This window comes from Tatumella sp. UCD-D_suzukii (assembly GCF_000611875.2).
Taxonomy (GTDB): domain Bacteria; phylum Pseudomonadota; class Gammaproteobacteria; order Enterobacterales; family Enterobacteriaceae; genus Tatumella; species Tatumella ptyseos.
Genome location: NZ_JFJX01000004.1, coordinates 1 through 113665 on the forward strand (window position 1 = coordinate 1; position 113665 = coordinate 113665).

Annotated in this window: 117 protein-coding genes, 2 tRNA genes and 12 pseudogenes; 43 read left to right on the plus strand and 88 right to left on the minus strand. The window is 50.4% G+C overall.

What is annotated here, in order from left to right:
• From CG67_RS17790 to nac, 8 genes and pseudogenes are all read right to left on the minus strand, one after another.
• Positions 1-791: pseudogene (locus CG67_RS17790) on the minus strand (IS3 family transposase); the annotation flags it as partial.
• Positions 792-1094: 303 nt separating this feature from the next.
• Positions 1095-2885, minus strand: coding sequence for an AAA family ATPase (locus tag CG67_RS02055; RefSeq protein WP_025901321.1), 1791 nt, complete (start codon positions 2883-2885; stop codon positions 1095-1097).
• 10 nt (positions 2886-2895) lie between these two features.
• Positions 2896-3282, minus strand: a complete 387-nt coding sequence (locus tag CG67_RS02060) for a hypothetical protein (RefSeq protein WP_025901322.1) — start codon at positions 3280-3282, stop codon at positions 2896-2898.
• A 209-nt stretch (positions 3283-3491) separates the two neighbouring features.
• A pseudogene (locus CG67_RS17795) lies at positions 3492-4031 on the minus strand (IS1 family transposase).
• A gap of 151 nt (positions 4032-4182) precedes the next feature.
• A complete protein-coding gene (locus CG67_RS02075) occupies positions 4183-6282 on the minus strand; it encodes a bifunctional diguanylate cyclase/phosphodiesterase (protein WP_160318952.1) in 2100 nt (699 codons plus the stop codon).
• A gap of 152 nt (positions 6283-6434) precedes the next feature.
• Positions 6435-7889: an EmmdR/YeeO family multidrug/toxin efflux MATE transporter gene (locus CG67_RS02080; protein ID WP_371190657.1), complete on the minus strand. Its 1455-nt coding sequence runs from the start codon at positions 7887-7889 to the stop codon at positions 6435-6437.
• Positions 7890-8257: 368 nt separating this feature from the next.
• Complete coding sequence (locus tag CG67_RS02085) at positions 8258-9553, minus strand: NCS2 family permease (RefSeq protein ID WP_025901327.1); 1296 nt, start codon at positions 9551-9553, stop codon at positions 8258-8260.
• A gap of 340 nt (positions 9554-9893) precedes the next feature.
• A complete protein-coding gene (gene nac, locus CG67_RS02090; protein WP_025901328.1) occupies positions 9894-10811 on the minus strand; it encodes a nitrogen assimilation transcriptional regulator NAC in 918 nt (305 codons plus the stop codon).
• Between the two features lie 666 nt (positions 10812-11477).
• Here nac and CG67_RS02095 point away from each other — a divergent pair.
• The 3 genes and pseudogenes from CG67_RS02095 to CG67_RS18460 all read left to right on the plus strand — a co-directional run.
• Positions 11478-12017, plus strand: coding sequence for a DUF2058 domain-containing protein (locus tag CG67_RS02095; RefSeq protein WP_025901329.1), 540 nt, complete (start codon positions 11478-11480; stop codon positions 12015-12017).
• 423 nt (positions 12018-12440) lie between these two features.
• Positions 12441-12516 (plus strand) — tRNA-Asn (locus CG67_RS02100).
• 286 nt (positions 12517-12802) lie between these two features.
• A pseudogene (locus CG67_RS18460) lies at positions 12803-12930 on the plus strand (IS3 family transposase); the annotation flags it as partial.
• Positions 12931-13048: 118 nt separating this feature from the next.
• On the opposite strand, the gene CG67_RS02105 reads toward CG67_RS18460, so the two are convergent.
• Genes CG67_RS02105 through CG67_RS02115 form a run of 3 tightly spaced genes read right to left on the minus strand, consistent with a single transcriptional unit; the run spans position 13049 to position 15146 of the window.
• Entirely contained in the window at positions 13049-13303 is a 255-nt protein-coding gene (locus CG67_RS02105; RefSeq protein WP_025901330.1) for a pyocin S6 family toxin immunity protein, read from the minus strand.
• Positions 13300-14874: an S-type pyocin domain-containing protein gene (locus CG67_RS02110; RefSeq protein ID WP_025901331.1), complete on the minus strand. Its 1575-nt coding sequence runs from the start codon at positions 14872-14874 to the stop codon at positions 13300-13302. Before CG67_RS02110 ends, CG67_RS02105 begins: the two co-directional genes overlap by 4 nt.
• The gene (locus tag CG67_RS02115; protein ID WP_025901332.1) at positions 14874-15146 is read right to left on the minus strand and encodes a hypothetical protein; all 273 of its coding nucleotides are present in this window, start codon (positions 15144-15146) and stop codon (positions 14874-14876) included. Before CG67_RS02115 ends, CG67_RS02110 begins: the two co-directional genes overlap by 1 nt.
• Before the next feature lie 516 nt (positions 15147-15662).
• Between CG67_RS02115 and CG67_RS02125 the strand changes: the two genes are divergently transcribed.
• From CG67_RS02125 to CG67_RS02135, 3 genes are all read left to right on the plus strand, one after another.
• The gene (locus CG67_RS02125; protein WP_051546284.1) at positions 15663-17123 is read left to right on the plus strand and encodes an APC family permease; all 1461 of its coding nucleotides are present in this window, start codon (positions 15663-15665) and stop codon (positions 17121-17123) included.
• A gap of 102 nt (positions 17124-17225) precedes the next feature.
• Positions 17226-18551 carry an APC family permease gene (locus CG67_RS02130; protein ID WP_025901335.1) on the plus strand — a complete coding sequence of 442 codons (1326 nt, stop codon included), beginning with the start codon at positions 17226-17228 and terminating at the stop codon, positions 18549-18551.
• Positions 18552-18612: 61 nt separating this feature from the next.
• Positions 18613-20064, plus strand: a complete 1452-nt coding sequence (locus tag CG67_RS02135; RefSeq protein WP_025901336.1) for an FAD-binding oxidoreductase — start codon at positions 18613-18615, stop codon at positions 20062-20064.
• Positions 20065-20115: 51 nt separating this feature from the next.
• Here CG67_RS02135 and CG67_RS02140 read toward each other — a convergent pair whose 3' ends face one another.
• Together CG67_RS02140 and CG67_RS02145 are read right to left on the minus strand one after the other, a co-directional pair.
• Positions 20116-20826 (minus strand): cache domain-containing protein, encoded by a 711-nt coding sequence (locus CG67_RS02140; RefSeq protein ID WP_025901337.1) that lies wholly within the window; start codon positions 20824-20826, stop codon positions 20116-20118.
• A gap of 18 nt (positions 20827-20844) precedes the next feature.
• The gene (locus CG67_RS02145; RefSeq protein ID WP_025901338.1) at positions 20845-21570 is read right to left on the minus strand and encodes a FadR/GntR family transcriptional regulator; all 726 of its coding nucleotides are present in this window, start codon (positions 21568-21570) and stop codon (positions 20845-20847) included.
• A 312-nt stretch (positions 21571-21882) separates the two neighbouring features.
• Here CG67_RS02145 and CG67_RS02150 point away from each other — a divergent pair, with 312 nt between their 5' ends.
• A complete protein-coding gene (locus tag CG67_RS02150) occupies positions 21883-23307 on the plus strand; it encodes a gamma-aminobutyraldehyde dehydrogenase (RefSeq protein WP_025901339.1) in 1425 nt (474 codons plus the stop codon).
• Between the two features lie 211 nt (positions 23308-23518).
• On the opposite strand, the gene CG67_RS02160 is transcribed toward CG67_RS02150, so the two are convergent.
• From CG67_RS02160 to fhuE, 3 genes are all read right to left on the minus strand, one after another.
• Positions 23519-23821 carry a helix-turn-helix domain-containing protein gene (locus CG67_RS02160; protein ID WP_025901341.1) on the minus strand — a complete coding sequence of 101 codons (303 nt, stop codon included), beginning with the start codon at positions 23819-23821 and terminating at the stop codon, positions 23519-23521.
• Positions 23822-23825: 4 nt separating this feature from the next.
• On the minus strand, positions 23826-24179 hold the full coding sequence (locus tag CG67_RS02165; RefSeq protein ID WP_025901342.1) for a type II toxin-antitoxin system RelE/ParE family toxin: 354 nt from the start codon (positions 24177-24179) through the stop codon (positions 23826-23828).
• 891 nt (positions 24180-25070) lie between these two features.
• On the minus strand, positions 25071-27287 hold the full coding sequence (gene fhuE / locus CG67_RS02170; protein WP_025901343.1) for a ferric-rhodotorulic acid/ferric-coprogen receptor FhuE: 2217 nt from the start codon (positions 27285-27287) through the stop codon (positions 25071-25073).
• A 401-nt stretch (positions 27288-27688) separates the two neighbouring features.
• Here fhuE and CG67_RS02175 point away from each other — a divergent pair, with 401 nt between their 5' ends.
• The 4 genes and pseudogenes from CG67_RS02175 to CG67_RS17800 all read left to right on the plus strand — a co-directional run.
• Positions 27689-28783: a YncE family protein gene (locus CG67_RS02175; protein WP_025901344.1), complete on the plus strand. Its 1095-nt coding sequence runs from the start codon at positions 27689-27691 to the stop codon at positions 28781-28783.
• A 318-nt stretch (positions 28784-29101) separates the two neighbouring features.
• The gene (locus CG67_RS02180) at positions 29102-30493 is read left to right on the plus strand and encodes an NAD-dependent succinate-semialdehyde dehydrogenase (protein WP_025901345.1); all 1392 of its coding nucleotides are present in this window, start codon (positions 29102-29104) and stop codon (positions 30491-30493) included.
• Between the two features lie 198 nt (positions 30494-30691).
• Positions 30692-30767 (plus strand) — tRNA-Asn (locus tag CG67_RS02185).
• 167 nt (positions 30768-30934) lie between these two features.
• Positions 30935-31054: pseudogene (locus CG67_RS17800) on the plus strand (transposase); the annotation flags it as partial.
• Between the two features lie 96 nt (positions 31055-31150).
• Here CG67_RS17800 and CG67_RS02190 read toward each other — a convergent pair.
• The 8 genes and pseudogenes from CG67_RS02190 to CG67_RS18715 form a co-directional block, all read right to left on the minus strand.
• Entirely contained in the window at positions 31151-31396 is a 246-nt protein-coding gene (locus tag CG67_RS02190; protein WP_025901346.1) for a bacteriocin immunity protein, read from the minus strand.
• 85 nt (positions 31397-31481) lie between these two features.
• Entirely contained in the window at positions 31482-31739 is a 258-nt protein-coding gene (locus tag CG67_RS02195; RefSeq protein ID WP_025901347.1) for a bacteriocin immunity protein, read from the minus strand.
• A 52-nt stretch (positions 31740-31791) separates the two neighbouring features.
• A complete protein-coding gene (locus CG67_RS02200) occupies positions 31792-32259 on the minus strand; it encodes a DUF6392 family protein (protein WP_025901348.1) in 468 nt (155 codons plus the stop codon).
• Positions 32256-33182, minus strand: a complete 927-nt coding sequence (locus CG67_RS02205) for an S-type pyocin domain-containing protein (RefSeq protein WP_025901349.1) — start codon at positions 33180-33182, stop codon at positions 32256-32258. The genes CG67_RS02200 and CG67_RS02205 overlap by 4 nt, the downstream gene beginning before the upstream one ends.
• Positions 33183-33396: 214 nt before the next feature.
• Positions 33397-33654 (minus strand): bacteriocin immunity protein, encoded by a 258-nt coding sequence (locus tag CG67_RS02210; RefSeq protein WP_025901350.1) that lies wholly within the window; start codon positions 33652-33654, stop codon positions 33397-33399.
• Between the two features lie 9 nt (positions 33655-33663).
• A pseudogene (locus CG67_RS18710) lies at positions 33664-33738 on the minus strand (HNH endonuclease); the annotation flags it as partial.
• Positions 33739-33746: 8 nt separating this feature from the next.
• A complete protein-coding gene (locus CG67_RS02215; RefSeq protein WP_025901351.1) occupies positions 33747-33995 on the minus strand; it encodes a bacteriocin immunity protein in 249 nt (82 codons plus the stop codon).
• 1 nt (position 33996) lies between these two features.
• Positions 33997-34317, minus strand: coding sequence for an HNH endonuclease signature motif containing protein (locus CG67_RS18715; protein WP_074011103.1), 321 nt, complete (start codon positions 34315-34317; stop codon positions 33997-33999).
• Positions 34318-34490: 173 nt separating this feature from the next.
• On the opposite strand from CG67_RS18715, the gene tssD reads away from it, so the two are divergent.
• From tssD to CG67_RS18465, 4 genes and pseudogenes are all read left to right on the plus strand, one after another.
• The gene (tssD, locus tag CG67_RS02220; protein ID WP_025901352.1) at positions 34491-34979 is read left to right on the plus strand and encodes a type VI secretion system tube protein TssD; all 489 of its coding nucleotides are present in this window, start codon (positions 34491-34493) and stop codon (positions 34977-34979) included.
• On the plus strand, positions 34979-35341 hold the full coding sequence (locus tag CG67_RS17255; protein WP_074011082.1) for a tlde1 domain-containing protein: 363 nt from the start codon (positions 34979-34981) through the stop codon (positions 35339-35341). The genes tssD and CG67_RS17255 overlap by 1 nt, the downstream gene beginning before the upstream one ends.
• On the plus strand, positions 35338-35916 hold the full coding sequence (locus CG67_RS02225; protein ID WP_025901353.1) for a hypothetical protein: 579 nt from the start codon (positions 35338-35340) through the stop codon (positions 35914-35916). The genes CG67_RS17255 and CG67_RS02225 overlap by 4 nt, the downstream gene beginning before the upstream one ends.
• 254 nt (positions 35917-36170) lie before the next feature.
• Positions 36171-36404: pseudogene (locus CG67_RS18465) on the plus strand (IS3 family transposase); the annotation flags it as partial.
• Here CG67_RS18465 and CG67_RS02230 read toward each other — a convergent pair.
• Positions 36404-36577 (minus strand): annotated as a pseudogene (locus CG67_RS02230) (transposase family protein); the annotation flags it as partial. The pseudogenes CG67_RS18465 and CG67_RS02230 overlap by 1 nt on opposite strands.
• Before the next feature lie 58 nt (positions 36578-36635).
• On the opposite strand from CG67_RS02230, the pseudogene CG67_RS17960 reads away from it, so the two are divergent.
• Positions 36636-36869: pseudogene (locus CG67_RS17960) on the plus strand (IS3 family transposase); the annotation flags it as partial.
• Positions 36870-36918: 49 nt separating this feature from the next.
• Here the strand turns inward: CG67_RS17960 and CG67_RS17965 are convergent.
• Positions 36919-37041, minus strand: a pseudogene (locus tag CG67_RS17965) (IS3 family transposase); the annotation flags it as partial.
• Positions 37042-37095: 54 nt separating this feature from the next.
• Between CG67_RS17965 and CG67_RS17970 the strand changes: the two are divergent.
• Together CG67_RS17970 and CG67_RS02245 are read left to right on the plus strand one after the other, a co-directional pair.
• Positions 37096-37332: pseudogene (locus CG67_RS17970) on the plus strand (IS3 family transposase); the annotation flags it as partial.
• Positions 37333-38012: 680 nt separating this feature from the next.
• On the plus strand, positions 38013-38837 hold the full coding sequence (locus tag CG67_RS02245; protein WP_025901357.1) for an ABC transporter substrate-binding protein: 825 nt from the start codon (positions 38013-38015) through the stop codon (positions 38835-38837).
• A 387-nt stretch (positions 38838-39224) separates the two neighbouring features.
• On the opposite strand, the gene CG67_RS02255 is transcribed toward CG67_RS02245, so the two are convergent.
• Genes CG67_RS02255 through CG67_RS02265 form a run of 3 tightly spaced genes read right to left on the minus strand, consistent with a single transcriptional unit; the run spans position 39225 to position 42722 of the window.
• The gene (locus CG67_RS02255; protein ID WP_025901359.1) at positions 39225-40553 is read right to left on the minus strand and encodes an FAD-binding oxidoreductase; all 1329 of its coding nucleotides are present in this window, start codon (positions 40551-40553) and stop codon (positions 39225-39227) included.
• 42 nt (positions 40554-40595) lie between these two features.
• Entirely contained in the window at positions 40596-41207 is a 612-nt protein-coding gene (locus tag CG67_RS02260; protein WP_025901360.1) for a helix-turn-helix domain-containing protein, read from the minus strand.
• 39 nt (positions 41208-41246) lie between these two features.
• Positions 41247-42722: an aldehyde dehydrogenase gene (locus CG67_RS02265; RefSeq protein WP_025901361.1), complete on the minus strand. Its 1476-nt coding sequence runs from the start codon at positions 42720-42722 to the stop codon at positions 41247-41249.
• Positions 42723-43164: 442 nt separating this feature from the next.
• Here CG67_RS02265 and CG67_RS02270 point away from each other — a divergent pair, with 442 nt between their 5' ends.
• From CG67_RS02270 to CG67_RS02280, 3 genes are read left to right on the plus strand one after another with little or no spacing between them, the layout of a single operon-like run.
• Entirely contained in the window at positions 43165-43815 is a 651-nt protein-coding gene (locus CG67_RS02270) for an amino acid ABC transporter permease (RefSeq protein WP_025901362.1), read from the plus strand.
• A 1-nt stretch (position 43816) separates the two neighbouring features.
• Complete coding sequence (locus CG67_RS02275; RefSeq protein ID WP_025901363.1) at positions 43817-44584, plus strand: amino acid ABC transporter ATP-binding protein; 768 nt, start codon at positions 43817-43819, stop codon at positions 44582-44584.
• Positions 44585-44601: 17 nt separating this feature from the next.
• Positions 44602-45399 carry a GNAT family N-acetyltransferase gene (locus tag CG67_RS02280; RefSeq protein WP_160318953.1) on the plus strand — a complete coding sequence of 266 codons (798 nt, stop codon included), beginning with the start codon at positions 44602-44604 and terminating at the stop codon, positions 45397-45399.
• A 141-nt stretch (positions 45400-45540) separates the two neighbouring features.
• Here the strand turns inward: CG67_RS02280 and yajD are convergent, their stop codons facing one another.
• A complete protein-coding gene (yajD, locus tag CG67_RS02285; RefSeq protein WP_025901364.1) occupies positions 45541-45888 on the minus strand; it encodes an HNH nuclease YajD in 348 nt (115 codons plus the stop codon).
• Between the two features lie 453 nt (positions 45889-46341).
• Here yajD and CG67_RS02290 point away from each other — a divergent pair, with 453 nt between their 5' ends.
• Positions 46342-47541, plus strand: coding sequence for a sugar efflux transporter (locus tag CG67_RS02290; protein WP_025901365.1), 1200 nt, complete (start codon positions 46342-46344; stop codon positions 47539-47541).
• A gap of 114 nt (positions 47542-47655) precedes the next feature.
• Here CG67_RS02290 and CG67_RS02295 read toward each other — a convergent pair whose 3' ends face one another.
• On the minus strand, positions 47656-48216 hold the full coding sequence (locus CG67_RS02295; RefSeq protein ID WP_025901366.1) for a GNAT family N-acetyltransferase: 561 nt from the start codon (positions 48214-48216) through the stop codon (positions 47656-47658).
• A 484-nt stretch (positions 48217-48700) separates the two neighbouring features.
• Here CG67_RS02295 and CG67_RS02300 point away from each other — a divergent pair, with 484 nt between their 5' ends.
• The 6 genes from CG67_RS02300 to CG67_RS02325 all read left to right on the plus strand — a co-directional run bounded on the left by CG67_RS02300 (position 48701) and on the right by CG67_RS02325 (position 54874).
• Entirely contained in the window at positions 48701-49603 is a 903-nt protein-coding gene (locus CG67_RS02300) for a LysR family transcriptional regulator (protein WP_025901367.1), read from the plus strand.
• Between the two features lie 503 nt (positions 49604-50106).
• Positions 50107-50931 (plus strand): ABC transporter ATP-binding protein, encoded by an 825-nt coding sequence (locus CG67_RS02305; protein WP_025901368.1) that lies wholly within the window; start codon positions 50107-50109, stop codon positions 50929-50931.
• Complete coding sequence (locus CG67_RS02310) at positions 50931-51956, plus strand: iron ABC transporter permease (RefSeq protein ID WP_025901369.1); 1026 nt, start codon at positions 50931-50933, stop codon at positions 51954-51956. The genes CG67_RS02305 and CG67_RS02310 overlap by 1 nt, the downstream gene beginning before the upstream one ends.
• Complete coding sequence (locus tag CG67_RS02315) at positions 51953-53005, plus strand: iron ABC transporter permease (RefSeq protein ID WP_025901370.1); 1053 nt, start codon at positions 51953-51955, stop codon at positions 53003-53005. The genes CG67_RS02310 and CG67_RS02315 overlap by 4 nt, the downstream gene beginning before the upstream one ends.
• Before the next feature lie 15 nt (positions 53006-53020).
• Positions 53021-53968 carry an iron-siderophore ABC transporter substrate-binding protein gene (locus tag CG67_RS02320; protein WP_025901371.1) on the plus strand — a complete coding sequence of 316 codons (948 nt, stop codon included), beginning with the start codon at positions 53021-53023 and terminating at the stop codon, positions 53966-53968.
• Between the two features lie 12 nt (positions 53969-53980).
• Entirely contained in the window at positions 53981-54874 is an 894-nt protein-coding gene (locus tag CG67_RS02325) for a MurR/RpiR family transcriptional regulator (protein ID WP_025901372.1), read from the plus strand.
• 85 nt (positions 54875-54959) lie between these two features.
• Here CG67_RS02325 and CG67_RS02330 read toward each other — a convergent pair whose 3' ends face one another.
• The 3 genes from CG67_RS02330 to CG67_RS02340 are packed head-to-tail and all read right to left on the minus strand — an operon-like array spanning position 54960 to position 61237.
• A complete protein-coding gene (locus CG67_RS02330) occupies positions 54960-57725 on the minus strand; it encodes a M16 family metallopeptidase (protein ID WP_025901373.1) in 2766 nt (921 codons plus the stop codon).
• Positions 57726-57784: 59 nt separating this feature from the next.
• On the minus strand, positions 57785-60328 hold the full coding sequence (locus CG67_RS02335) for a TonB-dependent receptor (RefSeq protein WP_074011087.1): 2544 nt from the start codon (positions 60326-60328) through the stop codon (positions 57785-57787).
• Positions 60329-60364: 36 nt separating this feature from the next.
• Entirely contained in the window at positions 60365-61237 is an 873-nt protein-coding gene (locus CG67_RS02340) for a TonB family protein (protein WP_025901375.1), read from the minus strand.
• A gap of 317 nt (positions 61238-61554) precedes the next feature.
• Between CG67_RS02340 and CG67_RS18625 the strand changes: the two genes are divergently transcribed.
• Positions 61555-61683, plus strand: a complete 129-nt coding sequence (locus CG67_RS18625; protein WP_256360138.1) for a hypothetical protein — start codon at positions 61555-61557, stop codon at positions 61681-61683.
• Positions 61684-61963: 280 nt separating this feature from the next.
• Here the strand turns inward: CG67_RS18625 and CG67_RS02345 are convergent, their stop codons facing one another.
• Complete coding sequence (locus tag CG67_RS02345) at positions 61964-63076, minus strand: glycerol dehydrogenase (protein WP_038024546.1); 1113 nt, start codon at positions 63074-63076, stop codon at positions 61964-61966.
• A 647-nt stretch (positions 63077-63723) separates the two neighbouring features.
• On the opposite strand from CG67_RS02345, the gene CG67_RS18220 reads away from it, so the two are divergent.
• Positions 63724-63900, plus strand: a complete 177-nt coding sequence (locus CG67_RS18220) for a hypothetical protein (RefSeq protein WP_160318954.1) — start codon at positions 63724-63726, stop codon at positions 63898-63900.
• 80 nt (positions 63901-63980) lie between these two features.
• On the opposite strand, the gene dcm is transcribed toward CG67_RS18220, so the two are convergent.
• The 3 genes from dcm to fetA form a co-directional block, all read right to left on the minus strand.
• Positions 63981-65294 carry a DNA (cytosine-5-)-methyltransferase gene (gene dcm / locus CG67_RS02355; protein ID WP_038024548.1) on the minus strand — a complete coding sequence of 438 codons (1314 nt, stop codon included), beginning with the start codon at positions 65292-65294 and terminating at the stop codon, positions 63981-63983.
• Positions 65295-65652: 358 nt separating this feature from the next.
• Complete coding sequence (fetB, locus tag CG67_RS02360; RefSeq protein ID WP_025901378.1) at positions 65653-66426, minus strand: iron export ABC transporter permease subunit FetB; 774 nt, start codon at positions 66424-66426, stop codon at positions 65653-65655.
• Positions 66413-67117 carry an iron ABC transporter ATP-binding protein FetA gene (gene fetA, locus CG67_RS02365; protein ID WP_025901379.1) on the minus strand — a complete coding sequence of 235 codons (705 nt, stop codon included), beginning with the start codon at positions 67115-67117 and terminating at the stop codon, positions 66413-66415. Before fetA ends, fetB begins: the two co-directional genes overlap by 14 nt.
• Before the next feature lie 235 nt (positions 67118-67352).
• On the opposite strand from fetA, the gene CG67_RS02370 reads away from it, so the two are divergent.
• Complete coding sequence (locus tag CG67_RS02370; RefSeq protein WP_025901380.1) at positions 67353-68276, plus strand: ketopantoate reductase family protein; 924 nt, start codon at positions 67353-67355, stop codon at positions 68274-68276.
• Positions 68277-68327: 51 nt separating this feature from the next.
• Here CG67_RS02370 and CG67_RS02375 read toward each other — a convergent pair whose 3' ends face one another.
• The 5 genes from CG67_RS02375 to dacD form a co-directional block, all read right to left on the minus strand.
• Positions 68328-69002 carry a glutathione S-transferase family protein gene (locus CG67_RS02375; protein ID WP_025901381.1) on the minus strand — a complete coding sequence of 225 codons (675 nt, stop codon included), beginning with the start codon at positions 69000-69002 and terminating at the stop codon, positions 68328-68330.
• 346 nt (positions 69003-69348) lie between these two features.
• The gene (locus tag CG67_RS02380; protein ID WP_025901382.1) at positions 69349-70083 is read right to left on the minus strand and encodes a 2-phosphosulfolactate phosphatase; all 735 of its coding nucleotides are present in this window, start codon (positions 70081-70083) and stop codon (positions 69349-69351) included.
• Between the two features lie 333 nt (positions 70084-70416).
• Positions 70417-70755 (minus strand): DUF496 family protein, encoded by a 339-nt coding sequence (locus CG67_RS02385; protein WP_025901383.1) that lies wholly within the window; start codon positions 70753-70755, stop codon positions 70417-70419.
• 153 nt (positions 70756-70908) lie between these two features.
• On the minus strand, positions 70909-71967 hold the full coding sequence (locus CG67_RS02390) for an FUSC family protein (RefSeq protein WP_025901384.1): 1059 nt from the start codon (positions 71965-71967) through the stop codon (positions 70909-70911).
• Positions 71968-72111: 144 nt separating this feature from the next.
• Positions 72112-73281, minus strand: coding sequence for a serine-type D-Ala-D-Ala carboxypeptidase DacD (dacD, locus tag CG67_RS02395; protein ID WP_025901385.1), 1170 nt, complete (start codon positions 73279-73281; stop codon positions 72112-72114).
• Positions 73282-73822: 541 nt separating this feature from the next.
• Between dacD and CG67_RS02400 the strand changes: the two genes are divergently transcribed.
• Positions 73823-74398 (plus strand): maltose acetyltransferase domain-containing protein, encoded by a 576-nt coding sequence (locus tag CG67_RS02400; protein WP_025901386.1) that lies wholly within the window; start codon positions 73823-73825, stop codon positions 74396-74398.
• 46 nt (positions 74399-74444) lie between these two features.
• On the opposite strand, the pseudogene CG67_RS18470 reads toward CG67_RS02400, so the two are convergent.
• From CG67_RS18470 to CG67_RS02520, 27 genes and pseudogenes are all read right to left on the minus strand, one after another.
• Positions 74445-74579: pseudogene (locus CG67_RS18470) on the minus strand (N-acetyltransferase); the annotation flags it as partial.
• Between the two features lie 101 nt (positions 74580-74680).
• Complete coding sequence (locus CG67_RS02405; RefSeq protein WP_025901387.1) at positions 74681-75067, minus strand: helix-turn-helix domain-containing protein; 387 nt, start codon at positions 75065-75067, stop codon at positions 74681-74683.
• A 4-nt stretch (positions 75068-75071) separates the two neighbouring features.
• Positions 75072-75437, minus strand: a complete 366-nt coding sequence (locus CG67_RS02410) for a DUF6516 family protein (protein WP_025901388.1) — start codon at positions 75435-75437, stop codon at positions 75072-75074.
• Positions 75438-76053: 616 nt separating this feature from the next.
• Complete coding sequence (locus tag CG67_RS18225; protein WP_160318955.1) at positions 76054-76209, minus strand: hypothetical protein; 156 nt, start codon at positions 76207-76209, stop codon at positions 76054-76056.
• Positions 76210-76264: 55 nt separating this feature from the next.
• Positions 76265-78745 (minus strand): SGNH/GDSL hydrolase family protein, encoded by a 2481-nt coding sequence (locus tag CG67_RS02415; RefSeq protein ID WP_025901389.1) that lies wholly within the window; start codon positions 78743-78745, stop codon positions 76265-76267.
• Positions 78746-78802: 57 nt separating this feature from the next.
• Positions 78803-81910: a host specificity factor TipJ family phage tail protein gene (locus CG67_RS02420; RefSeq protein ID WP_025901390.1), complete on the minus strand. Its 3108-nt coding sequence runs from the start codon at positions 81908-81910 to the stop codon at positions 78803-78805.
• Positions 81907-82287 carry a hypothetical protein gene (locus CG67_RS02425; RefSeq protein ID WP_025901391.1) on the minus strand — a complete coding sequence of 127 codons (381 nt, stop codon included), beginning with the start codon at positions 82285-82287 and terminating at the stop codon, positions 81907-81909. Before CG67_RS02425 ends, CG67_RS02420 begins: the two co-directional genes overlap by 4 nt.
• A gap of 9 nt (positions 82288-82296) precedes the next feature.
• Positions 82297-82779, minus strand: coding sequence for a DUF1833 family protein (locus CG67_RS02430; RefSeq protein WP_025901392.1), 483 nt, complete (start codon positions 82777-82779; stop codon positions 82297-82299).
• A complete protein-coding gene (locus CG67_RS02435) occupies positions 82776-83240 on the minus strand; it encodes a hypothetical protein (RefSeq protein ID WP_025901393.1) in 465 nt (154 codons plus the stop codon). Before CG67_RS02435 ends, CG67_RS02430 begins: the two co-directional genes overlap by 4 nt.
• Complete coding sequence (locus tag CG67_RS02440) at positions 83240-86923, minus strand: phage tail length tape measure family protein (protein WP_025901394.1); 3684 nt, start codon at positions 86921-86923, stop codon at positions 83240-83242. Before CG67_RS02440 ends, CG67_RS02435 begins: the two co-directional genes overlap by 1 nt.
• 79 nt (positions 86924-87002) lie before the next feature.
• Positions 87003-87515 carry a zinc ribbon domain-containing protein gene (locus tag CG67_RS17980; RefSeq protein ID WP_025901395.1) on the minus strand — a complete coding sequence of 171 codons (513 nt, stop codon included), beginning with the start codon at positions 87513-87515 and terminating at the stop codon, positions 87003-87005.
• Between the two features lie 116 nt (positions 87516-87631).
• Entirely contained in the window at positions 87632-87991 is a 360-nt protein-coding gene (locus CG67_RS02450) for a hypothetical protein (protein WP_025901396.1), read from the minus strand.
• Positions 87992-88068: 77 nt separating this feature from the next.
• Positions 88069-88299 carry a hypothetical protein gene (locus tag CG67_RS02455; RefSeq protein WP_038024553.1) on the minus strand — a complete coding sequence of 77 codons (231 nt, stop codon included), beginning with the start codon at positions 88297-88299 and terminating at the stop codon, positions 88069-88071.
• A gap of 110 nt (positions 88300-88409) precedes the next feature.
• Positions 88410-88838: a hypothetical protein gene (locus tag CG67_RS02460; protein ID WP_025901398.1), complete on the minus strand. Its 429-nt coding sequence runs from the start codon at positions 88836-88838 to the stop codon at positions 88410-88412.
• 60 nt (positions 88839-88898) lie between these two features.
• Complete coding sequence (locus tag CG67_RS18720) at positions 88899-89189, minus strand: Ig domain-containing protein (protein WP_371190659.1); 291 nt, start codon at positions 89187-89189, stop codon at positions 88899-88901.
• Positions 89166-90083, minus strand: a pseudogene (locus CG67_RS02465) (phage tail tube protein); the annotation flags it as partial. The pseudogene CG67_RS02465 and the gene CG67_RS18720, both read right to left, overlap by 24 nt.
• A gap of 25 nt (positions 90084-90108) precedes the next feature.
• A complete protein-coding gene (locus CG67_RS02470) occupies positions 90109-90501 on the minus strand; it encodes a phage tail terminator-like protein (RefSeq protein WP_025901399.1) in 393 nt (130 codons plus the stop codon).
• Positions 90498-90920 (minus strand): hypothetical protein, encoded by a 423-nt coding sequence (locus tag CG67_RS02475; RefSeq protein WP_025901400.1) that lies wholly within the window; start codon positions 90918-90920, stop codon positions 90498-90500. The genes CG67_RS02470 and CG67_RS02475 overlap by 4 nt, the downstream gene beginning before the upstream one ends.
• A 1-nt stretch (position 90921) precedes the next feature.
• The gene (locus CG67_RS02480) at positions 90922-91311 is read right to left on the minus strand and encodes a hypothetical protein (protein WP_025901401.1); all 390 of its coding nucleotides are present in this window, start codon (positions 91309-91311) and stop codon (positions 90922-90924) included.
• Between the two features lies 1 nt (position 91312).
• Positions 91313-91723, minus strand: coding sequence for a hypothetical protein (locus CG67_RS02485; protein ID WP_025901402.1), 411 nt, complete (start codon positions 91721-91723; stop codon positions 91313-91315).
• 2 nt (positions 91724-91725) lie between these two features.
• Entirely contained in the window at positions 91726-91905 is a 180-nt protein-coding gene (locus CG67_RS02490) for a hypothetical protein (RefSeq protein WP_025901403.1), read from the minus strand.
• 48 nt (positions 91906-91953) lie between these two features.
• Positions 91954-93090, minus strand: a complete 1137-nt coding sequence (locus CG67_RS02495) for a P22 phage major capsid protein family protein (RefSeq protein ID WP_025901404.1) — start codon at positions 93088-93090, stop codon at positions 91954-91956.
• A 90-nt stretch (positions 93091-93180) separates the two neighbouring features.
• Entirely contained in the window at positions 93181-93945 is a 765-nt protein-coding gene (locus tag CG67_RS02500) for a DUF6651 domain-containing protein (RefSeq protein WP_025901405.1), read from the minus strand.
• 87 nt (positions 93946-94032) lie between these two features.
• Entirely contained in the window at positions 94033-95148 is a 1116-nt protein-coding gene (locus CG67_RS02505) for a phage minor head protein (RefSeq protein ID WP_025901406.1), read from the minus strand.
• On the minus strand, positions 95132-96583 hold the full coding sequence (locus CG67_RS02510) for a DUF4055 domain-containing protein (protein ID WP_025901407.1): 1452 nt from the start codon (positions 96581-96583) through the stop codon (positions 95132-95134). The genes CG67_RS02505 and CG67_RS02510 overlap by 17 nt, the downstream gene beginning before the upstream one ends.
• A gap of 3 nt (positions 96584-96586) precedes the next feature.
• The gene (locus tag CG67_RS02515; RefSeq protein WP_256360139.1) at positions 96587-97855 is read right to left on the minus strand and encodes a terminase large subunit domain-containing protein; all 1269 of its coding nucleotides are present in this window, start codon (positions 97853-97855) and stop codon (positions 96587-96589) included.
• Positions 97809-98789, minus strand: coding sequence for a terminase small subunit (locus CG67_RS02520; RefSeq protein ID WP_025901409.1), 981 nt, complete (start codon positions 98787-98789; stop codon positions 97809-97811). Before CG67_RS02520 ends, CG67_RS02515 begins: the two co-directional genes overlap by 47 nt.
• Positions 98790-98861: 72 nt before the next feature.
• Between CG67_RS02520 and CG67_RS02525 the strand changes: the two genes are divergently transcribed.
• A complete protein-coding gene (locus CG67_RS02525; protein ID WP_025901410.1) occupies positions 98862-99230 on the plus strand; it encodes a hypothetical protein in 369 nt (122 codons plus the stop codon).
• Positions 99231-99266: 36 nt separating this feature from the next.
• Here the strand turns inward: CG67_RS02525 and CG67_RS18400 are convergent, their stop codons facing one another.
• The 18 genes from CG67_RS18400 to CG67_RS02605 form a co-directional block, all read right to left on the minus strand.
• Positions 99267-99518, minus strand: a complete 252-nt coding sequence (locus tag CG67_RS18400) for an Ig domain protein group 1 domain protein (RefSeq protein WP_200910034.1) — start codon at positions 99516-99518, stop codon at positions 99267-99269.
• A gap of 47 nt (positions 99519-99565) precedes the next feature.
• Complete coding sequence (locus CG67_RS17985; protein WP_025901412.1) at positions 99566-100042, minus strand: lysis protein; 477 nt, start codon at positions 100040-100042, stop codon at positions 99566-99568.
• Positions 100039-100518 (minus strand): lysozyme, encoded by a 480-nt coding sequence (locus CG67_RS02540; RefSeq protein WP_025901413.1) that lies wholly within the window; start codon positions 100516-100518, stop codon positions 100039-100041. The genes CG67_RS17985 and CG67_RS02540 overlap by 4 nt, the downstream gene beginning before the upstream one ends.
• Before the next feature lie 8 nt (positions 100519-100526).
• A complete protein-coding gene (locus tag CG67_RS02545) occupies positions 100527-100775 on the minus strand; it encodes a phage holin (RefSeq protein ID WP_197709855.1) in 249 nt (82 codons plus the stop codon).
• 304 nt (positions 100776-101079) lie between these two features.
• Entirely contained in the window at positions 101080-101703 is a 624-nt protein-coding gene (locus tag CG67_RS02550) for an antitermination protein (protein WP_025901415.1), read from the minus strand.
• Between the two features lie 105 nt (positions 101704-101808).
• Entirely contained in the window at positions 101809-102006 is a 198-nt protein-coding gene (locus CG67_RS18725; RefSeq protein WP_074011091.1) for a Lar family restriction alleviation protein, read from the minus strand.
• Complete coding sequence (locus CG67_RS02555) at positions 101996-102598, minus strand: recombination protein NinG (protein WP_235501091.1); 603 nt, start codon at positions 102596-102598, stop codon at positions 101996-101998. The genes CG67_RS18725 and CG67_RS02555 overlap by 11 nt, the downstream gene beginning before the upstream one ends.
• Entirely contained in the window at positions 102534-103598 is a 1065-nt protein-coding gene (locus CG67_RS02560; protein WP_074011094.1) for a DNA cytosine methyltransferase, read from the minus strand. Before CG67_RS02560 ends, CG67_RS02555 begins: the two co-directional genes overlap by 65 nt.
• Positions 103595-103771, minus strand: a complete 177-nt coding sequence (locus tag CG67_RS18630; RefSeq protein WP_371190658.1) for a NinE family protein — start codon at positions 103769-103771, stop codon at positions 103595-103597. Before CG67_RS18630 ends, CG67_RS02560 begins: the two co-directional genes overlap by 4 nt.
• Complete coding sequence (locus tag CG67_RS02565; protein WP_025901418.1) at positions 103755-103967, minus strand: hypothetical protein; 213 nt, start codon at positions 103965-103967, stop codon at positions 103755-103757. The genes CG67_RS18630 and CG67_RS02565 overlap by 17 nt, the downstream gene beginning before the upstream one ends.
• Positions 103964-104398 carry a recombination protein NinB gene (locus tag CG67_RS02570; protein WP_038024560.1) on the minus strand — a complete coding sequence of 145 codons (435 nt, stop codon included), beginning with the start codon at positions 104396-104398 and terminating at the stop codon, positions 103964-103966. Before CG67_RS02570 ends, CG67_RS02565 begins: the two co-directional genes overlap by 4 nt.
• A 274-nt stretch (positions 104399-104672) precedes the next feature.
• Positions 104673-104969: a hypothetical protein gene (locus CG67_RS02580; protein WP_051546292.1), complete on the minus strand. Its 297-nt coding sequence runs from the start codon at positions 104967-104969 to the stop codon at positions 104673-104675.
• 13 nt (positions 104970-104982) lie between these two features.
• Positions 104983-105165, minus strand: a complete 183-nt coding sequence (locus CG67_RS02585; RefSeq protein ID WP_025901422.1) for a hypothetical protein — start codon at positions 105163-105165, stop codon at positions 104983-104985.
• 52 nt (positions 105166-105217) lie between these two features.
• The gene (locus tag CG67_RS02590) at positions 105218-106570 is read right to left on the minus strand and encodes a replicative DNA helicase (RefSeq protein ID WP_025901423.1); all 1353 of its coding nucleotides are present in this window, start codon (positions 106568-106570) and stop codon (positions 105218-105220) included.
• Position 106571: 1 nt separating this feature from the next.
• Complete coding sequence (locus tag CG67_RS17280; RefSeq protein WP_074011098.1) at positions 106572-107447, minus strand: replication protein; 876 nt, start codon at positions 107445-107447, stop codon at positions 106572-106574.
• The gene (locus CG67_RS18405; protein ID WP_200910035.1) at positions 107434-107592 is read right to left on the minus strand and encodes a hypothetical protein; all 159 of its coding nucleotides are present in this window, start codon (positions 107590-107592) and stop codon (positions 107434-107436) included. Before CG67_RS18405 ends, CG67_RS17280 begins: the two co-directional genes overlap by 14 nt.
• 24 nt (positions 107593-107616) lie before the next feature.
• Positions 107617-107913, minus strand: coding sequence for a CII family transcriptional regulator (locus tag CG67_RS02600; RefSeq protein ID WP_025901425.1), 297 nt, complete (start codon positions 107911-107913; stop codon positions 107617-107619).
• A gap of 104 nt (positions 107914-108017) precedes the next feature.
• Positions 108018-108230 (minus strand): helix-turn-helix transcriptional regulator, encoded by a 213-nt coding sequence (locus CG67_RS02605; protein ID WP_025901426.1) that lies wholly within the window; start codon positions 108228-108230, stop codon positions 108018-108020.
• A gap of 107 nt (positions 108231-108337) precedes the next feature.
• On the opposite strand from CG67_RS02605, the gene CG67_RS02610 reads away from it, so the two are divergent.
• From CG67_RS02610 to CG67_RS18635, 10 genes are all read left to right on the plus strand, one after another.
• A complete protein-coding gene (locus CG67_RS02610) occupies positions 108338-108997 on the plus strand; it encodes a LexA family transcriptional regulator (RefSeq protein WP_025901427.1) in 660 nt (219 codons plus the stop codon).
• Positions 108998-109487: 490 nt separating this feature from the next.
• Complete coding sequence (locus CG67_RS02620; RefSeq protein WP_025901429.1) at positions 109488-110135, plus strand: type II toxin-antitoxin system MqsA family antitoxin; 648 nt, start codon at positions 109488-109490, stop codon at positions 110133-110135.
• Between the two features lies 1 nt (position 110136).
• Complete coding sequence (locus tag CG67_RS02625; protein WP_038024564.1) at positions 110137-110511, plus strand: protein-export chaperone SecB; 375 nt, start codon at positions 110137-110139, stop codon at positions 110509-110511.
• 513 nt (positions 110512-111024) lie between these two features.
• On the plus strand, positions 111025-111270 hold the full coding sequence (locus tag CG67_RS02630) for a hypothetical protein (protein ID WP_025901431.1): 246 nt from the start codon (positions 111025-111027) through the stop codon (positions 111268-111270).
• A gap of 7 nt (positions 111271-111277) precedes the next feature.
• Entirely contained in the window at positions 111278-111643 is a 366-nt protein-coding gene (locus CG67_RS02635) for a DUF2528 family protein (RefSeq protein ID WP_025901432.1), read from the plus strand.
• Positions 111644-111669: 26 nt separating this feature from the next.
• Positions 111670-111864, plus strand: a complete 195-nt coding sequence (locus tag CG67_RS17995; RefSeq protein ID WP_152975024.1) for a hypothetical protein — start codon at positions 111670-111672, stop codon at positions 111862-111864.
• A 27-nt stretch (positions 111865-111891) separates the two neighbouring features.
• On the plus strand, positions 111892-112074 hold the full coding sequence (locus CG67_RS02640; protein ID WP_025901433.1) for a hypothetical protein: 183 nt from the start codon (positions 111892-111894) through the stop codon (positions 112072-112074).
• 109 nt (positions 112075-112183) lie between these two features.
• Entirely contained in the window at positions 112184-112345 is a 162-nt protein-coding gene (locus tag CG67_RS18230) for a hypothetical protein (RefSeq protein WP_160318956.1), read from the plus strand.
• A 100-nt stretch (positions 112346-112445) separates the two neighbouring features.
• Positions 112446-113426, plus strand: a complete 981-nt coding sequence (locus CG67_RS02645; protein WP_038024566.1) for a hypothetical protein — start codon at positions 112446-112448, stop codon at positions 113424-113426.
• A gap of 19 nt (positions 113427-113445) precedes the next feature.
• Positions 113446-113568, plus strand: a complete 123-nt coding sequence (locus CG67_RS18635; RefSeq protein WP_256360140.1) for a hypothetical protein — start codon at positions 113446-113448, stop codon at positions 113566-113568.
• Positions 113569-113665 lie beyond the last annotated feature (97 nt).

Here is a 113665-nt window from a genome sequence, read left to right on the forward strand (position 1 = left end):
ACGCTCTGACATTGACCAGCCTATAACTGACCGCGACCACAGGTCAATCACCACCGCGAGGTACAGCCAGCCCTCGTCTGTGCGAAGATACGTGATGTCTCCTGCCCACTTCTGATTCGGGCCACTCGCGTAAAAATCCTGTTTCAGCAGATTTTCAGACACAGGAAGGTCATGTTCTCTGTAGCTGACCGGGCTGAAATTCCGGGCAGCCTTTGCACGAAGTCCCTGACGTCGCAGACTGGCTGCAATCGTTTTGACGTTGTACTCAGGCAGTTCGTCAGCGAGACGAGGCGCACCATAACGCTGTTTTGCTTCAGTGAATGCCTTACGGACAGCAGTATCACAAGCGAGCCGGAACTGCTGACGTGGCGTTATTTGCTGACAACGCAGACGCCACGCATACCAGCCGCTGCGGGCAACCTGAAGCACCCGGCACATGGCCTTGATGCTGAATTCAGCCTGATGTTTTTCGATAAAGACATACTTCATTTCAGGCGCTTCGCAAAGTATGTCGCGGCCTTTTGGAGGATAGCCAGCTCCTCGTCCCGTTCAGCCAGCTGGCGTTTCAGGCGGACAATCTCAGCGGCCTGTTCACTCTCACGTTCAGAGGAGGTTGCCTTCTGTTGCTGTTTACTACGCCAGTTGTAGAGCTGCGACTCATACAGGCTGAGTTCGCGTGCGGCTGCGGCAACACCGATGCGTTCGGCCAGTTTCAGGGCTTCGTTGCGGAATTCAGGCGTATGCTTCTTCCGGGTCTTTTTGGTAATTGATGTTGATGCTGATTTTGTCATGTGAGTCACCTCTGGTTGAGAGTTTACTCACTTAGTCGCGTGTCCACTATTGCTGGGTAAGATCATCATACACTAAATAAATAAGTTGGTAGCACTATCGAAAAAATGGGAGAAGAAGGCTCCTCGCCCCAATTTTAGTACTTGCGATGGGAAAACTTGTGTTCGGATAACTGGTAGCGAGTATAAAAAAGTGGTGACCGGTTCTATACTGTTTACCAATAAATTTCATATAAACAAGATGAATGGATTTTTCTTTTAGCATTCATCTTATTCATTCAATTTTTTAAGGTTGTTTTTTAAACATTAACTTAAGAACCTCTCTATTATTGGAAAAACATTCTCTTCATATTTATCAAAAATAGAATGATCATTACTTTTAATTATCGCCTCACAGAATTCAACTTTTAAAAAATTACGTATTGTACTTGTAGATCCGTAATCGTCAATCACTTCCTTTTTTGTGTAAAAATCATCAATAAACAAATCTTCTCTAAATAAGTTTTCAGACCCTTTTTTTACTCTTTTGTTTTCTTTGTTTTCTGGAATTTTATTCCTATATACACCATCAAAATTTTCATCTTTTATTTTTGTGTCGCAATCGTAAAGGAATAATACTTTTCTGTTTATTGATTTTGAGTTATACTTTAAAAAATCAAATCCTTTTGTTAGGTTGCTATCACCACCAAATTTAACGCTTCCGTTATCATTGGTGAAGCCTATCTCATCAATTTCTAGCGTGGATAGCCAGTGTTCTTTTCCTTTTACTTCAAAAGATCTTTTCAAATATTTTATATCAGTTTTCCCTTCAACCAAAATTAAAGGTTTTGATTGCTCTTTACTTTTTTTATGTAATGTTTTTTCGAATTCCAGTGTTCTCTGATAAACACTCATCGAGTCGCTAAACTCACTAAATCTTTCGGAGGTTATATTATTTCCTGATGGCAAGTCTATTATTTGTATCGCATCGTCACCGAGTTTTTGCTGCATACCTAATACAAATAATGGTGAGTGAGATGTAAGAATAAACTGGACTTTAGGGAAGAGAGATATTAAGTTTGGCAATATCTCGCTCTGGTGCCTGCTGTGAAGGTGGATATCTATTTCATCGATTATCACCACCCCCTCTATTAACCCAAGGTTAATACTTTTATTTAAATCGCTATAATCGGCATGTCTAATTATAGTTATGAATAAATTAAGTAAAACCAATTGTCCAGTAGATAGCTGCTCCAGCGTTGGGACGAATACCTTCCCATTTTTATGTAGAGACAATCTTGATTCTGAGTTATTTCTCCATCCTGTCTTTAGATAAATACCCTCCTCTTCCAGAATAATCTGAAATATTTTATTTATATTTCTGTAAGAGTTGTTTATTAGATGTTTGTTTTTTATTTCCCTCTCTCTATCTTTATCGTTTTTTATATGATCTAACTCTGCTGGTAATATAGAGGAGTCTAGAACGACATCTAATATCCATTGAATATTTCTGCCAAATGTGTCGAAACACATTATTTCCTTATTTAACTTCCCAGAAAATTTAGCTTCCGTACTAAATATATTTTCTATTTGAGCCCCTAAGTTTAACCAGTGAGGTGCTATTTTTCTAAAACTCGGAAAGTAGATAGCTATTCTCTTAAAAAAATCTTCAGAGGTTGTATTTTCCATGTGGGTTTCTTTTTGAGAATTTTCTTTTAGGTTGTTACCTATTCTTCCCCCATATAAATCTATTAATTCCATTGCACTTATATTATTCCCTATCTTTTCTAAGTAGTGAATCTCTGCAGTTGAATGGTTATCTGTGTATCTTATATAAACAGCACCCCCTTCTTCTGAACCTATACGTACATCTTTTCCTGATTGGATTCTGAAAAATGGATTATTAAAAGGTGATGCCTTACTAACTATATCATTAAAGCTTTTTTTCGCTATTTCGTAAATTGAATCCACTATATATGAAATAGTGTATGTTTTACCTGCACCATTTTTACCTACTAGTATGGCTGGTTTAGGGTTAAGGTTATCATTTAATTTCAAGGAAATATCTAAACTTTCAATTGGCCCAATATTTCGGATACTTATATCTCTTAATAACATTTTGTATTATCTACCTTATGCTAATTTCTAGATTAGATAAAAATCCAATATATTTACAATTTATTTTATTTAGTTGATTTTCTTCAATGCATTTGGAATTGATTAACGCAATAATCGCCCTTGATACACACACTCCGGTTTTGGAAGCTACAGTATTCTTGTCACATTTCAGCAGGTTTTCTTTTAGTATTTCTGCTGTTGTTATAACATTATCAGTCCCACCCATAGGTGGAGTAAGATCTTGCCTTAAATCATCTTCCAATCTATGAGGGACGTTTTTTGCAGAATCAAATAATTCAATGAACAAATCGATCAATTCAACAACATCATTGTTTATCACTGCATTTTCTTTTGCTATTGCATAATTCATCTTAATTGCTTTTAGTTTATTTATCATATTTCACCTATTTTTTGATGAAGCTAATTTTAAAGACGATGGCTCTGACTGAGTTCCAGTACATTATATTCTACTGATTAATAAAACTTTACTTTCTATCACATGGCCAGGAATTTCTACTATGCACATGTCGGTGTTCAATTGGGGTCGTCATAGATGATTGTGTGGACATTAGTTCGAATGCAGGGCTTTACGGTAATGACTCCAATTTATTGATAGTGGTTTATCGTCATGTAGTACCCGATGACTTTGTCATGCAGTTCAACCGACTTTGAAAATGAAAGTGACTTCCTTCCCAGCCTGGCCAGATGCTGCCTGGGGTTCAGGTTGTGCCACTCAATTTTTTGTGTGTAACGCTTACTAATAACGTGAAACTTACCCTTCAGGCGTGACTTAGACCCGACATAGCCCCACTGCTCGTCCATTTCTACGCAGACAATCACATCACTGCCCGCCTTTATCTATCCATGAGGTTACTGACCGGGGACTGAGTTTTGTAAATGCCGGAAAATGGTGTTCAGGCCAATGCCAATTATGTGTGCACTGGCACGGCATCCAACACCATCCATAGCCATATCGATGGTTTTCTGGTGTGTACCGGGCTGGGAGGCGGTATAGATGAAAGTGAGTAGCCGTGTCTTACGGCACTGCTTGCGGAGATAACGCTGGTGCCCAGCGGTACTTTTACCGTTACGGACTGTGCCTTCAGTCACAGCACAAGAGAGACAGCGTACGGGAATGGACGCCATAAAAGCACCTTAAAAACACCATTATACACTAAATCAATAAGTTGGTAGCACTACATGCAGTTAACTCCCCCTGCCGGTCAGGAAAAGCCGGAATGCAATCTCCTGTAAATCACCGTCTTTTCCCTCACCCGCAACGGCGGCTACGACGGTGTCAGGCGCTCACCGGATACTGAAGTAAGGTAAAAGTATGCCGGTTGTTCAGAAAACCTGCGATAACATCGGCCGGGACTGCCATACTGAACAGGAACCCCTGCCCCAGTAAGTAACCTTCCCGGATCAAGGCATCCCGTTGCCCCGGTTCTTCGATACCCTCCGCCACCACATCCAGCTCAAGCTCCGTGGCCAGCAACCAGAGTGCCTTAATCACCGCCAGACCCTCTTTACCTTTACTCAGACTGGCAACAAAACTCCGGTCAACTTTGATCACATCGACCGGGTAGTCACGGATGTTTGCCAGCGCAGAATAACCGGTCCCGAAGTCGTCTAACGAGATCCGCACACCCTGTGCTTTAAGCAGATTCAGTGCGCGAAAGACATACCCGGCTCCGCGGCCGTCAAACATATGTTCGGTGATCTCAATCTCCAGCAGCGCGGGCGGGATCCGGTAATGTTCCAGCTGCTGCAGTACCTTCTCGGCATAGTTATCACGCATAAACTCAACCGGGGAGGCATTCACGGAAACCGGAACCACGTCCAGCGAACTGTCTATCCAGCACCGGATATCGGCAAACACTTTGTCACGAATAATATAGCCAATACGTTCGACCAGCGCGTAGTTTTCAAACGCCGACCAGATATCCCCCGGGAAGCAAAGCTCACCCTGACTATTGAAGAAGCGCATCAGAGCTTCCAGCCCGATGATCTTCCCGTCCTCTAAACGAACCTTTGGCTGATAAAACGGCAAAATGGCTTCATCATAAATCAGCTGCTTTGCCAGTTCCATTTGCCCCCGGGTGGTATCCACGACATCTGACATGGCCGGGTCATAACAGAGCACCCCGCCGCGGCCGTTCTTTTTCAGCTCATTCAGAGCGATATCGGCGGCTTTAATCATCGCAGTGCTGTCTGCAGCCTGTTGCGGGAAGATAGCCCCGCCCATACTGAGGCTGGTATAGATAGTCTGCCCCTGATATGTCAGGGGTACCGTCGTATCGGCAATCAGTTTATCTCCTGCCTCCAGTAGCGACTGACTGTCCCCGATGCCAGGCAACACCGCTGCAAATTCATCACCGCCGATGCGGGCAACAAAGGCATCGCGACAGAGTGATTTCTTCAGCCGGTTAGCCACGCTCTTCAGCAGGTAATCGCCTGCCGGGTGCCCCAGGGTATCGTTGACCAGTTTAAAATAATCCAGATCAATCAGTACCAGTGCGAAAGGACGGCTATGATGGCCGGCCTGCCGCAGGTATTTTTTCAGCGTAGTGTTGAACATTCGCCGGTTGGGAAGCCCGGTCAGTTCATCATGCTCACTGATAAATTTAAACCGTTGCTCCGCCTGATGTAAGCGAGTGATATCCCGTGACACACAGAGAATACTGGTCACCCCACCCTGCGGGTCCTGCAGCGGTGTCAGAATATTATCCCAGTAAAAAGGCTTATTTTCACCCACCTGACTTTTACCCGAGAAACGGACATTCCTGCCGGTATTGGCCAGTTTCAGGGCCTTACGGCCACGTGTCCGTATTTCGGGTGGCAGAAGATTTAACCAGTCCATACCGAATCCGGACTCCGGAGAAACGCCGAGTGCCTTACACCCGGACAGATTCATATTGATTAACTCACCCTGCAGGTTTATCAGTTTGATGCAATCGATGCTGGCATCCAGCATGCTTTTATAAGTCCGCAGATGCTGAGTAATATCCTCGCGGGCCTCCTGCAATTCATTAATATCGATAAATGTGATCAGCCAGAGGTTACGCGCAGGGATAAAGTGTCCGCAGGCAATAAACCAGTAATAACTTCCTGCAGCCACACCCAGCCGGACTGGCTGGCGGAAGACGTCAGAGTGCTGTATGGATCTTTCCCAGGCGGCGCTGATCCGGGCTTTATCCTGCGGATGTAACCAGTGCATCCAGTGTGGTTCAGACATCACCGGGGGCAGAGACATGGTTTTATGCCACTGCTGATTGGCGACAACTTCCTGTCCGCAACCGGAGATAATCCAGGCAGGCAGCGGTACGCTATCAAAAAACACGTCTTTAAAGATCTGAAACGCCTCCGCCGATGCAGAGGATGCGGGATCAGTTATCACTGATTCTTCTTTTAAGGATTCTTTTTTAGTATTCATTTAGTCTGACCCACTCTATGACCCAAAGTGAAATTAACCAATCATTACTACTTTCCCCGGATAAGCTATCACTACAGTTAATGATTGAGCCAACCTGTGTTTACCACTTCGCTAACTTACTTTTCGTCCGGTACCTTGCGGATCATCACGGCCCGGCGGGCTGATTTTTCCTGAAGACGGCGGTAGTTATTCAGCCAATGACCGCTGACAAGGCGCCACCAGAAACAGGCCCCTCTCACCGCCCAATCCATAAACATTCCCAGCCAGACACCGACTACCCCCATACCCAGAGAGATCCCCAGCAGATATCCCAGCACCACCCTGGCCCCCCACATACTAAACATCGAGACGAACATGGCAAAGCGTGCATCCCGCGCCCCTTTAAAACTGGCCGGTAACACCCAGGAAGTGGCCCATATGGGCATAAAGGCTGCATTCAGCCAAATCAGATGCTCAGTCACCCGAATGACCTCCGGGTCCCGCGTATAAAAGCGGGCCAGAACCCCGGCCAATGGCACAGAAAGCAGGGCAAGGCTGCAAAGCCCTAAGGTAGAAAGCCAGAAAATATGACGTACCTGTATTGTCGCCTGATAGACCTGATTTCTGCCGAGCCTTTTCCCGGTAATAATAGTCGATGCTGAGCCGAGCGCGTTGCCGGGCAAGTTGATTAATGAGGCTATTGAGAAGGCGATGAAATTACCGGCAATTTCACTGGTTCCCATTCCGGCCACATATACCTGAGTCAGTAGTTTACCACCATTAAACAATACCGACTCTATACTGGCAGGAATTCCGATACTCAGCACTTCACTGAGTATCGCCAGGTTCCATCGCTGAAAATAACTCTTCAGAGGCAACGTAAGCGCCCCGTTCAGGCGTCCCATCAGTACCGTAATCACCACCAGGGCACCGATATACCGGGAAATCGTCAGCCCCCAGCCAGCGCCAGAGAAACCGATTCCATGCCAGGAAAAACAGCCATAAATAAGCACGCTGGTAATAATAATGTTCAGTATGTTCATCCCGGCATTAATCAGCATCGGAATTTTGGTATTCCCTGACCCGCGCAATGCACCACTGCCGATCAGGGCAATGGCGGCGGCCGGGTAACTGCAGGCAGAAATTTGCAGGTAATTAAGTGCAAAGGTTTTTACCTGTGGCTCCGCACTGCCTGCGATCAAATCGATAATGACATGCCCGCGAAATTCGATAATGACCACCAGCAGTAATGAAAGGATTGTCATCAATCCCAGTGACTGCCGGGCGGCGGCTTTGGCTCGTTCACTGTCTCGTTTTGCCAGACTGAAGGCAACCACCACCGTAGTCCCCAGATCAACCGCCGCGAAAAACGAGACAACGACCATATTAAAGCTATCCGCCAGGCCCACCCCGGCCATCGCCGCTTTTCCAAGCCAACTGACCAGGAATGTACTGAGCACCCCCATCAGCATGACACAGAGATTTTCTATCAGAATTGGCAATGCCAGTGGCGTTATCTCCCTTTTCATTAAGGTCGTATAACGTCTGCGCCTGGGATACCAGGACGTTCTTTTTATTGCATCAGTTAACACTAAGCCAGGATTTCGCACGGCGATACCAAATCATCTGAACAGAAAAGGGAGGAATAATCAGTGGTTCCCGGTAACGGAGAGCGTATCGACCACTATTCATGCCGTAAAGGATGCCGCCGGAAGTGGAAGCGCGGTGATGTAATTTTATACCCGGCGGGGTGAAAAGACTACACGGGATTACCGATACTCTGCCACTGCCTGTCAGGGAGTCCCCGTTTGCTGGTCAGTGAGAGACGCGGGAACAGGATCCCGCGGCACAGCAGCTTTGCAGTACGGACCCGGTCAGGTGAATAACGCCAGGAGTAGTGCGTCGCAGATAAAACAAAAAAGGAGCCGAAGCTCCTTTTTCATCTCAGCGATGACAGGTATCAGGCGCTGAGCCAGCCCAGCTTGATCACAAACAAGACAGACAGAATAATCAATGCCGGGTTAACTTCACGGACTTTACCGGTCAGTAACTTCACCACCGTCCAGGTAATAAACCCGAAGGCAATACCATTCGCGATAGAGTACGTTAATGGCATCGCCAGCGCGGTCACCGTCACCGGAGCTGCTGTGGTGATATCTTTCCAGTCAATTTCAGCCAGCCCGGAGGTCATCAGTACCGCCACAAACAGTAATGCCGGGGCAGTCGCATACTCAGGAACACTGCCTGCCAGCGGCGAGAAAAAGAGTGACAGCAGGAACAGGATAGCGACCACCACAGAGGTCAGACCGGTGCGTCCGCCGGCACTGACGCCTGCGGTAGATTCAACAAAGCTGGTGGTGGTAGACGTCCCCAGCAGAGAACCGAACAGCGCTGCTGAACTGTCCGCAATCAGCGCTTTACCCATCGCAGGGATATTTCCTTTCTCATCCGTCAGACCCGCACGGCGGCTGACACCGATCAGTGTGCCTGAGTTATCAAAGACATCGACAAACAGGAAGGCAAAAATCACGCTGACCAGTCCGACGTTAAAGGCGCCGGCGATGTCCAGTTTCAGGAAAGTCGGTGCAATAGATGGCGGCGCAGAGAAGATCCCTGCAAAAGGTGTCATACCCGACAGCATCGAAATGGCGGTGATCACCAGAATACCGATCAGTACGGCACCGGTAATACGGCGGGCTTCAAGAACCACAATCAGGAAAAAGCCCAGGATAGCCAGTAACGGTCCGGCTTTAGTGAGATCCCCTAAGCCGACCAGCGTTGCCTGGTTACCTACCACAATCCCCGCCCCTTCCAGCGCAATCAGCGCCAGGAACAGACCAATACCGGCGGCTATTGCAGAGCGCAGCGGTAACGGAATACTGTTGATGATCCATTCACGGATTTTGAACAGAGATAATGCGAAGAAGATTAACGCAGAAATAAAGACCGCCCCGAGAGCGACCTGCCAGTGATAACCCATGTGCAGCACAACGGTATAGGTAAAGAAGGCATTTAAGCCCATTCCCGGTGCCAGAGCGATAGGCATGTTCGCAATCATTCCCATCAGCACCGAGCCAATGGCCGCTGCCAGACAGGTAGCAACGAAGACTGCACCTTTATCCATGCCGGTTGCCCCGAGGATACTCGGGTTAACAAACAGGATATAGGCCATCGCCAGGAAGGTCGTTAGTCCTGCAATGACTTCTGTACGAACAGTAGTCTTATGTGCTTTCAACTTAAAGAGTTTTTCAAGCATGAGTCGGTCCTTTATAGATCTCGCTTATCACGATTTTTATTTTATAACAGTCTTTAAGAAATGGCTGTCATCGCCCGGTAACAGGCCGGACAGACAAACCTTCATTCCACCCCAAAATGACATAAGCAAAACCCGTGCCATGACGCAGCACGGGTTCAGTATTCGGAATAAGTTCCTGCGAGAGGAGAAACCCCGGTCAGCGCAATACGCTGCGCAAACGTTTTCTTACCGGCGCCAATCCTAATGATAGAGGCCCCCGGGGGCAATAATTTTTTGTCCCTCAGGGGCGGAAAATAGAGCCGGAAGCCGGTTTAGCGGCTTCCGGCGGGAAAAGTGGTGATTAACTCACCAGCATCAGTTCACGTTCGGTGACCGCCGGACGCTGAGCCAGGGCGAGCAGACGATGCTGGACAGCCCGGGCAGAGGCTGACAGAGGTAATGCTGAAGAGGTGTTCAGAGATAATGGCAGATGCAGTGACGGAGAAATGATTTTCGCCATCCAGCCATTAATCGGAGCAGTGAGCGATCTTGCCGCCGATTCAGGCAATACCGAAACTCCCATACCACTGGAAATTGCTGCGGACAATGTCGACAGTGATTCAATTTCACCAATGATATGTGCACTGAGACGGCGCAGAGAGAAAGCTTCATCCACCCGTTGTCTTACCGCACTGTAATCACGCGGCAGATACAGATTCATTCCCGCCACTTCAGAGAGATCAATCTGTGCCCCCGGAGAAACGCCGGTGCCGACCAGATACAATTCTTTCTGCATCAGTGGCTGAGAACTCAGGCCCTTTTCCGGCGTGCGATCGTACAATAAAGCCATATCGAGCTGACCATTGATGACTTTCTCATTCAACGCCTGACCACTGTTTTCGTGCAGGTATACCAGAATATCCGGCCAGGTCTCACGGATTTCACGCAGCAATGGCATCACCAGAGAAGACGCGGCGGTTCCCGGAGCAAGCCCGATGGAGACCTGTCCTGAGAGGATATTACCGGAATTATGTACCGCCATCTGTGCCTGTTCACACTGCCGCAGAATATTGCGGGCATGAGTGTAGAGCACTTTACCGGCATCGGTCGGGGTCACCCCGCGTTTGGTGCGGATCAATAATTGCTGATCCATCTCCCCTTCCAGGGTAGCTACCTGCTGGCTCAGTGCCGGTTGAGCGATGTGCAATACCTCTGCGGCCTGAGTGAGGCTGCCGATATCGACAATTTTCACAAAGTATTTCAGTCGTCTTAAGTTCATTTTCTCTCCCGTCACTAAATCCGGATACTCGAAGCAGGCTAAGCCTGTGGCTGGATATACCGGTAGTTGCAATTAACAGGCCAGAAATGACTAAACTGTTTCGCTGATCCGAATGTCATAACAAAAACACTATGAAAAGAAGCCGTTTCGGCCATTTTCTGTTCGCAGTAGTCATTTTTACCGGGGACAAAACTCAGGCTGCCTGCACAAAGACAGTGCAGAATGTTTCTGCACAGTGCGTTATGCCTGGTTGATCACGCGATATCCGGCGCTTACCCGGACGGCCCCATCTCTCCCGGAGCGCCCTGCCCCGCGATGACATTTCTGCGCGGCCGGGTCATAAAATGTAACGACCTGCCGGGAGGGCTGAGAGCCACGGTATTACAAAAAGCTATTACCGGGACAGGGAGAAAACGATCTGCCCCCGTATACTGAGCCTCCCGGTCAGGTTGTACCGCAGAAAACTGAGGCCCGATAGCCTGCCCTGTCTTTGCCCTCGCGGAGCCACCGTGAGGTGCCGGTACTTTCATCTCTGAGCATGGGCAGTTTCGTGTGAGGAGTCGCTGAAGATCGCTTCTGATACTGCATCGCCGTCATGCTACGCCTGCACAAATCCGGCGATTGCAGGTATAATCCGGACATTACCCCATAAATTCAGATACAGACATGGCAAAACTTACCTTACAGGAGCAGATGCTCAAAGCCGGACTAGTCACCGATAAAAAGATGGCCAAAGTTCAGAGAACCGCAAAAAAATCCCGTGTTCAGGCACGTGAAGCCCGCGAAGCGGTCGAGGAAAATAAAAAGGCGCAGACAGAACGCGCAAAAGAACTGAACGAGCAACAAAAACAAGCGGCACTTTCCCGGGAATATAAAGCCCAGGTAAAACAACTGATTGAGATGAACCGCATCAGCGGTATCAAAGGTGATATCAGTTTCAATTTCACCGATAATAACCTGATCAAACAACTGACCGTGGATAAAGCCACCCGGGATCAGTTGATGAATGGCCGTCTGGCCATTGCCCGGTTGCTGAAAGAGAAGAGTGATATCGCCGATTACGCGATCATTCCGGCAAGCGTTGCGGATAAAATTGCACAGCGGGATGCCGACAGTATCGTCCTGAACAGTGCGCTGAGCCAGGAAGCGCAGGACGAAGATGATCCTTATGCCGATTTCAAAGTGCCGGATGACCTGATGTGGTAAGGCAAAGCACACCCGCACGACACTGACCGGGCCTGTCTTCGCGGCAGGCCCGGTACGATCAGCGCATTTTCTGTATTGGTCCGGCCTGCATTTTTACCGGATGGCAATACCGTGCCGCTGAAAGTTCATGAATATCCCCGATTCAATTTCCGGTTCGCAAACCTGCCAGTACGGGTAAGGCACATTACTGCCAGGCAGGGGCCAGCGTTTCACACTGTCCGGGGCAGGAGCCTGCCACAATCTACGGGTGGCCTGTCGGACGTATTCTCCTGAGATAGCCTTTCGCCGGGAACTCACAACGGACACCATTGACCACTTCTGCACCATTGTGTCTTTTTTATCAGCAAACAGTTTATTTTACGCGAAAACAACTTTGACAACGTCGCCCCGGCCCGTTACTATGCGCCCCGTCTTCACGACAATTCCTCTGTAGTTCAGTCGGTAGAACGGCGGACTGTTAATCCGTATGTCACTGGTTCGAGTCCAGTCAGAGGAGCCATATTTAAGAAACCCGCTTAAGGAAACTTAAGCGGGTTTTTTGCTTTTCATCAATTGGTTATCCCTTTCTTCAGGTTCACCCTCGTTCAGTAAAAACGGTAAGCCTCCCGAAAAACCGGTGTATTCATAAGCAGAACTTTCCCGTAATCTGAACTGAGGAGAATTCTATGAAGAAATCGCGTTTTACCGATAGCCAAATAATGGCGATCCTTAAGCAGGCTGAAGCCGAAATCATTAAGGAAGCCATAGCAAAAAAATGGTGAGGCCATCGCGTAGAAAGCTGATGGCACAGGAAGCTATCTGATGGTCGTTCTGTGCGTCAGCTAATATCATTGATGACTTTAATAGTGAGGCACTGGCGATTGATGCCAACTTTTCACTTTCGGCCATACATGTCGTAAGAACGCTGGAGCGCAACAGTTAGTGTACTTAGGGGGGGTGTTCGAAGGGATAAAGCAGCACCTAAGGAGGATGTGCTGCTTGCGTTAGATAGACAGTTGATAACTTCGCTCTAAAGCGAGGATAACTATATTTCAGATTTCCCCACCTGATATTTGAAAATCCAAATCTTCCTGGAAAAAGTTTTTATCTAAGATTTTCTCAATTGCCTTGACCTGTTGGCTGGTAAGATCCCATCCACCAATCCCTGCAGTAAAGTCACTATAATCTTCATCCGTCCAAACCATGACTTTTGCTACTTCCGGGAGTTTTTCTTTCGGTATATCGATTTCGAAGACGAGTAGTTCATCTACACGTTCGAAAGCATCAATAGTATAAACAATTGTCATTTTTCTACCTTTCTTGTCGGATCTGCTGGTTTAGTTTGCTCACCTGTTATTGGGTCAAACTCTCCTAAATGATTGCGTCCTGAACGATCATAAATTTCAACCGTACCGTGTTGTGAATCCCATTCATAGATACGCCCTTTAGGATCTTTCCATCTTGAACGCAATGATCTCCCGCCCTTAACCGGGGTTCTTTTCTTAGCTGTTTTAGCATCCGGGAAGGCAGGTAATGGAGGATTTCCCTTTGGGGCCACATGGTATTTATGATCAGCATTCAGATAAATATAAATCGGTGGAATATACGGCAATGGCAGAATAAGAATATAATCCGCAAAGCTTTTCTCTTCCGGTGCCGGGCTGGTTGTCGCCTTGATGCGGGTATTTTCCGGCAATGGATCAACTACTACCGGGTTCGGTATCCTTACCGGATTCCGGTTGCCTGTATCTGAAGGAACATTGACACCTGAACTGTCCGGCGTCCAGATAATCGTTATATGGGGGTCTTCCTCTGTGGTGAAGGTATACGCTTTTCGGCGGCTGTCCCACTCCATTTTTCGCACACGTACCCTGTCTTTACCCGGTGGGGTATGCCAGCCGTGCGGAGTCAGATTCCCGTGGGCATCCTGTTCCCAGGTATAACGCACGCGGGTTGGTGCTTCACGCATCTGCTCCAGACGCATCCGGTCAATAAAGTCCTGTTCACCGTCATTGAGCCTTCCGGGCATCATTCCCAGCACGACTGCTGCGATGGGCGCACCGGGGCCGCTGGTTGCGACCCTTCCCAGCCCGGTCGCCATTTCCCCAAGTTTTACTGCCCATGTCCCTGACGGAATGGCACTGCCACCTACCAGACCAAGAACGCTGGCACCTTCAACCGCGGTCTGAGCATTAGCAGCACTCGTCGCTTCGGCGGCTGCCCGCTGGTATTCGACTTCCTCATGACTACCGAACCACCATTTGTACAGGGCGCTTCGCTTCTTCGGCTTCGGGATATCCTCTGCAGGTTTCTTCTTCGCCGTCTGAGCGTGCTGGATCACATCTTTATCTGAGGCAGGGCCGGCAGGCGGAACGGCCTGATAAAACGCCATCGCAGCGAAATGGGTATGAGGCTCCCGATCTTTTCCGGCATCGTTACAGCCTTCACCCCGCAGGCAGGATTTGGCAAAGACACGATTGCGGTCACGTTCTTCTGCCAGTTGTTTCGTTCTTTGTTCTTCTGCGGCCTTACGTTCAGCAACCAGTGCTGCAAGGGCTGTAACAGAAGGATCCGGGCCTCTGCCAACCCATTGTCCTGCCGGTGCGATAATCCGGTTTGAGCCTGAAGGGCAGCCACAGCGCACGACTGAACCATCCACCGCCGCTATTTTTCCATTATTGGTATCGCGGGGTTCACCGGATATAATCACCCCTGCCTCACCACATTTAGGACAGGGTGTCGTTTTATCACCCACACGAACAACCCTGCGCCCATGTTCAGTATCATTGGACATTGAGGCAATACATTCAGCACCCGTGGTTGTCTTATCGCCTTCCAGTGCGGTCCCTCGTCCATAACAGTCAGATCGATTCCCCATTACGCCACCTCTGCAGATAACAGAAAATCCTTCGGCATCGCTTCTCCTTCACGACCTACAATCATCGGGCCATCGCACAGAGTGCTGATAATTTTATCTCTGTTATCCGGCCGGTATAGGGTAGAAGGATGCTGGCGGCAATATTCCTGCTGCTCAGAGATGCGTGCCCGCGTTTCATCATTCATCCCGGCCAGTTGTTCCGCGGTAAACGGGGACTGATCCAGTGTTGCCAGCAATTCCGGGGCCAGTCCATTGGTGTATTGACGGTCCATTCCTTTTCCCTGGTCATTAAATGGTCATAACGAGGTAAGGATACCCGACCGTAAATTTGACTTTGAAACTGAAGTTCCCGTTATCTTGCGCAGGATCAACGAAACGGTTTTTCTCAGGATTCTCAGGAAATCCGAATAAACACTTTGTTGAAAACACCTGTCTGATGACTCCGGGGCTGTCTGGCAGTCCCGGTGTTACCTTCTTCCGCCGGTCTGACCTTTTTCGTTTTATCCCCGGCGCTACCGGCATCGGAAACAGAAGTCCCTTCATTTCTGAACCCCCATATCCGCCAGCCACCTGAGCACCGCCTGTATCACCTTCCCTGCACTGTCACAACATCACCCGCATGACGAAGGAAATGGCCGTCTTTTTTCATAAGAAAGTAGTATGAAGTGATTTATTCTTTTATATCAATAAATTACGAAAACAGCCTCTTTACATATATATACATATAAAATCTTATGTTTTATACATTCAGACATCTTTGGATCTGTGAATATTTTATCGAGGTGTTAATGCGTAGTTCTCCCCCCGACATGGTCACACCGCCATCTGCTCCGGATGTGCGTAAATTCAACCGTTCAATCGGCCTGATGTCTAACTTCTCTCTTGGTTTCACCTATCTTTCGCCACTAACCGCCGTTTATTCACTGTTTGCTCTGTCAATGACCCTGGCCGGCCCGCCCGCCATCTGGTGGATCCTGATTGCGGCCGCAGGCCAGATGCTGGTAGCTATGGTGTTCGGTGAGGTCGCCTCACAGTATCCGATCACCGGCGGACTTTATCCCTGGGCGCGGTTGTTGTGGGGTAAGAAATATGCATGGATTGCCGCCTGGATCTATCTGTGGGCACTGGTGGTCACTATCACCTCCATTGCAGAATACAGTGCAACCTTCGTCGCTTCCCTGTTCAGTTATACCCAGACAGCCAGCCACTTATTGCTGACCTCGGTATTACTGTTGTTACTGATGATGGTGGTCAATCTTTCGGGCACCAGGAACCTTGCCCGTGTAGCCCGTATCGGATTCTGGTGTGAAATTATCAGTGTTATTGCACTGGGTATTTACCTGTTAATTTTCCACCGTACCCAGCCTGTGGGGATCCTGTTTGATAGCATGGGTGCAGCCAGCGGATCTGCCGGTTATTCCCATGCCTTTATGACGGCCTCGTTGCTGGGATTATTTATGTTCTTCGGCTTTGAAGCCTGCGGCAATGTGGCAGAAGAAGTGAAAGATGCCGGCAGAAAAATTCCCGTGGCGATGATACTCAGTATTTTCTTTGGCGCTATCTCTGCCATTATCTCAGTACTGGGTTATCTGCTCTCTTATCCGAATCTGAAAGATATTGTCTCCGGTAAAATTCAGGACCCGATCCCGGAAATTCTGAATAATGCGCTCGGGACAGAGGGTGAAAAGATCTTTGTGGTGATAGCGATTATTGCCATGCTGTCCTGCATTCTTTCATTACAGGCCGCGTTAAGCCGGCTCATTTTCTCTTTCTCACGCGACAATATGCTGCCCGGCAGCCAATGGATGGCCCGTATCTCAAAAAATGAGGTCCCGGATAATGCCATGATCGTCAGTTGTGCCTTACCGTTGCTGATTTGCCTCTGGGTGTATTACCAGCCGGATAACCTGGCCAGAATTACTGCCTTCGCGGTGGCCGGTATTTATATCTCTTTTCAGATGGTCGTCCTGGCGGCTCTCCGTAAAAGGGTACAGGGCTGGAAACCGGCCGGCCCGTGGTCACTCGGGCGTTGGGGCTTTCTGAACAACCTGCTGGCGCTGGGTTATGGTCTGTTCGGCATTTACCTGCTCTGTGTACCTGCCTCCGGGGATAATTTCCTTGATCGCTGGATTGTCTTAGCCGGTCTGGCGGTGGTGACGGGATGCGGGCTGCTTTATTTATTGACTGCACGTCCGTACCGGAAAGTAACCGATGGCCAGCATTATCAGAACCATATTAACGGCCAGTAACAGCACAGAGGCCGCCGGCTGCGGTTAATTACGTGACTACCTACCGGTGCTGCTGTTATCACGGAAGAAACCGGCACCTGATAATATTTTTAAGGACTGACGATGGATAAAAATAACCACTCGCGAAAACAACTTTCGTTATTACAGGTCGTGATCATCGGTATCGCGTATATGACCCCGATGACTGTATTTGATACTTTCGGCATCGTCTCTGGTGTCACTGTGGGTCGTGTGCCACTGGCGTATCTGATTGCGCTGGTCGCGGTATTATTCACCGCGCAGAGTTATGGGCGGCTGGTAAAGATTTACCCGTCTGCGGGGTCGGCCTACAGTTACACCCGACATATTTTCGGGCGACACAGCGGTTTTATGGTCGGGTGGTCCTCACTGCTGGATTACTTGTTACTGCCGATGATTAATTCCCTGCTGGCCGGGATCTATTTGCGATCCCTTTTTCCTGAGGTGCCTGGCTGGATTTCGATACTGATATTTACGGCGCTGGTCACTTACCTCAACTGCTGCAGAATCAAACTGCTGGCCAATGCCAATGTCTTGTTCGTCGGCTTACCGGTATTACTGATGATGGCCTTTATCTACATGGTCGTACATGATCTGACGACCACGGCCGGGATCCACCGGGTCATGACCACGGCTCCGCTGTTTAATGGCCAGCACTCCGTAATGCCTTTAATCAGCGGCGCGGCGATCCTGTGCTTCTCGTATCTGGGGTTTGATGCGGTCACGACGCTATCCGGAGAGACACAACGTCCGCACACGCTTATCCCTAAAGCCATTTTTTATACGGCATTAAGTGGCGGGATTATTTTCTTTATCGCCGCCTGGTTTATCCAGCTCTATTATCCTGATAATTCTGCCTTCAAAAACCCGACCGAAGCCATGCCGGAAATTGTGCTGTATGTCGGTGGCCGGATATTCCAGACCCTGTTTCTGGTCGCTATTTTATTCAATACCTTTGCCTCTGCGCTCGCCTCTCATGCCAGTGCCGCCAGACTGTTGCACATTATGAGTAAGGATAACCGTTTCACCGCACCGCTGTTTGGTTATCTTGACCCCGTGACAAACACGCCGCTCTACTGTGTGCTTTTTACCGGCCTTCTCTCTCTGAGCGCTATTTTCTTCAACCTGGATACCGCCGTCTCCTTAATCAGTTTCGGTGCACTGGTCGCCTTTAGCGCCGTCAATATCTGTGTAATTGCCAGGTTCGCTGTTAAAGAACAAGGGCTGAACTCCATGCGTAACATCCTGCGTAATCTGATTTCTCCGGCCGCGGGCCTGGCCAGTGTCGCCTTTATGTGGGTCAATCTTGACCACGATGCCTTTGTGCTGGGCTCTGTCTGGGCAGTGATCGGTCTGGGCTGGGTCGTTTACAGCTGTATGAGTAAATCTGCCACCACCGTTTCGGAATAACGAAAACCAGTAACGCACAGTGAGTTTACCTGTGCTTTTATCAATCACCCGGAAAAACACCATGAAAAGTAATGACAGGATTATTAAACCCGAGCTGGTCAGTGACGCACGAACGGGGCTTATCAGTCGCATTATCACCGACGGGGACTGGAACTGGGTCCGGCCTGACAGTGAACGCCATAACGATGAAAGCCAGAAAATTGACCCAGGAAACCCCGCGAATTACTACGAGTCTACGCTTGCCCCCTGGATGTCCTTCCCGCCGCTGGAAAGTGATACACAGTGTGAACTCGTAGTGATTGGCGGCGGTTTATTAGGTGCCTCGACGGCGCTTCATCTGGCGGAGTCGGGGGTGGAGACGATACTGCTGGAGAAAAATGCCATCGGGTCAGGCGCGTCGGGGCGCAATGGTGGCCAGCTTACTCCGGGCCTTGCCCGCTGGGAGGCCGAATCCATGCTGGAGAACCTCTCTTATCAGGAGGCACGCAGACTCTGGAAATTTACCTCCGCCGAAGCCATGTCCCTGATCGATGATATCGCCGCCAAATATTCACTCGACCTTGACCGCAAGCACGGGCATCTTACTGCCGCAGTGCACCCCGGACACATGAGCGCGCTGGTTAAGGCCGCCGATGCCCGACACTCTCTGGGGGATCATCAGGTCACAGTGCTGAGCAATTATGAGTTACGGGAACATATCCGTTCAGAAATCTACCACGGCGGGATCCATGACGATTGTGGCGGGCAGATCCATTCTCTGGCCCTGAACCGCGGCCTGATTTATGGCTTCCTGAAGAATGGCGGTACCGTGCATGAACACAGTGAGGTGATCCGTATTGAGGAAACTCCTGCGGGCACCCGGGTGCATACGCCGTCCGGCATTGTCACCGCAACGCGGGGAGTCATCATCGCTGTTCATGATGATACCCACTCGTTGCTGAGCCAGGACCCCGCGACCACCCTGCCCTTTTATACCTATGTCGGGGTCACCCGTCCGGTCGGGGGCGGGAACCGCAGCCTGCTGCCGACCGGCACAGCGGTATATGATACCCAGTTACAGATAGATTATTATCGCCCGGTCCGGGATCAGCGGCTGTTATTCGGGGGTCAGGGTACCGGCATGCGCTGGGACAATAACCGGACCGTAGACTACCTGACCTCCCGGTTACGTACCGTTTTTGCAGACAGAGAAGACCTCGAACTCGATTTCGCCTGGAGTGGCACAACCGACCTGACCCTGAATGGTGCCACGGACTGCCGGAAAAGTGGTTCACGGGGACAGATATACTCGGTACACGGCTGGAGCGGCCACGGTGTAGCGCAAACCGTCAGGATAGGGAAAGCGATCACCGATGATATCACCGGGGCCAGTGATGACTTCGCGATGCTGGCTGCCATAAAGCACACCCCGTTATTTATGGGGAGGCAACTGGCACCGGTCGCTATCCCGCTGGCAAAAACCTTACTGGGGATTTCCACGCGGCTGGCTCCCGGAAAAATGATCTCGTTCTGAAACGCCCGCTCATTGCTTACCTGTCACACCGGTGACAGGTAAGCCATCAGCTCAGTGTGGCGTAAACAGCATAAAGAACTGCCGGCGAAGCGTATCGCCCTGCTGTTCACCGTCAATCAACGTCCCGGTCCGGTAACGCGGATGGCTGGAGATCATCACCCTGCCATCAGGATTAGCGATAACCAGTTTTTGCCGGCACTGACGAAGTAAGGTCAGCAATTCTGCCTCTATCACACTGACCAGCACATCCACCGCCGCAATCCCGACCTGCTTTTGGTTGATCATCACCGGCGAGGATGCCGTCAGGGTATACGCTGAGGTACAGACGTAATCCACATACGGCCCGTGCAGAGACACATTTTCAGTGTCACGGGTATTTTTAAACCATTCGAAGGTACTGAAGTCCAGCCGTTGCTGCGTGGCCTGATCCAGTTCCAGGCAGGAGTTCTGATTTTTTCGGGGGTTTTTAAACCACCACTCCAGAAACCAGTAAGGCTGTTTATCCTCCGGCAGATGATGATGGCAGGCAAACCCCGCGCCAAAACAATACCGGCTTTCGGCAAGCGTGTGTTCAATCACGGGAAACAGGGTTTTCCGTAACTGACTTTCAGGGAGCTTGCGGGGAAAGTGCTCAGCATCTGCCATCACCGAGAGTACGTCAGCCATTCCGGCAGAGAGCGCGGCTGCCGATGCGGTAACCGAACTGAACAGATGTTCAGTTCTTTCAGCGACACAGACTTTAACTTCATCTTCATTTAACATGTTATTCCTGCCGCGTAGCTAGAGCGTTTGTACGCTGAACTTAAACTCGATCAGTCTGGTCGTAAAATGGTCAATCAGTGTGCCGGCCACCTTCGCTGCCAGCAGCTCATCCTGTGCCCGGAAAGCAGCAAGAAGATGGCGATAGTCATCAACAATCTGCCGGTGAAATGCCTCTGACTGATAGAGGATGGTGACCAGTGCTGCCCATTCGGCCTGGATCATCAGCTCCTGATGCGCTATCCGCGCCGACTGGGAATTAGCCGCAATCGTCAGCAAACATCGCATATCAGACTGACAACGGAGTTCCGGACTGTCTGACTGTTCCAGTACGTCGATAAATTCTGTTAATCCCTGCCGATCTTTTTCGGTCATCCGCGTGGCAGCCAGGCGGGTCGCATGACAAAAGATGGCACTGTGCCATTCGCCAAGATCCGACAGATATTCGGTGCTGATATTGTAAAAAGGGTCTTCCGGAGCTGCCTCTTTCTGAACAGAGTCGGCCACAAAACTGCCCCCGTTCCGGCCGCGGGCGGTATAAATCAGCCCCCTGGCGCGCAGAGTATTCAGTGCTTCCCGGATGGTGATATGTGAAACACCCATCATCCTGGCCAGATCAGCCTCATTCGGTAATTGCTCATTCGCTGACAATAAACCGGAAATAATGGCATTTGCCAGTCGTTGTATGATCTGGTCTGAACGACTGGACTGACCGATAGGTGAAAAAATCACAGCATGAGTAATCATAGGCCTCGTGATTTCTTTAGGCAGAGCTCAATTAAGGGGGAAGACAGACGGGTCGTGACAATCTCTCTTTGGCGGTCATAAGACAACACCTCCGGATGAACTGCCCGCGGCTGACGTTCCCCTCTCCCTGTTAATTTCACCATGGCGTCTTTACCGTAGGTTCCGTTCGGGTGAAGTTACCCATTAATTTTATCATTTCTTTCCCCCCTCCACCGGTCTGCTTTCATATAAAAATCGTATGATGCTGTCGCTATAAATTCCCGTTCACGGATGATAAAACATAATAAATATTATGATTAAGGATAGGAAACCGTGCGCAAATTATCGCATTTTATCAATCATGCTTTTACTGCGGAAACGTCCTCTGACTATTTTGAGTTAATCAGCCCGGTCAGCGGCGAGGTCTATGCACTGTCACCTCAGGCCGGTCAGGCAGAGGTGGACGCTGCGTATGATGCTGCGCATGCGGCTTTCCGGATCTGGAAAAAGACGACCCCGTCACAACGCCAGCGGGCATTGCTGCAGCTTGCAGACGCGATAGAAGACAATGCCGATAAGATTATCACTGTGCAGAGCCAGGAAACCGGTCAACTCCGACACTTCATCCGGCAGGAAGAGATTATTGCTTCCTGCGATACTCTCCGCTTCTTTGCCGGTGCAGCCCGCTGTATGGAGGGTAAAAATTCCGGCGAATATTTACCGGACATGAACTCGGTGATCCGCCGCGAGCCGCTGGGCGTGGTCGGCCAGGTCACGCCCTGGAACTATCCGTTTATGATGGCAGTCTGGAAAATAGCCCCTGCGCTGGCAGCCGGAAATACGGTGGTACTGAAACCCAGTGATACCACACCACAGAGCACTCTGCTGCTGGCCGAACTCGCCGCACCGTTCTTCCCGGCCGGGACCATTAATGTCTTACTGGGCAAAGCGGCCACCGGCTCGCGGGTGATTTCATCTCCGCGGGCGGCGCTGGTGTCTATTACCGGCTCGGTACGGGCTGGCCAACAGGTCGCTGCCTCCGCCGCAGAGAACCTGACACGGACACACCTGGAGCTGGGCGGAAAAGCCCCGGTGATCGTCTTCGAAGATACGGATATTCCACAGGCTGTTGAAAAAATCTGTGCTGCCGGCTTTTTCAATGCCGGTCAGGATTGTACTGCGGCCACACGGCTGATTGTCCAGCAGACGATTTATCCCCGCTTCCTGGAGGCGATGAAAGCGCAGATAGGACAGTTACGCTATGGGGCACCGGAAGATACCTCGGCCTTTTATGGCGCGCTGAACAGCAGCAGACAACGTGATCAGGTTCGTGGTTTTATCGAACGCCTGCCCGCCCATGCCCGTATTGAAACCGGTGGGCAGGCCGGTGAGGGACCGGGTTTCTATTTTGAACCCACATTAATTTCCGGACTCTGCCAGCAGGATGAAGTCATTCAGCAGGAAATTTTCGGTCCGGTGATGACCATTCAGTCATTTACTACCGCAGAAGAAGCCACCGAAATGGCGAATGAGGTGGAATTCGGGCTGGCGGCCAGCGTGTGGACGCAGGATCTCCGGCTGGCGCACAGGATCAGTCATGAACTGGAGTTTGGCACCGTCTGGATCAATAACCATATCCCGCTTTGTGCCGAAATGCCGCATGGCGGCTTTAAAAAGTCAGGTTACGGCAAGGACTTATCGGCCTACTCCCTGGAAGAATATACCCGTATCAAACACATTATGACCGACATTTCGTGACCCTGGCTGGCCCGCGGATAACGAGGGCCAGACCGGCAGAAACAACGGGCTTCACCGCCGGCAAAGGACCGGCGACCTTCATCCGGTAGCCTCCCACCGGACGGGCACGCACGCAGGCAACAGGGGCGGGATCCTTCCCGTCACTGCTCACAGCATAACGGTCAGAACTGATAAGAAAGCCTGACCGACGCGCTGCGCGGGGCACCACTCTTTACAGTACAAATCCGTAGTGAGAACCATCCGGCAATTCAACATCCAGGCGCAGTTTTCCCCCGGTGGCTTCGATATAACGTTTAAGCGTGGACAGTTTCAGATCGCGTCCCGGTTTTTCCATACCGGCAACAGTCGGTTGTTTGATGCCCAGCGCCTTCGCCATTTCGACCTGCGTTTTCTGTACTTTCTCACGCAGTTCGGCAAGGTGAATATTCAGCAGGATGTCCGTTGCCATTGCCTGAGCTTCGGCCACGACTTCAGGTTTTTCATCCGCAATAAGCTGCTCCAGCGTTCTGCCCATCGCGTTACTCCTTCTCTCTCATTGTGTTCAACCAGATGGTGAATTCCCGATCTGCGACCGGGAGCATCTCATCGTAAAAACGTTTTTCATTGCCAACTTTATTTCCGGCACAAAGTACGATGCCGGCACGGGCCGGATCAAAAGCGAAAAATGCCCGTATGGGCTCCCCCCGGCTCTGAATGCGTAACTCTTTCATGTTGCTATAGCGAGAGCCTCTGAGCGTATCGGCATAAGGTCGGGACAAACCCGGCCCCTTTTCCCTCAGCACCAACAGGGCTGCAAGCACGCAAGCCCGGTCGGTATCATTGAGCGAGGAATACCAGTGATCAAACCTATCCGTTGTTTTAATCGTCCACACAATCCCTCCTGCGTAATATAGCCAATGACCTATATAGGTGTAAAGCTATAATGACAATAATAAAGTGATAGAAAGAGGGATTCATGTATCGTTATGGCAAGGCTGGGGGAGGTCTTTGGGTATCTCTGTGAATATCCTGCACGGTATTCAGTATTTTGAGATCTGTACCGAAAAATCAGTTCAGGAATTGATGTCATTTGGTAAATAGTCTTCACTGCCACGTAATCTGCGAATGGCAAAGGTATTCCCGGTAACGGCAAAACCCGCCGGGTTGCAGGCTGCCTGTAAAGCAAAGAGTCCCCCTGAGGAGAATTTGTTGCCCGGAGAACATCATGCGAATGTGAGTGGCGGTGAAAAAACTGTTTTAAGCAATAGCCCTACCGAAAACCCGCTGACTGATTTCGTCACGACCCGGAACGTCAGAACGGTATTTGATATACCTCTTTAGCCTGGTCAGGCGGTACAGCAGACAGAGTGACTGTACCTTCTGATCTCTGATTTATGCGGGCATGGATGTCTGAAAGAGGCCGTTTTCCCCGAATCAGAATCCTTTATTTTTAATGTTCCATCTTTTTCCTGAATTATGTTCTCAGACACCCGATACCCGTGATGGTTACAGGTCAGTCAAACCTGTGCAAATTTGCCTGATTCATACAGCCTGATGCTTTATCTTTTATGATATTTACTGCTGTCTCTCATGCGTGCTGAATCTTCCGCTTATCAATTGCCAGAGGTTCTGTGGGTAGAAACCTGTGGATTTTAACCACTGCTGACGGCTCTGAACCCCGTAAGGTATCGGGTAGCCGTCAGCTCAATCACCGCGATTTCCGATAGATTGAACACATGTCAACCCATGCCATTGTCCCTCCGGCCCGGATCTTTTTTCACCGGTCAGAACTGATAAGAAAGGCTGACCGACGCGATCCGCGGGGCACCATACACATAATTGTTCAGGTAACTGTAATAGGTCCGGTTAAACAGGTTGTTGATATTTGCCTGTACCGAGACCTGATGTGTTAACTGATAGCGGGCAAACAGACTCGCCAGCGGATAACTGCTCTGATACACCCGTACGGTCTCACCGTCCGCACCGGTCACATCGTCAAAGATGCGGTTTTGCCAGTTAACGCCTCCGCCGAGGGTTAAATCAGGTAACGCCGGCACCTGGTAGCGGGCAAAGAGTTTCAGGGACGTCTGTGGTTGCTCCGGGTTAAAACGCCCTTCAGCATCGCGTGCCACATAACGGGTCGCGCCAAACGTCATTTCCAGATTATCCGTGACCGCACCGTTAAGCTCAAACTCAACCCCTTTGCTGACGGCGCCTTTAACCGCGGTGTAAGCCTGTTCGGTGCTGTTATTGACGTAGACCCCGTTCTCTTCCTGACCGACATTGTTCTGTTCTATGCGGAATACCGCGAAGGTCGCCGTCAGCCGGCCATTCAGCCAGTCAGATTTCAGACCCGTTTCATAACTTTTGCCGGTCACCGGAGCCAGTGTCTGACCGGACCCCGTCCGGTAAGTCTGTGGCAGGAAGATGGAGGTATAACTGGCGTAAGCCGACAGCGCATCGTTGATGTCATAGACCAGGCCGGCATACGGGGTAATATTATTTTTCGCCATATTCCCGCTGGTTCCGTCGGTGCTCCACTGGGTATAACGCGCACCCGCGATCAGTGTCAACGGGTCAGCCAGTGAGAATCGTGCCGCCGTATAGGCCGATTTCTGCCGGACAATATCATTAGCATTCACATACCAGCTTTGCCATTCAGGCTCGCCAATATTCCCGCTCCAGTGATTATCAAACACCCCCATATCGGCAGCTGAGATATCATAGTTATCCGCATCCGTAATGCCGTCCTGACTGTAAGTGGCATTATGCTGACGGCTATAGCTGATCCCTGCCATTAACTGATGCTCACGCCCCAGCAGACTGAACGGTCCACTGGCATAGGTATCGACCGAGTCCAGGGAACGGTGTCCGCGATCCTTACTACCAAAACCGGTCGCACCTTCCCCTGTATCCTCATCCGGGTAGGTCATCACATCCAGCAGTTTGTCATTAAAGGTACTGATCGCATGTGTGCCGTTGATACGGTATATCCAGCCGTTATCAAAATGATGCACCAGATTGGCTAACAGCTTGTGCGAGTTGGTGTTATAACGCGTCCAGTCAGCGGCAGAGTTGAGACTGCGGCGATAATGCGTTAAGTCACCGTTGCTGTAGAAATCCGGCAAGCCCCCCCAGGTCGGGTTACCGGTTTCGGTATCATTATAATCATAGCCCAGCGAGAGCGTTGTCCGTTCACTGAGGTCAGCCTCTGCCACGCCGTAAAAGAACTTACTGGTTTTATGATAGCGGTCGAGCCAGCTGTCCTGATCCTGATAGCCCGTCACCACCCTGCCACGCAGTGAGCCGGACGCATTCAGAGGCCCGGAAAGATCCGCCACATAACGCTGATTATTCCGGGTGCCATAACTGGCGGTCAGATTTCCGGTGAAGGTTTTGCTGTCGGCTTGTTTACGGACCATATTGACCGAGGCGGCGGGATTTCCGGCTCCGGTCATCAGGCCCGTGGCCCCCCGTACTACCTCGATTCTGTCGTAAATCGCCGTGTCTGAAGCGGCATCACCAAAGTTCCAGTCATCATTCACCGAGGTGGGGATATCATCGAAGGTAAAACTGCTGATTTTAAAGCCTCGCGAGTAATAATCTGAACGTTCACTGTCCACCAGATCCGCCGAAACACCGGTGGTGTTGGCCAGAACCTGGCCGATGGATTGCAGATCCTGATCCTTCATTCTTGCCTGAGTGATCACGCTGAGTGACTGGGGGACATCCCGCGGTGTCATCAGCATCTTTGTGCCGGCACGGGTGGTCTGTACCGTATAATCAGTTTTCTTCGCACTACCGGCGGCCGCGGGATTTCCGGTGACCACCAGGTCGGACGTATTGCCTTCCGTGGCCGGTGTGGCAGGGCTTTCTGCAGCCTGCACAGTCAGTGATGTAAGGCAACACTGAACAGCAATGGCCAGTAATGAGACACGAAACGTACGACGGTGAAGCGGCAGAATGCTGTCTCCTGCCACTGTATGATGATTGCAAGACATGTTATCCCCTGACAAAGATGAATGACGGACGTTGTTATAATGCTGACCCGGTGGCAGAAGCCCCTCATCTGCCACCGGACAAAGAATGATAAGGATAATGATAATTATTTCTTTTCAGGAAATATTAAAAAGTTGTATTTCTAAATATAACAATTTGTGTGCGAGTAATAAAAACCGCAGGCATTTTTATCTATCCTTTTGATCAAGAAGCATTCTTTAAACTTAGGCCCGGTAAAACGCTGAGCCGGTAGTGATTATTCCTCACTCCTGTTTCCCGCCGTCTCCAGAAGCAGAGTAAGATTTACTTCCCAATAGTTAATGCGTATGCTTCTCATTCTTTTTACTAATTCGATAATAAAAGTCAGCGCTAAGCGCTGCCTATCCCCCTTCCGGAGCTAAGAATGAGACCATTATTCAGCGCGCGTAACGCTGCACTGGCTGTTGCTATTGCCACGACCTTCGGCCTGACTGCCTGCCAGGCCCCCGCCGGTAAAGTACAAGCACCGGCCGTGAGCGCCACGGAAAAAGCGCCGGTCGATCAGTCACTGACTCAGCGTGAATTAGGCGACGGGCTGTATGAAATGGCCTATTCGCAGGACGCGGGTGTTCTGTATGTCGCCAGTGCGCAAAGCTTTAAAAATGTGAACGGTGGCGTGCTGTACCGCCTTGATCCCCGCACGCTGAACGTGATCGGCGAAACTCACACCGATCTGAAAAACTTCGGCATGGCGACCGATGCGCAAGGCAAGGTGTTTTACACCACAAATACGCTGGATGGCGGAGTCTCAAAAGTCGATGCACAGACCGGTAAGGTGCTGCAGCGCCTGATGTTCGGGGGTAAAGATAAAGACGGTGATGCCGTGGGCGCACGTGAAATCTTATGGCACGGCAATGAGTTATACGTAGGGGCGGTAGCCGATCCGGGCTTTATCTCCGTCGTGGATACCGGGACCTTCCGCCTGAAGACCCGAATCAAAAATGCCGGTAAATGGGTCACCGGGATCATTTATTCACCGCTGACGGACAAAATCTATGCCGCCAATGGTGGCGGTGAAATCCTGGTCATTAATCCTCACAGCCATAAAATCGAAAAACGCCTGACGGCGGGAGATGGCAAAGCGTATTTGTTCCTGAATATGGCTGAAGATCCTGCCACAGGACGCCTGTTTGTCACCGATGATTCAAAACAAAAAACGACTCTGGTCTTTGATGAACATACCGGTAAGGTGATTAAACGTCTGCCGGGAGATGCCCTGGGTATCAAATTCAATGCAAAACGCAACGAGGTCTATATCAGCCAGCGTGAATCGAAGAAAGTGCTGGTACTGGACGGCACCACGTATGCCGTAAAACATCACTGGTCGTTTAGCAGTCACCCGAACAGTCTGCTGGTTTCTCCGGACGGTAATACCCTGTATGTCACCGTGAAGCAGGACTTCAATAAAGATATGTCGACCAAAGGCCCTGACAGCGTTGTACGCATATCCCTGAACTGAGTCCGTCAGTCCACGGGAATGTAAGATAATCCGCCTTTCCGGCAGGCCGGCCTGGTCTGCCGTTATTATCCGATACCTCTGCACCTTAACAGGCTTTTCTGTCCCCGAAGAGAGGCCGGCATACCCTTTAAAATCATAAGGGTAATCGCCTGAAAAAACAGAAAAAATGTGACCTATAGCACCAATAGAGCGTGCCATCTGGAATATTTGGTCATCTTTGCTTATAAATCACTTAAGAAAAGAGTAATGACAACCCGGGGAAAAATACCCCTCCGGACTGAGGCAGTACGCCAGCCCGGCTAACAGAAGGTACGCTTTATGCCATTTTCAACCATTAATCCTTACACCGGTGAAACAGTCAAAACATTTGCGGACGCAACCGACAGCGACATCGCTGCCGCAATCACCCGCGCCGATGAAACCTTTAAACAATGGCGTGAACTCTCCATCACAGAACGCGTGCCCGTCTTACAGAAAGCCGCAGATATCCTGCGAGAGAAGAAAACGACATTCGCCAAAATCATCACTTTGGAAATGGGTAAAATTCTTGCTGAAGCTGAAGCCGAAGTGGAATTATCTGCTGCTATTTTCGAATATTACGTTAAAAATGCCGGCAAGCTGTTGGCGGATGAGCCGCTGCCGGTCGCTGACCCGGCGGAAGGTAAAGCCGTACTGGTTCACCAGCCTCTGGGGGTGATCCTGGCCATCGAACCCTGGAACTTCCCGTTCTATCAGATTGCCCGAATTCTGGCGCCACAGCTGGCCGCCGGTAATACATTGCTGCTGAAACATGCCTCCAACGTACCTCAGTGTGCCGAAGCCTTTCAGCAACTGATGCTGGATGCCGGGTTGCCTGCCGGCGGATTCACCAATCTGTTCCTGCCCCACAATAAAATTGAGGATGTGCTGAAGGATCCGCGCGTGCACGGCGTGGCCCTGACCGGGTCAGAAAAGGCCGGGGCCAGCGTGGCGCAGACAGCGGCAAAATATCTGAAAAAATCCACCCTGGAGCTGGGCGGTACGGATGCCTTTGTGGTACTGGCCGATGCGGAACTGGATAAGACCGTCAAATGGGCAGTGTTCGGACGTCACTGGAATGCCGGTCAGGTGTGTGTGTCATCCAAACGGATGATCATCAACGAAAAAATTTATGACACCTTCCTGGAAAAATACACAGCCGGTGTCGCTGCACTGAAAGCCGGTGACCCGATGGACAGCAGCACGCAACTGGCCCCTCTTTCATCGCAGCGGGCTGCGGATGGCGTGCGGAAACAGATTGAAAATGCCGTGAAACACGGCGCGACCGCCACTGAAGTCGGTGAGAAAGTACCGCAGCAAGGCGCTTTTGTTCAGCCGACAATACTGACCAACGTGACACCGGATAACCCCGCCTGGTATGAAGAGTTCTTTGGCCCGGTATCAATGATTATTAAAGCTAAAGACGACGAAGATGCTGTGCGTATTGCCAACGACTCGCACTTCGGACTGGGAGGCTCAATATTTACGGCCGATACCCGCTACGGATATGCACTGGCTAAAAAAATCACTACCGGAATGGTCTTTATCAACCACCCGACCATGGTTAAAGCCGATCTGCCGTTCGGCGGCGTGAAACGCTCAGGGTATGGCCGTGAATTACTCGGCCTGGGACTAAAAGAGTTTGTTAACCATAAACTGATCGATGTGGTGGATATTGATGCACCGTTCTGACCGGCGGGTACGCTGACAGGTAAACTTCCGACTCCCGGCCAGACCGGGAGTTTTCATATTTAGCGGCATATTTTTTCTCCGAACTGTTTCTTTTTTCGCAGGTTTGTCTCTTTTATCGTCAAACAGAGACCCCGGACGAAAAACATCTTTGACAACCCTGCACTGCCTCGTTATTATTCGCCCCGTCTTCACGACGATTCCTCTGTAGTTCAGTCGGTAGAACGGCGGACTGTTAATCCGTATGTCACTGGTTCGAGTCCAGTCAGAGGAGCCATATTTAAGAAACCCGCTTAAGGAAACTTAAGCGGGTTTTTTGCTTTTTATCCGTTGGTTATCCCTTTCTTCAGGTTCACCCTCGTTCAGTAAAAACGGTAATCCTCCCGAAAAACCGGTGTGTTCATAAGTAGAATTCTCTACTAACCTGAATTCAGAGGGATCTCTATGAAGCGATCACGTTTTACTGACAGCCAGATCATCGCCATTCTTAAGCAAGCGGAAGCGGGTACTCCGGTACCTAAATTATGTCGCATGCATGGCAAGAGTAATGCCAGTTTCCATAAATGCCATAGGAATGAAGAACTCAAGCAGCATAGTGGGTTATCTGTGCTTCTTATAAGGGACAGATAAAAGGCCAACTAATTTTTTATGGTTTCGTGCTTAGCTTTTGAAACCTGATTTACCATTTTTCTGACGCCATTGTTGAATCTTTTCTGCTATGGCTTCCGGTGTAGTCTGATCCCCCGGCTCAGAATAATAAATTAAATCTGATCCTGCTGGATGCTCTGCCAGTTTAATGAAACGCTCTGAAAGCTCATCCTGATGAGCTTCTGAACCCTCATCACTAATGATTTCTGCAATCAATGCAATGAACTCGCCTCTTGAGTAATCGCTTAAAGTATTCAAACTATATACCTCTATGAATATCAATATGCCGCCGGGGTGTTGTAACTACCATAGTTGTCAACGTTATAGACCTCACCACCCTGGCCTAACTCTTAAAGCCCGATTTACCATTCGCCTGACGCCATTCTTTAACTTCCTGAACAATACCTTCAGGGCTATCATCTTTCCCATCCTCCGGGTAGAAGATAAGGTCGGAGCCTGATGGATGTTCAGCAAGTCGCCTAAACTCCCTGACCCGGCGATTATCGTCCTCTTCTGTAAGGCCTTCAGCATTAAAAATTTTACGAACTAAATCTAAAAACTCGCTTTCTGTATAATCAGATAATAATTTTTTATCGCCCATATTATTTATTCTGCCTCGTTGAGTGAATACCGATATGCCGCTTAAGTGAAAACTACCAACGAAGATCTGAAGTTGGGAGGAAAGTCACGGCTTCGGCTTTATCTTGCATGTCGTAACGAATTTGCATTGTTATTGGGATATGAAAATCCTCAATAGCAAACCTATCAACCCATCCCATAGTTATTTTCATTACGGTTTTCGGGGGAACAGAATTATCTGGTTCACCAAAAGTATCATGTACCCATTGACGAGTCATATGCTTTTGCAAAGGCGATGGAATCTCATTCGGAAAAACCCAATTTTTCATCGGTTCATGCTGAAGTCTTAGCGTAATGCTTTTGAGAATACTACCTGTACGTTTGAATGACAAAAAAATACCTTCTCTTGCCATTTCCAAACCTAAATTAGGGGATCCGGGAGCACCTGTCGGTTTTGTTCTATATGGAAGAATCCCAGCCTCAAGTAGGTTTTCATAAGTTTCCCCCAGGCCGCGAATTAAATTCTCTACATTTACTGTCATTTGTACAACCCCAGTTCATCATTAATTTTATGAATTTTAGCTCTCGCTTCTTCTAGCTGTATATCTGTCGCACCATGCTTTTTTAATGCTGGTGTTTCAATATCAAAATCTTTATCTGCTGCTGTTCGGAGGTCATAAGAATCCTGTTCCTTTTGTGTCTGATTACGTCCCCCATAAGTCGCACTGATTTTTCGATGAACTTCCACTGGAACTATAACAGCAGCAACTTTACCTGATAATACTTTAATTTGATCCGAATCTAACTCGGGATATTCTCTCTCCAGATACAGTTCCACAGCCGCTTTTGATGGAATATGATCCGCATGATATTCCCCTTGTCGTGAACGGTTATTGAAATTATCGTAAGGTTCCACCTCCAAAAACTCAACAGGTGGCTTGCTCAGATAAATATAAATCGGTGGAATATACGGCAATGGCAGAATAAGAATATAATCCGCAAAGCTTTTCTCTTCCGGTGCCGGGGTGGTTGTAGCATCAATACGGGTATCTTCCGGCAATGGATCAATCACTACCGGATTTGGTATCCTTACCGGATTCCGGTTGCCTGTATTTGAAGGAACATTGACACCTGAACTGTCCGGCGTCCATATGATGGTGATACGCGGATCTTCCTCTGTGGTGAACGTATAGGCTTTTCGGCAGCTGTCCCACTCCATTCTGCGCACTCGCACCCTGTCCTTACCGGGTGGCGTATGCCAGCCATGAGGAACCGGATTACCTTTATCATCCGGCTCCCATGTATAACGCACACGGCTTGGTGCTTCACGCATCTGCTCCAGACGCATACGGTCAATGAAATCCTGCTCACCGTCATTGAGCCTTCCGGGCATCATTCCCATCACGACTGCGGCGATGGGCGCACCGGGGCCACTGGCAGCAATCCTTCCAAGTCCTGTAGCCATCTCACCCGGTTTTACCGCCCATGTCCCTGACGTAATGGCACTGCCACCAATGAGGCCAAAGATGCTGGCACCTTTAACCGCGGTCTGAGCATTAGCCGCACTCGTCGCTGCAGCGGTTGCCCGCTGGTATTCGACTTCCTCATGATTACCAAACCACCATTGATACAGAGCGCCTCGCTTCTTCGGCTTTGGAATCAGACTTCACCACCTTAGCCTAATTCTTAAAGCCCGATTTCCCATTCACCTGACGCCACTCTTTGACTTCTTTGACCACCCCTTCGGGACTATCTTCGCGGCCTTCTCGTGGATAATAAATCAGGTCGGAACCTTCCGGGTGCTCACATAGACATTCAAATTCCAAAAGATTATTTACATCTTCTTCTTCGCTTTCTCCTTCAGCATTGTAAACCCTACTAACCAGTGCTAAAAATTCCTGCTCGGTATAATCAGAAATAGATTTTTTATTATTCAAATAGCCCCCTTATTTATTAGAATGAATATCAATATGCCGCCCGGGTGTTGTAACTCCCATGTTATCAACATTATAGACTTCGCCGCCTTGGCCTAACTCTTAAAGCCCGATTTACCATTCACCTGACGCCATTCTTTGACTTCCTGAACAACGCCTTCGGGGCTATCTTCACGATTTTCACTCGGATAGTAAATAAGATCCGAGCCATCAGGATGTTCAGTCAATCGTTTAAACTCAAGGATATTTTTTATATCTTCTGCTTCTGTAGTGTTACTGACATCAAATAAATTACGAACAAAATCCAAAAATTCTTGCTCAGTATAATCACTAATTTTTTTCATTTCACCCGCCTCTATGAATATCTATATGACGTTTCGGAGTCACTATTCCCATATTATCTACATTATAAACCTCACCACCTTCACTTATCGGTTTAATATGATGAACATCACATTTTATCTTTCCTCCGGCCTGCTCACTCTCCCTTGATGCCGGGGCTTTACCAATCTTAATATTACCGGAGTTACCTCGCTTAAATTTCCTTGATAGTTCAGGGGCTTTTGAGACCTCTAACCAAAATTCCTTGCGGAGCTGATCGAAGTTCCCAAACGTTCGGCCTCGCCGCTTATCTGCTTTGGCTGGATGTCGATGAGGATGAGGAATGAAGCAGTTAGCAGCACTTAACTAAATCTATCAAAATTTAAATTTTAAGTTTTTCGAAAAAAAACATTTCACGTTTCACTGATTTATATCAATAAAAAATCAAATTTCATTTCACTAATAAAGACACATGGGAGGATAATCTTCTCCTTTATTAACACAAAGGAGTGTGTTAAATGGCAATTCCAGTTTATTTATGGCTTGAAGATGATGGTGGCTCACCTATAAAAGGTAGTGTTGATGTAAATGGCAGAGAAGGAAGCATAGAGGTAAGTGAATTGATGCACTCTGTAGAACAGCCCACCGATCCCCTGACAGACAAGGCTACAGCGAAACGCTTACATAGTTCATATGCATTTATGAAAAACGTTGATAGCTCATCTTCTTATTTATACAAAGCACTTGCTTCTGGTCAAACCCTCAAAAAAGCCGTATTCAAATTTTACCGAATCAACTATAACGGCCAGGAAGAGGAATATTTTAGGACTACGCTTGAGAACGTGAAAGTAACAGAAATAGAATCTTTTATGATGGATATCAAAAATCCCCAATGGGAAAGGCATGACCACCTTGAGTACGTGGATTTGGCTTACGAGAAAATCACATGGCACTATCTGGACGGTAATATTATTCACTCTGATTCATGGAAAGGACGGGCTGTATAATGGCGTGGGAATACGATGTAACAACACATACCTTCACCCGTAATGGTGAAAAATACAAAGCAGATTATGCAGGTGCAACGGGTTATAAGAATGATAGCTCGAGGGAGTGTGTAAGCGGTAAAGGCCCGCTTCCAAGAGGAACTTATACAATCGGCTCTCCTCATAACTCAGCCCATACAGGTAAATACACACTTAACCTCACCCCGAATCTAAGCAATGCCATGTGTGGACGTTCTGCTTTCCGTATTCATGGTGCAAGTAAAAAACATCCACTGGACTCCTCAGAAGGTTGTATTATCGCCTCTATCAGTGTCAGAAAGAGTATTTGGGCTAGCGGTGATAGGGAGTTAAAAGTGAAATGAAGTTTCTTCTCCTTGTTATTGCTATAACCTCTCCTGTCGCTATGGCTGCACAAATGGAAGGTTTTGGATCCAATTATTACCACGACGATCCATCTATTACTAATTTCGACACCAACAAGGTTTTAGCGCCAGAAGTTATTGTTGGCGACAATGCTTATGTAATGGAATTTAGCAGCCTTACGGATATTGCTAAAAATTCTGGTGTAGTTGTCAGCCAGGACGATCAAGCAGCATGGATCTGCCTAACTTCTAAAAATTCGAGCTACTGGTTTATCTCTGATAATGAGATGGGACAAGGAAATTTAACATCTATTGCGATTGCTAACGCTGAACAGCAAAAAGGGTGCTCGCCTTACAGCGCAGATTTGAGCATTTCGATTAAAGGGATCCCATTACTAAATACTTCAATAGAAAACATCTCATCGACGTTCTCTGGCAAACCTGATGGCAACATAATACAGTATTGCAATGACACTAAAAAATATGGTGATTTTACTCAAATGAATTGCCTCCAATATTATATTGAAAACAATAGTGTTAATGGCGTGTTTATTAGTCAGATTACGTCAAACTAAATGCTATTATAATTAGCTATTCAAGACTGGTTTTTTTATTACTATAGTTGTGTTATCAAACACCTATATTCATTGCAGAATTAAAAATGATTAAAAATAAACTCATGAGAAATTACTTTCATTTCTTATTCGTCGTTCTTCCATCAGGGTAAACAACGTCATCACCAGCCAGCGCAACATTAACCTTCCTGCCGTCTGAAAGTTCGATTTTTTAGTGGACACACAACTGAGTGAGTAAACTCATCATCAGATGGGTTGCCCGTAGTGGCTGGTATGTCTGGTGCCCGCGTCGCCATCATCCTGATCCACGCAAATAGTTCCCTCTCATCTGTGATGAGGCTGCTGGTAAGGCATTTAAAGAGGCAAAACTGCGTTATGGTGCGCCTCGTCTTGCTGACGAACTGCCGGAATACAACATCAAAACTACTGCGGTCAGCCTGCACCGTCAGGAACTGCAGGCAAAAGCTTCACGAAAGTATTCGCAGGTTTTCCCGGGCTGAATGAACTCCAGTTGTACATCATGATCTTCAGCCCATTGGGCCAGTGTCAGTGAGATAAATTCCGGTCCGTTATCCATCCTTAGTTTCAGCGGATAACCACGGTGAGCAACGATTCGATCCAAGACTCTGATGACCCGCTGAGCCGGAATATTCAGGTCAATTGATCCTACCCGGCAATAGTGGACACACAACTGAGTGAGTAAACTCATCATCAGATGGGTTGCCCGTAGTGGCTGGTATGTCTGGTGCCCGCGTCGCCATCATCCTGATCCACGCAAACAGTTCCCTCTCATCTGTGATGAGGCTGCTGGTAAGGCATTTAAAGAGGCAAAACTGCGTTATGGTGCGCCTCGTCTTGCTGACGAACTGCCGGAATACAACATCAAAACTACTGCGGTCAGCCTGCATCGTCAGGAACTGCAGGCAAAAGCTTCACGAAAGTATTCGCAGGTTTTCCCGGCTGAATAAGCTCCCACTGTACACCCTATTCTTCAGCCTACTAAGCCAGTGCCAGTGAGATAAATTCCGGTCCGTTATCCATCCTTAGTTTCAGCGGATAACCACGGTGAGCAACGATTCGATCCAAGACTCTGATGACCCGCTGAGCCGGAATATTCAGGTCAATTGATCCTACCCGGCAATAGTGGACACGCAACTGAGTGAGTAAACTCATCATCAGAGGGTTGCCCGTAGCGGCTGGTATGTCTGGTGCCCGCGTCGCCATCAGCCTGATCCACGCAAACAGTTCCCTCTCATCTGTGATGAGGCTGCTGGTAAGGCATTTAAAGAGGCAAAACAGCGTTATGGTGCGCCTCGTCTTGCTGACGAACTGCCGGAATACAACATCAAAACTACTGCGGTCAGCCTGCACCGTCAGGAACTGCAGGCAAAAGCTTCACGAAAGTATTCGCAGGTTTTCCCGGCTGAATAAGCTCCCACTGTACACCCTATTCTTCAGCCTACTAAGCCAGTGCCAGTGAGATAAATTCAATTTAATGAAATTTTAAGTATTCCCCGCATCAGCCTGAGCCCCACCCTGGCTAAGGTACATTGGACGTCCCCCGGCCACAGTCCTCCGCTGATCACTATATGAAATTCGTATTACATACGGATACCACAGAGTACAAGGGCTGAAGCGAAACGGCTGTAAATATCTGCATTAGCAGATTGACATTTCTTATGAAAATTTCATTATAGTGAATATGCTATGACAATAAAAACATAAGTCTCCGGAAAGCTGGCTCCGGAGAGTGTCAGAGGGACCGCTGATTGCAGAAACATATTTAAAAATTGTCTGCGGGTCAGAAGTCTGATTGGCAAGGATTATAGGGATTTATACCCGGTGAGAGTACCGGGCCCGTAAAAACGGGGTCATGGCGGGGACACATTGGCCGTTGACGATCACAGGAGTGATACCAGTGAAGCGCAAAATTATCATGTTCGATTATCAGATAATACACCGACATTGAAACGTACGGCCAAACTCAGGGAGCAATAACGTGTACAAAACCATAGGGGTTGCCGGGATTGCCCGCTAAACCTGACTTTTCATAAAGCATCTCTCATGGTGCCGTTTAACTCGCAGGAGATTAGAAAATGGTGATGTCGTCTTATTCTTCCGTTGCAGACGTAATTAAAAAGAAAACGAAATATCATACTTCCCGCTTAATACTTGCAGGTACCCTGGTATTTAGTGCCGGTGTCAATATTGCCCAGGCTGCTGACATTCCGACATTAACTGCTGGCTCCACACCATCAAGCAGGCCCGCGTGTTTTCTGGATATTACCACCGGTAAGTTTGAAGGATTTATGCCCGAGATAGCGTCTGAAGTTGCACGCCGGGCAGGTTTTAAAATTACGTTTAATGCCATTCCATTTTCTGCGTTATTACAATCATTACTGACCAATAAAATCGATATGATCGTCGCCGGAATGTCGCCGACAGCCCAACGTAAAACCAAGGTAGACTTTTCAGAAGATGTTACCAGCCTCGGTGAAGGTATTTTCGTTCGTAATGACAATAAGAAACAATACAAAACCGCGCAGGATTTCAAAGGTGAAGTGATTGGCATCATGGCGGGTGCAGATTATGGTCCTCGCATCGCGGCCATGCATGTCGCGAAAGAAGTGAAATTCTATGAAAGTCCGGCAGATCTTGCCAGAGACGTACAGTTAGGTCGTATTTCCGTAGGGATAAACGATTACCCTATTATTAAAGGAGAAGCGGCTGCGGGGTCACTAAAAGGTATGCATGTTGTTGAAAGTTATCAGCCGACTCAGGTTGATCCTATCGCCTTCGCATTCCGCAAAGGTAATGAACCCTTGCTGCTGAAAGTGAATAAAGCTATCGACAGTATGAAAGCCGATGGCTCGCTGCAGAAGATCCTGAACAAATGGGGTATGAAGTACTACGCCGGTTAAATGTGGCTCATACCTGCTATCCCTTATTTAAGATTTCCTGAATCATCCGTCCACTGCATTAAAAAGGGTTCATGTTCCGCATGAACCCTTTTTACATAGATGTGCCCTTTTCATCCGCGACGACAAAACCGGTCATCAAACCTCCGGCATTCACACCCTATGAGTCTGCCTTTCAAAGGGGAAGCGCAATATTTACGGAAGTGCCGACCGTATTTCTGTCAGCCACTCACTATTTTCGTTACCGCGAGCAGGAGTCGAAACCGGGAGACTTCAGGAAGAAAAAACAGGAAGGAGGGTTATTACGCGAATACCCGCAATACAAAAGGCTAAACAGACTCTCTGTGTTCGGGGCATTCCGGTGAGCACCGGAATGCCCGCTACAGAGGATTACATCATTTCCGGCTGACGAATAGTGCTGCCATCACTGAAACGCTCAAGCCGGTAGGGCGCTAATTCAGTGAAGGTGTTGTCGTTGGTCACCATTTCTGCGGCCAGCCGCCCAGCCCCCGGGCCAATACCAAACCCATGGCCGCTAAATCCGGAGGCAACAACAAAACCAGGTAAGTGACTGACCGGAGAAATCACCGGAACCAGGTCCGGCGTAGTATCAATCCATCCGGCCCAACTGCTTTCTACTTTTATCCCCTTTAATGCGGTGAACTCGCGCTCAATCTCAGCGATTGCCAGCTGCAAAATTTCTCCGTCCGGAATGGGGTCCAGAACCCGGTGTTTCTCAAAAGGAGACAGACCGTCAAAAGACCAGGACCCGGCAGCTTCAGGGCCATCGAAGAATGAACTGTTCAACCGGATTTTCAGTTTTTTCGCCAGTTTACTACGATACATTGGATAAAATTTTGCCGCATATCTGAGGTTCTGTGGGGCAAGATCCATGCGACCTCGCCCGGGCATGGAAACGGTATAGGACCCATCAAGCCGTCGACGCAATGCCAGATTCGGGGTACTCAGACAACCTTTCACAATTTCTTCAGCGACCGTGGTTTTGAATGCAGTTCCCAGAATATTCGCCGCAGGCAACTCAATTCCGTGACGCCGACACAATCGGGAACTCCATGCCCCGCCGCAGCAGATCACGGTGCTCGCTTTGACTAATCCCTTTTCGGTCCAGACGCCGCTCACCTTTCCGCCACTGATATCCAGCCCACGGACCGCGCATTGCTGCTGAATATTCGCTCCTGAATTTTGTGCACCGGTTGCTATCGCCGGAGCCGCCTTTGAAGGATCTGCCTGTCCGTCGGTGGGTGACCAGACACCACCAATCCAGGGAGATACCCCGCCAATTCTTTCCTGTGCCTCACTGGCACTAAGCAACTGGCTGGAAAAACCTTTCTCCTGAGCTTTTTTACCCCATGCTTCCCATTTCGCCATATCAGACTCCCGGGTCGTCCCGTAAAGGATCCCTGTACGGCGGAAACCGAGATCAATGCCAATTTCCTGGCTAAGTGTTTCCCAGCGCTGAAGGCTGTACATCGCAAGAGGCAGCTCAAATAAATCGCGATTCTGTTGTCGAACCCATCCCCAGTTCCGGCTGGATTGTTCCCCGCCAATACACCCTTTTTCAAATAATGCGACAGAAACGCCACGCTGAGCTAATTCATAACATATTGAGGTGCCAATAATACCGCCACCGATGATGACAACATCCGCCTGCTCAGGAAAGGTCTTACTGTTCGCCACGGTATCCACTTTTACGCGCATGAAGTTTTCCTCAATGTCAGTAATTATAATATTAGCAACCCGCTATAAATGATTTTCAGGCTGGATATGCATAATCCACAGGACTTTCGCCCCTGAGTGAGTATGATTAAAAACGTTGTGTCTGAGGCTGCTTTTGAACTGGAAGCTATCACCCGGATGTAAAACGGTGCTATTACCCTCGATCTCAAGCGTCAGCTCACCTTCGAGCAGTAACCCTGCTTTTTCACCATAACCTGTCAGTACTTCATCCGACCTTATCTGTGCAGGAATATCGATTATCATAAATTGCAACTGATGGTCGCCTTTCGGGGACAATAATTCTTTCGCGATCCCCCGTTTTCCTACATGAAAGCCCGGGCGCTCCTGCAATCGTCTGACATAGTGTTCCGCACCGGGGGGATCATGTTCCTCATTTTCAAGAAATGCAGTCAGCGGGACATTTAATACAATGCGTAACTGCTCCAGCATTCGTACTGTCGGGTTACTCAGATTTCTTTCAATCTGACTGATGGCGCCGGCAGAAACTCCCGCACGGGAAGCCAGTTCACTGATTGTAAGGTTTCGGGATTTGCGCAATTTTCTTAAACGCAATCCAATATCAGCTTCAAGCGAGTCCGGAACCGGATCCTCACTCAACCCACGATCTTTAGTCATTTATTTTCATCCTGAGAATATGCCTCTTTCCATGATACGCTAAAAATCTATCAGCACGCTTTTATAACGCTGGCACGCTTCCATCGCAGCACGGCCCAGATCCTTCCCTATGCCTGACATTTTAAATCCGCCGGTCGGAATGATGAAATCCTGACTGCGTCCGTAGCGATTAACCCAGACAGTGCCCGCTTCAATCGCTCTTATTGCTCGCATCCCCTGCGAAAGATCACGGGTGTAAACACCGGCAGCCAGTCCGTACACAGTATCATTAGCCAGAGCAATGCCTTCATCCTCATCAGTGAAGGTTTGTATTGTCAGAACCGGTCCGAATACTTCCCGGCAAACCACATCCATATCGTTTGTGACCCCGGCAATCAATGTCGGACGATAAAATGCGCCATTTCCGGTCTCCGGGAAGAATGTCCCGCCAGTAAGGATGTCGGCTCCTTGCTCACGGGCATGACAGACGATGGAATGGATTTTATCCGCCTGCGGTTTATTTATTATCGGGGAATAGCGGCTCGCGCTGTTCCACGTTAAACCAGGCTCACAGCGGACAATATTCTGTTGAATTTTCTCAATGAGTTCATCGGCTATATTTTTATGAACGATTAAACGGGTCCCTGCCACACATACCTGACCCGCATTCCCGGTAAATCCGCCGGAAATACAGTTGGCAACCTGTGCCAAATCATTCACTTTCTCAAACACCAGTTGAGGGCTTTTCCCCCCTAATTCGAGCGTGACAGGCTTGATACCATTATTCGCAGCATTCGTCATAATAGCTGCACCCGTCACAGGCGACCCGGTAAAACTGATCTTACCTACCGCAGGATGAGCCACAAGCTGCGCACCGGCAGTCGCCCCTAATCCGTGAATCACATTGAGAACACCGGAAGGTATACCGGCTAAAACAGCAAGTTCAGCCAGGCGCACCGTGGAGAAGGGTGTCATTTCAGAAGGTTTAATGACTATTGCATTACCGGTAGCCAGCGCCGGACCACATTTCCAGGCAGCCATAGATAAGGGAAAATTCCAGGGCGTTATCGCACCAATCACACCATAAGGCTCCGCTGCACTGAAGCCTAGTTTGGAGTGACAGGTAGCAAAATGATCCCCCCCTTCTTTATCCGCCAGCTCTGCAAAAAAACGAATCGTTTCGGCTGCCGAGGCCACATCGCCACTTTTGGCCAGCGTTACCGGACGGGTTGAACAGGCTGATTCTAATTGCAGCAGCACCACATCCTGCTCAATCAATTCAGCCCAGCGATAAAGAGCCCGCGTCCGTTCTCGAGGCGCACAGGTTGACCAGCCACTCTCTTTTGCCGCACGTAAGGCGCTACTGACGGCATGATCTACTGTGTCTGCACTGGCATCCGGGATAGAGGCAAAAAACTTGCCATCAGAAGGACGATTAACATCAATTTCTCTCTCTCCGGCGGGTGTCACTAAAGTACCGCCGATGTAATGACCTACCGGGACGGGCACGTTCTCCGGAGTGAAGTCTAACGTCATTTAAAAGTCCTTTGAATTAGGCCTGATGATGTCATCCGCAGGGATCTGCTCAATTTCTGGCGTTCAACGCTTATTTCAATTCACTTATGCCTTGTCTGGCATGCTCCTACCCCCGGTACTTCGGGTTATCAGAAACAGGGCCGGTATAAAGGTGGAGCACGAACGCCCCTAAGTTTCATTATAATGAATTTATGACTATCACTTTGTCAAGCTTATCCACCCTAAAATACGCCGGGTTAACTCCCCCCGCAACCACTGAATAAAGCAAACCATCCTGAAATATAGTGCTGACATTCATCGAATAGCGTTTATAAGCAAATAATATGATCAGAGGCAGCAAAGCGATTGACTTAACAGAGGCATCCGATGATATTCATTAAAATGAATTATGCATGGATTTATTTCCCTGCCCACCAAAGACCAAAAAAAGAGCGAGTGACATATGGATTGGAGCAATGTTCATACCTATCTGCCATTTCTGCTAAAAGGCGCAGAGATGACGGTCTATATCACTGTTATTTCATTGGTGATTAGCACCCCTCTTGGGCTGCTTTGGGCAGCAGGAAAAATGTGTCCCTGGCGCATCATCCACTGGCCGGTATCAGTCATTATTAATATCACCCGTGGATTACCGATGATTGTGGTCCTGTTCTATATCTATTTCGTGTTCCCGGATGTAGGTATCACCCTCACCTCTTTCGAAGCCAGCGTTATCGGGATTGCCTTCTGTTATTCAACTTATATTGCAGAGATATTCCGGGCCGGAATAGAAGCGGTAGACCGTGGACAACTGGAAGCTGCACGCTCCCTGGGGATGGGTTTCAGAAAAGCCATGTGCCGGGTGATCCTACCTCAGGCATTCCATATAGCATTACCCCCTTATAGCAACACACTGGTAATGATGCTCAAGGATTCGGCTCTGGCTTCCACCATTGCGGTGACAGAAATAACGCGTCAGGGGCAATTGATTGCAGCATCAACGTTTGACAATACCACTGTTTATACTCTGGTAGCGCTACTCTATCTGGCGCTGAGCTTGCCTCTGATGGCGATGACCAAGCGACTGGAAGCACGACGAGTGAAAGGAGCTTAAGATGATTGAAATCAAAGATGTCCATAAACGCTTTGACCAGGTTGAAGTCCTTAAAGGGGTGAATTTCAGCGTGGCAGAAGGGGAAGTGGTCTGCCTGATTGGCCCTTCCGGCTCCGGTAAGTCGACGATATTAAGGTGTATTAATGGACTGGAAACCTATGAGAGTGGAGAAATAAGCGTTCTGGGACAACGCGTCAATAACAAAGATAAAAGCATTAATAACCTGCGTCGTCAGGTCGGCATGGTATTTCAGCGCTTTAATCTGTTCCCTCACCGCTCGGTGCTGGAGAATGTCATGGAGGGGGCTATCCATGTGAATGGCGAGCCCCGGGATATCGCACAGAAACGTGCAATAGAGTTGCTCGGGCTGGTCGGACTTGCTGATAAATTATCGGCATGGCCCGCTCAACTGTCCGGAGGACAGCAACAACGCGTCGCGATAGCCAGAACGTTGGCCCTCAATCCCAAAGCGATTCTGTTTGATGAGCCTACTTCCGCCTTAGACCCTGAACTGGTGGGTGACGTGTTGCAGGTTATGCGTACATTAGCGGATGAAGGTATGACCATGATCGTGGTCACTCATGAAATGCAGTTTGCACGTGAAGTGGCGGACAGAGTCTGTTTTTTATACAGCGGCCGTATTGTCGAACAGGGGCCAGCCGGAGAGGTTTTGGGTAACCCACAAGAGCCCAGAACACAGGAGTTTTTAAAAAGGATCCTTGGCGGCTCGCGTCCGACCCGCTGTGAGACATGCAGGAAAATAGCCTGATCAGGAATACAGAGGAAATGACTCTGCTTTTGCCCACTGTCGATGACCCATTACATCTTCGTAAAATGACATGGCAGGATTTACCTGCCGTCCATCGTTTGTCGTCTCTGGTGGGGTGGTCACATCGCCCTGAAGACTGGCAGTTCATGTTTCAGTCCGGGCAAGGATGGATAGCCGAAATCCATGGCAGGATCGTGGGTTGCGCACTTTACTGGCTTTGGGGCAGTAGTGCCGCCACCGTGGGGATGGTGATTGTCTCTCCGGACTGGCAGGGAAAGCGTATCGGGTTTCTTGTGATGGAAAAGATAATGTCTTGCCTGGAGGGTTACCAGGTGCGTCTTCATGCAACAGCAATGGGTAAAGGACTTTATCAAAAGTTCGGTTTTAAGGACGCCGGGATTGTGACTCAGTACCTGAGCAACCCGTTACCAAAAATACAGGCGTGTAATATTCCAGAACCGTTATCGGTACGTCTGGCGTATCCGTCAGATAAAGAAACACTGACAGCACTGGATTATCTCTCCACTGGCCTGCTGCGCACTGAATTAATCGAACAAATCCTTACCGATGGAATAAAAACGATTGTCTTACTGGATAAACATCAGCAAATTATCGGTTTTGCCGGTTACCGGAAGTTTGGCCGGGGAGTCATTATCGGACCGGTCGCTGCCAGTAATATTGAGCAAGCGAAAGTGCTTATTTCTCAATTTTTTCCGACGCCGCCGGGTTGGTGCTCCGCATTGATATTACGGATAATGCATCGCTGGCACGCTGGCTGGAGGATCTTGGGTTCACCCCTGTCAGCATCCCGATAGTGATGTATAAAGGTCGCCGACCGGCAGAGAAAAGGCAATGCTCAACTTTTGCTATCGTCACCCAGGCGTTAGGGTGACGGCTCAGCGTAAATTTTTAAGGAAAGTTGAATATTACCGGTGACGCCCGCCGCCGGATCGGGACTATTTTTTCTTATTCAGCATCGACTTTAAATCGGCAAAAGGGTTAAACGTCGCCACACCCATATCTTTTTGTGCATCTTCGCCCGCGACAACGCGGGTGCCATACATATCGGCTTCTGTGTATTTCGAGTGTTCATGATCGTGGCAATAGAGGCACAATAGCTCCCAGTTACTGCCATCTTCCGGGTTATTGGTGTGATCGTGATCGATATGGTGAACCGTCAACTCCCGCAGGTTGGAATAAACGAACTCCCGGGAACAGCGCCCGCAGACCCACGGATATATTTTAAGTGCTTTTTCACGATAGCCACTTTCCAGCCGCGCGTAGTTTTTTGGAATAAAAGCCATTGCCAGTGTTACCTTTTATAAAAAGACGATGTCGGATTTTGCTGAAGACAGCCGGTGTGCCTTCCTGCTGAGAAGATGCACCTTATCTGAGTGTGGCTATTCTACACGGGTAAACGATAACCTGACCACAGAGCCGATAACAAACACCGGACAGTTTTTCCTTTTTATCGCCACAACCGTGCTGATCCCGGCGGCCTGCGGGTAAAAACAGGATCCGACGCCCCCGCTTCCGACCCTGACATACCGCCGGTCAATGGTTCGCCACTCATGGCCGCGAGGACACAGATCGGCTCAGGGTGAGTGCTGCTCAAAGTCACCAGCAGCGGTATTCAGTCACGGCCTGCCATCGGCGAACGTCCGCGGATGGGTATCATTACTGAAAGAAATTTAATATATCGCTGCCTTTCAATATGTTAAAAAATACGTTTGATAATGAAACGGAGACCTTCATCGATGACTCTCCTGGCAGGTAAAACAGGACGATTATTTATCATTAATCTTCTTACCGGGGTTTCTTACGCTTTTATTTTACCGGTGATGAGCCTCTATCTGATCAACGGACTCCATGCAGAACCCCTGTTTATCACATTTTACAGCCTGGGATTTGCACTGTCGGGTCTGATATGTAGTCAGTATCTGGGGGGACTGGCTGACAGAGGGTATTCCCACAAAACACTTTTCATCATCTCACTGATAGCTTTGTTTCTCTCCGGGGTAATGTTTACTTTCTGCCGGACGCCGCTGGAGGCTTTACTGACAGGGATCTTTCTGATGGGGCCAGGTAATGCTTCTGTCCCGCTCCTGCTGGCAATGGTCCGCAGGCATTCAGTCACGATGAAACTGAACGCGACTCGCCTTAATACACAGATGCGTTCCGGCGTTTCGGTGGTATGGATAGCCGGTCCGGCATTAGCTTTTATTTTTGCTGACAAATACGGCTTTGTTTTCAATTTTATGATGTCCGCCTGCCTCAGCGGAGTCACGATACTGCTTAGCCTGCTGCTGCTCACCGGCCCGAAACTTAAACAACAAAACACGGCAGAAAAAACTATCGTCAGAAGACAGCGTCTTCCGCCACAGGTCTGGCTGACGGGCCTTGTCATGCTGCTGGCGAATCTCTCAAACAACCTGTATCTGACGGTCATGCCACTCTATCTGGTCAGGGATCTGGCGATGCCTGCCTGGTTTCCTGGCTTTCTGCTCGGTTCGACAGCACTGCTGGAAATTCCGGTTATGCTGGTTGCTGCGCGCCTGTCAGAGCGTTACGGAAAAATATCGCTGATCATGACAGGTTTTGCTTCGGCATCGGTATATTACGGACTGCTGCAACTGGCAGACTCTATGCCTTTTTTACTGACCATCCAGCTTTTTAACGGGTTATTCTTCGGGATCTTCGTCGGTCTGGGGGTTTCAATCGTTCAGGAGGCTCTGCCGGAACGGAGCGGGTTTGCTTCAGCATTTTATTCCAATATGATGCGGGTCGGGATGATGGCTGGTAACGGGATCGCAGGCATAACCGCACAGACCGGTGGGTTCAGAATGACACTGATGGTGCCGTTGTTCTCTGTTGTGGGTGCCGCAATACTGTTATTTTTCACCTCCGGCTTATCGCAACGGAAAAATCAACCGTCTCCGCCGTCATCATCGCTATGATAAAAAACATACTGCGGCACCGCCCGGGGTCAGACCGCTCCGGTCGCTGTCTGGTCCCTCAGGTTAACCTGTCCGTGGGCGGCAGCCATGCCCCCTCCGCCGGGAGAGTATACATTACCGGGCCTCAGACCGCCGAAAGCGGGCATTCCATTCATCGCGGGTGATTTCCCATAATTCAGACGTCATCCAGCCGCTGACATAGTGTTTCTCTTCCGTCCCGATAAGCCGCATGCCACTGCTTTCGGAGATTGCCCGGGAACGACGGTTATCCGCGGCTTTCGGTACCCGTAAAACGTCCCGCTCCAGGGTATTGAACCAGAAATCCGTGACCGCAATACTGGCTTCACGCATATAGCCCTGCCCCTGATATTCAGGCACCAGCCAGAAACCCCGGTTATTATCGGGTATATCATATAAACAGATATGCCCGATAAGTTCTTCCGGGGCGCTCTTTCGGCGTACCGTCCAGCACCATGCCTGCCCTTTTTCCATTTGCGGAAGGGCAATGGAGTTGACGTAAACCTCTGCACCATCATCCGGATAGGGCCAGGGGACAGTCCCTGTCAGATACCGGACGATCTCCCAGCGCGGAAAACATTGCTGGATCTGCACTGCATCTTCACTGACCAGCGGGGTTAACAATAATCGCGATGTTTCCAGCACGGGTATCGGCATAGCAGACTCCTGTCTCAGGTTAAGATTCTGTATAAGTGATGACCTTTTCTTGCAGCAAAGCTTCCGGCAGTCACTGTGCCCGGAAGGCTGTGTTTAACATATTCCGGGGATTGCTCTGTAGTGTTGCTCACCGGGACCGGAACAACCGGAGACAGCTCAGAGGATCCCCCGTGTCGCTGCCCTGCCCTGATGCCGGCCACGCCGGACATTTAAGGTTACGTCCTGTCGGTTAATTCTTCAGAAAACATATCAGGAAATGCATTGGCAGCAAAGTCACTGGGTTCGCTCAGTCCCCCCCTGCGGAAAATCAGATAAAAAGAGAATAACCCTCTGTTTTAAAATATAAAGACAGCAACTTCCGCTAACCTGAAAAAGTAATAACAGGGCTCACCCATCGCCTGTTATCGTAAAACCGTTTGCAATTCACTGATTCGCAGGTTAAATCAATAATAACTCCCCTTCAGATATCAGATTACTCACGTAAATGAAGAAAAAAGCATTGAACCAGGTGACCGATTTTGACCTTAAGCTGCTGAGAATTTTTAAAGCAGTCGCTGACTGTGGCAGTTTCTCTGCGGCAGAAGGATTATTGGGGATCACCCGTTCCGCGATCAGCTTACATATGGGTGACCTGGAACAGCGATTAGGTATGCGGCTGTGTCAACGCGGACGGGCAGGATTTTCGCTGACTGATGAAGGAAGAGAAATTCTGCGGCTGAGCGAAACCATGATGACCTCCGTAGAGTTTTTTCGTCAGCAGGTGAATCAGATGCATGAGCAGATACGCGGTGAATTTAAACTGGGTATTATTAATAACCTGGTGACGCAGCCGATGATGCGGATCACGGAAGCATTGCAGGAACTGCGTACCCGCGGCCCGGAAATCCGCATTAATCTGAGTATGTGCACGCCGGCTGAGATTGAAAGAGGCCTGATGGACGGACGTCTTCATGCAGGCGCCTTGCCTATGATCACCCCGCTCTCGACACTCAACTATTATCCTCTCTATGAAGAGAAATCCAGCCTTTACTGCAGTCATGCTCACCCGTTATTCGATACGGCGGAGAATGTTGACAGCGCCCGTCTGAGCACTGCGGATGCCGTCGCCCCCGGCTACCGGATGACCGCAGAAACTATCGGTTTACACCAGCAGCTTAACTGCAATGCCACCGCGACTGACCGTGAAGGGATAGCCTTTCTGATCCTGACCGGAAAATTTGTAGGCTTTCTGCCTGACCATTATGCAACTACCTGGCTTGAGAAGCATAGGATGCGGGCGATTAATCCGGATAAGATGTTTTTTACCACCACCATCGCGGCAGCGACCCTAAAAGGCCACCGCGCCAATGCCATTCTTGATCTCTTCTTACGCTCGCTCGGGCTCTGACGCCAGGCTGGCATGATGCACTTTAACGCCAACAGTTGGATCCCCGCCCATTCCGGGAATGGCAGTCACCCGCGGTAATGACCGGGACTGCGTTTTTGTATCGCGATACACAAGCCCGATATCACGGCCGGTAAGTAGTTCGGTTTCTCATGTCGTGATCCGGCAGGGGATCTTCTGCAGATGATAATTTCTCCGGGGGCCATTCAGGAGAAATTATCATGTAGTAGTAAATGAAAGTATTAACGGTTAGCTACAGCATAATACGAATATATTTACGGGGATCCGCAATCGGAATTAAATTTAACCATATGATATATATAATAATATATCGTCATTCACGATAATGTCACTCCATCGCCTTTTTACCTGTCGGACATCTGATAACCTTATATTTTTCTTGACTACTACATAGCACCCAAGCAAAATTGAAGGGAGAATGATACTTATTACTATTTGCGTTCTGATGATCGTCGGTGTGTTCCGGGTCTGACGCAGGAGTTAACATGCCACAGCAGGCCCCCCCTACCATGGAAACACGAGGTTTACAGGTCGAAAACCTGCGTGCCGGTTACCAGAAAAAGATAATTATTGATGATATCAGCCTGAGCCTTCCGCCCGGTAAAATGACCATACTGGCCGGTGCCAATGGTTCAGGAAAATCAACATTACTCAACAGTATCGCGCGGATGATCACCCCGCACGCCGGACAGGTCATCCTGGATGGTAAGGCTATCCATCAGCAGCCTGCCCGTCAGGTAGCACGTCAGCTGGGCATTCTGCCGCAAACCCCGCTGCTGCCTGAGGGGCTGACCGTCGCAGAACTGATCTCGCGGGGACGTTTCCCGTGGCAGGGTTTTCTGCGCCAGTGGTCAGAGGCCGATGAACAGGCGGTGACAGAAGCGATGCGCCTGACCGGCACCGAATCTCTGGCGCACCAACAGGTAGAAAATCTTTCCGGCGGTCAGCGTCAGAGATGCTGGATAGCCATGACACTCGCCCAGCAGACACCGACAATTTTGCTGGATGAGCCGACCACCTTTCTCGATCTGCGTTATCAGGTCGACATCCTGGAATTGCTGCGTGATCTGACCCGGTACCACAACCGGACGGTTATCATGGTGTTGCACGACCTGAATTTTGCCGTTAATTACGCAGATACTCTGGTGTTCCTGAAACAGGGCAAACTGTGCGCTGTCACCGACGACCCTGCTACCTGTACTCCGTCGCTGATCCAATCCGTGTTTGACCTGGATGTTCAGATGTCGATCAACCCGCAGACCGGCAAACCCTTCTTTATGCCCTTTCCTGCGATGAAGAGTTCACAATAATGACCGGAACCGCCCCTTTGTTCCGCCATCGCCAGTCCCGTTACCTGCTGAGTCTGCTGTTAACTGCCTTGCTGGTGGCCGTCTGCTCTGTGTTTGACTTAGCTATCGGTGCCCGGTATATCTCACCGGAAACGGTCGTCCGGGCACTGGTCGCTTATGACCCGCACAATTTCAATCATCATGTTGTGGTTGAACTTCGCCTGTTACGTCTGATTGCCGCATTACTGATTGGCAGTGCCTTAGGCGTTGCCGGATTGCTGTTACAGTCGGTGATCCGCAATCCCTTAGGTGAGCCCCATATTCTTGGCTTAAACGCCGGGGCCGCGCTGGCGGTGGTCATGAGTACGGCCTGTGGCGCGACCTGGCTCACCTTGCCTGGCATCCGGCCGCTGGTCGCGGCAGGCGGTGCTGCACTGCTGTTCAGTCTGGTGATCCTCTTCTCCTCCGCCGGACGCAGCGGGTTGACGGTGATGAAAGTCACACTCTGCGGGGTGGCCTTGTCTGCTTTCGCCTCCTCACTGACCGCCACGGTACTGTTACTGGATGAGCAGACCATGATGGACATGCGCACCTGGCTTGCCGGTGATCTTGCCGGATTAAGCTGGCCGGGGGTACAGGCGGCGGCTATCCCGGTGGCTCTGGCTATCCTGCTGGCGGGATGGCTGGCGCCTTCGCTGAATGCTCTGGCGCTGGGAGATCACCTGGCCCGCGGGTTAGGGGTGGATCTGCGGCGTACCCGTATTTTGTCCATTTTCGCCATTGCGTTACTCAGTGGTGCGGCTGTCTCTCTGGCCGGGCCGATAGGTTTCGTCGGGCTGATTGTCCCGAATGTAGTGCGGCGGCTGGTGACAGAAGATGTGCGTAAGGCTATCCCGTGCTGTGCTTTGTGCGGCGCGCTGGTTCTGCTGGTTGCCGATATTGCCGCACGCACGCTGATAGCCCCGCAGGAGCTGGCCACCGGCGTAATGACCGCCCTCGCCGGGGCGCCGGTCTTTATCTTTATTGCCTCGAGGTTTTTTAAATGAGCCCCCTGTTGCGTGCCGTCGGCTGGAAAGCACTCCGTCAGGGCCGGTGGTCTGTTCTGCTCAGGCCCGCCACCCTTGTCCGGCTGGCACTCTTCCTGCTGCTGATTTTACTGTTACTGGTCTTCGGCATCAGTCATGGCAGCCTGCAGGTACCGGTATCCGGTGTCGCCAGGGCACTGTTTTACCCGCAGGAGGTTCATGACCCCTCTCTGTTTATCGTCAGAGGAGTCCGGCTCCCCCGGTTGCTGATGGCTGTCACGGTCGGCGCAATGCTGGGGATGGCCGGGGCTGCCATGCAGTCCATTACCCGTAATGGCCTGGCAGACCCGGGACTGCTGGGGGTGAAGGAAGGTGCCAGTATTGTGGTACTGACGCAGATCCTCTTCTTCCCGGCTCTGGGCATGCTCTGGCAACCGGTGACCGGGATGGCCGGGGGCTTGCTGGTCTCGGCATTAGTCGTCCTGCTGGGCAGAGATTTTTCCAGGCCCCGTTTTATTCTGATCGGTATCGGTATTTCGTGGATATTCGCGGCCGCCATCGGGGTCTTTATGACCACTGCCGATGTCCGGCAGGTTCAGACCGTGATGTTATGGATGGCGGGCAGTCTGAATACGGTCAGCTGGCCACTGCTATTGATTTCCCTCTGCTGGGGGATCCCGGCCATATTGCTGTTATTTCTCACCGCCCGTGCTTCAGATATTGCGTTGCTCGGGAATACCGCGGCCACCGGTTTGGGTGTCAGGTTATCGCAATTAACCCTGCTGCGTTTTATCGCCCCGGTCATTCTGACGGCAACCTGTATTTCCTGTGTCGGCAGTATCGGCTTTGTCGGGCTGATGGCCCCGCACCTGTCACGCATGCTGTTCCGCGGCGGCCAGTCGGCCCTGCTCAGTGGCAGTGCTGTCTGTGGCGGAGTGCTGGTGTTACTGGCCGATAATGTGGGAAGACTGGCCTTTGCCCCATTACAGTTGCCTGCCGGTATCGTGATTTCATTACTCGGTGGCCCGTTTTTCCTGTTACTGCTCTGGCAACGCCGGGACAAATTCTGATGTGTAAGGATAATTATGCGTATTCTTTCTGTTTTACTGTTATTTATCAGCACCTTTGTCATCGCTGCGCCGCAGACTCAGCAGTTCACCGACGATACCGGACGAACGGTGACCGTACCACTGCACCCGAAACGGATCGTGTCACTGCATGATCTGGACATCACTATCCCGTTAATCGAGCTGGGGGTTTTCCCGGTCGGCAGTCATGGCCGGACGTTACCGGGTGGCAGTCATACACTGCGTTCCGCACGGCTGTTAACCGGCGTTGATTTTAATGACTCAGGGATCCGGTTTATCGGTACCTCGGATATTGATATCGAGGCCATTGCCGCACTGAAACCGGACCTGATTATTACCGAACCGGGCCGTAGCGCCTCGATTGAACAGCTTGAGAAAATTGCTCCGACCGTCAGTATTGACCATCTGAAAGGCGGTGCGCCACGGATTTACAGTAAGCTTGCACAACTGACCGGTACCCAGGTTCAACTGTCACGCCTGGAGGCCCGGTATCAGGATGAAATCAGACAACTGAAACAGACCATTGGCGGTCGTAAGATAACGGTCTCCGTGCTGCAGGCCAATAACGGTAAAATTGCTGTTATGCACAGCTACCATTCGTTGGGGAAAGTGCTGCGTGATGCCGGCCTGACCTTCCCTGCCCTGATCAACAATATTCCTGAAGACGGCCGTATGAATGTCAGCGCCGAGCGACTCCCGGATCTGGATGCGGATCTGGTGTTTGATACCTGGCGTAGTGATACCGGTGGGACTCCGGCAGATGAAATCGCGGCAATGAATGCCGTGATGCCGGGCTGGTGTAATTTCCTGACGGCCTGTCAGAAAGGCCACTATGTGATGGTTTCACGTGATGAGGCTATTTCAAATACCTTTGCGGCACTCAGCCTGATGGCGGCCGTGGTTCAGTCTCAGATTGCAGGGCTGGCTGTCTCTGGCGCGAAATAAGCGGAACGGATAATGAAAGAACAGAAGAAAAATAAACACAGGGTGGATGTCTACGGTGAACGTTTACGCAGTCGGGCACCACAACTGTCTGCCAGCCTGCAGAATGTTCTTTATTATATTAATGAACACCGCGCAACTGTTCTGGAAGCGACCGCACTGGAAATTGCAGCAGCCACCGGCACCTCGGATGCCACGGTGGTCCGTGCGGTACAGGCACTGGGGTTCGCCGGGTTACGTGACCTGAAAAAAACCCTCGAATTGTGGTTTGAACCGGTAATGAACTCCGCCGATAAAATGAGCTCTACGGTGAGTGAGTTTACCTGTGATACCCAGTCGAGTATCAATTTTGTGCTGGAAGGTCATAAACATACCTGTGAAGTGCTTGCCTCTCAGGAAAACCGTCTTGCGTTGTCGCGGGCGGTTTCACTGTTACTGGAAGCCCGCCAGACCGCGATTTTCGGTATTAACGCCTCCGGGATCCTCGCCGAATATGCTGCCCGCTTATTTAACCGTATCGGTCTGCCGTGTGTGTCGCTTAACCGCTCGGGCATTGGCCTTGCAGAACAGTTACTGACCCTGCAACGCGGCGATGTACTGATCATGATGGCCCAGAAGTCAGCGCACCGGGAAGGTATGACCACACTGCGGGAAGCAAGGCGGCTGGGGAATCCGGTGATCCTGCTGACCAACGCAATGGACTCGAAGTTTGCTCAGGAAGCGGATGTGGTGATCCAGGTCCCGCGCGGGGGAGAAAACGGTAAGATCCCGTTGCACGGAACGGTGCTGGTATGCCTGGAGATGCTGGTATTATCCGTCGCGTCGTCGGCCTCTCAGCGCACGATAAAATCGATGAAACGTCTGCAGGAATTACATCGCGGCCTTAAACCCGGCACCCATAAACGCTGACCCCGGAACATTTTTCTTTACACCCGAACGAACGCTCCGGTCATGGCCGGCAGGCTCTTCCTGCCCGCCGGCCAGAGTCACCGCCTTACGGCCCTTTTTCCTCCGCAACGGGCTTCGGTAAACCGATAAATACCTTCAGGTTCAGCGGATTGACCAGTAATTCCGCCATCTCCCGTACCTTATCCGTCTGTATAGCTGCCGCCAGTCCTTTGACCTCAGAGAGATACCGGGGATCATGGTAATGGCGGTAACTGAGGATCAGCCGCTTTTGCAGACTGTAAATATCCCCGCTGCGTGACTGTTCCGCCAGCTCAAACTGGCGACGTTGCTCCTCCACCTGCTGCGGTGTGATCTGTGACGGCAGTTGTCTGAAGACCTGTAATGCACGCTGCCATAACTCCCCGGCCCTTTGCGGCGCCGTGGTAAAACTCAGCGCGGACTCAATCCGCTGGTGGCGATCGTTCAGGGTACTGCTGAACCGCAGCCGGTAAACCCCTAATGCGTCATCACGCAGGCTGGATTTTAATGCCTGAGTCGCGAGGTTCTGCGCAACGTTCAACCGGACAGCGTCTTCCGGGGACCAGCGGCGGGAGGTAAAACTCCAGGCATTCACCGTCGCGCGCGGCTCTGCATTCGTTTCACTCACCCAGTCATCATAACCACTGACCGGTAATTCGCGGGTCAGCCGGCGGGGTTTACCCCGCGGGATGGTCGCCAGATACCGGGCCGCCAGTGGCACCAGCTCTGGCACATCGTCCGCCACCAGATACCAGGTCATCGGTGCCCTGACCGTCTGTCGCCACTGCTGCAGAAATTCGCTATTTTCTGTCCTGCTCAGCCGTCCGGTATCCGCCGCCGCGCCCGTATCCGGCAGTCCGTAGCGTAAACGGTAGATCTGTAACTCGCGATCACCATTGTCAGACTGCGCCCGGGTCGCCTGCTGACGCAGGAGTTGCATCATACTCTCGCCACGAACCTGCGGATCGATCCCCGCATTGACCTGTATTTGATGATTGATAGCCAGCAAATTTTCGAGGTCCCGCGCGGTGCCGACAGAATCAATCAGTAATTCGTCCGGCTGCTGGGTGATCAGCAGGGATACCGAATGTTCCTTTTTCCAGCGCCCGAAGTCACCTGTCCGCCATCCCGCAGGGCCGCTCTGCTTAATCATCTGACCGGCAAGCTGTGACTGCCAGCGATCCAGCCCCTGCATCAGAAAGCCGGACGGACTGGTGGCCGATAAATAGACCCGGTCTTTCGCCAGCGGTGTTTTCAGCCACACCAGGGTATCGCCGTTACTCAGTGTCCACTGACGGGTCTGTTGTTCAGGATAGATTTTCAGCGCGTTAAGGGAACCGGCCCCGGTGACCGCGGGTAGCTGTGGTAACACTGCAGCAGGGGGACGGCGATACGGCGATAACGGGAGCGTAGCCACCTCCGCCATCTGCCGGCGTACCTCCTGAGAGTCCGGCAGCCTGGCCGTGCGTCTCCCCGGGATCCCGAACTGCACCAGTTGATCGCCGGCCAGCAGCCAGTCCGTGATCTGCTGATTAACCTGCGCGTCAGTAATGCTGTCCGTCAGTGAAAGGATGGCTTTACCCCGCTGCTGACTGTCAGTGAATGGCTGTTTCTGCTCCCAGCGGACAGAAAGTTCACGGACCCACCCGCTAAAGTCACGCTGTTCCGGCCGGGCTGCCATTGCTATCGCTGCTTCACGGATGGCCTGCCGTTCGTCGGCAATATCTGCGGGATCGGCACCATAGCGCAGAAAACGTTCACGTTCACGCAGCAGGCGGGTCAGACCTTGCTGATGCTGACCCGGCGTTACATCCACAAATAATCCCAGTGCCTGCGTGTCTCTGCCAATAGCCGATTTGCGGACAATAATACGACTGCCGGTGGCCTGAACGTCCGGCCCGGAGGTTTGTAACTGACGTGTCAGCACCTGCAGCGCTATCTGGCTGACCAGCCGCTGCGTTAACGTAGTGTCCGGCCCTGGTGAGAACCGGCTGACCAGCGATACCTGGCTATTGCCACTCTGACTGTCCTGCAGCCGGACGACCCGTAGCTGGTTTGCCAGCACCGGTTCATAGTAGTTTCTGGCGCTGACCGGCGCAGCAGGCATGTCCTGAAAGGCGTCGGTGATCAACTGCCGGGCCTGCTGCACATCAAAATCACCGATGATCAGTAACCGCATATTCCCCGGCCGGTACCAGCGCTGATAAAACTGGCGAAGTGCCCCGGCACCGGTATCCTGAATAGACTTTTCATCGCCAATCGGTGGCCGGGACGGATACCGTGACCCTTCCCGTAGAGCGGCAACCCGTTGCTGATTCATGCGGCTGGCGACCCCCAGCTGTCCCCGCCATTCCTCCATAATGATCCGCCGCTCACTTTGTAAATCCGCATCGGTGATACTGGCCGCCCCGGTCATCTGGCTCAGCGCCTTCATCGCCAGCGGAATGCCCGCGCTGCCATCGGGCGGACTCATCATAAACAGCGTACGCTCATAGTTAGTCATGGCGTTATACTGGCGGGCCCGTTGCCAGCCGTGGCTTTGTAACAGACTGGCGACCCCCTGCGGATACTGCCGGCTGCCACGGAACACCATATGCTCGACCATATGCGCGACAGCAGGTTCATTCGCCTGCTGATCCAGTGACCCGGCATCGACACTCAGCCGGATATCCACCCGGTGCTGATAGCCTTCCATCGGCACCAGGGTATAACTGAAGCCGTTAGCCAGTTGACCTTCAATAATGCGGGGGAAACCGCTGAGTTTTTCCCCCGCGATCCCCCATGAACTGGTAAACACTGACAGAAAAACCACTACCCACTTCATCTGTTTCATTCCAGGACTATCCTCTGCCGCAGCCTTGCGGCATGACTATTTCGTAAAAAACCTGCCGGTTACCAGTTGTAAGCCACACCCAGCCAGAACTGACGACCTGTTTTATATGTCACCGTTTTACTGCTGCTGCCGGTGGTTTGGGAGGCGGCGATAACATTATCCAGTACGTTAATCACATCGAGCGTCAGCTCAACGCTCTGCTGCCCGTAGGTCGGTTGCAGGTAACTGAAGTGCCAGTCATAAGAGAAATAATCTTTGTATCGGGTCTGGTCATAACGGGTGGCATTGCCTTCATAATTTCCGCAGACACTGCCCTCTGCCGGGCAACTGACAGACGTGGTGGTATAGCCACGGTATCCGGCGGTATATCCCAGATTCTGGTTCCAGTTAAGACGTAATGCAGGGAAGTAGGTATTCAGGTTAACGAAAGCCGTCCAGGGGGTGTTGAAATCCAGCGCATCCATTTCGCCTTTATCCATTAACCGGCCACCGACGATCACTTTATTGTCATCGGTATCACTGACATCGTAATAACTTTGTGAGCTGGATTTATTCTTTGTATAACTGGCTCCCGCCGACCAGCGCATTTCACCCCAGGAAAAGGTTTTCGGGCTGACTGGCTCGCCGGTCAGTGAAAAGGTATTGCCACGGGTTCTGGCATTGTTCGCCAGAATATAAGCCCGCTCACCGGCATCATTCGTTACCGTCTGTCGGCCAAACTGATCTTTCCCCTGACGGTTAACCCATTTCAGGGTCCATACCGAGTTCAGCACTCGCTGTGAAAGGCCCAGTGATAACTCATCACTGTAAGGGGTTTTCAGGGATGAAGTGGCATAATCAATGGAAGCGGTTTTAAGCTCTCCGTCACTCCAGGCCCCGGAAGCACTGCTGCGGGTCCGTACCGAATAGCTGCTGATCCCCTGGCGTAACTGATACGCCAGCAGGCTCTGGCCGTAATAGCGGTTGGCTCCGCCGAACAGACGGGTGGAATGGTCATCCCACAGATCATAAGAAGCGGCCAGACGCGGTGCCAGAGTCAGATTTTTCAGGAAATCATCATACTGAGCCCGGACGCCCGGCGTGACTTCCAGCTTGCCTACGCTCATGCTGTCCTGAAAATAGAACGCATAATCCGTATAACTGGCGGCGACTTCCCGCGCCGGGTAAACCGTCAGGTTTTTAAAATATTGCTCACCATTGATGCAGTAAATATCACCGGACTGACAAACAACTCCGGTATCCACGGTCGCTATTCCCCGGGACAGGGTGACATCATTAAACCGTTGATACCGGGCACTGTAGCGGTCAATCTCCCAGCCAGCATCTGCCTGATGTGCCACCGGTCCCGACATCAGCGGATTCAGTTCATAATCCTGTTTCAGCGTGAGAGTGCGTTTCTCTGTGGAATAGGTGCCGTAACCGCCGATCAATGCCGTCTGATAATTTTTAGTGGCCGGTGAGCTGACCCAGTCAATGGTATCTGACACAAATCCCGCCGAAGCATACGATTTATACCAGGTAAGTAACTGATCTGACTGATGAGAAATCTTATTTTGTTCATACTGATAACCCGCCAGGCTGGTCACTTTCCCCCACCCGGTCAGATGCTCCCACTCCGCATTCAGACGGTAGCCGCCACCCGTATTGGTAAAGGCCCCGTTTTTCACGTTGGCTTTATAATATTCCGAAGAATGCGGCGAATACATGCCGGTCAGTCGGAGGGTGTCGCCATTATCTGCCAGATAGGTGCCTTTCAGTAAATAGGTCTCTGACAACCGTTTCTGGTTGCTCCACTCCCCCAGGTAACTTTGGTAATACGGGATTGTCGATTGCTGACGGTTATAGGCGAACAACAGGGCCGCGTTATCGCTGAGTGGCTGGTTCACAGAAACAGAATAGGTTTCTTTTCTGAATTTCGGCTGACTGGTCAGGCTGGTCGCGGAATCAAAATCTTCTGCCTCATCCGCATCAATATGATAGCGGGTCCAGGCGGAGCGTGTGGTGCGGTAGGCTATCCGGCCGGAGGCGCGTCCGGTTTGCGGGTCTTTCAGCCGCGCATCGACCACGCCGCCGGCGAATCCGCCATATCTGGCCGAGATATTGCTATCAAATACCTCTAACTGTTCGATAAGTTCGGAATTTATCCAGAAGGACTGCGTCCCGCCGGCGGGCAAATCGGTGGGAGAATACCCGTCCGGGGTTGCGGAGAATTCGCCGCCATTAGCCCCGGGATTCACCGTATTATTATTCGATAGCCCGTCAATGGTGAAATTGTTGTTATAAAATTTCTCACCGTGGAAAGAGACATTTTCCGGCGCGATTTCTCCGGGGGTGGTACTGCTGTCGGTAGTATTAGCAAACCGGACCGCGGGATTATGTTTCAGTAACTCTGGCACACTCCCGTTTCCGGTCGGAAACTGGTTTATCTGTGTTTTATCGAGTATCTGCGTTCCCATCGACTGACTGGTCGGCGTCGTACGTACCAGGATAGTATCTTCCTGTGTCTGCTCCTCCGGCGTTGTATCAGCACGATTATTTTCCAGGCCGAACGCCGCCCCCGGCAATAAAACTATTGCCGCGATAAAGGTTATTTTGTTTCCCACGAAGTATTCCCAAAGATGTTATGTGATAAAAATTTATTAATCCGCCAGAGCCACCGCCCCACTGAGTTTAAAAATTATCGTGACGGTCTGATTTTCGGCCGCAGCCCCCTTCTGATAACGCCAGCGGGCGATATCTTTATAAAGTCCTCCGCTGAATACACCGGCGGGATTTTCTTCTGTGATCCGGACATGAGTAACCGTACCGTCCGCGGTGACATCAAAGCGCAGTTTTACTCTGCCTTCGACGCCCAACGCTTTCGCACGCTGCGGATAATTGACCCTGCGGGTTAAGGCTTTGACGGTGGCATGAGGATGTTCCCCGGCACCTGCACGGGTCGTCGCTGTATTACCGGTACCGGCATTTTCCGGGGGAACCCGGGCAATATTTTCCAAAGAAGCTCCGTCAGACATTGCCCTGCTGGCAAGCCGGGGTTTCGTCACCCCGGGCGGTCGTCGCTGAACAGAAACAGGTTGTATTCTGCCGGCCACCCGGGGCCGGGTAACCGCGACACTTTTTCCGGTGGAATGCGCTGCCCGCACCGCCCGGGAAGGCTTCTCTGAGGCGTGTGGGATCTTTTTCATGGCCGGCAAGGCCACTGTGCCGCGCTCACTGACCGGTAATGGTGATCGTGCCGGGGTCCCGACAGTCACCGGCAATACTTTCGGTGGCAGTCGTTCGGGAGATTGCGGGTTCACCTGTACCGCGGTGAAGACCGGAACGGCAGAAGAAGCGTTGCTCTGTCCGCCTCCGCTCATCAATACCCGGGAGGGCGCATGAGAAATCATGGCAAAGATCAGCAGTGCATGAACCCCCACAGACATCATCACAGACACGTTAACCGTTGCTTTCCTCCGTGCATCGGCGGCGGAGACTTCCCCCCCGGCTTCAGGAATCCACAGACTACACAAACTCGCCTTCCTCTTACCGACGGTGCAGGGACTTATCTGTCGTGATGTCATCCTGAAAAAAGACTCAGAAAAGATAAGACTGCATTACCTAAAAAATGATAATGAGAATTATTTTACAAACGATAATCAATTGCAATAGAAAACATTACATTCAGATACAAACAGAAATAAATGATGTTTTAACGAGCGATTTTTTCGCCCTGCTGCCTGTTATGTCGCCAACGTGCTCTGCATAACGTCAGGGAGTTATGGACATGCACCGATGACCTGGCAGCAGAATCCGTTCACACCGGCGTGTGATACGGCCGGATCATTCGGTGATTTTATTTATCAATATTGCCGGTGACAGTAAAAAGCGGACCGGAAATGGCGAGGCAGGAAAGCGCAAAATAGCGACTAAAAATGAGCAATTCAGCGGTGAAAGGCGTAATGACGGTGCGCTCTGATACGTTTTGTCATGCCCTGGCTGACGACAAACGAAGACCGAAAACAGCGACTGAATCATCCGACCGCGAGTTTACGCCAATATTTTCATCAGGGTGTGAGTGACTGTGAAGCCGGCTTACGGAGGAAAGCATTTGCTCCCGGGAAAGGAACTGCGGTTTATGCGGCAAAAAAAATCCACCGCCCGGTTCAGGGTCAGCGGATAAGGATGACGGGGGTCACAGAACAGCTATTTCACCGTCGCGGGCCACCCCAGAGATGGATCACGACGGGAGGCAGAAATCAGCCTTTCATCCGGTGCGCTATTGTATTGGCAGTCACCATCGCGTTATATACATCATCGACCGTCAGTTCCATCGGCATATTGTTCATCGTGTCGCCCGGTGCACAGGCAATACGCGCAACTTCACGCCATTCAGATTCGACAAATGTTTTCAGGCCCATATCTTCCAGTGTCAGCGGGAGTTTTGCCGCTTTCACAATACGCACCACATTGTCCCACTCTTCCTGCGGGGCATTTTCCAGCACCAACTGCGTCAGCAGGCCAAAGACCACTTTCTCACCGTGCTGCGCTTTATGCAGATCAGGCACCACTGACATGCCGTTATTGACTGCATGGGCCGCCGCCAGACCACCCGCCTCGGCCCCGACACCACTCAGATAAATCGTCGCCTCAATGGTCTGCTCCAGCGCCGGGGTGGTCAGGTGGTTAGCCACAGCGTCCATAGCTGCATCGATATTTTCACTCAGCAGACGGTAGCATAGCTCAGCCAGCCCCAGTCCGGTTCTTGACGGTTTATGCAACACCAGGTTAATGCCATCCGCCGCATAGCAGGCACGGGCCTCAAAATAGGTCGCTAACGCATCGCCGACGCCAGCGGAGAAGAAGCGCAAAGGGGCGGCTGCGATAATCGAAGTATCGGCAACCACGACGTCCGGGTTCTGCGGTAAGTACAGATATTCGTCAAACTCTCCGCTTTCGGTATAGATGACCGCCAGAGCAGTACAAGGCGCATCGGTAGAAGCAATCGTCGGAAACAGTACCACCGGCAGTTTCAGGTAGAAAGCAACCGCTTTAGCGGTATCGAGCGTTTTACCTCCGCCGACGCCGACAATGATATTCGCTTCGCTGGCACGGACACATTCCTGAAGACGGTCGATCTCTTTCCGGCAACATTCATAGCGGAACTTCTCAGCACATCCTTTCAGTCCGGCAGCGTGGAGGGCCGGCAATGCCTGTTCCTGCACTTTTGGCAGAATAAATTCATCGGTAATGATCAGGGTGTTATCGCCAAAATCTTTCACGAAGTCATCGATTTTCGACAACATATCGGTGCCAATAAAGAATTTTTTCGGTGATGTTACCGTTCTTGGTAATTTAGTTTCTTTAATCATTTCAGCTTCCCGTCATGTGACCTTTAATGGGTTTATGATGGTGATATTCTCTCCCTCTCATATTGATCGTGATCATAAGCGGGTCTGTTTATTTGCCTTATTTATCGATAACACTGCCGGACGACAGAACAATCACCGCACAGAAAAACGATATTCCGTGTCCCGAACCCCCGGAAGAAACTGAACGTAACACAATGAATAATAACATTATTAAAAGAAGGTGCGGAGCCAGATAGCGGTTATAATGTCGCGCGCATTGCCTGTCTGCATCGCCGGCGATGGAAATAAAAATCCCGACATTTCTTCCCCCTCTGTATGCTGTCTTTTCTCCTTAGGCTTATAAAAATAACTCAGGAAATAAATTAGCATCCATAAACCTGCGCTCCCCCTGCGGGACATTTTTCTGCCAATGGCATTCCGAAAGATGCCGGAAATGTACCGGAGGTGATCAAAAGGTTCTCTTCTGACATAAAAATGCGACTACGGCAGGGCTGATAACGATAGATACCCTCGCCATCACACCCGGCCGGGGCCACTGCCCTGCGGCTGACCGCACTCTGTTTAATGGCAACACTTCAGGCAGGCTCCGGACGGACGGATAATCAACGTGATGGCTATAGGTTTACGGATCGGAAGGGATTCATAGGGTGCCGAAGGCATCGGCAGGGACAGTCAGTGGCATAACACTGGCCATTGCGAATATTTCATCGGCACTGTCATCGATGCTGTCCGGCGGGCCTGGACGGCCCCCGGGAATATCACCGATGTTTATTGCCACCAGCCGTATTGCGCCGGACAGTACGCTGGCAATGGTGGCTCTGTAGTCTGAAAAAAACATGGCCTCAGGCAGGTTATATCGATACGGTGCCTCGCACCGTTATCGAATAACAGAGGTCCGCCCTTCTCATTCGCCCCGACGTAACCGGCTGGCGGCTTCCAGCGCACTGACCATCTGTCCTGCCAGCGCAGCGATAACGTTCATGCAAACGGAATTACCGAACTGTTTATAAATCTGACCATGTGAAACGGCATCAACGATAAAATCATCGGGGAATCCCTGTAAACGGGCACACTCTTTCGGCGTCAGTTTTCGCGGGTTTTTCCCTTCAGCGTGCTGTTCAATCAGTATTTCTGAACCGTCTTTATAATACCTGGCGCTAAGAGTATTGGTGTACTCACTGTCAGCGTTAAACAGACTGTAACCAAAGCCGTTTCCGCGCTGCTTGTGAGACGAACGCCTTTTCTGGTGGCCGAGCCACAGTTTATCGGACAGGGTATAAACGTCTTTGCCTTTTCTGGCAATCAGTGCCGCCAGTTGCTGCGGTTGCAGTAAAATGTCACCCACCCGGGTCGGCGTACAAGGCGGTTCCGGCCACCGGAAGACCTGGTCGAAATCAACACCGCTGAAATAGTCTTTATCAAAACCGACAATATAAACCCGCTCACGGTTCTGAGGCGCGCCAAAATCTCCCGCACGCAATACACGGAAATCGACCCAGTAGTTCAGCTTTTCAGACAATGCCCGCCGGGCCTCTTCACTCATCGGGACATCATCAGGAATAGCCTGCACATGCTTACCCTGTAAAATATCGATAATGGTTTTCAGGGTGCGGCCTTTATCATGTCCCCGAAGCTGTTTAACATTTTCCAGCAGGAACGCTTTTGGCTTTTTCGCGGCCAGGATGCGCTGAATTTCAAAAAACATGGTTCCGCGGGTATCACTGAAGCCCTGCTTACGCCCGGCGAGAGAAAAAGCCTGACAGGGAAACCCGCCCAGCAGCACATCGTGATCGGCAATCTCCGTGGCCCTGACCCGGGTGATGTCGCCGACCGGCATTTCTCCGTAATTGGCCAGATAGGTTTTCTGGGCGTATTTATCCCATTCCGAGGTAAAAACACAGTGCCCGCCCAGGCGCTGAAAAGGCAGGCGGATCCCGCCGATTCCGGCAAACAGATCGATAAATGTAAACCGGCTTTCCGACTGCGGTGGCTGCCGGAAAGGCGCTTCCTGTGCATGTTTTTGCAGTTTTTTACCCATGTTCAGGATAGCCTTCCGTTTGGCTACAGAAGGCATAAGCTGCCCGGACTCCCATTCACCGACGGTATGTTCGCCGTGAGCAGGCATCCCAAGCACACTGGCGAACTCAGCACGCCCCAGGCCAAGCTCTTCCCTGATGCTCTTTATTTCTTCTGGTGTTGGATGTACTAAGTGGGACATTATTCGGTTACTTATGCGGTTTTCGTCCCGGAAGACTAACATCGCCCTCAAAAGCCCGCAATCAGTTATTCCGGAGTGTGACACCGTAAGGTATTTCACTCTGAAAATTATCTGCTTTGCGGATCTGGCGGGTTGCCCGCCGGACACAGAACACCCTGCATGGCTCTGCCAGCGGTGGCCCGTTATCCGGCCACCTTCGGAAAGAGGATTTACCGTAACACGATCACCGGCATGCACAGTCAGGACCAGAATATTCTGTGACTGACCTGGCACTCTTCGGTGCTGTCATCAGAGGACAACGTTCCGGGAGGAAGGAAAGCATCGCCCCCGGAGCGTTTTTACTGTGTGCAGATTAGCATTAGCGCGGGGATTTAATGACCAACTGATGGCGATCATTATAGAACCGGCGGTAGGCCAGATAGCCGGCAATAATAGTCGACAGACTGGCGGTAGATAACAGCATAAAGGTCACCATTATCTGATATTTAATCGCTTTTACCGGGTCAATTCCCGCAAAGATCAATCCGGACATCATCCCCGGCAGACTAACCAGCCCCACGGTTTTCGCTGAATCAATGGTCGGGATCATCGCGGCACGAATACTTTCCCGCAGCAGTCCCGCAGACGACTGCTTCGGGGTCGCTCCCAGACTGAGCATCTCCTGAATTTGCTGCTGTCCGCTGGCAAATCGTTGCCCCAGGTTATTGTAACAAAGCCCGACCGCAACCATACCGTTACCGGCAATCATTCCGGCTATCGGGATCACCTGCATAGGCTGAAACTCAATCGACCCGGTCAGCACCAGCACCAGTAACGTCAGGACGGCACCGGTAGTGATGGCGACAAATGACATCAGGAAAGCATTATCTATATATTTACTGCGCTTTTTGGCATTCCAGGCCGCATTGAAACAGATAAACAGCACCATTAATACCGTCAGAAAGGCATTGTTCAGGTCAAACAGATACTTTAATACGTAACCGACAATCACCAGTTGTACAACGGCCCGGAAGATACTCCACAAAATATCTTTTTCCAGTGCCAGTTTTTCCCGGTAACTGATCACAATCGCCACCAGCACTAAGGCCAGCGACATAATAAGCGATCCATTGGTGATATTATGCTGGTTCACTCGCGTCTTCCTTTGTATTTTCTGAGGGGGTTCCTTCCTGCGCTGCGGAGGGAGGCGTTAAGCGGATCACATGATCTGCATGGCGTATTTCATCCACATCGTGAGTGACCCACAGGACGGCCAGATTATTTTCACGCACATAGTGATGAATAATATCGTTCACCTGGCGTTTATTTTTTTCGTCCAATGCACTGGTTATTTCATCCAGCAGCAGGATCTGAGGTAAAAACTGCAGATGACGGATCAGTGAAATACGTTGTTTTTCTCCGCCTGAGAGCTCCGTCACCGGTTGATCCAGTATGTTTGCCGGTAATGAAAACCGTTGCAGTTCTTTGATCAGTTGCTGGTTATCGGCTGTTTTGCGACGCAGCATCCAGGGAAACTGCAGGTTATCGGCAACCGTATTGCCAAACAGTGACGGGGTTTGTGCGCAGTAAGATACCTGCTGACGATACTCTTCCGGCGAATAGTGCGTAATCTTTTTACCGCCTAACGTAATCTCCCCGCTCTGCGGACTGATCAGTGAAGAAATAATCTTTAGTAACGTGCTCTTTCCGCACCCTGAAGGTCCGGTGATCAGAGTAAACTCACCAGCATTGAGTGTCAGTGAAATATCACCGAGGATTTGCGACCCGCCGGCCCTGTAGTTGATCTTATCCACTGTCAGCAGTGGTGCTTTCTGATCCTTCATGACTTATTATCCCGTACTGAACTGTTTTAGCTATTTTAACGATGATCCCCGCACCGATGATATGGCTTTTTTGGCCGCCGGAGGCACATCTTTGCCAGATCCCCTGAGATAGCCCGCATACCTTGCAAAATCTTCGCTTGCAGAATTGTAATAATTTCTGACCTTGCTGGCTGGTGTTTCTGGCGTCCGCCTTTTAAGGTAGAACCTGAGACTAAAACATGACAGGGGATGGAATATGCGAATACTGGTTGTGGGTGCCGGCTCTACAGGCGGCTATTTCGGTGCCTGCCTGGCACGTCACGGGCGGGATGTGACCTTTCTGGTCCGTGAAAAACGCGCTGCTGCTCTCGAAAAGCACGGGTTAGTGGTTCATGCTGATGCCGGACGTTTTGCGATACAGCCACAGTTGCTAAAGGCCGGGGAGATCAGTGGCCCGTTTGACCTGATCCTCCTCACAGTGAAGAGTTTCGGGCTCTCACAGGCCATCCATGACATTACCCCCGCGGTCGGTGAGCAGACGCTGATTTTACCGGTGCTGAACGGTATGCGACATATCAGCACGCTGGCTGAGGTGTTCGGTAAAGATAAGGTGCTGGGGGGATTGTGTAAAATCCATTCCACGCTGAATGAGCAAGGTGAAATTCTGCAAATGTCTGCGCTGCATCAGCTTTACTACGGTGAGCAGGACGGCAGTGATTCAGCACGCGTGCGTCAGGTGGATGCCGTGTTGAGTGGCTGCGGGTTTGATAACCGGCTATCCATGACCATTCAGAATGATATGTGGGAAAAATGGTTACTGCTGAGTACGCTGGGTGCCGTGACCTGCCTGTCGAGGGGCAACACTCAACAGGTCGTGCGTTCTGCCGGTGGCGGAGTACTGCTACAGAGCCTGTTCAGTGAAGTATTAGCCGTGATCACTGCCTGCGGCTATCAGCAACGCCCGGCGGTCATTGCCGGTACCCTCCAGATGCTGAGTAACCCCGAAACTCCGCTCACATCCTCCATGTACCGGGATTTAGACCAGGGGTTCTCTGTGGAGGCAGACCAGATCATCGGGGACCTGGTCGACAGAGCCAATGCACACGCCGTCCCCGTACCGCTCCTGAATGCAGTATATGTCAACCTGCAGGTTTATCAGCAAACACGGCAGGCCGTCTGACCCCCTGCTGATGACTGCCCCCGGTTGAATGGTTCACAGGCAACCGGGGGATTAATCAGAAGAACAAACTCCCCCCGTTTCTGGCGGGGCACGGTCATAGTTATCAACGACGATGACAACGTCCCCCGGGCATCTTTTTGGGCAAAGACGGGATAAAGATCTTCTGAATAACGGCCATTCCGTCAGGGCGTTCTGATAATGCCCCGCCCGCCCCGTGAAATGAACACCATAGGAGGCCAGACGATATGCCATCACTGAATAGAAGGCATCCACTGCCCCCGGAGTCTCTCCTCGGTAGAACCCACCCCGGGTCGCGGCAAAAATAATTCCGATACGTTCGATTTCTGCTTCCGCTTCCGCGGATAACGCTACCGGCGCCGTTTCACCGGAGGCAACAAATGGCATTTGCCGGCGGACCTCAGCAAAACCTGAGTGTAATTCGGCACATAAGCTCCTTTCCTCAGCCCGTAAGGCTGCCTCTGCGGAATACAGTAAGCCGGGTTTACTTTCGTTTAAGTACTCTGTGATAGACAGTGAATCATAAACAACAACATCACCGTCCCTGAGCACGGGCACCCGCCCGGTCGGTGATAAGCGTTTGAGTTCCCGCCTGCTCTCTTCGTTGCTGAGGTCAAAGATACCCGGTTCCGGGGGTATCCCGGCAATCTCCATACAGAGCAGCGCTCTCAGCGACCAGCTGGATTCTGTCCCGGCAAATAGTTTCATTTCAGGCTCCATGTTAACAGAACTATCATTTATAGCATTCCCTCCCGATGTCACACAACCCAGCTTTGTCGTTTATTATCATCACGTTATCTTTCTATCTGCCCTGCCCGCAGAGGGAGTAACAGCCATCCCTGCACAGAAGAACGCCCCCGCAAACAGGGCAGGCAAGACGTTGCGGGCCACACAACATTGACACTATGCAGTGCATATTATTTCAGAATACGTACGGAGGATATTTCCCGGAGAGAGGGTATCGCCAGGCGACGAATATGGGGCAAAGATATTCTGAAAATTTGAGCAGTGAAAATACGGGCGTATAGTTCACCATAACCTTTAAGCCGTAGATTTATGGCTGGTATTCAGCATAATACTCACCATACAACCGGCAGGCCAATGAAGAACGATCCGTTTCCAGACAAAGCGCGACATCCTCACCGAAACCACGCTCATGTAATTCGCATGCCGACGAACACTCTGCGAGAAGTCCCGGATTTTGCTGACGGTAATGTTGCCAGGCCGATAATGCCGCCAATGATTCAGGCGAACACCTGCCCCGTCCCATAGCTTCAATGATACTATCGGCGGCAATGTAATCTTCAACCGAAGGTCGCAGACCTCCGTCAGGCCACTGTTCTCCGCAAGGCACCAGTAATATTCGCTGAAAGTTACGACAGGCTTCTGCTGTAGCCGTTCTGTTCCTGAAGCATCCACTGAAAATGGCTGCGCCCGTTTCCCTGGCCCTGAACGAAATCGCAGAGCCATTCGGCGAGGGTAATACCAGTCTCTCTCCCTGGCCTATTTTCCTGAGTGAAACCGGCGAGAGTGTGTAGCCCTCACTCCCGTGTCGCCTTTCAAAATGTGCAGTAACGGCCCCTCTTTTCTCCCCATACTCCGTTGCTGAGGCGTCTTTACGGAGATACGGATAGATACGGGCACCGTTATCGATAGCCACGCTCACACAGGTAGAAAAAGACATAACATCAATAATGACGATACAATCGGCATCGGCTGCCAGATAATCGATGGCCGGCATTCCCCATTCAAGACGAACGTCAAAGGTTGCCTGACTAAAGCAGTGCATGATGATTTCTCCGTATGAGAGTTACAAACCGGTGTCACTATCAGCTCTGACCGGAATCGGCCGTAAGGCATGATACCCTGCTTTCGGGTGATATGGCCTGAAAAGAGATGGTTCCTGTGTGACCACAGGTCGCAATCACATTGTCAGAAACTGAACATAACAGGCAGAGAGTGGGAATATCCGTCGCCCGTAGATGCGGGGGAGTATCAATCAACGCCTCAGGGTATCTGCCTGCAGCAGGTATAAAGCGGGTTCCCGGTCGTACAACCGGAGAGAGAAAACATTCTCAATGTAACGCCCGGGTCAATACCCGGGCATCGATGAAAGACGGGGTTATTTTTTCACTTCACCCTGCATCGTTTTCTGCTCGCCCATCACTTTCAGTTTTTTCGAAATATCCCGGCGTTCTTTGGAGAGATCAGCATTTCTGATGATGTATTCATCGACCCGGTCTTCATAATCACTGCGCATACTGGCGATGATCTCCTGAATCGCTTCGATACTCATCCCGGGCTTAATATATTCACTCAGGTTATCCAGCAGCAGTACACGCTTCTGATTATCGCGGACTTTTTTCTCGTTATCAGCAATTTCGCGTTGCAGCTTGTTTTTACGGCGAAACATACGGACAAATTCGAGTACGTCCTGGAAGGATTGTTTGGCATTTTCCATGATAACACCTTTGTTTGACGCCTGTTCGGACAGGCGTGAGTTTCAGAATCGGTTGGGTTCAAATGAAGTCCCGGCATCACTACTGTGACTTCTAAAACTTTTCAATACCTTATCTTAGCGCAAAGGAATGGCATTTCACACGATACTGATTGATTACTTTCGCAACACCATTCGGATAAGTTCATGTAACCGTACCAGCTGACCATGTAACTCCAGACTCAGCCAGACGTAACCATACACGGGTGTCGCTTCTGCTTTCGCATGTTCAGCCTTCGATAACAAACCGCTCAGTTCACGTTTCATTTCATCAAGCTCTGCAATGGTGGCAGAGACCTGGTCGGTTTTCCCGGTTTTCAACATCCCGGAAAGTGTACGGAACAGGTTTTCTGTCAGCGCCTGGGTACGACGCAATGTCGGTGCATTCAGTAGCAGCAGATGACTCTCCCGCGAAGCCCACCACGCATTGATCTGCATCTCCAGCGTATAGACCATATTTCGCTGGATAGTCTGGATGGCTTCAAACACCGATTTAGGAATGCGTGTCTCTTTACTGGAAGGTTCCAGCAGGGAGCGTATTTTCACACTACCGGAAGTCAGTTGCTGAATAGAGGTATTCAGGCGGGGTTTTTCCAGTAAATTCGGTGATAAACCGGTCTGGTAGATTTTCAGTGAGGCGATTAATGCATCCGACATTCTGATGCGCCAGAAGGTATAGGCACGCTGCGCCCAAATCCCGGTGAAGATGACGGCCAGCACGGATCCAAAAATGACATCCCCTCCCCGCCATAATGCGGTCAGGAAATCACCGGGCGGAGCTCCGACCACCACACCGAGGGTAATGCCGATCAGTAAGGCCATATAAGGCCGTTTACCTAAGGTCAGATAACCACAGACAAACATCACAATACCGCACCAGGCCAGCATCAGCGGCAGCGAATACAACTCTATCTTCAGGGCTATCAGCCCCGATACAGAACCGGCAATCGTACCGATAATACGTTGTACAGCTCGCGGAAACACATTTCCCCAGGAAGAGATAGGCCCCATAACCACCACCAGCGTGATCAGTGGCCAGCTACCCTCAGGGATGTGTAATAAACGGACCAGCAAAAAAGACAGCAAAAAAGCAATGGCGATACGCACACCATGAACGGTCTGGTAATGGCGGTAAAGCCAGAATTCAGGTCGGGATATGGGCTTGTCAGGGCGCAAAATCATGTTCCGTTGGACTTTTCAGACCTCTATTTTTGCATATTACAAAAAAAAGATCCGTTGCAATTCATGGCGGTCACCGTCGGAAAACATAAAAAAACCCCGGTAAAGACCGGGGCTGAACAAATCCACAGGGCAGAAGGATTACAGTTTCTGCTTAATGTAGTCGGTGATGCGGGTAATGATGCCACCTTTAGCCACACTCTGTAAGGCGACTAACGGATAGCTGGCAATTTGTTTGTCTTTATCCATCACCTGGATTTCACCAATCGTTTGGTCCTGAGTCAGCGGAGCATCCAGCTCTTTATTCGTCAGTACATATTTCGCTTTAACATTGTTGATTTCACCACGAGGTAACGACAGATAGACGTCTTTCGCAGAACCTACATTCACCGTATGCGGGTTACCGTACCAGACATTCTCCGTTCCCAGAGGTTTGCCGGCATGGAATAATTGTACGGTATCGAAGTTGTTCTGTCCCCAGACCAGCAGTTTCCTTGCCTGATCTTCACGGCCTTTAGGGCTGTCAGCACCCATCACCACCGCAATCAGACGGTGGTTTCCTATGATATTACTGGCGATAATGTTAAAGCCGGCAGTTTCTGTATGACCGGTTTTCATTCCGTCCACATGCAGGCTGTTATCCCACAGTAGCCCGACACGGTTGTTCTGAGTAATACCATTCCATGTCATCGTCTTCTGACTGTACATGTGGTAGAACTCCGGCTCGCCATGAATAATGGCTCTTGCGACAATCGCCAGATCCCGTGCGGTACTGTACTGCCCCGGGGCATCCAGACCATGAACGGTTTCGAAATGGGTGTTTTTCAGACCGAGGTTGGCCACGACCTGGTTCATCATCGCAACGAAATTCTGCTGACCTCCGGCGACATAATCAGCCAGCGCCACACAAGCATCGTTACCTGAATCGACAATGACCCCCCGGCTCAGATCACGCACACTGATTTTATCGCCAGGCTTGAGGAACATCAGAGAAGAGCCTTTAAATACCGGATTACCTGCACCCCAGGCATCGGTACCGACGGTGACGATATCATCAGGAGAGATTCGTTTAGCATTAATTGCCCGGTCAACCACATAGCCGGTCACCAGTTTAGTCAGACTGGCGGGATTACGTCGTTCATCGGGGTTACCGGCTGTCAGCACCTGCCCGGTGGTCGCATCCATTAACACCCAGGAGGCCGCGTTGATAGGCGGTGGCGTCATTGAAACAGGGAAGGTAGTGTCATCGGCATGTGCCGCTGACGCCAGTAAAATCATACCCGATACAGTAATAAGCAGACGCCTTTTCAAGCTAAATTCCTCAATAATTTGGGTGGGTTGACAGGTTTTAGACGCCTTTTTACGGCATTTTTTCACTGCTGACATCTCTCAATTGTGAGAAAGTGTAAATCGCCAACCGGGGATATCTGCTGTCAAACGGGTTAACAGAAAACATCGTGCTATTCTGAGCCCTTTCCGCGGCGGCTGTCCGGCAATAACCTCCGCCACAGCGGGGAGTATTACCTGCCGGGGAAAGATTGCAGACTTGTCACCTTATCCCTTGAAATGAATCATTTTCTCACACCCTGAATGCCACTTTCAGCGCTGTGTGAATACCCTACGGAACAGTAAATTCGTCCGTCGTGTGGGATTTTCCCGGGGTGGGACAGGTTTAACGATTATCGCTGTCAGTGATCCGGGTCTGACTCAGGCCACGGTTCAGCAGTTCAGGATTATGCTGAGACTGATAACCGCCGGTGAAATGTAAATCTCTGTCAGAAACATAGCCTGTACGACAGAAAATGCTTAGTCTCTGAACAGCCTTTTCTGCTCAGGAGAACGTATGACGAAGATAAATAACATTACCGGGGTCCCGGATGGCCAGCTTTATGACCCGAATTATGATGCAGAAATCATCACTCGCCGGGAAGCGGCAAAGGCCCTCTGTATGCGCTATAACCAGACGGGACCGTCGCAGCGCCAAGCCCTTCTGCAGGAAATCGCCGGCAGTATCGGTAAGAGCCCCTGTATTGAGCCTCCTTTCTTCTGCGACTATGGCAGCAATATACACCTCGGCGACCACTTCTATGCGAATCACAATCTGGTGATCCTGGACGGTGCAGAAGTGAGGTGCGGTGATCATGTTTTCATTGCCCCGAATGTCGGCCTGTATACCGCCGGACATCCGCTGGACAGTGCACGAAGAAATGCCGGGCTGGAGTATGCCAAACCGATCACCCTCGGAAATAATGTCTGGATTGGTGCAGGGAGCTCTGTTCTGCCCGGAGTAACTATCGGAGACGGTGCAATCATCGGCGCCGGTAGTGTAGTATCCCGTGATATTCCCCCCAATGTGGTTGCCGTTGGTAATCCCTGCAAAGTGATCCGGGAAATCAACGAGGCAGATGCTGAAAGAACTGCGTTCTGAGCACGGATATCGCAAAACACCAGACTTAATGCCAGTGATTAAGATACTAACGATGGCCGGGGGTAAGGGTAGGAAAAAACAGTGAATTTTCATTCGGAGATTTGAGTTCGATAAAACCCGGCTTCCGATAAAACTCTTTTGCGCCATCGTTTAAAGCTTCGACAAACATGCCGCGGATGCCATCAGAAAAGAGAGATCAGATTACGACGCTAGTAAGTAACAAAATCAGTAACCCGGAAAGCAAAAGCCACCGGGAGGTAGGTTAACGAAGATTTAGTAAAATCAGGCAGCTGCTTTAGACGCGAATTTTATCTTAAGCTCTTGTTTTATTTGTATCTCGAAATCAGTGAAAAGCGCCACCGGTTTCACGCTTTTACCCTGCTTCTCAAGGCGAACGAAGCCTCTTGAGCTAAGAGTTTTTAAGGTAACCGATAAGTTACTTTTCTGTCGTCCGCTCATTTCGGCAAGCTCAGTGATTGTTTCTGGCTGCCGGGCATCCATAAGCTGTAGTAACTCAATGTTCTCATTACTTAAAACCTGAGCCAGTGCATTTACAGAGGTAAACCATAGTCTGGGCTCTCCCGGCTCAGGCTTGTACTCGCCTTTAACTATAGCAAGCATCCTTTGACGGATGTGCTCTTCAGGCATAACACCAATAAGAGCTTTCATATTTTTAACCTCGATTTTCTCGTTGTGCGACGACTTCTTCTGCCTCCCTGAAGAAGTCCTCAAGAAGCTGCGCTGCTGACAAAAACTCGTACGGGAATCCTTTATCGTGTGGAGTACGATGCCTATGGTCGTAAACTACTCTTCCTGAATAGTGACCTTTTTTAGGAGTTTTTATACCATGAGCATTGTCTATACCGTAGACGCGGGTATTGTATTGGTCGTGCAGTGTTAAGCTATACCTGATCCCATGCGGAATAAATGATGTAGGCTTAACTTCCCAGGCTTCAATTTTCCACCAATAACCATCATCCCGGTACACTGTGGAGCCATGTAGTGAAAGTAAGTAGTCTAACCCTTCATCTCTTTCCATATCGGCTTCCATTAGGTTATGATCTGATCATAACTATAATTACAACGATGTCAAACACAGCGAAGTACTTTGCCACAAAATGAGACATGCTCCACTGCCCCTTCAGCCGCTTCTCTTTCATAGCAAAATCATCATCAACTACCCTGTCGTATTTTGGCATTCAGCAACAGGATAATTTCCCTGCCCTTTGAAACGGAAACTGAAATTGATCACTCCTTTTGGTGATATCCTTGCGCTGACCACGCAGGTATCTGTACCCTCTTCATATCTGCTGACAAAGGGTCAGCCTGCCTGCACGGATTAGCCGGTGACGTCGTCACTTACGGGTAAACCACGAGCAGACAGATTAGCCGGTCGCCAGTCCCGAGGCCCCGGGGATGTACAGGAATGAACAAGGCAGAAAAATTGAACGTACGTAAATACCACCAGTTGAATCAACTGAAATTATGTGTAAAAGACAGGACGGTAAAGCATGAAAAATAAAGATGTACAGCCTACCTTCCTTTTCCATGATTATGAGAAATTCACCTCAATGCACTGATTTAAATCATATTGTAAAACCACGATTATCGGGTTGGTACAAAATTTGGTACAACCTTAGATTTTCAGCCCCGACTCACAAACTCTTCACGAAGTACGTCACCACTCCGATCACCCTGGTATCGTCCAGTGCGTCACCTTCGATAATTCCACCGTCAGTAATGAACCGGCCGGCACCTACCGTGGCAAATACTTTCTGGCCGGACACCTCCAGTAAGACGACCTTTCCCATCTTCGCCCGCAGGCCCGGAATCTGCTGCGGGGGATGGAAAGGCCATATTTACCTCTTAGCTGCTGATAACCGCGTTCGTGATATAAATCCCCAGCTTTCTCATTCCTTCCCGCGTAGGGTGTATTCCGTCCTGGAGGTACTTGGCAAGAAACTTATAACTGAATCCGGCGTTGTTTGTGCAGTCAATGTGAGGTAATGAGTAGTAATTAGCTATCTGTTTACACAACAGGGAAACTCTGTCCATTTTGGACTTATCATCCTGTCTATGCACATTACTCATGATAAAAATTTCTGATTCCAGGTTTTTGCTCTTTACGTACTCGATGAAAAGAGCGACATTACCGACATAACTGTTAGGGAAACTTTCCCAGTAGGCCAGTTCATCAGCGGCATTGTAAACATTCCCGGAGGGAATTATTTGATCAATCGTCTGATCCGGAATGTCTGGCTGGTCGTTTGTACCAATCATCAACAAAACTGCTTTACAGTCTGTGAAGTCAGGCACCGGCCATACGTCAGTATCCGTTGTTTTTCTTCTAGCAAGACCATCAATACGAAGCTTATCAACCATTCGGTCAGCTTCTGATCCGTTAGTCGCAAAGTCTTGTAACAGGCATCGGGTGGCGGTAGCAAAATACGGAACCCAGCCGCCATTATAATTCGTCGTGCTGATGCTGTCGCCAAATACAAATACTTCCTGCCCAGCAAAACGGTTATGACCGAAATAGTCATCCTGCCTCTCTGCAGATGCAGGAATATTTATTAATCCGGTAAACATCTCTGCAGGATAATAGTTACTCTCCTCTAATGCTGATTCAAGATCGGAGAATATACCAACACTAAACCCGTCAGAGTTATATTGAGTAAAGGCAGTATTAACAACCAGTGCTTCTGCATTTTCCGGCACAGCAATTGCGTAAACAAGATACCCTGATTTACTTGTCCCCACCCACGGATAGAATGGTGAGTTTATATAATTACTATCAATCCAGGACTCTTTATCAGAAAAGAAAGATAATCCCCGACCTGATCCGGAATTGAAATCACCAGCCGTATTGAAAACATAAAGTATTTTATATCCATTAACGAGCAATGATACGCTTTTAGCAGTGTACAGTGACCCATACTGGCCATCTCCGTTTATGCCGTATCCATCCGGGTTTTCAGCTGTCAGCGGTGTAAGGTTTCCGGAATAAACCAATGACAAATCATCCCTGCTCACACCGATGATCCTTTTACCGTACAGGCTTGTTATTTTTTCTTCAGTAATCCCTGTTGCTTTATCGTAAATATCGCTTATTTTCGGGCTGATATAGACACTAAACCCATTCGGATTGTATTGAGTAAAGGCAGTGTTGACAACCATACAAGCAGCGCCTTGAGGAACGATAGTTGTGAATACACTTACCCCATTGGCATCCTTACCTGCGGCTTCCAGTGATGGCAGAGAAAGCAGATTTTCATCTCTGATATAATATTTATCACTGTAGAATGCCAGTCCCCTGCCATTATTCAATGCGAAGTCTCCAGCGCTATTAAGCAGATATAGCCTTTCACCCTCTGTCACCGGAATGGCAACCGAAGTTGCTGTATTCAGGACTGAAAACTTACCATCCCCGTTTACCCCGTAATTATCCCATTGCATATATGCAGATGCCGTAAGATTCCCCGCCCTGACATAGCCAACCGATTTATTATAATTCACAGAAGTCATTGAGTCTGTCGCTTTAATTGGCTGGTTTGATATTGTAATTTTATCTGCTGTGGTTTCCGTTTTGTCAGAACCCTCTGCCGCAGTGATCGTACTGTAGATATCGACAGAAAATCCATTTGGATTTAATGATTCCCATGATGTGTTTATTAATAGCACCACTGCATCTTCAGGGATTTCCAGCTTATACACAGTAAGTCCTGAAGATGTTTTTAATTCTGTGGGAACTGGTTGAATTAATGTTATGTTTGTAGAAGATGAATAGTTATTTAAATCCGTATAAAATGCACCAGATCTTCCGCTGCCCGCATCAAGGTCTCCAGCACTATTTGTCAAATAAAGCTTATCATACGATAATACAGGAATAACATTACATGACGCCCCCGCTTGTCCAACAAGCTCCCCTTGGTAGTTTATACCGCTGCCGTCAATTGTTTTATAAACAGATTTATCCCCCAGGTACCCTTCGTATGCTACAACACTATCAAGCGCATTATTGCCAATAATCTTCGCAACTTCTACTGCCGACCCAGAGCTGTTTTTATAATAAATAAAAGCAATGTCATCTGTGGAAGAAGGAACCCTGAAATACTGACCGTCTGTAGTTCCGGAAATGCCTGTCGCTGTATCCGAAAATGTGAAGCTGCCGAGGTCGAGAGAGGTAATAATTTCCTGAAGTGCTGCAATACCTTTCAGTTTCTTCCCTGTCCTGCTAACAACCTCAACAGTGTCGCCATTGATTAAATCATCAAGAACGATCGCATTGTCCTGCAGGTCCAGTGGAGAGTTTGAAGGTACAGCATTGCCAGTATTATTAAGCGCCATTTAAAGCCTCATATATGAGAAAACCCGCCGGAGCGGGTTGGTTGTTGTGAAATTTTATTAGCTGACGTCACCAAGATAGGTATCGTCATCATGCTGATAGAACCGTTCATCGTAGGCCGTAGCCGTCACCTGGCAGGTCCCGTCACTCTCCGGTGCAATCTCTGAAACCAGTGAGTCATAGCCCACGCTTTCAGAGCTGCAGAAGATCACCCGCGGCGGCTCAATTGCCCCCATACTCATCTCCCATGTTTCCGGTGAAATATCGGCGCTGTAAGGGATACTGAAAGTGAAGTCATTAATCTGAGTGGGTGTAAGCAACGCTGATGCACTGCCATCCTGGTACCGGATAACAATTCGTGGGTTGGTGAAGGTCCAGTCGAGAGGTTCCGATACGCCTATGGTTATCAGGTCGCTGGTATAAGTCATATCAGTGACAAGACAGCTGATTGTGTCACTGCCGGGAATATCGTCCGTCAGTATCAGTCTGTCACCAAACCGATAGCACAGCGCATCAAGTTCAGTGGATAAAGAGAAAGATAAGCGCTGATAGGTGTACTTCATTAGGCGGCGCATACCGATTCGATAAGCCCGATCCTGCGTCACCACGCCATCCAGTTTATATGCCTCCACTTTATTCGGCGTCGGATTATCAGAGGTTCGGCACTGGACCGTTTCCTCAGCCCAGGTCGTTGAGCTGATAAACGTGACATCCACACCGTCATAGTCATCCGAGGACGGTGCCTTGAATGAGGTCGTCAGTTCTTCTGTTGTTTCCTGCGGGCTGATCACCCCGGACCAGCTTTTTACCCCTTCCCGGCCTACCGTCGCCAGCCCGTCACTAAGGTGAAAGTACCCCATCCCGGCTGTTGCGATCTTCTGCATGATATCCAGCATTGAGGTACTGTCAGTGTCAGCGGAGAAATCGAACGTTTCACCGCGTGGCGTCCAGTAATTAGTTTCCAGTGCGTTTATGGCGTCAGTGTCTATCTGCGCCCCGGTATCGGCGAGAAGATGATTCAGTGCACCGCCGATGCTCCGGGATGTGTAGCCATCATAAAGACGGTTAGCAACTACACTCACCCTGCGGTCTGACTGTGACGCTAGGCGGTTACCGGTCCGGATAGTGACACCCAGTGTGGTGATGTTTTTGTAACTGCCCGGTCGTTTGGATAGTTTCGACCTCATCGCCTGCCACTGCACAGAATCACGGGTGGTACCGCCCCATACCGGAGTATCACGCTTCATGCGGAACTCATAATTACCGGCAGACGGCAAATTTATGACATTGGTGTACCCAATTTCATTAACCGTAGTGTTGCCGTGCGTAATGGTTACCGAGGTCCATTCCGTATCTCCTAAGAGACGATACTGCACGGTGATCTGTACCTCATGGTAATGCCATGCCCCATCCTTACTTCCGATATCGACAAGGCCTTGCGGGTAGATGAAATTAAGCTCTACTTCGGTAGTGGTTTCACCATTCGGGCAGCATAAAAAAGGCCCCATCCAGGTGTAGCTGTCATTAATCCCTGTGACAGTGGCGTCCAGCAAAGTGCGCTCTGTAAACCCCGGCCAGTCTGCATCAACTTTCGTCGTGCTTGCAGTTGTTGTGGTTGCGGCAACTTCGATAATCCGTTCAACGGTAATGGCTAGCCCGTCAACATCGGTGATCTGGTACTGGTTACCCTTCGGCCCGAAAGCGATCCTCTGCGTACCGGTAGGCATGCCATTAAACAATGTGCCGGTCGCACTACCATATGCCAGGGTGATTGATGGCAAAACCTCCGGAGTCCCGCCACTTGATGCGGTTCCGCTAACAACCACCGGAGAGCCGCCAAATATGGCGGAAGGCAATACGGTGTAGCCAATACTGTTCCCACTGAACGGGCTTGTAGGCTCGACAATTTCAAGCCGGCCGCTATTATCCTGAGCAACTAACCCGCTGCCCGTTAACTGGTCTGTGATCGTGTCAACCAGACCAGACATCGTGGTGTAATTGGCAGATAGTGAAATGATATATCTCACGCCTGACCAGGTCAGAGTGAACGACAATGCAGACGAACTGAAGTCATATGTCGTCGGAGCGGCGCTGGCTGTTACTGATGCGGCATTACCGCCAACACCCGGCACTGCTGTAGTCCCTTTGTCATACGACGCAATATATAAGTCATAATCGAATGAGCTCCATTCCGCGCTTACCGGCATTCCGACGTAGGGAGCCAGTTCAGTGAAATCACCATAAATCCGCGTGTGCCCCGACTCCGTCGCTACTGTGAAGCTGTCCGGTACAACCACTGTAAGGAGTGTCCCGCTCACCCAGGAGTCAGGAACCTTAGTATCAGTTTCTGCCGCTGTATCATCGTCATCATCATCTGAAGCTGTTTCCCCTATCAGAGTGATAGTGTTCCCGGACACAGCAATAGCATCAGCGCTGATACTCACTTTATTTGAGCCCGTCGATGCCAGATCAAGGCCGGACGTTCCGGAAGTAGTGCCGCCAACCTCGGTCGAGTTATACCAGTTGTCTGCACGACTATCGCCAGACACGTCAGCGCCAGGAGCGTAGAGCGTAAACGTGGCATCATCTCCGAATGATGAAATAGGTGTATTCCCGATTTTGATATCTGCACTGCTGATTGAGAAATTCCCCACGCCAATACTGAGAAACATTTCTGTGCGGTAAATCTGCGGATCGCTGGTATCAAAACGACTGACAGGCTGGACAAGATAATCCGGATAAACCCGATATTGGCCGAATATTTCCCGGATTGGGTCGCCAAGCTTTGCGGTATTGGCCTGCGCCGGATTCAGGTTAAGCTGATCGCCCGTTGCGGTCGAAGCCCCCTTTCCGAGCTTTGACATCATCACGATTGAGTACGCCGCTGATGCCACTGAAATTACAACCGCTGCAACCACAGCCCAGGTGACGGGGTCGGCTCCGGGTATTGGGTACACTTTCACATCTGCATCTGGCCTGATATAGCATAATGCCCACTCACCGGGCGACACCGCGCGTCGATTGACCTCGAAGATAACTCTTTGCGGATTATCTGGCCCATAGCCACTGACGTTTTCCGTCATCCATTGATGAATGGTCGTGTCACCATGCTCATGTGTTTCCAGCGGCTCACCTGGCAGTCTTGATGGGTAAATTCTGATGGTCACTGGTAATACTCCACTTTCTGAAATCGCCGCTCAAAGCGGGCCATCGGCATAAAGGTGATATTCCGCTTCGGGTTGGATTCTGCCGCCATCAGTTCGCCATTGATCTCGACTATCACGGCAAGATGACCAATCAGGCCGCCGCTGTAGCAGGCTGCTACTGCGCCGGGAGATGGCTGGCACGGTTTTATCTGTTTACGGTATTCATCGCAGAAGTCGGCCATCTGTCGGCCGTCTTTCGTGACCGACTCAAACAGCGGCCACTCCGGAAGCCCAAGATCCCTCCTGACCTCATGAACAAGGCCGTAGCAGTCGAGAACCGGGTACACCCTTCCCCCCATCTGCCAGCGGACAGTCAGGTATTTATCTGGATTAAACATGGAAGCCTCTTAGCTGATGTAACGAAGCCCGGGATGATCGGGAAGTGTGTACCGGTAACGCGGCCACGCTGTATCAAGCCAATTCATGTAACCGGCGGTGATTTGCACCTGCAGTGAAGTCCATTGTCCTGTTTTGATAGCCATGGTGTAAGGCGTTGATGACGGCGCTGAAAGGTCAGAGGAAATGTATTGCCGGTATGTCACTGTAGCTCCGCTGAGAGAACTCAGAGCATTCCGGATAGTAGTGGAGACAATCCCGTCAACGTTGCTGATCGCTATATTCAAATCCTGCGTACCGTCAGTGTTTCTGGCCGGCAGCGCGACATCCATAGCGCATGCAGTAAACGTCAGGCTATTGCCACTCTCATCTGTAGCGACGATGTCGTCATACCCCTGACAGAGATAATAAACGTCATCGCCTACATTGATTTGCAGAGTGTTAATCAGCACTTCCGGGCCGGACGATGCATAGAGCCGGTTTAATACTGTCATGCCTGCGGCCACTCCTTGTTGATGGCAATATCAATGATGTCAGAGCCGATAAGTAGCTCCGGATAGTTACCCCAGCCAACCGGCGGCAACGGTCTTTCCCACAATTCCAGCGTTGCGGTATATTGCCAGTAAATAGGCGCAACCAGCGTCGGGCCCTGATAACTATCCGTAAACCGGCATTTATAGTCCTTGGTGCCGACCGGAGTCTGCAGGCGCATATAGAACCAGGATGCACCGTCTGTAAGAGCATCCCGGAACCACGCTTCAAATACCTGGCACTGCGGGTCAGTGGTAAACAGCCAGGTCACTGACGCCTGGGTGGGAGTTGAGGTATACAGCCTGCGCTGCCTCGCACGACCGGATGTAAGGTCTGTGCGCCGGAGCGGGCTGATAGGCTGGAACGCATAGCCATCCTGCTGAGGTAATGGCAGATATTGGTGTGGATAGTAGATGTCTGCCATTAACCTGTTCTCCTTGAAGTGTTATATCCGGCAGTCAGTGATTTATGCACTTGCCCCTTTCCCGCGGCCAGATCTCCTGCAACCATCTTGTAACCCTGCTGAGCGCCCTGTTTTGCGGCTTGCTGCATAAGCTGGATGGTTGAGTCAGAGGGGTTACCATTGATAGTGATCGGGGGTGCCTGAACCGTTAAATGCGTCACATTTGATTGGTTATTACTGACATTTTTAGCGCCAGTCCCGAAACCTGACCGTGACAGAGTGGCATCCAGCCCGTTTCTGCGAATGGCTTCAAGATTGCTGACGCCGATCCGCTTCGTTGCCGCAGCATCCATAACGAACTCCTGTCCGTGAACAACACCGGCAACATCACTCACACCACCATTACCGGTATACCCCCCGGACTGGAAGCCCGTCGCAGCAATGCTGGTAATACCTGATGTTATGCTCGCCATTGACGCGGCGACTGTCGCATAGTCGGCTAACTTTTGATAAATGGTGAGTGCGGAAGGGTCGGCCATTACCTGAGACAATGCCGTGTACATGTTCAGGGAAGCCTGTGCAATAGAGAATGCCTTACTCACAGCAAATGCGGCTTTGTATGCTGCTGACTGCTGTCCGAACATGGTGTTCATAGAGTCAGTGATGGATGAAAATGAACTCTGTGCTGCACTTAATTCAGAGGCATAGGTTGCAGTAGAGATCATCTGCTGGTTTTGCATTCCTGTCTTCTGGATTGCATTCAATTGAGTGCGCTTTTGCTCCTCATTCAAAAGCGTATTTTTAATAATTTCCTTTTGCTGCTGATCCAGCCACTTGGCATAGGCTAACTGGGCTTTCTTGAGCTGCTGAATTGTCTCAATCTCAGGATTGGACTTCATCCCCATAATACTCATGCCCTGGCTGGACAGGTCTGAGTTAGTCGCTCCGGACTTTAAGCTACCTCCGGATTTATTGACCGCGGAGATCACCTGGTCAGGCAACGGATTTTTGCTTATTGCCTCCCCGGCCTGTCTTGCTGCGTCCTCTGGGGATAGCTTTTTCAGCGCCACCATGTCCTGAAGTATTTTTAACCGCTTCTGCAGGGTGTCATTCTGCTTCTGTTCTTTAGGCTCAATCTCCAGCATCATCTTCCGGTAGTCATCCAGAGTGGTGACACTTTTCTGAAGTGCCTCCTGTCGCTTGTATGCCTGTTCAATTTCAGACTGCTGACTGAGAAGCGAACGCTGGTCTGCAGTTATAGGCTGGTTCTGGGCTACTTTCTGACGAATGTCTGCGATCTGCTGTTCAAACTTAATTCTCTGCTGAGTTACGGAAGACAGCTTTTCAGTCGTATTCAGTTGCGATACCAGCGCTGCTGATTGCTGGGTAATTTGCTCCAGCAGGCGACTGCCTGCATCTTCGGTGTAGGCTTTCCCCTGACGCTGCTTCGGTGCCGCCGGGTCCTTATACATTTCATTGATGCGGCTTACACGATTGTCATATTCTTTGAGGCTGATAACGCCGGCATCAAGGTATGTTTTCTCCAGCTTGATAGCTTTGGCTCGTTTCTCTGCGGCTGTCGCAAATTGCTCACCGTCTTTATCAGACTGTTGTTGTAAGGTTATTTGCCGCTGAGTTGCTGCATTAGCACTGCTTATAGCGCCGGAAAGGTCATTTTGCAGGTTCACAGCAGACTGCAGAATATCAACATTTGCATTCGCCTGTGACGTTCTGCCGGTTACATTCCCCCAGACGTCTCGCGTATAGCCCGCAGACGAATTGGTGAGTTGCTTTTTGGCATCATTCAAACGCTCCTGTAACGTCTCCTCACGACCTGCATCCAGCATTTTATCCCATGCAGATTTGGCCGCATTACCGAGCGTATCCCACGCTGACTCGATATACCCGAGGTTCTGCCTGATGTCTTTTGCGCGGCTACTTAATGCCGTGGCATAAGCGTCACTTGCTATTCTTGCGGCATCCTGTTGATCACCCTCATCCTGAAGCGCCTTAACCTGGTTGTAGGTCGCCAGCGTGAGGAAATGGTACTGGTCGTTCAGTTTTGTGATCGCCGCTACCGGGTCATTGGCAATATTGCTGAAATCGGAGACTAATTTATCAGTGGCCTGTCCGGTTGCATCGCTGATGCTGACGATTGCAGCAGAGACTTTCTGTAGAGAGTCACCGGCAATATTACCAGCCGATACTACCTGATTAATCACCGATGCCGCTTGACCATGCGTTGACCCTGTAACATTGCTGATAGTGGTCGCCATATCCGATAGCTGATCGGCGGTCTTTCCAACCTGGTTACCGGTGAGTATCAGAGATTTACGGAAATCCTCCTGCTCAGCGGCCCCTTCATAATAAGCAAGCCCGAGAACGCCAACGGCTGCAGCCGCCACTGTAAAAGGATTTACCAGCCCTGCGACATACGTGCCAACGCCCTTAATGGTGGCCCCGAGCCCGCCAAACATTCCGGTAAGCCAACCGCCCTGCTGGATCAGAACCATAAACGGCGACTGGCCACTGGCAAGGCCGCTTAAGATATAAGACATTTGCATCGGCAGCATTTGCATTGCATGAGCTGTGGTGTGTGACACTTCAGCAGTTTTTTGCAATTCATCTCTGGTTTTGGTCAGAGCTGCAGATAATTCAGTGTAACGGTCTGTGGATAGCATCCCGGAAGATTTAGCATCATCAAGCTGTTGCTGCTGTTGGGATAACTTTCTGAACGATTCGCCAAGCGGATCAAGCTGAGCTACCAGCCTTTGCAGTGATGCGACCTGTGCGTCATGCGCCTTCGCTGCGTCCCGCTCGGCCTGGGCTTCTCCGTTAACTTCACGGCGTGCCTCGTCTACCTTTTGGGCGTAAAGCCCATATTGATCTGCACTGATTTTGCCACTGGACAGAGCTGCTGACAGGTCATTCTGCTGTTTCTCCAGGTTACGGAGGGCTGAGGAAACAGGATCGATTTTATCCAGCATCCTCTGGAACGACTGCTCTTGCTGCTCTCTTGCTTTTGCTGCATCGCGCTCAGCCTGGGCTTCCCCTGTAACCTCTTTTCTGGCACGGGCTATGCTTTCTGAATATTTGTCATATTCATCACCGGAAATCTTCCCTGAGGAAAGTGCGGATTGGAGTGATTGCTGATCCTGCTCCAGTCGACGAACAGATGCTGACACCGGGTCGAGCTTATCAAGCATTTTCTGGAGTGCCAGGGCTTCGGCTTCATGAGCTTGCTGAGTGGCTTTAGCAGCTGCTGCAGCTTCTCTCTCAGCCTGGGCTATACCAGTTAGTTCATCATCAACCTTCTCGTATTTATCGACTAAATTACCCAGAATTTTATCGTAAGTATTAAACTGGGACTCGTTAATCAATCCTTTAGAAAACGACTGGGATAGCTGCTTGCTCATGCTATCCAGTTGAGACAAAGCCTTATTTGTCGGCCTGATTTTTTCGAGTAACGAGTTTAATGACTTCGCTTCATCTTCGATTGCCTTTGAAGCATCAGATGCCGCCTTTGGGCCCTGTTTCAGCCATGAATTTAAATCTTTGGTAGCGGAGGATAGGTTATCAGTTGCAGTTTCTGCCTTTTTACCCTCCTGAGAGAGGTTGACCAGTGCACTCGTCAGTGTTTCAGCACTTTTTTGAGCCCCGGAGCTGTCGATGATGACGGCGAGGCGGGATGTTTGTTCTGCCATTTGCTTTTCTCCGGGCATAAAAAACCCCGCCGGAGCGAGGTTATGGGCAATAATTTATTTTCTTAAAAAGTGAAATAACTTATTTATTCAGATGATTAATTAATGATTCATCGAACTTATTGTGCAGAGACTCCGGAATTCTATCCTTTATCGCTGTTAACTCCCCTGAGTATTCATCCAATAATTCCTGAACACTTTTCCTTTCGTTGCCAATACGCATCCTTGTACAAATATCGCTCACCTTAAAGTCATCGAGAATCACGGAGTCTGCTAAGTTCCTGGTAACTTCGATTTTTGCAATAGGTACAAGCGCAGACTTCGTAGGTAAGGGTTGCAGATCGCTTCCACAATGCTTGCACTTGATTGCCTCTGGCTTCACCATCTCAGCACAATACGGGCACTTAACGAGCCCCTCAGAAAGCTGCTCTTTCTCTATTGCCTTGTGGTCTCTTTTAATGCAAAGGGAGTGAATAAGGGCAACGATGAATAGTAATGCACCATAAATCCACCACGCACCAAATGAGCGACCTTTGCTACTTGCTATCGCTGCAGGTATGCAGCCTAGAACGGCACAGATTAGCAGTAATTCCACATCCCTATCCCCATTAGTAAAGTTAAGACCAATCCTAAAGGGAAACTTATGCAAAGGGAAGCAACGAGCTATGCTGATGCTCATAAAGAAAAAAGCCACCCGGAGGTGGCTTCATATTAGTTCGCGTTTTCACAACCAGGCTGTGAACGGTCAATCACCTGATTACCCTCAACGATGAAGCCGAACTTACCAAAGAGGAAAGAGTGATTGTACTGAGTTACCACTAAATCAGATAACGCTACAGAGCACTTATCTTTCTCGATAGCGTTGTCTATAGCTGTTTTAACGTTAGGTATTCCCAGAGGGAAAATCACAACAGGCGCTGAATCTTCACCCGTAACACGAGCACCCTTGATGAAGTGATTTGAGTTGATGTCATAGTTTTTCGTACTGCCTATCGTCAGGTCAGCAACTCGTGCACTACACCCGCTAAGTAAAGCCACACCAACAACCGCTAGGGCGAACATCTTTTTCATTATTCTGTTTCCATTTGATTGCAATCAGAAACATCTTAACAAGAAACGGATTCACTTCAATAAAAAATACTTAACAATCAATCTTCATCTCCATCTTCATCATTCTGATCTCTCGCCCATTCATCGCGGTAAACGTCATCCAGGGCGAAAATCGCCTCCTCCAACAACTCCCGGTCAATCGTTACGGGCCTTGACGCCAGGTAGGTATCAACGTCCCTGAGAGATAATGGAAGCGGTGACGCCATCATGCCGACATATTGCCTGCCGCGACTGATAGCGGCATAGGCCGACAATATCAGCGCGGTCATCTCATCAATTTCAGGTTCGTCGCTTGGCTTAATGCCCAGGCGTTCTTCACGCCAGCGATTACGCTCACCTTCAGGCCCCGAATACCGGTTAAGCCACTTCTGCGCGGCTATTACTTTCCCACGGCATCCTGTTTTTGTTCTTCTTTACCGGCGGCAATATCTGAGCCAGCTTTGAGGATGAACCAGTAGAACTCCGGATTTTGTTGCAGGAAAATCAGCCCGGCTTCCGGCGTGTAAGGGATCGCCTGCTCTTTACCGTCGACAACTTCACCGACACCCTCCCAGTCAAGCAACAGGTGTCCGGCACACGTTTCCAGCAGCAGATCGTCCATCGAGTCGATGTCACCCACAGAATTCAGACTAAAATCAGTGGTGCCGGCTTTAAACAGGTTGTCCAGCTTATCGATATGGCGGCGCACCAGTGCGCTGCGGGATTTGAACCCGTGACTTGATACGCTGCCGACTTTGAGTTTCAGACCCTCTACCGGCTCAATCCAGCGGGTTCCGTCAGCGTCCAGGTGTTTATTAATAATTAACATAGTGCCTCTGCGTTAAAAGGCCCGAAGCGTCACGCAGAGCGCAACGGGCAAAAGGTGGGATTATTGTGCTGCGGTTACGGTGACTACTGAAGTCGCTACGAATGACCCGTCACTTGAAGTGGCAGTAATGGTCGCATTGCCCGCGGCGACACCTGAAGCGGATACTTGTCGTCCAGTGTTTGTTACGGTTGCAATCTTCTCGTCGGAAGACGCCCATGTAACACCGACATTTGATGCATTATTAGGCAACAAAGCGGCTGTGAGAGCGACAGACTGACCGACGGCAACTGACGCAGTGGTCGGCGTCACGGTGATCCCGGTGACCGCTACTGCCGCCGGAGCGCGGGTGATGGTTGGTGGAATATCCGAACCGGTGATATTCAGCTTCACCTGAACAATGTCGGTATTGCCGCCATCAGGCCAGTCACCATCAACCTGCACAGAAGGAAAATCGAAGGTGTAAGAGCCTTCATCATTCGCAATTGTGAAGCTGAATGGCATCGCAGCACCGGTCAGCGTTTTTTTCCACGTTTCATAGGCCGATTTTGACCATGAAAGGGTAATTTGCCCGGATGGCGTGAACGTGGTCGGGATGTTCGCGCCAGCAAAGCCAGTGCCGGTACCGATACAGCGCTGCGTTTTCAGTCCGTTATCAAACTGGATATCAAAGGTATCCACACAGAAACCTGAACCGCCAGCAATACCATTCAGGCTGATTGCCGTTACCTGCTTAAACGAGTAACGCAGTGTGCCGGCCGCATCCGTTGGAGAGTCGAAATAACTGGTGCCGTCGTCTTTATCGTTCCAGTCAAGGCCAGCCAGGGTGATCGTAGCCTGCAAATCACCATCGTTCGGGATTTCCAGCTTAAAGGTGCCGACCTGGCAGCCGGTAGCAATTGACGCTACGCCAATATCTGAGGCGAATGACGCCACGGAAAACGCGATGCGGTTATTCCCCATAGTCAGCACGTTATCGACCCAGTCATTGCCGAAGCATGATGCAAGGAAGTCATCATGCTGGCCGTAACGGTATTTGCAGACCACATCACCGCCGACATCAGTGGTGCCCGGGGTCTTACCGTTCGCCATGCGGGTGCCGCCAATCTCCGCGTTCTCTACCATGTTCTGAGTGGGTTTCAGACCGTTAGTGACGCGTTTTAAAAGCAGCCACGCCGGACTGGCCGGAGTGGTTCCTGGTGTTGTTTCACGGCAATATGCCGTTTGAATCTTAGCGCCTGAACTCACAGGAGCCTCCTATTGAAGTTAAGCGCTACATAGCGCGGTAAGGTATGGAAAGGTTCATCTGCGCCCATCCGTCGGTTTCTCCGGCATCGACCGCGCTAACAGCAAAGTAATCCAGCGCACCGTCCGTCTGAAACTCGAACAATTCCCGGATAGCATCAGCGGTTTCGGTAATGAGAAGTGAGCGCGATCCGGTCGGGACGAATAACTGAATGATGATGGTCCCTGTGCGGTGAACTACCGGACCGTCGCCAATCTCAACAGCTCCGGCGATCCCGGGAAGATTTGTTAATCTGGCCCAGATGGTTTTACCGCTTGGGTCGAAAGTCGGGTCATTCGGATAGGTCACAGAACCTGCAGGCATAGCCGCCTGCGCCGTCATTCGCTTAATGACAGCGTTTCTTATTTCGGTGAGGGTCATTTGTTGGCCTGAGCTACTCCGTTAAATGCATTGGCATATATGCCGGTCGGTGCCTGCGTTGAGTGTCCGTTTTCGAGAGCCACACTGTATGGCAGGTTTGACTGGATATAGATAACTGAGAAAGGTTTGCCTGTAGCGATGACTGCATTCCCCTGCTGGATGGTGCGGGTGCCTTCTTCATCCGGACCGGCGGGCTCTGAGTAATCAGGTTCACCGACACTGACAAGGTTTGACGCCCGGAACGTACCGCCGACATAGCCGGGAGGTGGTTTACTCATCCACAGTTCGGGATTCCCGACCGGAGAGGTCATCACAATCTCATTCAGCAACTGGACGGAAATAACCCTCAGCTTTTTCCCGACATCCTCCTCAACCATTCCAGCAAACTCTGACGGGTCAAAACTCCAGCCTTTCGCCATGCTATGCCCTCCGCAACTGAATAGAATACGTGGCCTTCGCCGCATCAGTACCGACAGTGACGACCTTGTACGCCTGCTGAATCCCTGTAACCAGATCCGGTGCCGTGATGACGTGATTCTCAGCAGGCTTATCCGTTACTTCATTTGTCAGCGCCGTGAGCTTCAGGTCACCATGCAGGATATTGACGCCATCAATGCGGCTCAGACTGTAACCTGACAGCACGCCGCGCCCGGAATAGTTCACCGTCTGGCTGGCCGACTCCTCTGTAACCGGATCAACTTCACCGGCCACAACATAACTACCGGCAAACGCATTCACGGCATCACCCAGCCAGTCTGCGCTATCAAATGCCTCTGCAAGCTCTGCCTGCAAATCGTCACGCATCCCCATATCAGCCTCTAACAATCCGGATTTGCGACGTACTCAGCCCGTATGGTTTGAGCATTGCCATTGCCAGCTGCAGGTTCGAGTCCAGCAGAGAAGCGCTGTTCGCATACAGGTCAGCAAAGGTCTTTGACACACTGACGCCGTTTGCATCAACCGACTTGCTCAGGATTGCTCCGGAATCAGTCTTTTGCTGATACAGGCCGTTATTTGCAGCCGCAAGCGCCACATAAGCACCGGCAACTTTCACATCATCAGGGATAATCAGCTCATGTGTGACCCTGTCATGCGGCAGGCGTAATGAAGCGCCGTTGAGCCAGGTGTTCGCCATCAGGACAGCTTTTGCTTTGGCGCTGGCATCAGCCCATGTGCTGCCGAGAGTGGTATCGACATCATCCGTCGTGATGAAGGTGATCATGATTACACCCCGACTTTCCAGCCATGCGCTTTCCAGGCCTCAACCTCTTCCGGATGCACGTCGGCCCGTGTTGGCGCACCTTCAAATGCAGGAAACTCTGTCACCATGCAGACAAACTCCTGCTGGCTTTGAGCCTTTTCAGCCTCGCGCTGCGCCCGCTGTTCTTTTGTAAGTCCGGCCATAAGCCCTCCATTTAAAAAGGGGCCGCAGCCCCATGTCAGGAATAGCTATTAGCCCAGAACGATAGTCGCGTGTTCAGGCTTGATAGATGCCACACCCCACGCCAGGCCAACTTCATAGCGCACCTGACGGTACTGACGGTACAGCGCCACCTGGAAGGTAATTCCGGAAACCGGGTCGGTGACGTTCATCACATCATCAGCAGTATCACCACCCTGCGGCATTGCCGGAGTACGGGCAGCCAGCAGGAAGGCATTGCGATCAAATGCCATATTGGCAGTGAATCCGCCGATAACGGTGATTTCAGCATTATCAGCCAGAGCCTGCTGCAGGCCGGGAGCTGCCAGCGTGATGGTTGTTGCGGTCGTCGCTACTACCAAATAGGTATTATCATCTCCCGCAAATTTCACTGCATTGCCCTGCAGGATGCCGCCAGTACCGGAGTCCACTGCGATGATCACATCACCTTCGTTTTTGGCACCGTTTACCAGATAGCCTGATGCTGTTGTTGCTGCAGTTTTAGCCACACCGGCAGAGTTATGCAGGTTAAAACCTTCCAGGCTGCCGATGATACCCTGACGCAGAAGCTGGTCAGTACCTGCCTCGTTTACCTTGAACAGCACAGCTTGTTTGCCACGCAGGTTAGCGATAGCAGAAGAACCCAGAACCATTTGCAGGTCGGTAGTCGGTGCGCCGTTGTCTTCCAGCACCTGACGGGCCAGTGCCGCATCGGAAAGGTCTTCTTTTACGCCGAACGGTGTAGTGCCGGCGGTACCAACTGCGCGGGACGAGTTCAGATACAGCGCACCAAGGTCAGCATCGACTTCGTTCGCAATGGCGCGGAATGCCTGCTTGAACTGGTCAGCCAGAATGGTGTTGTAGGTGCCTGATGGCCCGATAGCCAGTTGTTCTTCACCGTTCCATTTGACCGCGGCCATTTTGGACTTGGTGATTTGCACGTTAACGCTACCAATGTCCTGATCTCCGTCATTCGGTGCGGTTGCACCCGGCGTGATGTCAACAGTGGTTGCGACCGGTGCGACCGGTGCTGTTACCGTCTGACCTTTTGCCGCTGCGTCCGTTTTTGCGTTGCGGGCCACAGCAGGGATGAAGCCGACCTGCTCGCGTGACACTACGTCCAGAGCGGTAAAAATGGTCGGTATTAAATTAGTCAGCGTATTCGCCATCTCTTGATTTCCTATTAAGTTGATATGAGGTTTTTTGAGCCATCCGGCTCAGGCACCAAACCCCATCCGAGGCGTGGCAATTGGTGATCTTTAATCGACGATAGTGACTCCGTCTTTGAGTGCTGCGCGTTGCTCAACAGGCCCCAATCCTTTGAAAGTGTCGCTCTTCATCGTTTTCTGTCCGACAGCATGCTGCGAGGTCTGAGAGCCGCCACCGTTATTGCCGCTGGCTTTCAGAATGTGGTCTTTCTGCGGGTATTGCTCGACCAGGTACTCCAGCGCTTCATCAAATCCGGCGAGTTCACCAGGCTTGGAGCGGGAGTAAACTTTGTTACCGCTGCCGTCATAGGCAACAACCTGACCGTCTTCAATTTTGAATGACTGACCAAAGCGGGCCTGAACGAAATCAGAGGGGATTGCCATCTTTTCAGAAATGAACTTGGAGCCAGCAAAGCTGCCGCCGATCTTCGCGTCATAAAGCTGACCTTCCAGAGCCTTACTGCGATTTGCAGCCTCTTCCAGTTGGGCCTGAAATGACTTGGTGATCTCGGCTTTAACCTGGTCAACGGAACCGGCATCAATCAGTTTTTTCTGGTCAATTTTGGTCATCATTTCCAGAGCTTCCAGCGCTTTTGACGGGTCGCTGATGCCGGAGAACTTCGCCAGGCTGGATTCTGCTGCTTCTTTCGCTTCACGGTGAGATTTAGCCTCGCCATTCAGCGCCGAGATTTTCCCGATAGCCTGTGCAGCATCGAAGCCGATTTCTTTGCCATCTTCATGGACGTACACCGGCAAACCGTTGTTGTCGAGAGCTGCGAATTGCTGACCGTTCACTTCTACTGTTTTCAGTTTCATGCTTATACCTTTGGTTTGGTCATCCGACCGTTGCGCCACTCACCATCCGGATTGCGGCCATAAAAAAAGGCCACCGAAGTGACCCTGTTAATTGATTCCTGCTTTATCGAACGCCGTGGCGTCCCGAGCCTTTAGCTGTGCAAGCGTCAGCCATTCCCCGTTATCGCTGTAGAAAGCGTCCGGCTTCATGCCGCCATCACGCATTAACCGCGCACGTTTCTCACCGACAATCTGCTTCTGCCGGTCATATGACTGCCGGGCAAACCAGCTCTGATAATCCGTATCACCCGGCACCTGTCCGTCCATACTGGCGCGGGCTGATGGCGGGATTTCTTTGATATCAATGCCGAGTTCTGCAGCAGATTTGAGAATGTAGGTTTCAGTCGAGCGGCAGCACCAGTGAAGTTTACCGGGCCCCTGCAGATACGGTATTTTGTGACCGATGGGCTTGTTATCCAGCGTGTACTTCAGGCGGTCACGAATGCGGCACTCCGGCGTCGTGCGGTTGTCCAGCGTCGACAGCCATTGCTTGCCTTTCATGATGTCATCGTTAGCCGATGCAAAGCTGTCTCTGGCTGTTGCTGCGAGATGCCCTACCGCTGTTTTAGCGATACTGGCAGCATTTGCCCGACTCACCTGTAAAACGCCGTCTTTGTAACCGTTATTCGCATGGCCACGGACTTTCTTCGCAATCTGCTCAGTGGTATCGCCGAGCAAAAAGCCCTGTCGGACAGTGTTGCGGATTTTGGTCATCCGGTCGGCTTCCAGATTCGACGCCCACTCACTGAGCAATTGACCCTGGAATGGCCGTGCCATTGTGGCCGCGTAAAGCGCATCCGGATGAATGCCTGTCAGCGGGTGCAATGCCAGCACCGAATCAGGTATTGCGTGGTGAAAGAGATCGAGCTGATAGCCTGCTTCATGCAAGGCAAGCTGATGGATTTCATCATTGAGGCCGGTCAGCATTGCGCTGACTGCCTGAGAGTTAACGGAGCGTACGCCGCCCATCAAAGCCTCCAGGCGCGTCACAGTGAAGTTACTCGCGCTCAGGCCATCCATTGCAACCAGTAATCGCGCCGTAAGCTCTGCATCGCTCTCGTTGAGGATATTGACCATCCTGTTTGCAACACCGGTACCGAATCTGCTCACCCATATGGCGTGAGCGATGTATTCATCACGTAGCGTCTCATTGGCTGTCGTCATCGGTCATGCTCGCTATTGATTCCGGCGTCACTGGTGGCGTGGGTGCTGGCGAAGGCGCGATTGCGACCGGCAGGTTGTTAAGCTGGTCAACGACATCATTCGGGTCTGCGTCCGGATCGATGAATTTAAGCGCCTGGAGCGTCATGACGGCGTCAATTTTGCGGATAATACCGCCCTGCTCAAGAGACTGAACGGCAAGCGCCGACGGTGCATCGTAGGTCTGTGTGGAAACGTCCAGCTCAGTCCTGATGTCGACATTTCCGCCATCTTTCTCGCCAATCCACTCAGCCATAATCTGCAGAATGTTATCCAGCGCGTCTTCCAGTGAATTCGCCATGGTGTAAAGCGGCGAGTTTTCCTGCATGTGCTCGGAATGGTTCTGCTCAATAGACTTGGTGGACGTGTTCTGTGCGCGAACGAGTTTCGCCCCTGCCTGACGCATCTGGTTTTCCAGGTCGTCGAGAGAAGTTTTCCCGGCACCGATAGCTGTTCCGGAATGTTCGGTATACTCCATGCCTTGAGTTGAGCGGTCAGAGAATTGCGTTGCGCATGATGAACCGATAGTCAGCTCCTGACCTTCCGTCAGCCCGTAGACCGATAACAGCGGAACGCGGGCAACGTGCAGAATGTTGTCCTGCTCCGACTGTGACTGCCAGTGCTTGATATTCAGGTGCGCCAGGTTAAGCAGTGGCGGTGCGCCGCGCATGAAGCCGGTGCGCTTGGTGTATAGCGTCACCAACGGTATATCCTGCCGGCTGGTTTCCCACTGGTCGACCATGACCCAGGTTTTTGCCCCGTCATCACCCATCGGAGTCCGGTAAATCTCCACCTTCCCGGGCATGATGTGCCGGATTTGCTCAACCTTTTCCTGTCCGAAATCGTCACCTTCGACAACGACAATTTCTTTGATACGCAGATCGGTCAATACGACCTTTCCGCCCTGAATAGCAGACTGCCAGCCGATGATTTGCCGCGGGTTCAGCATGGTGACATATGGACGTGCACCGGACTGCTGTTCATCGGCACGGGTTTTTACCGCAGTCGGGTCAGTTTTCGGATAGTCGACAAGGGCGTGGGCCAGTCCGTACTGAAACGCGATGCTGAAGAACTGCTGCGCCCAGACATCAAGCCGGTTGCCTTCCATATCGATGTTTTCAGCAAGCGCCTGTATTTTCGGCGGTGTTGATGTGCTGAGTACAGTCGGCTCGGCGAAGATGCGTCCAAGGTTCTGTTTTATTGTTTCTTCGTAGGCAGGAAGAAGCGTTGCTGCACAGAGTCGCTGCTTATAGCTCTCTTTATCTTCGTTCGGCCAGCGCGGGAGATAGATTTCACCCTGGCGGCGCATTTCCAGCGTTCCGCCCATGAGCGCATCATTGATGTCCCACGCCTCGCACATATCGTTGTAGTCGAGATTGGGTGTAGAAATATCTGCCATGGTTTACATCCGGAGTTGAGTTACTTTGCCAGTTGGCTTGATGATCGGGAATCGCTTCACAATGAAATAACCGCCTGCGTCATTCGTATGGTCAAAGCCTGCTGTTTTGTCAGGCTCGCCATTGGGTGACCAAATCTGCTGCTCAAGTGATTCCGCGTACACAGGGCACCTGTCGGCGTTTATGCGATACCGGCGATCACCTTCGGCATTCAGCAGCATTGCATTCACTGAGTTCACCCTGTCTTTAACTGACGGGTTTGTGCCATTTACGTGGACGGTAAAGCCGGCAGTGCGCAACAGGCTGAGGTCTGTTTCTGAGGCGTTGACTGATTTGCGGCTGTTACCGCTGGCATCGGGATAGACATGCACCTTGTTAGCCGGGAAGCGGTTTTGCAGCGTCTTAATAACGTCAGGCGTATCGTAGCCGCTCGTAATTTCATCCACGGCATGAGGCAGCTCACCACGCAGGACATGGACAATGGCCGACATCTTGCCGACGTTGAAGTCCATGCCGACATGAATCGGTTCGTTGCCGGTGACCACTTCGCTACTGCCGTTAAGCTTGCGGTCATAGCAGTGATACACCGTGCCGCTGGTCAGGTTGACGAAATCACCGTTCAAATAGGCTTCGATTAACTGCGCAGGATAAGAGCTGCGCAATGTGTCGGCGTAATCCGGTGGCAGAAACGGGTTGCTGTAGGTGCTGGCCTGAACCATCTCATAACCAGGCTTCGGGTTGCGTTTCCACGTCTTGTACACGAACCGGAAACCTTCCGGCGTGGTGTAGACGCTTACCCGGTTGAACGGGTCAGGCAATCCGTTGGGTCGCTGACGGTTACGGGCAATCACCTTGATCCACACATCAGTGGCGTGTTGCTCTTTCAGTGTGTCGATTTCGTCAATGTGGCTGCGGTAGGACTCATAACCGACGATACGCGCCGGGTTATCCAGCGTGCGCAGAACAAAGTCACCAATGCCCGGTGACGAGGTGTAAATGATGTTCTCAGATTTGTTGTACTTGTACCGGACGCCGTACTCACTGAGCTTATCCTCCATGCGAGGCGCGAGGATTAAGCGGATCAGGTCGTAGGTCGGTTCATACATCGCTATCAGTGCGTCAGATGAATGGCTGGCGTCACGGAACGCGCTCACCGCCATAGTTTCCGTCTTACCGGTACCGAAGCCACCGACAAAGGCCGGATATTTGCACTGAAGGTTAAAAAACTTACCCTGTGGTGGCGTGAGGGTCGTTCTGATTATTCTCCCCGACAATTACCACCTCCATTCGTGTTATCGGCTGATCACTTCCCTGCGCACTGATTTCCTTGCGCAGTTTCTCAATCTCAAGCTGCCTGCGTTCCAGCTCAAGCTGCTGGAGTTTCTGCGCAATCTCGCTATCAGACAGGCCCATCCGTTTGATGATGGCTTCAAACATCTTTTCACGGCTGATGCTGACTACCTCTACACCGCCTTTCGTGATTTTGGTGCCGGAATAAGCCAGCCTGGCAATCGGAGACAGTTTTCGAGTGTCCTGCATGTAAACGCGCCCTACTCCTTCACCACTGCAAACAGGGCAATCAGGGTTAGCGTCAATGGTGCGGTTGTAGTCGAGACCGCCGGAATCATCAGGCGGTGCTTTGCCTTGGCGTTCGGCTTTATCTTCAGCCTGCCGGTATTCGAATTCGGTCCACTGGTATTTATGGTCGATGCCCCAGCAGTGACGGCAGCAGCCACGGCGATATTGCGATAGCTCGTTGGCGTCAAAGGTTGCTAATTGCCACATCTGTGAAAGGATTTCGTCGGCAGTGCCGATGGTTCGTGCGAGGGATTTCTTCTGCTGTTCGGCGATGGCTTTGGCTACGTTAGGTTTCGCTATCAGTTGACGGCCGTAATTCGGGTCACTGTAACCAGCGCGTGCTGCTGCCTGTGTCGCATTACTGTCTTTCAGGTACTCCACGATAAACAAGCGCACCTGGTCAGACAGACCATCATCTTCAATCAGCTTTTCTGCGCATTCCTGCTTTTGCGCACTGCGCGTTTTACTCTGCGCACTTTTTTGCGCACTCTGCGCAGGTTTCTTAATGTATCGGCGAGCAGTTGCATAGTTCAGCCCCTGCGACTCACACCACTCTTTCGGTGATACGCCGGATTCGGCATGTTCGGACAGGAACCGATCTTGAAGCTCGCTCCAATCCGGCTTTGCCATAATTTTCTCTTTAGTTTTTAGGGTAAATGATCAATATTCAATTGACGCAATTCATCTTTAAGGAGCTAGCAAATGCCAGTTAAAATTAAGGGAAGTTCTTTTGGGTCCTCAGTAAAAGGCACTCTTTTCTTAGGTAATGCTGATGATACCGAGATTGAAAATTGTCAGTTCGGCGACACCCAAGGGAGGCATGTTGTTATCGTCAATAAACCGCGTGGAAAAGGTGATGATTATAACGGTGTTGGCCTAAGCCGAGACACTCCATCTGAGGAACTTACTAAAATTAAAGAGCTTTTGTTGCAAAGCGGGGTGAATGTAAAAGATGAGAAGGCGGTAAAAAAAGTCTTTGAATCTTCTAAGTTCGACCGCTGGGTGGCTAATGGAGCAAATATATGTACTATTGCTGGATTCATTATCGCTGAAATGTTTACCAAAAAATAATCACAATCGAGGCCACCGTAATGGCCTCTGTTCTGATTAAAGGAACTTATCTTTCAGAGCGACCAGATCGGCTTCGGCTTCTTCGCCGAGGACTTCCAGGCCGTGCTCAACAAATTCAACGAAAGCGTCAAACTTGGCTTTAGCCTGCTCCAGTGGTGACTGGTCAGTGCTTTCGGTTTTTGTCGCTGCGGTACCGGCATCAGTTGCTGCTGGCGTTTCGGTAGCTGCTGGCGTTTCAGTTGCCACCGGGGTAGCTGCTTCTGGTTGCACTACGGATTGATCTGACATTTCTTCTCTCTCTTTTTTGAAAAGGCCCTTGAGCCACTGGATAAAATTCATTTGGTAATTTCCCTGATGTAAGCCTGCAGGCCGTTAATCTGGGCGGTGGCCTGGTTTAACTGGCTTCGGAGGGTGTAATAATCTTGTCGAGCGTCCGGACTGAGTTCGGCGCTGGTTGCATTAGAGCGGCTGGCGGTGCCGGAGGTTTTGGACACTCCGACTGGACATACTGCTTTGATGCGCAGCCGGACAGCACCAGAGTCAACGCTGTTGCGCAGAGAACTGATTTCATCGTCTTTCGCCTTGATAGTTGTCTGGTACTGGTTGTCGATGTCAGACACAGATTTCTGCTGTTCCTGCATCGCGGCGATGGTCTTTAGTCGGGAGTCTGCCAGTGCGGATTGCTGCTGTGACTTCTCTTTCCATGATTCAGCAGAGTAACGGTAGTGATCCACAAGACTTGTGAGACTCAGAGATATGCCAGCAAGGATAGTGATGACCACATACCGCCAATTCTTGAATAACCAAATCATTGGGCACCCCACATACAGACTTCACGCTCAACCTGCCGGCGGTTCATCAGGCCTGTGGACTTTTCTTTGCCGATATATACCCAACGGGTGAGTGAATTACATGCCTGTGTGTAGTGGCCAGCATTAAGCTCGCGCAGTAATGATGACCGGGAGAAGTTACCGGTACCCACGTTAAACACGAAACTGGTCAGAGCCGCCTCCTGCATTTCGTCCATCGGAACTTTTACAAGTCGGGTGACCGACCGGTTAGCTGTGGCGATGTCCGAAGACAGGAAGGCATTGCACTGAGAATCTGTGTAGGTGCGTCCGGGGATAACGTCGGGACCGGTGTGTCCTTTGCAGACAGTCCAGACTCCGCCGCCGTCCCGGTACGGGGTGTGCTCTATACCCTCCTGGCTACTAACCAGAACCGAGGCAATGGCAATAACACCTCCACCGGCGGCCGCAATCAGCTTCTTCCTGAGTGAAAGTGATATGGCCATGGTCAGTCTTCCTGTGGTGGGGTAATAATTCCCCTTTGTAGTGCGGACTCATACGATCTGGTCTGGCGGAGCTTGAAGTACATATTGGTGAGGCAAGTAACGATACCGATGATGAAACCACCGATAACCGCAATGGTGTTCCAGTTCAGGTGTTGTAACCATTGCAAAATACCGCCTCCACATATCAGCCCACCCGAGACGCAATAGCTGGCCGCCGAAGCAACTTTGTCGGGCATGTTTGTGATCTTCATAGGTTCACCTCCGTGGTTACGGAACGGTGTTGTGTGTAGGGGATTCACCCGCTGCCGTTAACGCTTCAGCTCAGAGAGGATGTTTAACGGGTCGTCGATTGGCAGAGGGTGAAATTCGGGCATAAAAAAAGGCCCTGCCGTAGCAGAGCCTGGATGAATTGTCATATCGCAGAAACGAAAAAAGGCCCGCAATCTGCGAGCCCTTTGAATTTGACTGGATGGAAAGCATAAAATCCCACCATTGGTGTCAAATTTACCCAAAAAAGTGTAATTGGTCAAGTGCAATCGTTTGGGGTTATCGAATTTACTCGAAAGAGGTGGTAACGAGCCGCAACATGCTGTTGGCGTGACTCTCTGATTTATCCAGTTCTGAGATTAGCAAGTCGTAAAACTGACTTACGCCCCGCTTCCACTGATCGGCGGACAAAGCATAGGCTACGCCACGATAAACCGATTTCCCCGGCAGCTTCGAATAACCTACCCCGGAACACCGGTTACACTCTTTTTCAGTGAATACCCCGCTCTCCTCTGTCTTATCCCGATCACATGCGCGACCGGTTCCGTGACAGTCTTTGCATCGGGCCCCGGGCGTTTCCGCAGAACGGGACCATGAAGCAAAGGCGAAAGTTGCGAGAGTTTGCACCACTTTTCCCTTAACCTTGGTTTCAAGCTTGCGTAAGGCGGCCACCTTGTCGCAGTGCTTTAATCCGTGTTGTGTCAGTAACTGAATTGCTTTCCGTTTGTCGTTCTCACTCAGATCCATTTTGCCGCTGAAAGCTGTGAATCCGAGTGCAGAGCGACTCTGTACCATCCCAAACGCTCCCATAACATCAGTACCGGTTAAGGCCTCTGATGCGGTTGCCCGTGGGGAGTCGGTGAATTGCGGGGATTTGGGGCTGTGAAATTTAACGGCGTTTTCGAGATTCATTAATCCTCCGCTTACTGCCAGGCTGTGCCGGGTAGCTGTGTGATATTTTGTAGTGGGCTGTCGGGGTGATCGGGGTGAAGTGGTTGAGGATTCGGGTTAGCCAGGTCATTGAGGCCTCCGGTTCCAGGCTTTTATCGCATCTCGTTTAATGCTGTATGTGTCGGTTATGGGGTTTATCAGACAATCTTTTGACCTGCACCCCGCGAACACTCCATCGCCATCAGGTGATAGCTCAGCATTGCCACCGCAAAAAGGACATGGAGATAACTCAGCCCAGTTCGGTAATTTGAGGTCATAAATCATGCTGCCCCTCCCGCTGCTTAATCAGCTCTCTGGTTTTCTTCCTGTAACGCGCTCTGATGGCGTCCAGTTCCTCTCTGGTGTATCGGTGTGGCTCATTGTTATTTTCAAGCGCCTCGACCCGCTCAGGCCCGATTTTGGCTATCAGGTTGAGGCGGTACGGTCCGATATTTCCGGAATGGTGGGTATTACAGGCACTGCACTGGCTATGGCAGTTATCCTCGTTGAATCTGAGCTGACTGGCCTTTGCCGTAGTCCGGAAGTGCCCGGCGTGATAGCTGACCGCCGACCGGCTGCCGCAACTGATACATACCTCCCCGTCCCGAGCCCGAATGAAGTCGTTAAAAGCCCGCTGAGTCATGTTCACCCAGTGGCTTAATGGCTTCAGGTCTGCTTTCCGTTCCCGGTGCGCTTTCCTGTCGGCAATAGCCTGCCGCTCAGCTTGTTTCGCTGATTGATGCTTGCTGTATTGGATTGCACAGGAGGTTGAGCAGACTATCTGAGTGGTGGTGCGGGGAAAGTATTTCGATTTACAGTGGCGGCAATTTTTCGGTTTCGGCTTCTTCTGCCTGACCATCATCACCTCCCAGGTCATAAAAATTCGGGCTCTTTGCGCTGTACAGTTCATCGCAGGAGTCACAGAGTTTCCCATCAGTAGCAGGGAATCCGCAGGCTGTGCATGGTGTTTCTGCCAGGCTATCGAAGAATGCGCCAATGAACTCAGCAGCTACTTGCGGAACGATGGCATTGCCGTAACCGCGCAGGCGTCCCACTCTGGCGGGAATCCCATTAGCCAGCGGGAATGTGCCGGATTCAACTGGCCTAAAATATCCATCCCTGCCGCTGAGCCAATCAGGGTCTGACCAGTTATTGCGAGGATTCTGATGGGCTTGTCTATTAGTCGAACCGCGCCGCCCAGCGTCGTCCCGCGAGACGTTCCTGCAGCTTTTCCCTCCCCGCGAACCTGCGGGTTGTCGATTGTTGTTGGTGTCGGCCATGCCGCCATTGATGCCGCCGTCTGTAAATTCATGCCCCCCTGTCGCCCCGACGTTCCCGGGCCAGTGCCGTTGTTTGCTGCCGGAGTGGGCCAGTCGATTAACTGCCCCAAAGAAAAGTCGATCCCTTTTGTGCGGGGCACCGACGCTGCACGCTGGCAATACTGCCGACCCGCAGGCGTAGCCTTGTCTTTCCAGCTCAGTGAATAAATCATCGAGCCAGTGTTTTCTAATCGCTGCCGCAACTTGTTCGCCAAAGAGGATTGAAGGTTTGCACTGCTCAACGAGCCGCATGAATGTGGGGGCAAGGTGACGATCGTCGAGTTGTCCGAGTTGCTTTCCTGCGACACTGAAGGGCTGGCACGGTGGTGATCCTGTCCAGCAGGGGTAATCATCGGGGGCACCTGCAAGACGCAGTGCATATGACCACCCACCGATTCCAGCGAAGAAGTGACATTGAGTGAATCCGGTAAGGTCTTCAGGTCTGACATCTGTAATGCTCCTTTCATCAACCACGCCATCTGCGATGTGGCCTTGCTTAATTAATTCCCGTAGCCATGCTGCTGCTTTTGGGTCAAATTCGTTGTAATAAGCTGTCATATGCGCCTTATCCTCATGCAATCATATTTCCTTTTGCGCAGCAGATACCCGGGGTCATAGGTGGTGACCTCTGAGGCTATCGGTATCGGCTTGGGTTTATTGCGGGAGAGTTTTGTGGGCTGGAATATCAGGTTATCAATGGCTCGTTGTGTCGGGCTATGCTTCATCACCATCTCTCACATATTCAGGCCAGTGCTTGCGTAATACGTCTTTTGGTACCGCAAGGCTCAACCTCATTTGCTGAGCTTTATACTCAACTGAGCGTTCTGTGCGTTTGAGTGATTTACTGATTATCTGTGGCGGCACCTTCCCGGCCACTCGCCGGATGTAATCAAGTTCATCCTGTGCATAGTGCTTTCTTGTTCTCATTCGTCCTGCCTCCTCTGTAATTCCCGGTACTCGCTGTTATCCGGCGCAGTGAGCAGGCAGCCAATACTGCGGGCCCAGCCTTCCACCTTTGTCAGGTAGTCGTGCATTTCGCCGGTATCGAGTCGGGAGGTGTGTCTGAGTGTCTGGATTACTGTTCGCTCTCCGGTTATCACATCCACCCTTTCAGTCTCTTCGTACCCCAGATAGGTATGCTTCATCGCGTCTTTCACCCATTCAGCAGACGCAAAGCTTCGACCGTTACGGATCAAGTAGCGGCTGATTTCTGCGTACCAGGCGTGTTGCATGGAGTTCTGTGAAAGGCTGCGACGTTCTCGCCAGGGCTCGACCTTGAGGCGGAAGCTGTTACCGGACTGGAGTAATTCTGAGAGTTGCTGGCCTATGGCCTGAAAGTTAGTGGTGTGTAACCGGATGCCGTCTTTGGGATGTTCATGTTTCTCCCTTTAAACTGTTATACCAGGACTTCATACCCTTCGTCCCGGGCAAGAGACGCGTAATAAATTGCGGTGTCTTCGTAAAGCTCGCCATTAAATCGAACGTCTACGAAATCATCATTTTCGAATAAATCTGCATAAATCGCGGCAAATGTATTGGCGGGCATCGTGCAAAGGTGACGATAATGCCTGTCCCATGTGTCTTGCCGCTCCCTTCGCTCTTGCTCTCGAATCTTGTGTTTTATCCATTCCCCTAGCATGTCGGATCGCCTTCTAACTGGCACAGTAGCGGCATGTACACCGCGCGATGCACAAACGGTATGAATTGCTTAAAGAACTCGTTCCACTGGTGCTGACGAAAGCCTGTGACTTGGTCAACAATATCTTCGATTGGATTATCTCGGCGCTTAGGTTGCTCACATTTGTACAGCCGGCAAAACTGGTCGATTAACTCCTGCTCTCTCATGGTTTCCATCAACACATGCTTAAACGCTTCGTTGTGGATAGCATCGAAAGCTATTTGTGGGGTCATTATTGGGAAATCTGGCATATTTTCCTCCCCCCTACTTAACTAGGTGATTGGCAGCTATTCCTGCCGCTCCAGCCAGAAGATATAAAACTTCCAACCTAACCAGCGTCCAAACACTGAAGGTTTTAAATTCGTTCTTCCAACAAACAAAGCTCATAACCAAAATCATTGCAGGCATGACTAGCCCAAAACCCAGCATGACCAGTAGATAATTCATATCATCCTCTCCAAATTCAGGCACAAAAAAACCGCATTAAGCGGCGGTGGGGTTAGCTTGCTTTCTGACCTCGCCAGTTACTGACCGGCTTCGATTCCTGCTCGTTCTGCGTGAATCGCTTAGCGGCTTCTTCCTGGTCAATCGTGACAAAGTGTCCATTACGCCAGCCCATGTAAAACGTCTTTGGCTGACCGGAACGGTATTTTCCGATAATGATTTCAGCGATACCGCGCATGTTGCTGTGCTCGTCGTACACCTCGTCGCGGTACGGGAATATAATCACGTCTGCATCCTGCTCGATGGCTCCTGAGTCTTTCAGGTCTGCCATTGTCGGACGCTTATCGACTCGCCCTTCCACACCGCGGTTAAGCTGTGACAGGAGGATGACAGGCACTTTGTTTTTCAGGGAGAACTGCTTCAGCTTGCGGGTAATCTCCGCGATGGCCAGGTCGTGACGGTCAGCCTTTGGCTTTCGCATCAGGCCCAGGTAGTCGATGGCCACAAAGCTCAGTCCGTTGTCGGCGTTCAGTCGCTCTGCATGAGCGATAATTTCATCGACACTCAGCGTGCCTTCCAGGACGTAGTTGTCTTCGTTCTGGATCTGCGCCGCGGCATTGGTCAGGCGGGTGTATTGTTCGTCAATCATATCCAGCGGGTTGCGTAGTGCGCCTACTGCGATATTCCCTCGGTCAGCCAGGTGACGCTCAACAACCTGCATCTCGGACATTTCCATCGAGATAAACAGACCTCTGCCCTTCTGCCGGCCGATGTTGTTTGCGATGTGAATTGCGATCTCGGTCTTACCCATGCCCGGGCGACCGGCGATGATGATCAGGTCTGTACGGTCAAAACCGCCGTACTCGTCATCCATCGGTCCGATACCGGTTTTCAGGTACAGCCCTGACTCGGCCCCGGCCATTCGCTCTTCCAGAACCAGCATGTAATCCGTCAGCATGTCACCGATACGCCGCGGAAGTTTGTCGTTAGTCTCGAACTGGATTTTTGACAGGCCGGACGCTACCTCAGACAGCGTTTCGTTGATGTTGTTGGTGTTGATGCTTCCCAGGGAGTTAAGCGCATCGGATAGCTGGCCTTTCGCTTTGCGAATCATCCAGCACTGCCGAACACGCTTGGCCCAGGCTTTGATGTTCGCAGCGGACGCTGCAAGCTTTGCCACCTCAAGCACCCGATGGGATGTTTCCTCCGGAACGCCGTTTTTAACACTGAACACGTCAACCGGTTCGGCCTGGTCCAGCAGTCGGACAATGGCCCGGTACATTTCCCGCAGGTGAAAATTCTCAAACGATTCTACCGGTAGCTTCCCGGCAATATCCCGGCAGTCGATGTGATCGCCCTTGACCATCATCGAGGCAACCAGTAATTCCTCAAACTCAATACTTTCCATGTCAGGCCTCAGTCGTCAGGATGGAGTCGATCATCCGCTGTGTCAGCGCAGTGGGAAGGCCATACTTCGTGCCGCTCGGGTTATTCCCGCAGGCATAATCCGTAGGCGTGTAGCCAAACTCGATATACCCGTTAATCATCGTGTCTACGTCTGCAGGTTCACAGCCTGTCTGTTTGCAGTACGCAACATGCGAGGCATACAGGCGGGTCAGCCCAGCCAGATTTGTTTTGCTGATCACGGTGATTCTTGGTAGTCCGTATTTCTCGGCCTTGGCATTCCAGGTATTTATGAACCGTTGGTGGTCGAATTGGATTTCGGAGTTTTTCTTCCGGCTGCGTTTTGGCTTTTCAGGTATTGGTTCTGCCTGAACCGGAAAACTCCCCTCTGGGGATTTAGGGGTAGTTTCTTTTTTCTTTTGAATAGTTTCTTTTGTGTTTAGCTGACTTGGCTTATGGGTATTAGCTGACTTAGCTAATGTTTCATTAGCTGATTTGGCTAATGTTTCGCTATGTTGGCTAATGCCGGTATTCCAGTCAGAAACGACCTTGTTTACCCCGACTGCAATCCCTGTAGAAACAAGGATTCGCATCGCAATCATTTCGTTTTTTGCTTTACAGACATGCGTGTGATGAATGCCTGTCATCGCAGCGATCTGGGTATTGGTTATCCTGTCCAGCTTCTTGCCAAATCCGTATGTTTTCCTGATGATCGCAAGCACAACTTTTAGCTGCCGGGCAGTTAAATCGGCTGACATAACGGCTTCCAGTAGCTCGTTGGCGATGCGGGTATACCCATCATCGGTGTCGGCCACTTTGCGCTCCAGTTCTTCGTTTACCGGCTCATTTGGAACCAGCGATAAATGTCTAACGGCGACCATTCTTCACCCCCGCTTTAGCCAGTCGATACTCACCAATAAGCCGGGCAGCAAAGGCCCGATTGTTAGCAGCAACATCGACCAGACTGACCGGTCTTTCCGGGTGAAATTCTGGTGCCTTACCCTGGATTTTCTTCGTGTTTTTCATGTATAATTACCCCTGTTGAGTTGTTTAGAAATCAATGGTTAGTTGTGTAGAGGCTACTGTTCCCGCAGTGGCCTTTTTCTTTGTCAGAACGTTAAACATTTCCTGAAACGCCCTGCTGATCGGACTAACGTCTGATGCCATTCCGAAAGCACAAAGCACCGAAGCAATAAATCTCCAGTCTGTTCTGCTTATCTTCGATTCGTGGCACCCTACGAGGGCCGCCAGCTTTCGCTGTGTCAGCGTGGCAAGGTTGATGAGTAAATCAGTCTCCGCCCGGTCTATGGCTCGCTGAGATAGCTTGCTGTTATTTGCATGTTCCATTTGATTAAATCCTTGTGTGTGTAGTTGAGTGATCAGCAGGTGCTGTCACTTGAATTGGTCCCTGGTATTCCGAGGGTGGCAGACTGTTAAAGAGCGGTTGATTCTTATGCGGCAGACGGTGGAACTAGGTCGTCAAATGAAACTGAAATGCCTTTCTTATTGAGCACTTCAATAATTTTTCGACACTTATCGATACTTAAATCTCTACGACCGTTCTCGTAGTGGCAGATTGCGCCGGCAGTTTTAAGACCGATTGCAGAAGCAAGTTCACTTTGAGTCATGCCCAGCCGCTCACGGATGTTTCGTAGGTTGTTCATGATTTCCTCCTTTGAATGGGTAAAGTATACATTTCGTATCTTAATCGAGCAAGACAAATATACATTTTGTGTCTCGTTAATATTTATACGGATTGTATTATTTAGGGATGAATATGAAATGGTATGAAGTGGCCAAGATCCGCATGAAGGAATTGGACATTAATCAGGAGAAGTTAGCCGAGTACCTTGATATTACTAAAGGTGCGGTTAGTCATTGGCTAAATGCCAGAAGAGAACCAAGCCTGGAAGATATAGCAAAGATAATGAAATATCTTGGATTCCGGGAGTTCATCGTCAACCATGACGGTACAATTTCGACGGCCGGCGGTAATGAGAACGTAAGCAACTTAACCCCTTACAAGCCAGGAAAAGAATATCCCGTACTCAGCTCCGTTCAGGCGGGTTGCTGGGCCGAAGCTATCGAAGCGTACACCTTAAATGAGATAAGCGAGTGGCTTGAGTCTGACGCGCATATTCAGGGGGATGCTTTTTGGTTACTGGTTGATGGAGACTCTATGACTGCGCCTGCCGGCCAGAGTGTGCCTGAAGGTAACTATGTCTTGTTCGATACCGGTAAAGAGGCCATCAACGGCAGCCTGGTGATCGCAAAGCTGGTCGATTCCAACGAAGCAACGTTCAAGAAGCTGATTATCGATGGCGGCCAGAAGTACCTGAAAGGCCTTAACCCGGCCTGGCCGATGGTTCCGATCAACGGTAACTGCAAAATCATTGGCGTAGCCGTTGAGGCCAAGATGCGGTTTAAGTGATGGATCAAAGTTTAAAGACTTGCTTTTGTAATTTACAGTCTCCACATTGACATTTGCGGGGTTGACTTACCATAATGGTAAAAATAGTTAGTAAGTATAAAGCGGGTTTCCCCGGTGAAGGTGCGGACCTAAAAATAAACAGAAGCTCCCCGCTATATGCTTGTAGTGACATTGTAGCTAATTGTTCCTCAGCTACCGCATGGACTAGAAAAGCCAGAAATGATAGGGATAACCTGGAGTATGACAACCTCGACCTTTTCAACCTGGCTTTAGCTGCCGCTCGTGATGGAAGGTATAAAAACTCAGAGTGGTGTCAGTCGAAGCCAGGTGGCCCATGGGCTGCCTGTGATGCTTATAGTTTGGTCAGAATTGAGCGTGACCATGAGAACGAAAAAGACTATAGGTGTGAATATTATGTTAAGTTCGGTATTTCTGATACTGGAACGGTCCTATTGATAGTCTCATGTCATTTGTGACAGAGGTGAGTATTATGAAAAATTGTGCATGTTTGGCTTGCGGGTCATCTAATGTTGAAATTCAGAGTGAATTTTCTCCATTTGAATACAAGGGAGAAACCACTCTCATCCCTCATAACTTTATCTGCTGTAACGATTGCGGAAGTGAGACAGACACCGATGAGCAGTCGAGGGAATCGAAAAGGCGGGTTCTGGCGTTCAGGAAAAAGGTTGACGGATTTCTCTCTGGGGTCGAAATCAAAGCGATCAGAATGAAACTTGGAATAAACCAGTCAGATGCTGCAAAGATTTTTGGTGGCGGCGCTGTAGCATTTAGCAAATACGAAAATGATGACGTTTCACAATCCGAACCTATGAATAACTTACTTATTGTCGCCAGAGACATTCCTGAAGTTTTCATGGTGCTGGCTAAAAAAGCCGGAATTAAAGTCAGGGCGAGACAAACTTCTAGTCCATCTGGTGGGCTTCGCCACAATCGTAGGACTTCGAGGGCCCGGCATGGAAAATCAGACCCAGCCAAAAGGACTTCTGCTTCGCTTTGGCAACCTGTTAACAGTTGGGATAGTAAAGTCGATATGACATTTCACCCCGAGACCGAGTCACCACTCGTACCTGTCACTGGAGTAGCAGATACAATGGCGTTTAGTTATTTTGGGGGCTAATATGTCACTAGAAATCATACATTTTTTGGTTAATCAATTCAGCTTAGAACCAACAGATGATGAAACAGAGTCAGAAAAAGATTTTGATATGAGCGTTAATTCAGCCATCGATTTCAATCAACAAAATGGCACTGATTTCCGAATAAGAATGAGTTTGGTGCTACATCAAAACTGCAAGTTTAAGTTTCAAGCAACCCAAACGGCTATTGTAAGGGGCGAGAAAGTTTCAATAGAGGAAATGAAGTCTGCTGCAAAAAAAATACCAGTTCAGCAAATACTTTATCCTTATCTCAGGGCTTTTACTTTATCCACGCTAAAAACTGCCGGTTATAACGATGTAATGCTACCAGTACTTCTTACCGAGAAAGAAGATTAACCCATCAACCCGGCCACCGCGCCGGGTTTTTTGTGCCTGTAACCCTCCTCCCCTCATAGCTGCACCATCCGAAATCACACCCAGACCGAACCTCCGACACTATCCCGCCCTGCTCTGTGCGGGAATTTTTCGTCTGAGTAAAATAAATACCCTTTGAAATCAGACGTATTGTATCCTTACACCAAATTAATATACATTTTGTATTGCATCGTTAAGATACGTTTTGTATATTTACCCCATCGAAACGAAACATCGATGCGGTAAACGGACTACCTACCGCGCCGGACATGAAGTCAGGCTGCTATTTAAAAACAAGGTTCCTGTGAATACACAGGCCGAAGTGAGTTCTTCGGGGAGTGGCGGGCGCCATTATGGCGATGCAGAGCTGTCCCTAACCATATTGGCTACAAAGATATGGACGGTGATGACGATGGCGAAACGTGGCTGAACACACTGTAGTCGGGCCAATACCTGCGCCACCACTCCACCAAAGAACTTACAGAGGATATCCCGATGAACAGAAACAGACGCCGTATGGCAGAGTTCAACGCACGCAAGGCAGCCGAAGCAATGCAGCTTAAACCAGTTGATCGCGTTGAGCGGGCATTGAAAGCGCCGAACTGGCGTAACCGTCCGGAGCAGGTATCACAGTGTATGCCAGACGTAGCAATTTATTCAGCCGGCCACCGCACCAAGAGTGACCGGGTAACATGCACCGGCCGTCAGAAGGTCAGAGGCCGGTCTATTCCTTTAGTGTGAGGTGAGCGTGAGCAACATAAAGACCTACATCATAGATTATGACTGGAAGGCACAAATGACCGTCGAGATTGATCACGACATCATGACTGAGGCCGGATTGAGGGAAATTAATCAATTTTGGAGCGATGACCATCGCCGAGAGCAGAAATTCGGCTTACTAAATGGCGTTCTCGTTATGCTGGCTCAGTTGGTCATCCCTGAAGCTCAAGTACAAGGCTACAGCCTGGCTGGTGTGGTTGGCATGTTCAATTGGGGGAGCGGAAACGGCCAGGAAGGATGGCCGCCAATGGATGGTAGTGAGGGAATTAAGATAACCGCAATAGACATAAGCGGGTTATTTGACTCAGACGATATCACCATCAAGGTCGCATAGTCGGCCTTTTTTATTGGGAGTAAATCATGATCAGACGCGATGGTCGTCCATTCTACGCCAGAGACAAAAAGACACTGGCACCCTATGTCGCTTACTACAACAGCACAGAAGCGCGTTTCGAGTTTGAGCCATTCGGTAACACGCGGAACGTTAAAAAAGGCTTCACAGGCCGATACATGGAGCTTCCGGAGTATATGGAGCCCACAGGTACATTGCAGTGATGGGAGGTGATTGTGTTCAAGGGTGATATGACCTGGGATGAAGCCAAGTCAGCAATGCGTTCGGGAAAGAAAGTCAGGAACTGTCATTTTACAGATGAAGAGTACTTCAGGATGGTTGGCGGGGATATCGTCTGCGAGATGGGTTATCCAATGGCCGGTTGGTACAGGGGCGAGGATTGGCAGAAAACTGGCTGGTCGATATTTCAGTAACCCCTATAGCTCATTTAAGAGTGGGCTATGTGGGTAATACTGCCCGATGAACAGGAGTGGAAGACCTGTTCTGATTAAATTTCGCCTCTGCTTATGCAGGGGCTTTTTTATGGGAGAGAGGAAGGTGGAAAAGAAAATACATGAATGCTATGCGCCGCACGTCAGGGACTTCCTTGAAGAAAATTGGACATCCTTTGTCGAGTCATTATCAGAAAACTATGACGATGACGCGGAAGGTATCGCGGAAGAAATCGTCAAATCCCTGGGGTGATTCAATCCAAATAGCAGCCACTGAGCTGCTTTTTTTACGACCTCATATCAGCGTCCATTCACTGAGTGGGCGGTTATATGACCACATTCAGGAGAGGATTATGGAAAGCACAGAGTTACAGCTGTACAGCCTGCCAAAGACGGCGGGTGAACTGGAAGCGGCGTTTATCAGCGGTGATTACACCGACCGGCTGATTGAAGAAATCCGCGCAAAAGCAAAGTCAGTCGTTGGTGACATCAATACCGCCAAAGGCCGCAAAGCCTACATCAGCATGGCGGCTACCGTTCGAAGTTCAAAGGTGGCGATTGATGATGCCGGTAAAACGCTGGTTGCTGAGATGAAGAAACGCCCTGCCCTGGTTGATGCCAGCCGCCGGAAAATCCGCGAAGCACTGGATGAACTGGCTATCGAAATCCGGCAGCCGGTGACCAACTGGGAAGCCGAACAGGAGCGCATAAAGGCAGAGGAAGCACTGGTCGCCGCCCACACCGAAGCACTGGAAATGAACGAAGCATTCGATAAAGCCGCGGCTGAAAAGCTTGAGTCCGATCATGAAATCGCCCTGCTGATGAACGACAACTTCGACCGTAAACGAGAAGAAGCCGCTCGCCTGGCAGAGCAGCAACGAATTGAGCATGAGCAACGCATCGCCCGGGAAGCTGAAGAGCGTGTGAAACGTGAAGCCGAGGAAAAGGCTCAGCGTGAACGTGAACAGGTAGAGCGTGAAAAACGTGAGTTACAGGCCACCGCCGAACGGGAAAAGCAGGAACGTATCGCCGCAGAGCAAAGAGCCGAGCAGCAGCGAATTGACGACCAGAAACGTGCAGATCGTGAAAAGCAGGAAGCTATCGAAGAAGAACGCCGGAAGGCACAGGAAGCTGAACAGGCACGGATTGCCGAAGAGAAGCGCAAGGATGATGAACTGGCCCGGCGCACAGCAAATGAAAACCACCGCAAGCGCATTGGCTCTGAATCTGTCGGCGCACTGGAAAGTGTCGTTGGCCTTAGCCGTGAACAGGCTGTCCGCGCATTCAAAGCCATTAAAGACGGTGAAATACCGCACCTGAACGTCAACTACTAATCACACCGGAGTATCGCTAATGACAACCAACGTCATCGGCGGCGTCATTGGCGCTGCTAAATCACTGTTTAAATCACAGCTTGACCGTATCAAGCGATTTGTTAATGAAGCGGCCCGTCCGGGCGGGGAGGCTTTTGCGTGAAGAGACTGAAATTTAACGTCGGATTTATTCGCTACTCACTGCCGGATAACGATGCTAACCGGCTTCGGATGTTACAGCTTACCAGGAGGTCGAAATG

What these genes read in the sequence shown, in the direction of transcription:
- fetA (WP_025901379.1), bottom strand. Translation starts at nt 67,117, where the DNA reads ATGAAGGATCAGAAAGCACCACTGCTGACAGTGGATAAGATCAACTAC.
- CG67_RS02260 (WP_025901360.1), bottom strand. Translation starts at nt 41,207, where the DNA reads ATGACTAAAGATCGTGGGTTGAGTGAGGATCCGGTTCCGGACTCGCTT.
- CG67_RS02315 (WP_025901370.1), top strand. Translation starts at nt 51,953, where the DNA reads ATGAGCCCCCTGTTGCGTGCCGTCGGCTGGAAAGCACTCCGTCAGGGC.
- CG67_RS02450 (WP_025901396.1), bottom strand. Translation starts at nt 87,991, where the DNA reads ATGAAAAAGATGTTCGCCCTAGCGGTTGTTGGTGTGGCTTTACTTAGC.
- CG67_RS02560 (WP_074011094.1), bottom strand. Translation starts at nt 103,598, where the DNA reads ATGACAGCTTATTACAACGAATTTGACCCAAAAGCAGCAGCATGGCTA.
- CG67_RS17255 (WP_074011082.1), top strand. Translation starts at nt 34,979, where the DNA reads ATGGCGTGGGAATACGATGTAACAACACATACCTTCACCCGTAATGGT.
- CG67_RS02310 (WP_025901369.1), top strand. Translation starts at nt 50,931, where the DNA reads ATGACCGGAACCGCCCCTTTGTTCCGCCATCGCCAGTCCCGTTACCTG.
- tssD (WP_025901352.1), top strand. Translation starts at nt 34,491, where the DNA reads ATGGCAATTCCAGTTTATTTATGGCTTGAAGATGATGGTGGCTCACCT.
- CG67_RS02555 (WP_235501091.1), bottom strand. Translation starts at nt 102,598, where the DNA reads ATGACCTGGGAGGTGATGATGGTCAGGCAGAAGAAGCCGAAACCGAAA.
- CG67_RS02620 (WP_025901429.1), top strand. Translation starts at nt 109,488, where the DNA reads ATGAAAAATTGTGCATGTTTGGCTTGCGGGTCATCTAATGTTGAAATT.
- CG67_RS02195 (WP_025901347.1), bottom strand. Translation starts at nt 31,739, where the DNA reads ATGGGCGATAAAAAATTATTATCTGATTATACAGAAAGCGAGTTTTTA.
- CG67_RS02640 (WP_025901433.1), top strand. Translation starts at nt 111,892, where the DNA reads ATGACCTGGGATGAAGCCAAGTCAGCAATGCGTTCGGGAAAGAAAGTC.
- CG67_RS02305 (WP_025901368.1), top strand. Translation starts at nt 50,107, where the DNA reads ATGCCACAGCAGGCCCCCCCTACCATGGAAACACGAGGTTTACAGGTC.
- CG67_RS02480 (WP_025901401.1), bottom strand. Translation starts at nt 91,311, where the DNA reads ATGGGGATGCGTGACGATTTGCAGGCAGAGCTTGCAGAGGCATTTGAT.
- CG67_RS02625 (WP_038024564.1), top strand. Translation starts at nt 110,137, where the DNA reads ATGTCACTAGAAATCATACATTTTTTGGTTAATCAATTCAGCTTAGAA.
- CG67_RS02425 (WP_025901391.1), bottom strand. Translation starts at nt 82,287, where the DNA reads ATGTTTAATCCAGATAAATACCTGACTGTCCGCTGGCAGATGGGGGGA.
- CG67_RS02110 (WP_025901331.1), bottom strand. Translation starts at nt 14,874, where the DNA reads ATGGGGAATCGATCTGACTGTTATGGACGAGGGACCGCACTGGAAGGC.
- CG67_RS02255 (WP_025901359.1), bottom strand. Translation starts at nt 40,553, where the DNA reads ATGCGCGTAAAAGTGGATACCGTGGCGAACAGTAAGACCTTTCCTGAG.
- CG67_RS02600 (WP_025901425.1), bottom strand. Translation starts at nt 107,913, where the DNA reads ATGGAACATGCAAATAACAGCAAGCTATCTCAGCGAGCCATAGACCGG.
- CG67_RS02460 (WP_025901398.1), bottom strand. Translation starts at nt 88,838, where the DNA reads ATGTTAATTATTAATAAACACCTGGACGCTGACGGAACCCGCTGGATT.
- CG67_RS02405 (WP_025901387.1), bottom strand. Translation starts at nt 75,067, where the DNA reads ATGAAAGCTCTTATTGGTGTTATGCCTGAAGAGCACATCCGTCAAAGG.
- CG67_RS02585 (WP_025901422.1), bottom strand. Translation starts at nt 105,165, where the DNA reads ATGAATTATCTACTGGTCATGCTGGGTTTTGGGCTAGTCATGCCTGCA.
- CG67_RS18635 (WP_256360140.1), top strand. Translation starts at nt 113,446, where the DNA reads ATGACAACCAACGTCATCGGCGGCGTCATTGGCGCTGCTAAATCACTG.
- CG67_RS02245 (WP_025901357.1), top strand. Translation starts at nt 38,013, where the DNA reads ATGGTGATGTCGTCTTATTCTTCCGTTGCAGACGTAATTAAAAAGAAA.
- CG67_RS02630 (WP_025901431.1), top strand. Translation starts at nt 111,025, where the DNA reads ATGAACAGAAACAGACGCCGTATGGCAGAGTTCAACGCACGCAAGGCA.
- CG67_RS18725 (WP_074011091.1), bottom strand. Translation starts at nt 102,006, where the DNA reads ATGATTTATGACCTCAAATTACCGAACTGGGCTGAGTTATCTCCATGT.
- CG67_RS02385 (WP_025901383.1), bottom strand. Translation starts at nt 70,755, where the DNA reads ATGGAAAATGCCAAACAATCCTTCCAGGACGTACTCGAATTTGTCCGT.
- CG67_RS02345 (WP_038024546.1), bottom strand. Translation starts at nt 63,076, where the DNA reads ATGATTAAAGAAACTAAATTACCAAGAACGGTAACATCACCGAAAAAA.
- CG67_RS02565 (WP_025901418.1), bottom strand. Translation starts at nt 103,967, where the DNA reads ATGAGAACAAGAAAGCACTATGCACAGGATGAACTTGATTACATCCGG.
- CG67_RS02215 (WP_025901351.1), bottom strand. Translation starts at nt 33,995, where the DNA reads ATGAAAAAAATTAGTGATTATACTGAGCAAGAATTTTTGGATTTTGTT.
- CG67_RS02370 (WP_025901380.1), top strand. Translation starts at nt 67,353, where the DNA reads ATGCGAATACTGGTTGTGGGTGCCGGCTCTACAGGCGGCTATTTCGGT.
- CG67_RS02115 (WP_025901332.1), bottom strand. Translation starts at nt 15,146, where the DNA reads ATGGACCGTCAATACACCAATGGACTGGCCCCGGAATTGCTGGCAACA.
- CG67_RS02645 (WP_038024566.1), top strand. Translation starts at nt 112,446, where the DNA reads ATGGAAAGCACAGAGTTACAGCTGTACAGCCTGCCAAAGACGGCGGGT.
- CG67_RS17280 (WP_074011098.1), bottom strand. Translation starts at nt 107,447, where the DNA reads ATGGTCGCCGTTAGACATTTATCGCTGGTTCCAAATGAGCCGGTAAAC.
- CG67_RS17995 (WP_152975024.1), top strand. Translation starts at nt 111,670, where the DNA reads ATGATCAGACGCGATGGTCGTCCATTCTACGCCAGAGACAAAAAGACA.
- CG67_RS02520 (WP_025901409.1), bottom strand. Translation starts at nt 98,789, where the DNA reads ATGGCAAAGCCGGATTGGAGCGAGCTTCAAGATCGGTTCCTGTCCGAA.
- CG67_RS02545 (WP_197709855.1), bottom strand. Translation starts at nt 100,775, where the DNA reads ATGAAGATCACAAACATGCCCGACAAAGTTGCTTCGGCGGCCAGCTAT.
- CG67_RS02085 (WP_025901327.1), bottom strand. Translation starts at nt 9,553, where the DNA reads ATGCTTGAAAAACTCTTTAAGTTGAAAGCACATAAGACTACTGTTCGT.
- CG67_RS02225 (WP_025901353.1), top strand. Translation starts at nt 35,338, where the DNA reads ATGAAGTTTCTTCTCCTTGTTATTGCTATAACCTCTCCTGTCGCTATG.
- CG67_RS02290 (WP_025901365.1), top strand. Translation starts at nt 46,342, where the DNA reads ATGACTCTCCTGGCAGGTAAAACAGGACGATTATTTATCATTAATCTT.
- CG67_RS02500 (WP_025901405.1), bottom strand. Translation starts at nt 93,945, where the DNA reads ATGAAACTGAAAACAGTAGAAGTGAACGGTCAGCAATTCGCAGCTCTC.
- CG67_RS02320 (WP_025901371.1), top strand. Translation starts at nt 53,021, where the DNA reads ATGCGTATTCTTTCTGTTTTACTGTTATTTATCAGCACCTTTGTCATC.
- CG67_RS02280 (WP_160318953.1), top strand. Translation starts at nt 44,602, where the DNA reads ATGACTCTGCTTTTGCCCACTGTCGATGACCCATTACATCTTCGTAAA.
- CG67_RS02180 (WP_025901345.1), top strand. Translation starts at nt 29,102, where the DNA reads ATGCCATTTTCAACCATTAATCCTTACACCGGTGAAACAGTCAAAACA.
- CG67_RS02145 (WP_025901338.1), bottom strand. Translation starts at nt 21,570, where the DNA reads ATGATTACTCATGCTGTGATTTTTTCACCTATCGGTCAGTCCAGTCGT.
- CG67_RS02275 (WP_025901363.1), top strand. Translation starts at nt 43,817, where the DNA reads ATGATTGAAATCAAAGATGTCCATAAACGCTTTGACCAGGTTGAAGTC.
- CG67_RS02580 (WP_051546292.1), bottom strand. Translation starts at nt 104,969, where the DNA reads ATGCCAGATTTCCCAATAATGACCCCACAAATAGCTTTCGATGCTATC.
- CG67_RS02475 (WP_025901400.1), bottom strand. Translation starts at nt 90,920, where the DNA reads ATGGCGAAAGGCTGGAGTTTTGACCCGTCAGAGTTTGCTGGAATGGTT.
- fhuE (WP_025901343.1), bottom strand. Translation starts at nt 27,287, where the DNA reads ATGTCTTGCAATCATCATACAGTGGCAGGAGACAGCATTCTGCCGCTT.
- CG67_RS02485 (WP_025901402.1), bottom strand. Translation starts at nt 91,723, where the DNA reads ATGATCACCTTCATCACGACGGATGATGTCGATACCACTCTCGGCAGC.
- CG67_RS02295 (WP_025901366.1), bottom strand. Translation starts at nt 48,216, where the DNA reads ATGCCGATACCCGTGCTGGAAACATCGCGATTATTGTTAACCCCGCTG.
- CG67_RS02130 (WP_025901335.1), top strand. Translation starts at nt 17,226, where the DNA reads ATGGATAAAAATAACCACTCGCGAAAACAACTTTCGTTATTACAGGTC.
- CG67_RS02430 (WP_025901392.1), bottom strand. Translation starts at nt 82,779, where the DNA reads ATGACAGTATTAAACCGGCTCTATGCATCGTCCGGCCCGGAAGTGCTG.
- CG67_RS02440 (WP_025901394.1), bottom strand. Translation starts at nt 86,923, where the DNA reads ATGGCAGAACAAACATCCCGCCTCGCCGTCATCATCGACAGCTCCGGG.
- CG67_RS02270 (WP_025901362.1), top strand. Translation starts at nt 43,165, where the DNA reads ATGGATTGGAGCAATGTTCATACCTATCTGCCATTTCTGCTAAAAGGC.
- CG67_RS02330 (WP_025901373.1), bottom strand. Translation starts at nt 57,725, where the DNA reads ATGAAACAGATGAAGTGGGTAGTGGTTTTTCTGTCAGTGTTTACCAGT.
- dcm (WP_038024548.1), bottom strand. Translation starts at nt 65,294, where the DNA reads ATGTCCCACTTAGTACATCCAACACCAGAAGAAATAAAGAGCATCAGG.
- CG67_RS02095 (WP_025901329.1), top strand. Translation starts at nt 11,478, where the DNA reads ATGGCAAAACTTACCTTACAGGAGCAGATGCTCAAAGCCGGACTAGTC.
- CG67_RS02140 (WP_025901337.1), bottom strand. Translation starts at nt 20,826, where the DNA reads ATGTTAAATGAAGATGAAGTTAAAGTCTGTGTCGCTGAAAGAACTGAA.
- CG67_RS02125 (WP_051546284.1), top strand. Translation starts at nt 15,663, where the DNA reads ATGCGTAGTTCTCCCCCCGACATGGTCACACCGCCATCTGCTCCGGAT.
- CG67_RS02160 (WP_025901341.1), bottom strand. Translation starts at nt 23,821, where the DNA reads ATGGGCAGAACGCTGGAGCAGCTTATTGCGGATGAAAAACCTGAAGTC.
- CG67_RS02300 (WP_025901367.1), top strand. Translation starts at nt 48,701, where the DNA reads ATGAAGAAAAAAGCATTGAACCAGGTGACCGATTTTGACCTTAAGCTG.
- CG67_RS02550 (WP_025901415.1), bottom strand. Translation starts at nt 101,703, where the DNA reads ATGAATCTCGAAAACGCCGTTAAATTTCACAGCCCCAAATCCCCGCAA.
- CG67_RS02605 (WP_025901426.1), bottom strand. Translation starts at nt 108,230, where the DNA reads ATGAACAACCTACGAAACATCCGTGAGCGGCTGGGCATGACTCAAAGT.
- CG67_RS02200 (WP_025901348.1), bottom strand. Translation starts at nt 32,259, where the DNA reads ATGACAGTAAATGTAGAGAATTTAATTCGCGGCCTGGGGGAAACTTAT.
- CG67_RS02455 (WP_038024553.1), bottom strand. Translation starts at nt 88,299, where the DNA reads ATGACCGCGCTGATATTGTCGGCCTATGCCGCTATCAGTCGCGGCAGG.
- CG67_RS02135 (WP_025901336.1), top strand. Translation starts at nt 18,613, where the DNA reads ATGAAAAGTAATGACAGGATTATTAAACCCGAGCTGGTCAGTGACGCA.
- CG67_RS18225 (WP_160318955.1), bottom strand. Translation starts at nt 76,209, where the DNA reads ATGGGAAAGGTCGTCTTACTGGAGGTGTCCGGCCAGAAAGTATTTGCC.
- CG67_RS02415 (WP_025901389.1), bottom strand. Translation starts at nt 78,745, where the DNA reads ATGGCGCTTAATAATACTGGCAATGCTGTACCTTCAAACTCTCCACTG.
- CG67_RS17985 (WP_025901412.1), bottom strand. Translation starts at nt 100,042, where the DNA reads ATGATTTGGTTATTCAAGAATTGGCGGTATGTGGTCATCACTATCCTT.
- CG67_RS02590 (WP_025901423.1), bottom strand. Translation starts at nt 106,570, where the DNA reads ATGGAAAGTATTGAGTTTGAGGAATTACTGGTTGCCTCGATGATGGTC.
- CG67_RS02055 (WP_025901321.1), bottom strand. Translation starts at nt 2,885, where the DNA reads ATGTTATTAAGAGATATAAGTATCCGAAATATTGGGCCAATTGAAAGT.
- CG67_RS02175 (WP_025901344.1), top strand. Translation starts at nt 27,689, where the DNA reads ATGAGACCATTATTCAGCGCGCGTAACGCTGCACTGGCTGTTGCTATT.
- CG67_RS02410 (WP_025901388.1), bottom strand. Translation starts at nt 75,437, where the DNA reads ATGGAAAGAGATGAAGGGTTAGACTACTTACTTTCACTACATGGCTCC.
- CG67_RS02470 (WP_025901399.1), bottom strand. Translation starts at nt 90,501, where the DNA reads ATGACCCTCACCGAAATAAGAAACGCTGTCATTAAGCGAATGACGGCG.
- CG67_RS02505 (WP_025901406.1), bottom strand. Translation starts at nt 95,148, where the DNA reads ATGACGACAGCCAATGAGACGCTACGTGATGAATACATCGCTCACGCC.
- CG67_RS02380 (WP_025901382.1), bottom strand. Translation starts at nt 70,083, where the DNA reads ATGCACTGCTTTAGTCAGGCAACCTTTGACGTTCGTCTTGAATGGGGA.
- nac (WP_025901328.1), bottom strand. Translation starts at nt 10,811, where the DNA reads ATGAACTTAAGACGACTGAAATACTTTGTGAAAATTGTCGATATCGGC.
- CG67_RS02325 (WP_025901372.1), top strand. Translation starts at nt 53,981, where the DNA reads ATGAAAGAACAGAAGAAAAATAAACACAGGGTGGATGTCTACGGTGAA.
- CG67_RS02060 (WP_025901322.1), bottom strand. Translation starts at nt 3,282, where the DNA reads ATGATAAATAAACTAAAAGCAATTAAGATGAATTATGCAATAGCAAAA.
- CG67_RS02495 (WP_025901404.1), bottom strand. Translation starts at nt 93,090, where the DNA reads ATGGCGAATACGCTGACTAATTTAATACCGACCATTTTTACCGCTCTG.
- CG67_RS18230 (WP_160318956.1), top strand. Translation starts at nt 112,184, where the DNA reads ATGGGAGAGAGGAAGGTGGAAAAGAAAATACATGAATGCTATGCGCCG.
- CG67_RS18630 (WP_371190658.1), bottom strand. Translation starts at nt 103,771, where the DNA reads ATGGTGATGAAGCATAGCCCGACACAACGAGCCATTGATAACCTGATA.
- CG67_RS02490 (WP_025901403.1), bottom strand. Translation starts at nt 91,905, where the DNA reads ATGGCCGGACTTACAAAAGAACAGCGGGCGCAGCGCGAGGCTGAAAAG.
- CG67_RS02510 (WP_025901407.1), bottom strand. Translation starts at nt 96,583, where the DNA reads ATGGCAGATATTTCTACACCCAATCTCGACTACAACGATATGTGCGAG.
- CG67_RS02435 (WP_025901393.1), bottom strand. Translation starts at nt 83,240, where the DNA reads ATGGCAGACATCTACTATCCACACCAATATCTGCCATTACCTCAGCAG.
- CG67_RS18400 (WP_200910034.1), bottom strand. Translation starts at nt 99,518, where the DNA reads ATGTCAGATCAATCCGTAGTGCAACCAGAAGCAGCTACCCCGGTGGCA.
- CG67_RS02105 (WP_025901330.1), bottom strand. Translation starts at nt 13,303, where the DNA reads ATGACAATTGTTTATACTATTGATGCTTTCGAACGTGTAGATGAACTA.
- CG67_RS02525 (WP_025901410.1), top strand. Translation starts at nt 98,862, where the DNA reads ATGCCAGTTAAAATTAAGGGAAGTTCTTTTGGGTCCTCAGTAAAAGGC.
- CG67_RS02610 (WP_025901427.1), top strand. Translation starts at nt 108,338, where the DNA reads ATGAATATGAAATGGTATGAAGTGGCCAAGATCCGCATGAAGGAATTG.
- yajD (WP_025901364.1), bottom strand. Translation starts at nt 45,888, where the DNA reads ATGGCTTTTATTCCAAAAAACTACGCGCGGCTGGAAAGTGGCTATCGT.
- CG67_RS02205 (WP_025901349.1), bottom strand. Translation starts at nt 33,182, where the DNA reads ATGGCTACAGGACTTGGAAGGATTGCTGCCAGTGGCCCCGGTGCGCCC.
- CG67_RS02375 (WP_025901381.1), bottom strand. Translation starts at nt 69,002, where the DNA reads ATGAAACTATTTGCCGGGACAGAATCCAGCTGGTCGCTGAGAGCGCTG.
- CG67_RS02265 (WP_025901361.1), bottom strand. Translation starts at nt 42,722, where the DNA reads ATGACGTTAGACTTCACTCCGGAGAACGTGCCCGTCCCGGTAGGTCAT.
- CG67_RS18405 (WP_200910035.1), bottom strand. Translation starts at nt 107,592, where the DNA reads ATGAAAAACACGAAGAAAATCCAGGGTAAGGCACCAGAATTTCACCCG.